The 113474-nt window shown below is 60.0% G+C and carries 116 protein-coding genes (1 of these 116 running past the window's edge); 91 read left to right on the top strand and 25 right to left on the bottom strand.

Translation table 11 applies throughout. The features are described from left to right. Positions 1-18: 18 nt before the first annotated feature. Together AF70_RS23790 and AF70_RS23785 are read left to right on the top strand one after the other, a co-directional pair. Positions 19-1827, top strand: coding sequence for a FimV/HubP family polar landmark protein (locus AF70_RS23790; RefSeq protein WP_028939961.1), 1809 nt, complete (start codon positions 19-21; stop codon positions 1825-1827). Positions 1828-1894: 67 nt separating this feature from the next. Next, positions 1895-2182, top strand: coding sequence for a SelT/SelW/SelH family protein (locus AF70_RS23785; RefSeq protein WP_007895010.1), 288 nt, complete (start codon positions 1895-1897; stop codon positions 2180-2182). On the opposite strand, the gene AF70_RS23780 is transcribed toward AF70_RS23785, so the two are convergent. Both AF70_RS23780 and AF70_RS23775 read right to left on the bottom strand, forming a co-directional pair. Then, positions 2176-3069: a DMT family transporter gene (locus AF70_RS23780; RefSeq protein ID WP_019579525.1), complete on the bottom strand. Its 894-nt coding sequence runs from the start codon at positions 3067-3069 to the stop codon at positions 2176-2178. The genes AF70_RS23785 and AF70_RS23780 overlap by 7 nt on opposite strands. 121 nt (positions 3070-3190) lie before the next feature. Further along, entirely contained in the window at positions 3191-3949 is a 759-nt protein-coding gene (locus AF70_RS23775) for an AraC family transcriptional regulator (RefSeq protein WP_028939962.1), read from the bottom strand. Positions 3950-4098: 149 nt separating this feature from the next. Between AF70_RS23775 and AF70_RS23770 the strand changes: the two genes are divergently transcribed. Continuing rightward, a complete protein-coding gene (locus AF70_RS23770) occupies positions 4099-4914 on the top strand; it encodes a UDP-2,3-diacylglucosamine diphosphatase (RefSeq protein WP_019579527.1) in 816 nt (271 codons plus the stop codon). Between the two features lie 146 nt (positions 4915-5060). On the opposite strand, the gene AF70_RS23765 is transcribed toward AF70_RS23770, so the two are convergent. Next, positions 5061-5651 carry an HD domain-containing protein gene (locus AF70_RS23765; protein ID WP_028939963.1) on the bottom strand — a complete coding sequence of 197 codons (591 nt, stop codon included), beginning with the start codon at positions 5649-5651 and terminating at the stop codon, positions 5061-5063. Positions 5652-5752: 101 nt separating this feature from the next. Beyond that, positions 5753-6064 carry an Mpo1-like protein gene (locus AF70_RS23760; protein WP_019579529.1) on the bottom strand — a complete coding sequence of 104 codons (312 nt, stop codon included), beginning with the start codon at positions 6062-6064 and terminating at the stop codon, positions 5753-5755. 158 nt (positions 6065-6222) lie between these two features. On the opposite strand from AF70_RS23760, the gene AF70_RS23755 reads away from it, so the two are divergent. Continuing rightward, a complete protein-coding gene (locus AF70_RS23755) occupies positions 6223-7284 on the top strand; it encodes an AraC family transcriptional regulator (RefSeq protein WP_204125149.1) in 1062 nt (353 codons plus the stop codon). On the opposite strand, the gene AF70_RS23750 is transcribed toward AF70_RS23755, so the two are convergent. Beyond that, positions 7241-8695 carry a TrkH family potassium uptake protein gene (locus tag AF70_RS23750; protein ID WP_018929928.1) on the bottom strand — a complete coding sequence of 485 codons (1455 nt, stop codon included), beginning with the start codon at positions 8693-8695 and terminating at the stop codon, positions 7241-7243. The genes AF70_RS23755 and AF70_RS23750 overlap by 44 nt on opposite strands. A gap of 122 nt (positions 8696-8817) precedes the next feature. On the opposite strand from AF70_RS23750, the gene AF70_RS23745 reads away from it, so the two are divergent. Beyond that, the gene (locus AF70_RS23745) at positions 8818-9384 is read left to right on the top strand and encodes an NAD(P)H nitroreductase (protein WP_019579531.1); all 567 of its coding nucleotides are present in this window, start codon (positions 8818-8820) and stop codon (positions 9382-9384) included. Positions 9385-9466: 82 nt separating this feature from the next. Here AF70_RS23745 and AF70_RS23740 read toward each other — a convergent pair whose 3' ends face one another. The 6 genes from AF70_RS23740 to AF70_RS23715 all read right to left on the bottom strand — a co-directional run bounded on the left by AF70_RS23740 (position 9467) and on the right by AF70_RS23715 (position 13768). Continuing rightward, the gene (locus tag AF70_RS23740) at positions 9467-10807 is read right to left on the bottom strand and encodes a cell wall metabolism sensor histidine kinase WalK (RefSeq protein WP_028939965.1); all 1341 of its coding nucleotides are present in this window, start codon (positions 10805-10807) and stop codon (positions 9467-9469) included. Positions 10808-10874: 67 nt separating this feature from the next. Continuing rightward, complete coding sequence (locus tag AF70_RS23735) at positions 10875-11324, bottom strand: LTXXQ domain-containing protein (RefSeq protein ID WP_019579533.1); 450 nt, start codon at positions 11322-11324, stop codon at positions 10875-10877. A 340-nt stretch (positions 11325-11664) separates the two neighbouring features. Continuing rightward, entirely contained in the window at positions 11665-12342 is a 678-nt protein-coding gene (locus tag AF70_RS23730; protein WP_018929932.1) for a response regulator transcription factor, read from the bottom strand. 7 nt (positions 12343-12349) lie between these two features. After that, entirely contained in the window at positions 12350-12760 is a 411-nt protein-coding gene (locus AF70_RS23725) for a hypothetical protein (protein WP_028939966.1), read from the bottom strand. Positions 12761-12870: 110 nt separating this feature from the next. Continuing rightward, positions 12871-13170, bottom strand: coding sequence for a YciI family protein (locus AF70_RS23720; protein WP_019579534.1), 300 nt, complete (start codon positions 13168-13170; stop codon positions 12871-12873). A gap of 1 nt (position 13171) precedes the next feature. After that, positions 13172-13768 (bottom strand): septation protein A, encoded by a 597-nt coding sequence (locus AF70_RS23715; protein ID WP_007938527.1) that lies wholly within the window; start codon positions 13766-13768, stop codon positions 13172-13174. Between the two features lie 87 nt (positions 13769-13855). Between AF70_RS23715 and AF70_RS23710 the strand changes: the two genes are divergently transcribed. The 5 genes from AF70_RS23710 to rluB all read left to right on the top strand — a co-directional run bounded on the left by AF70_RS23710 (position 13856) and on the right by rluB (position 18644). Beyond that, positions 13856-14719 (top strand): PHP domain-containing protein, encoded by an 864-nt coding sequence (locus AF70_RS23710; RefSeq protein WP_018929935.1) that lies wholly within the window; start codon positions 13856-13858, stop codon positions 14717-14719. A 13-nt stretch (positions 14720-14732) separates the two neighbouring features. Then, positions 14733-15362 carry an L-threonylcarbamoyladenylate synthase gene (locus AF70_RS23705; RefSeq protein WP_032831044.1) on the top strand — a complete coding sequence of 210 codons (630 nt, stop codon included), beginning with the start codon at positions 14733-14735 and terminating at the stop codon, positions 15360-15362. A gap of 66 nt (positions 15363-15428) precedes the next feature. Continuing rightward, complete coding sequence (locus AF70_RS23700) at positions 15429-16187, top strand: ScpA family protein (protein ID WP_253548957.1); 759 nt, start codon at positions 15429-15431, stop codon at positions 16185-16187. Between the two features lie 11 nt (positions 16188-16198). Then, positions 16199-17185 (top strand): SMC-Scp complex subunit ScpB, encoded by a 987-nt coding sequence (scpB, locus tag AF70_RS23695; protein WP_028939967.1) that lies wholly within the window; start codon positions 16199-16201, stop codon positions 17183-17185. Positions 17186-17378: 193 nt separating this feature from the next. Beyond that, positions 17379-18644, top strand: coding sequence for a 23S rRNA pseudouridine(2605) synthase RluB (gene rluB / locus AF70_RS23690; protein ID WP_018929938.1), 1266 nt, complete (start codon positions 17379-17381; stop codon positions 18642-18644). A gap of 167 nt (positions 18645-18811) precedes the next feature. On the opposite strand, the gene AF70_RS23685 is transcribed toward rluB, so the two are convergent. Together AF70_RS23685 and AF70_RS23680 are read right to left on the bottom strand one after the other, a co-directional pair. Further along, complete coding sequence (locus AF70_RS23685) at positions 18812-19777, bottom strand: hypothetical protein (RefSeq protein WP_028939968.1); 966 nt, start codon at positions 19775-19777, stop codon at positions 18812-18814. Between the two features lie 67 nt (positions 19778-19844). Then, positions 19845-19982, bottom strand: a complete 138-nt coding sequence (locus AF70_RS23680) for a hypothetical protein (protein ID WP_007938535.1) — start codon at positions 19980-19982, stop codon at positions 19845-19847. A 932-nt stretch (positions 19983-20914) separates the two neighbouring features. Here AF70_RS23680 and AF70_RS23675 point away from each other — a divergent pair. Together AF70_RS23675 and arfB are read left to right on the top strand one after the other, a co-directional pair. After that, positions 20915-22336: an amino acid permease gene (locus tag AF70_RS23675; RefSeq protein WP_028939969.1), complete on the top strand. Its 1422-nt coding sequence runs from the start codon at positions 20915-20917 to the stop codon at positions 22334-22336. Between the two features lie 207 nt (positions 22337-22543). Further along, on the top strand, positions 22544-22957 hold the full coding sequence (arfB, locus tag AF70_RS23670) for an alternative ribosome rescue aminoacyl-tRNA hydrolase ArfB (RefSeq protein ID WP_007938537.1): 414 nt from the start codon (positions 22544-22546) through the stop codon (positions 22955-22957). Here the strand turns inward: arfB and AF70_RS23665 are convergent. The 6 genes from AF70_RS23665 to phhA form a co-directional block, all read right to left on the bottom strand. Further along, complete coding sequence (locus AF70_RS23665) at positions 22954-24153, bottom strand: MFS transporter (protein WP_028939970.1); 1200 nt, start codon at positions 24151-24153, stop codon at positions 22954-22956. The genes arfB and AF70_RS23665 overlap by 4 nt on opposite strands. Before the next feature lie 104 nt (positions 24154-24257). After that, positions 24258-24440, bottom strand: a complete 183-nt coding sequence (locus AF70_RS23660) for a hypothetical protein (RefSeq protein ID WP_028939971.1) — start codon at positions 24438-24440, stop codon at positions 24258-24260. Between the two features lie 75 nt (positions 24441-24515). Then, complete coding sequence (locus AF70_RS29910) at positions 24516-24647, bottom strand: hypothetical protein (RefSeq protein ID WP_007938543.1); 132 nt, start codon at positions 24645-24647, stop codon at positions 24516-24518. A gap of 315 nt (positions 24648-24962) precedes the next feature. Then, entirely contained in the window at positions 24963-26156 is a 1194-nt protein-coding gene (locus AF70_RS23655) for an amino acid aminotransferase (RefSeq protein ID WP_019579541.1), read from the bottom strand. Further along, positions 26156-26512, bottom strand: a complete 357-nt coding sequence (locus tag AF70_RS23650) for a 4a-hydroxytetrahydrobiopterin dehydratase (RefSeq protein WP_018929944.1) — start codon at positions 26510-26512, stop codon at positions 26156-26158. Before AF70_RS23650 ends, AF70_RS23655 begins: the two co-directional genes overlap by 1 nt. 104 nt (positions 26513-26616) lie before the next feature. Continuing rightward, positions 26617-27402, bottom strand: a complete 786-nt coding sequence (gene phhA / locus AF70_RS23645; RefSeq protein WP_018929945.1) for a phenylalanine 4-monooxygenase — start codon at positions 27400-27402, stop codon at positions 26617-26619. 281 nt (positions 27403-27683) lie between these two features. Between phhA and AF70_RS23640 the strand changes: the two genes are divergently transcribed. The 51 genes from AF70_RS23640 (at position 27684) to flhB (ending at position 83222) form a co-directional block, all read left to right on the top strand. Next, positions 27684-29246: a sigma-54-dependent phenylalanine hydroxylase transcriptional regulator PhhR gene (locus tag AF70_RS23640; protein WP_019579542.1), complete on the top strand. Its 1563-nt coding sequence runs from the start codon at positions 27684-27686 to the stop codon at positions 29244-29246. 350 nt (positions 29247-29596) lie between these two features. Beyond that, positions 29597-30337, top strand: coding sequence for a flagellar basal body rod protein FlgF (locus AF70_RS23635; RefSeq protein WP_019579543.1), 741 nt, complete (start codon positions 29597-29599; stop codon positions 30335-30337). 45 nt (positions 30338-30382) lie between these two features. Next, positions 30383-31168 carry a flagellar basal-body rod protein FlgG gene (flgG, locus tag AF70_RS23630; RefSeq protein ID WP_018929947.1) on the top strand — a complete coding sequence of 262 codons (786 nt, stop codon included), beginning with the start codon at positions 30383-30385 and terminating at the stop codon, positions 31166-31168. A 52-nt stretch (positions 31169-31220) separates the two neighbouring features. Next, positions 31221-31916 (top strand): flagellar basal body L-ring protein FlgH, encoded by a 696-nt coding sequence (gene flgH, locus AF70_RS23625; protein WP_019579544.1) that lies wholly within the window; start codon positions 31221-31223, stop codon positions 31914-31916. 27 nt (positions 31917-31943) lie between these two features. After that, on the top strand, positions 31944-33032 hold the full coding sequence (locus AF70_RS23620; protein ID WP_032831038.1) for a flagellar basal body P-ring protein FlgI: 1089 nt from the start codon (positions 31944-31946) through the stop codon (positions 33030-33032). Positions 33033-33043: 11 nt separating this feature from the next. After that, positions 33044-34342 (top strand): flagellar assembly peptidoglycan hydrolase FlgJ, encoded by a 1299-nt coding sequence (flgJ, locus tag AF70_RS23615; RefSeq protein ID WP_019579546.1) that lies wholly within the window; start codon positions 33044-33046, stop codon positions 34340-34342. A 23-nt stretch (positions 34343-34365) separates the two neighbouring features. Next, a complete protein-coding gene (flgK, locus tag AF70_RS23610) occupies positions 34366-36426 on the top strand; it encodes a flagellar hook-associated protein FlgK (protein ID WP_028939973.1) in 2061 nt (686 codons plus the stop codon). 13 nt (positions 36427-36439) lie between these two features. Continuing rightward, positions 36440-38005, top strand: a complete 1566-nt coding sequence (locus tag AF70_RS23605; protein WP_028939974.1) for a flagellar hook-associated protein 3 — start codon at positions 36440-36442, stop codon at positions 38003-38005. A 95-nt stretch (positions 38006-38100) separates the two neighbouring features. Continuing rightward, positions 38101-41673 (top strand): glycosyltransferase, encoded by a 3573-nt coding sequence (locus AF70_RS23600; RefSeq protein WP_028939975.1) that lies wholly within the window; start codon positions 38101-38103, stop codon positions 41671-41673. Positions 41674-41934: 261 nt separating this feature from the next. After that, positions 41935-42708, top strand: coding sequence for a glucose-1-phosphate cytidylyltransferase (gene rfbF, locus AF70_RS23595; RefSeq protein ID WP_019579550.1), 774 nt, complete (start codon positions 41935-41937; stop codon positions 42706-42708). Continuing rightward, positions 42690-43772: a CDP-glucose 4,6-dehydratase gene (gene rfbG, locus AF70_RS23590; protein ID WP_026331724.1), complete on the top strand. Its 1083-nt coding sequence runs from the start codon at positions 42690-42692 to the stop codon at positions 43770-43772. The genes rfbF and rfbG overlap by 19 nt, the downstream gene beginning before the upstream one ends. Beyond that, positions 43769-44329, top strand: a complete 561-nt coding sequence (locus tag AF70_RS23585) for a dTDP-4-dehydrorhamnose 3,5-epimerase family protein (protein ID WP_019579552.1) — start codon at positions 43769-43771, stop codon at positions 44327-44329. The genes rfbG and AF70_RS23585 overlap by 4 nt, the downstream gene beginning before the upstream one ends. After that, positions 44326-45552 carry a class I SAM-dependent methyltransferase gene (locus tag AF70_RS23580; protein ID WP_028939976.1) on the top strand — a complete coding sequence of 409 codons (1227 nt, stop codon included), beginning with the start codon at positions 44326-44328 and terminating at the stop codon, positions 45550-45552. The genes AF70_RS23585 and AF70_RS23580 overlap by 4 nt, the downstream gene beginning before the upstream one ends. Further along, positions 45549-46406 carry an NAD(P)-dependent oxidoreductase gene (locus tag AF70_RS23575; RefSeq protein ID WP_028939977.1) on the top strand — a complete coding sequence of 286 codons (858 nt, stop codon included), beginning with the start codon at positions 45549-45551 and terminating at the stop codon, positions 46404-46406. The genes AF70_RS23580 and AF70_RS23575 overlap by 4 nt, the downstream gene beginning before the upstream one ends. Next, positions 46396-47466 (top strand): class I SAM-dependent methyltransferase, encoded by a 1071-nt coding sequence (locus AF70_RS23570; RefSeq protein WP_028939978.1) that lies wholly within the window; start codon positions 46396-46398, stop codon positions 47464-47466. The genes AF70_RS23575 and AF70_RS23570 overlap by 11 nt, the downstream gene beginning before the upstream one ends. Positions 47467-47482: 16 nt before the next feature. After that, the gene (locus AF70_RS23565; protein ID WP_028939979.1) at positions 47483-48220 is read left to right on the top strand and encodes a cephalosporin hydroxylase family protein; all 738 of its coding nucleotides are present in this window, start codon (positions 47483-47485) and stop codon (positions 48218-48220) included. Between the two features lie 55 nt (positions 48221-48275). After that, positions 48276-51209, top strand: coding sequence for a TIGR00180 family glycosyltransferase (locus AF70_RS23560; protein ID WP_028939980.1), 2934 nt, complete (start codon positions 48276-48278; stop codon positions 51207-51209). Between the two features lie 30 nt (positions 51210-51239). After that, positions 51240-52241, top strand: coding sequence for a UDP-N-acetylglucosamine 4,6-dehydratase (inverting) (gene pseB, locus AF70_RS23555; RefSeq protein ID WP_019579558.1), 1002 nt, complete (start codon positions 51240-51242; stop codon positions 52239-52241). After that, on the top strand, positions 52238-53401 hold the full coding sequence (gene pseC, locus AF70_RS23550) for a UDP-4-amino-4,6-dideoxy-N-acetyl-beta-L-altrosamine transaminase (protein WP_028939981.1): 1164 nt from the start codon (positions 52238-52240) through the stop codon (positions 53399-53401). Before pseB ends, pseC begins: the two co-directional genes overlap by 4 nt. 6 nt (positions 53402-53407) lie before the next feature. Then, positions 53408-54103 carry a pseudaminic acid cytidylyltransferase gene (pseF, locus tag AF70_RS23545; RefSeq protein WP_028939982.1) on the top strand — a complete coding sequence of 232 codons (696 nt, stop codon included), beginning with the start codon at positions 53408-53410 and terminating at the stop codon, positions 54101-54103. Then, entirely contained in the window at positions 54100-55602 is a 1503-nt protein-coding gene (gene pseG, locus AF70_RS23540; protein ID WP_028939983.1) for a UDP-2,4-diacetamido-2,4,6-trideoxy-beta-L-altropyranose hydrolase, read from the top strand. The genes pseF and pseG overlap by 4 nt, the downstream gene beginning before the upstream one ends. After that, on the top strand, positions 55599-56651 hold the full coding sequence (gene pseI, locus AF70_RS23535) for a pseudaminic acid synthase (RefSeq protein WP_028939984.1): 1053 nt from the start codon (positions 55599-55601) through the stop codon (positions 56649-56651). Before pseG ends, pseI begins: the two co-directional genes overlap by 4 nt. A 229-nt stretch (positions 56652-56880) precedes the next feature. Further along, on the top strand, positions 56881-57807 hold the full coding sequence (locus tag AF70_RS23530) for a ketoacyl-ACP synthase III (protein WP_019648094.1): 927 nt from the start codon (positions 56881-56883) through the stop codon (positions 57805-57807). Between the two features lie 83 nt (positions 57808-57890). After that, positions 57891-59183 (top strand): motility associated factor glycosyltransferase family protein, encoded by a 1293-nt coding sequence (locus tag AF70_RS23525; protein WP_028939985.1) that lies wholly within the window; start codon positions 57891-57893, stop codon positions 59181-59183. Then, complete coding sequence (locus AF70_RS23520; protein WP_028939986.1) at positions 59180-59449, top strand: hypothetical protein; 270 nt, start codon at positions 59180-59182, stop codon at positions 59447-59449. The genes AF70_RS23525 and AF70_RS23520 overlap by 4 nt, the downstream gene beginning before the upstream one ends. A 253-nt stretch (positions 59450-59702) precedes the next feature. Continuing rightward, positions 59703-60554: a flagellin domain-containing protein gene (locus AF70_RS23515; RefSeq protein WP_028939987.1), complete on the top strand. Its 852-nt coding sequence runs from the start codon at positions 59703-59705 to the stop codon at positions 60552-60554. A 72-nt stretch (positions 60555-60626) separates the two neighbouring features. Further along, on the top strand, positions 60627-60992 hold the full coding sequence (locus AF70_RS23510; RefSeq protein ID WP_028939988.1) for a flagellar protein FlaG: 366 nt from the start codon (positions 60627-60629) through the stop codon (positions 60990-60992). Between the two features lie 82 nt (positions 60993-61074). Continuing rightward, positions 61075-62505, top strand: coding sequence for a flagellar filament capping protein FliD (gene fliD / locus AF70_RS23505; RefSeq protein WP_028939989.1), 1431 nt, complete (start codon positions 61075-61077; stop codon positions 62503-62505). Between the two features lie 126 nt (positions 62506-62631). Then, positions 62632-63027, top strand: a complete 396-nt coding sequence (fliS, locus tag AF70_RS23500; RefSeq protein ID WP_028939990.1) for a flagellar export chaperone FliS — start codon at positions 62632-62634, stop codon at positions 63025-63027. A 10-nt stretch (positions 63028-63037) separates the two neighbouring features. Continuing rightward, entirely contained in the window at positions 63038-63334 is a 297-nt protein-coding gene (locus AF70_RS23495) for a hypothetical protein (RefSeq protein WP_019579570.1), read from the top strand. A gap of 172 nt (positions 63335-63506) precedes the next feature. Continuing rightward, entirely contained in the window at positions 63507-64982 is a 1476-nt protein-coding gene (locus AF70_RS23490) for a sigma-54 dependent transcriptional regulator (protein ID WP_007938611.1), read from the top strand. A gap of 127 nt (positions 64983-65109) precedes the next feature. Then, a complete protein-coding gene (locus AF70_RS23485) occupies positions 65110-66315 on the top strand; it encodes a PAS domain-containing sensor histidine kinase (protein WP_169342499.1) in 1206 nt (401 codons plus the stop codon). A gap of 5 nt (positions 66316-66320) precedes the next feature. After that, on the top strand, positions 66321-67706 hold the full coding sequence (locus AF70_RS23480) for a sigma-54 dependent transcriptional regulator (protein WP_019579572.1): 1386 nt from the start codon (positions 66321-66323) through the stop codon (positions 67704-67706). A 128-nt stretch (positions 67707-67834) separates the two neighbouring features. Continuing rightward, on the top strand, positions 67835-68164 hold the full coding sequence (fliE, locus tag AF70_RS23475) for a flagellar hook-basal body complex protein FliE (protein ID WP_018925042.1): 330 nt from the start codon (positions 67835-67837) through the stop codon (positions 68162-68164). A gap of 15 nt (positions 68165-68179) precedes the next feature. After that, the gene (gene fliF, locus AF70_RS23470) at positions 68180-69967 is read left to right on the top strand and encodes a flagellar basal-body MS-ring/collar protein FliF (protein ID WP_018925043.1); all 1788 of its coding nucleotides are present in this window, start codon (positions 68180-68182) and stop codon (positions 69965-69967) included. Further along, a complete protein-coding gene (gene fliG / locus AF70_RS23465; protein WP_003184041.1) occupies positions 69960-70979 on the top strand; it encodes a flagellar motor switch protein FliG in 1020 nt (339 codons plus the stop codon). Before fliF ends, fliG begins: the two co-directional genes overlap by 8 nt. Before the next feature lie 7 nt (positions 70980-70986). Continuing rightward, complete coding sequence (gene fliH / locus AF70_RS23460) at positions 70987-71796, top strand: flagellar assembly protein FliH (protein ID WP_028939992.1); 810 nt, start codon at positions 70987-70989, stop codon at positions 71794-71796. Continuing rightward, positions 71786-73144 (top strand): flagellar protein export ATPase FliI, encoded by a 1359-nt coding sequence (gene fliI, locus AF70_RS23455; protein WP_019579574.1) that lies wholly within the window; start codon positions 71786-71788, stop codon positions 73142-73144. Before fliH ends, fliI begins: the two co-directional genes overlap by 11 nt. Before the next feature lie 6 nt (positions 73145-73150). Continuing rightward, the gene (fliJ, locus tag AF70_RS23450) at positions 73151-73600 is read left to right on the top strand and encodes a flagellar export protein FliJ (RefSeq protein ID WP_018925046.1); all 450 of its coding nucleotides are present in this window, start codon (positions 73151-73153) and stop codon (positions 73598-73600) included. Positions 73601-73718: 118 nt separating this feature from the next. After that, on the top strand, positions 73719-74024 hold the full coding sequence (locus tag AF70_RS23445) for an STAS domain-containing protein (protein WP_019579575.1): 306 nt from the start codon (positions 73719-73721) through the stop codon (positions 74022-74024). Between the two features lie 5 nt (positions 74025-74029). After that, on the top strand, positions 74030-75733 hold the full coding sequence (locus AF70_RS23440; protein ID WP_019579576.1) for a fused response regulator/phosphatase: 1704 nt from the start codon (positions 74030-74032) through the stop codon (positions 75731-75733). 32 nt (positions 75734-75765) lie between these two features. After that, the gene (locus AF70_RS23435) at positions 75766-76113 is read left to right on the top strand and encodes an Hpt domain-containing protein (protein WP_019579577.1); all 348 of its coding nucleotides are present in this window, start codon (positions 75766-75768) and stop codon (positions 76111-76113) included. Positions 76114-76251: 138 nt separating this feature from the next. Continuing rightward, positions 76252-77619, top strand: a complete 1368-nt coding sequence (locus AF70_RS23430) for a flagellar hook-length control protein FliK (protein WP_028939993.1) — start codon at positions 76252-76254, stop codon at positions 77617-77619. Between the two features lie 220 nt (positions 77620-77839). Further along, positions 77840-78340 (top strand): flagellar basal body-associated protein FliL, encoded by a 501-nt coding sequence (gene fliL, locus AF70_RS23425; protein ID WP_019579579.1) that lies wholly within the window; start codon positions 77840-77842, stop codon positions 78338-78340. A gap of 9 nt (positions 78341-78349) precedes the next feature. Next, entirely contained in the window at positions 78350-79318 is a 969-nt protein-coding gene (gene fliM, locus AF70_RS23420; protein ID WP_007938639.1) for a flagellar motor switch protein FliM, read from the top strand. A gap of 57 nt (positions 79319-79375) precedes the next feature. Further along, entirely contained in the window at positions 79376-79834 is a 459-nt protein-coding gene (gene fliN, locus AF70_RS23415; RefSeq protein WP_019579580.1) for a flagellar motor switch protein FliN, read from the top strand. Further along, the gene (fliO, locus tag AF70_RS23410) at positions 79835-80269 is read left to right on the top strand and encodes a flagellar biosynthetic protein FliO (RefSeq protein ID WP_028939994.1); all 435 of its coding nucleotides are present in this window, start codon (positions 79835-79837) and stop codon (positions 80267-80269) included. It begins immediately after the preceding gene. Continuing rightward, complete coding sequence (gene fliP / locus AF70_RS23405) at positions 80269-81027, top strand: flagellar type III secretion system pore protein FliP (protein WP_007938646.1); 759 nt, start codon at positions 80269-80271, stop codon at positions 81025-81027. Before fliO ends, fliP begins: the two co-directional genes overlap by 1 nt. Continuing rightward, positions 81024-81293: a flagellar biosynthesis protein FliQ gene (fliQ, locus tag AF70_RS23400; protein ID WP_007938648.1), complete on the top strand. Its 270-nt coding sequence runs from the start codon at positions 81024-81026 to the stop codon at positions 81291-81293. The genes fliP and fliQ overlap by 4 nt, the downstream gene beginning before the upstream one ends. A 3-nt stretch (positions 81294-81296) precedes the next feature. Further along, positions 81297-82079, top strand: coding sequence for a flagellar biosynthetic protein FliR (gene fliR / locus AF70_RS23395; protein WP_019579582.1), 783 nt, complete (start codon positions 81297-81299; stop codon positions 82077-82079). A 3-nt stretch (positions 82080-82082) separates the two neighbouring features. Next, on the top strand, positions 82083-83222 hold the full coding sequence (gene flhB / locus AF70_RS23390) for a flagellar biosynthesis protein FlhB (protein WP_019579583.1): 1140 nt from the start codon (positions 82083-82085) through the stop codon (positions 83220-83222). Positions 83223-83269: 47 nt separating this feature from the next. On the opposite strand, the gene AF70_RS23385 is transcribed toward flhB, so the two are convergent. Next, a complete protein-coding gene (locus tag AF70_RS23385; protein WP_019579584.1) occupies positions 83270-83419 on the bottom strand; it encodes a hypothetical protein in 150 nt (49 codons plus the stop codon). Positions 83420-83791: 372 nt separating this feature from the next. Here AF70_RS23385 and flhA point away from each other — a divergent pair, with 372 nt between their 5' ends. The 14 genes from flhA to AF70_RS23315 all read left to right on the top strand — a co-directional run bounded on the left by flhA (position 83792) and on the right by AF70_RS23315 (position 98119). Beyond that, a complete protein-coding gene (gene flhA, locus AF70_RS23380; RefSeq protein ID WP_007938653.1) occupies positions 83792-85921 on the top strand; it encodes a flagellar biosynthesis protein FlhA in 2130 nt (709 codons plus the stop codon). 11 nt (positions 85922-85932) lie between these two features. After that, entirely contained in the window at positions 85933-87258 is a 1326-nt protein-coding gene (gene flhF, locus AF70_RS23375; RefSeq protein WP_028939995.1) for a flagellar biosynthesis protein FlhF, read from the top strand. Positions 87259-87374: 116 nt separating this feature from the next. After that, positions 87375-88205 carry a flagellar synthesis regulator FleN gene (gene fleN, locus AF70_RS23370; protein ID WP_003222917.1) on the top strand — a complete coding sequence of 277 codons (831 nt, stop codon included), beginning with the start codon at positions 87375-87377 and terminating at the stop codon, positions 88203-88205. After that, entirely contained in the window at positions 88202-88942 is a 741-nt protein-coding gene (gene fliA, locus AF70_RS23365) for an RNA polymerase sigma factor FliA (protein ID WP_007894214.1), read from the top strand. Before fleN ends, fliA begins: the two co-directional genes overlap by 4 nt. A gap of 167 nt (positions 88943-89109) precedes the next feature. Next, positions 89110-89481 (top strand): chemotaxis response regulator CheY, encoded by a 372-nt coding sequence (locus tag AF70_RS23360; protein ID WP_003183998.1) that lies wholly within the window; start codon positions 89110-89112, stop codon positions 89479-89481. A gap of 21 nt (positions 89482-89502) precedes the next feature. Continuing rightward, positions 89503-90291 (top strand): protein phosphatase CheZ, encoded by a 789-nt coding sequence (locus AF70_RS23355; protein WP_028939996.1) that lies wholly within the window; start codon positions 89503-89505, stop codon positions 90289-90291. 37 nt (positions 90292-90328) lie between these two features. After that, the gene (locus AF70_RS23350; RefSeq protein ID WP_028939997.1) at positions 90329-92602 is read left to right on the top strand and encodes a chemotaxis protein CheA; all 2274 of its coding nucleotides are present in this window, start codon (positions 90329-90331) and stop codon (positions 92600-92602) included. A 49-nt stretch (positions 92603-92651) separates the two neighbouring features. Further along, positions 92652-93788: a chemotaxis response regulator protein-glutamate methylesterase gene (locus tag AF70_RS23345; RefSeq protein ID WP_028939998.1), complete on the top strand. Its 1137-nt coding sequence runs from the start codon at positions 92652-92654 to the stop codon at positions 93786-93788. Next, complete coding sequence (locus tag AF70_RS23340; RefSeq protein WP_007938659.1) at positions 93788-94528, top strand: flagellar motor protein; 741 nt, start codon at positions 93788-93790, stop codon at positions 94526-94528. The genes AF70_RS23345 and AF70_RS23340 overlap by 1 nt, the downstream gene beginning before the upstream one ends. Before the next feature lie 15 nt (positions 94529-94543). Continuing rightward, positions 94544-95437, top strand: a complete 894-nt coding sequence (motD, locus tag AF70_RS23335) for a flagellar motor protein MotD (RefSeq protein ID WP_007938660.1) — start codon at positions 94544-94546, stop codon at positions 95435-95437. A gap of 43 nt (positions 95438-95480) precedes the next feature. Further along, positions 95481-96269, top strand: a complete 789-nt coding sequence (locus AF70_RS23330; protein ID WP_028939999.1) for a ParA family protein — start codon at positions 95481-95483, stop codon at positions 96267-96269. A 30-nt stretch (positions 96270-96299) separates the two neighbouring features. After that, complete coding sequence (locus tag AF70_RS23325; protein WP_028940000.1) at positions 96300-97166, top strand: CheW domain-containing protein; 867 nt, start codon at positions 96300-96302, stop codon at positions 97164-97166. Between the two features lie 74 nt (positions 97167-97240). Continuing rightward, positions 97241-97726, top strand: a complete 486-nt coding sequence (locus tag AF70_RS23320; protein ID WP_007938663.1) for a chemotaxis protein CheW — start codon at positions 97241-97243, stop codon at positions 97724-97726. After that, positions 97727-98119: a DUF2802 domain-containing protein gene (locus AF70_RS23315; RefSeq protein WP_019579590.1), complete on the top strand. Its 393-nt coding sequence runs from the start codon at positions 97727-97729 to the stop codon at positions 98117-98119. A 117-nt stretch (positions 98120-98236) separates the two neighbouring features. Here the strand turns inward: AF70_RS23315 and AF70_RS23310 are convergent, their stop codons facing one another. Together AF70_RS23310 and AF70_RS23305 are read right to left on the bottom strand one after the other, a co-directional pair. Then, positions 98237-98566 carry an EscU/YscU/HrcU family type III secretion system export apparatus switch protein gene (locus AF70_RS23310; RefSeq protein WP_018925069.1) on the bottom strand — a complete coding sequence of 110 codons (330 nt, stop codon included), beginning with the start codon at positions 98564-98566 and terminating at the stop codon, positions 98237-98239. Next, on the bottom strand, positions 98563-100137 hold the full coding sequence (locus AF70_RS23305; RefSeq protein WP_028940001.1) for a flagellar hook-length control protein FliK: 1575 nt from the start codon (positions 100135-100137) through the stop codon (positions 98563-98565). The genes AF70_RS23310 and AF70_RS23305 overlap by 4 nt, the downstream gene beginning before the upstream one ends. Positions 100138-100334: 197 nt before the next feature. Here AF70_RS23305 and ccmA point away from each other — a divergent pair, with 197 nt between their 5' ends. The 12 genes from ccmA to AF70_RS23245 all read left to right on the top strand — a co-directional run bounded on the left by ccmA (position 100335) and on the right by AF70_RS23245 (position 108691). Next, positions 100335-100970 (top strand): cytochrome c biogenesis heme-transporting ATPase CcmA, encoded by a 636-nt coding sequence (gene ccmA, locus AF70_RS23300; protein WP_028940002.1) that lies wholly within the window; start codon positions 100335-100337, stop codon positions 100968-100970. Beyond that, entirely contained in the window at positions 100967-101635 is a 669-nt protein-coding gene (gene ccmB / locus AF70_RS23295; protein ID WP_007939195.1) for a heme exporter protein CcmB, read from the top strand. The genes ccmA and ccmB overlap by 4 nt, the downstream gene beginning before the upstream one ends. 80 nt (positions 101636-101715) lie before the next feature. Next, on the top strand, positions 101716-102471 hold the full coding sequence (locus AF70_RS23290) for a heme ABC transporter permease (protein WP_028940003.1): 756 nt from the start codon (positions 101716-101718) through the stop codon (positions 102469-102471). Then, a complete protein-coding gene (ccmD, locus tag AF70_RS23285; RefSeq protein ID WP_007939192.1) occupies positions 102468-102644 on the top strand; it encodes a heme exporter protein CcmD in 177 nt (58 codons plus the stop codon). Before AF70_RS23290 ends, ccmD begins: the two co-directional genes overlap by 4 nt. Continuing rightward, on the top strand, positions 102641-103096 hold the full coding sequence (gene ccmE / locus AF70_RS23280; RefSeq protein WP_008026817.1) for a cytochrome c maturation protein CcmE: 456 nt from the start codon (positions 102641-102643) through the stop codon (positions 103094-103096). Before ccmD ends, ccmE begins: the two co-directional genes overlap by 4 nt. A gap of 3 nt (positions 103097-103099) precedes the next feature. Beyond that, a complete protein-coding gene (locus AF70_RS23275) occupies positions 103100-105103 on the top strand; it encodes a heme lyase CcmF/NrfE family subunit (protein WP_019579592.1) in 2004 nt (667 codons plus the stop codon). Beyond that, positions 105100-105636: a DsbE family thiol:disulfide interchange protein gene (locus AF70_RS23270; RefSeq protein ID WP_018925073.1), complete on the top strand. Its 537-nt coding sequence runs from the start codon at positions 105100-105102 to the stop codon at positions 105634-105636. Before AF70_RS23275 ends, AF70_RS23270 begins: the two co-directional genes overlap by 4 nt. Next, on the top strand, positions 105633-106106 hold the full coding sequence (locus tag AF70_RS23265) for a cytochrome c-type biogenesis protein (RefSeq protein ID WP_018925074.1): 474 nt from the start codon (positions 105633-105635) through the stop codon (positions 106104-106106). Before AF70_RS23270 ends, AF70_RS23265 begins: the two co-directional genes overlap by 4 nt. Beyond that, positions 106099-107307, top strand: a complete 1209-nt coding sequence (gene ccmI / locus AF70_RS23260) for a c-type cytochrome biogenesis protein CcmI (RefSeq protein ID WP_028940004.1) — start codon at positions 106099-106101, stop codon at positions 107305-107307. The genes AF70_RS23265 and ccmI overlap by 8 nt, the downstream gene beginning before the upstream one ends. A gap of 14 nt (positions 107308-107321) precedes the next feature. Continuing rightward, positions 107322-107720, top strand: coding sequence for a hypothetical protein (locus AF70_RS23255; protein ID WP_019579595.1), 399 nt, complete (start codon positions 107322-107324; stop codon positions 107718-107720). Between the two features lie 354 nt (positions 107721-108074). Further along, positions 108075-108287: a type II toxin-antitoxin system HicA family toxin gene (locus tag AF70_RS23250; protein ID WP_019579596.1), complete on the top strand. Its 213-nt coding sequence runs from the start codon at positions 108075-108077 to the stop codon at positions 108285-108287. Next, a complete protein-coding gene (locus AF70_RS23245) occupies positions 108287-108691 on the top strand; it encodes a type II toxin-antitoxin system HicB family antitoxin (protein ID WP_008014960.1) in 405 nt (134 codons plus the stop codon). Before AF70_RS23250 ends, AF70_RS23245 begins: the two co-directional genes overlap by 1 nt. 60 nt (positions 108692-108751) lie before the next feature. On the opposite strand, the gene AF70_RS23240 is transcribed toward AF70_RS23245, so the two are convergent. Beyond that, positions 108752-109957 (bottom strand): MFS transporter, encoded by a 1206-nt coding sequence (locus AF70_RS23240; protein WP_028940005.1) that lies wholly within the window; start codon positions 109955-109957, stop codon positions 108752-108754. A gap of 235 nt (positions 109958-110192) precedes the next feature. Here AF70_RS23240 and AF70_RS23235 point away from each other — a divergent pair, with 235 nt between their 5' ends. Next, positions 110193-110825, top strand: coding sequence for a hypothetical protein (locus AF70_RS23235; RefSeq protein WP_019579598.1), 633 nt, complete (start codon positions 110193-110195; stop codon positions 110823-110825). Between the two features lie 57 nt (positions 110826-110882). Here AF70_RS23235 and AF70_RS23230 read toward each other — a convergent pair whose 3' ends face one another. Continuing rightward, on the bottom strand, positions 110883-111881 hold the full coding sequence (locus tag AF70_RS23230) for a sulfate ABC transporter substrate-binding protein (RefSeq protein WP_019579599.1): 999 nt from the start codon (positions 111879-111881) through the stop codon (positions 110883-110885). Positions 111882-111987: 106 nt separating this feature from the next. Then, positions 111988-112812, bottom strand: coding sequence for an ion transporter (locus tag AF70_RS23225; protein WP_019579600.1), 825 nt, complete (start codon positions 112810-112812; stop codon positions 111988-111990). A 217-nt stretch (positions 112813-113029) separates the two neighbouring features. Between AF70_RS23225 and AF70_RS23220 the strand changes: the two genes are divergently transcribed. Continuing rightward, positions 113030-113474: the beginning of an autotransporter outer membrane beta-barrel domain-containing protein gene (locus AF70_RS23220; protein WP_028940006.1), read on the top strand. Its footprint extends 2129 nt past the window's final position; 445 of the gene's 2574 nt are visible here — the first part of the coding sequence; the start codon lies at positions 113030-113032; its stop codon lies off the right edge, out of view.

The raw sequence follows: 113474 nt of genomic DNA, 5'->3' as shown, positions 1-113474 counted from the left end.
GTTATCTAAGGGATGCTCATGCTCGAGAGTTGGCACGTTGTATTGCGGTGTTGCACCCGGCTGCTGCTGGTCGGTAGTGCCGTCACTTACTCGGCATTGGCCCCTGCGCTAGGCTTGGGTGAGATCACCCAGCATTCGGCGTTGAATCAGCCATTCAGCGCCGATATCGCCCTGCTGGACGTTGGGGGGCTGGAGGAGGGCGAGCTGTCGGTCAGCCTGGCGACGGCGGAAGAATTCAGCCGCGCCGGTGTCGAGCGGGTGTTCTTCCTCAATAACCTGAAGTTCACGCCGATCCTGCGGGGCAACCGCAACCTGATCCGGGTGACGTCCAGTAAACCGGTCAAGGAACCCTTTCTGAATTTTCTGGTGCAGCTCAATCAGCCCAACGGGCGTTTGCTGCGCGAGTACACCGTGCTGATCGATCCGCCGGGTTCACCTGGGATCGTTCCCGTCAACGACGACCCCGCGCCGAGCCCTCAGGATTCCGCGTTCCCGTCTGTTGAACCGGCTGTTGCACCGCCACCTGCGGTGAATAGTAATAGTTCGGCACCCAAGCCTGATGTCGATAAATCAGCCGCCACGCCGGCGAGTGATCCTGTTGCCGAACAACTGGCCACTAGCGTGCTGCAAAACCAGCAGTTGCAAAAGACCATCGATGAACTCAATGCGAAGCTGCAGGCGCAGGACGAGCAGATCTCTGTTCAGAAAAAACAGGTGACTGAGCTGCAAACCCAACTGACGGAAGTCAAACAGGCGTCGGCGGCGCCTGCCGCACCCGAGGTGCCGGCGCCGGTTCCGGTGGTTGTCGAGACGTCCGAAGCATCCCATTGGCCGCTGATCATCGGGTTGCTGTCGTTGGTGGCCCTGGTGTCGCTCGCAGTGTTCATTCGCCGTCAACGACAGCAGGTTCAGGCCTTGCCCGAGCCGCTACCCGTGCAGCCGTCACGTCATGAATCGGTGCTCAACCGCACAGCAGATCCGGCCAAGTCAGCCACCCAGGCGCAACCGCTAGGTGGCTCGTCTGATGAGACTGCCGCAGGCGACGTGCTGGAGGGGGTTAGTATCTACCTCGCCTATGGCCGTTTGTCCGAGGCAGCCGGATTGTTGCGAGAGGCGTTGGTCAAGGAGCCCCAACGCATCGACCTGGCCGTGCAGCTGCTGGAGGTTCTTGGTAAGCAGGGTGACGTGCAAGCGTATGACGCGCAGGAAAGTAGCCTGCGTGACGCCGGGTTTGACACACAGCAACTTCAGGACATCCGCAACCGCCATCCGAAACTGATCGATGCCGTGCCGGTGGCCACCGCGGTGGCAGTGGCTCCGTCCACGCCTGCAATTCCAGTGGCACCGAGCGATGAGTTCCAGTTGAACCTCGACGACCTGTCGATGGATGCGAACTGGGACCTGATCAGCCCCTTCGACAACTCTCCGCCCAGTGCCAAACCGTCGAATGAGTCATCACCGGCAGACGAGCCGGGGTTCACTTCGAATCTGCATGTGTTGCCCGATGTCTTCGAAATACCCGACGAGCCGACGCTGGATGAGCCCGAGCTTGAATGGGTCGCCGAACCTGACTCGCAATCTCTGGACGAGACCTTTCTCAACGAATTCAGCGATCCCGGCCAATCGCTGGAGCTTGAACCGCTGACTGCTGAATTGATCGATCTTGAACCGGCCGAGCCGAGCAGCGCGGGCAAACTCGAACAGGCCCAGACCTGCATCGACGACGGTGATCTGGACAGCGCCATCGAGCTGCTCAACGAGTTGCTCAAGGAAGGCGACGAACCGCTGAAGGAGACAGCCCGAACGCTGTTGGCGGGTATTCGCTGAAGATCAAAAGGTCGCAGCCTTTGCGGTTATTATGGCGGCTCCCTCAGGCAGAGGAGTTTTGCCAATCATGACCGCACGTAAACCGGAAATCGTCATCACCTACTGCACGCAATGCCAATGGCTGTTGCGCGCCGCCTGGCTGGCCCAGGAACTGCTCAGCACCTTCGGCGACGACCTGGGCAAAGTATCCCTGGTGCCCGGCACTGGTGGGGTATTCCACATTTTCTGCGACGATGTGCAGCTCTGGGAACGCAAGGCCGACGGCGGTTTCCCCGAGGCCAAGGTGCTTAAGCAGCGGGTCCGCGATCAGATCGATCCGGACCGCGACCTGGGCCACAACGACCGCACTCAGTGAGACGGCGCTTGCGCGGCAACGGTCTTGTGGCTTGAACCGCCGGACAACCGGCTGGAGACCACGATGGCCACGATGATCAACGCGCCGCCGATCAGCATGCGTAGCGTCGGGTTTTCATCGAACAACAGCCAAGCCATGGTGATGCCATAAACTGGCTCCATTGCGAACACCACTGACGCGGTCCGGGCCTTGATCACCGCCAGGCTGGCGACGAACAGACTGTGAGCGACACCGGTGCAGAACACCCCGAGCAGGCCAATCCACAGCCAGTCGATGGCGCGTACCTCGCTCAACTGCGGCATCGCCACCGGCAGCAGGCAGATCGCAACCACTACGTTCTGACACAGCGCCGCCTGCACCGGCGGGATTCGCCCGGAGCTGGCGCGGTTGGTCAGGGACAGCAGGGAGAACAGCAAGCCGGAGGCCACTGCCCACAACAGGCCGGTGGTGGCGCCGCTGGCCAGATCGAAGTCCGGTGTGACCAGTACCAAACCGATGCTGACCAGTACCACCAGCAGAATTTCATTGGCGCGGATGCGCTCGCGGAAAATCAGCCCTTCGAGGATCACGGTAAACGCCGGGAAACTGGCAAAGCCCAGGGTCGCGATCGCCACCCCGGCCACCTTCACCGCAATGAAGAAACTCACCCAGTGCCCGGTCAGCAGCAAGCCGCTGAGCAACAGGCGGCGCCAGTCCACGGCGTCGAGTGTCTGCCAACGGGTATTACTGGCGAACCGGGCGAAAAACGCCAGGGCGAGGACGGCAAACGCGGCACGACCGAACACGATGATCGCCGGCGAGGCGGCGGCGAGTTTGCCGAACACGCCGGTCAGGCCGAACATCAGTGCACCGATATGCAGAGCGCCAAGGGCGGTACGGGGAGTCATTGCAGTCCTTGAGTAACGTATCGAATCTGGCCGACGACACCGTCGACCTGTGTAGGAGCAGCCTTCGGCAACTCCTACACAATGAACGATGTGCTTGCGGGTGTCTGTCGCCAGACTCGCGTCATTTGTCGCCAGCCTCGCGGCGCAATTTACCGGGTGAGGCGCCGAACTCACGCAGCACTGCTGCGGCGAATGCGCTCTGGGAGCTGTAGCCGACCCGACACGCGATCTCGCCAATGGGCAGCGCCGAATCGCGCAACAAGCGCACGGCGATGTGCAGCCGGCGACTGCGGATGTAGTCCATCGGCGTTTGCCCGCATTCCGCCACGAACCGCGCATGCAAGCGAGCGCTGGACAGGCCGGCGATGCGCGCCAGGTCGGCGACTTGCAGTGGATAGGCCGCGTATTGATCGATGTGAGCGTTGAGCGCCGCATACGGTAGACGCCGACCGCCGACCGTGTCGGGTTTGGCGTTGTTGAGGCTGGCCAGCAGCAACACCGCGCCTTGCTGGGCGATCAGCGGATCGCTGATCGGGCTGCCCGCCAGCCAGCTCACCAATTGGCTTTGCCCGGCGTCCAGCGACAGGCGCCCGGCATTGTCGAGCAAGCGACGGCTGGCCTCGGTGTGGTCCCCCATTGACTGAGACACCCACTGATCGCTCGGCACATCCAGCACCAGGCAACGACTGCCATGGGCGCTGTCGCAGGCATGATGCGCCCCGGACGGCACCACCACGAAACTCTGCTGAACCACCTGACTGCCAAGCCCCTCGACCTCGAAATCCAGTGCGCCCGACAGCCCGAATACCAGTTGCGCGTGGTCGTGGCTGTGGACGATCAGGTCGTGGGTGTATTGGCGCAGGGTGAGGATCGGTCTCATCGCAGGTCTCGTGGCGATATTGATGAGTGAAGCCGCCAGTCTACACCGGGGGCTTGCTTTCGCGTGATGTCACAGGACTGACTTGCGATTGTCATGGGCAATTAACCCGACCGGCGCAAGCTTGCCAAAACTTGTCCAGAGGGTTGCCCATGACCAGCGCCGAGCTCGCCAAACCCAGCCGTAAGCAACGTGTGCGGACCTTATGGATTTCCGACGTGCATTTGGGCACACGGGACTGCCAGGCTGAACACCTGTCGCAGTTTCTCAAGGGCTACCATGCCGACAGGATTTACCTGGTCGGTGACATCATCGACGGCTGGAAGCTGCGTAGCGGCATGTATTGGCCCCAGGCGCACACCAACGTGATTCGTCGCCTGTTGACCATGAGCAAGCGCGGCACAGAAGTGATCTACGTCACCGGCAACCATGACGAATTCCTGCGCCGTTATTCGAAACTGATGCTGGGCAATATCCAGCTGGTGGACGAAGCCGTGCACGTGACCGCCGATGGTCGTCATTTGCTGGTGATTCACGGCGATCAGTTCGATGTGATTACTCGCTACCACCGCTGGCTGGCTTTCCTCGGCGACTCGGCCTATGAATTTACCCTGACCCTCAACCGTTGGCTCAACCATTGGCGGGCCCGTTATGGCTACGGCTATTGGTCGTTGTCGGCGTACCTCAAGCACAAGGTCAAGACCGCCGTCAGTTTCATCAGCGATTTTGAGGAAGCCATTGCCCACGAATGCGTCAAACGCGAGTTGCATGGCGTGGTGTGCGGACATATCCACCATGCCGAAATTCGCAAGGTTGGCGAGGTGGACTACCTCAATTGCGGGGATTGGGTGGAGTCGTGCACGGCGCTGATCGAGCATTGGGACGGCTCGATCGAGTTGTACCGGTTGGCCGATGCCCAAGCGCGGGAGGCGGAGTTGAAGGCAATTAAAATCGCAGAACCAGCTTAAACCGGAGGTTTAGCCTTTGTGGTGAGGGGGCTTGCCCCCGTTCGGCTGCGCAGCAGTCGTAAAACCTACACACACGATCTAGGGATAATGGTTTTGGGGCCGCTTCGCGACCCAACGGGGGCAAGCCCCCTCGCCACAGTGTGGGGTCAGGCCGGCGCTTGTTCTTCCATCGCCGCCTTGTAGATCGAATGCTTCGGCTGCGTAAACAACCGCTCCATCATCGGTTCGAAAAAGCTCAGCGGCAGCGTGTCGTATGCCGGGTCAAACGCCGCCGCGTCGTACCGGGCGCAAAATTCGATGGTCGCCTGATACTGCGGATGAACGCTGAATTGCTCGCGCAAATGCCGGTCCATGCCCAGGTGATGGAAGAAGTAATAGCCCTGGAAAATCCCGTGTTTCTCCACCATCCACAGGTTCTCGGCACTGACGAACGGCTTGAGGATCGCCGCGGCGATGTCCGGGTGGTTGTAGGACCCCAGTGTGTCGCCGATGTCATGGAGCAAAGCGCAGACCACGTACTCTTCGTCGCGGCCATCGCGCCAGGCGCGGCTGGCGGTTTGCAGCGAGTGGGTCAGGCGATCCACCGGGAATCCGCCGAAATCACCTTCCAGTAACTTCAAATGCGCCACGATCCTTGTAGGCAATTGCCGGGCATAGGCGCTGAAGTCTGTGGCGATGATCGCCCAGTCTTCCTGCGTGCCGTCCTGCATGTGGGTAAAACGGGCGCGGGCATTCATCGGCTATCCTCTTGTTCTTATCGAAAGGGATGTTTGGAGTGTAGGGCTTGGATCCAGAGCGCTGCACTGGCTGCACAGGACGCTTTTGTGGCCAAAGGAGCCTAGAACGGCACACGACCTACAATCATGTCGCGGTACATGACGAAATCGCCGAGCAGGCTGTAAAAAGGATGCTGAAAGGTTGCAGGACGATTCTTCTCGAAGAAGAAATGCCCGACCCAGGCGAAGCTGTAACCGGCCAGCGGCAGGGCCAGCAACAGCCACCACGCGCCTTTGGCGATGGTCAGCGCCAGAATGACAATAACCAGCGTGGTGCCGACAAAGTGCAGTCGTCGGCAAGTGCTATTGCGGTGTTCGCTGAGGTAATACGGGTAAAACGCAGCGAAGCTGTTGAAACGTTTGATGTTTTCCACGACTGCGATCTCTGTGGTGTGTGTGCAGGCAACAAGTTGCGCTGCGGGTAGCCTATTTAAGTCTAGAGTGATCATAGGCATCAGCCAGTGACAATAGGCGCCACTTTAGTATCCTTGGGCATTGGGTCGTGGCATGCGGCCATCACGTAGTAAACGCCATGAGCGAACGAACGACTTCTGCAAGCTGGGCGATGGGGATTGTCAAAGCACTGGAAATGGACGGCCTGGATTGCCGGGTTTTGTTCAAGCAGCTAGGGCTCGACTATGCGGCACTGGATGATCCGGATGCGCGCTTCCCGCAAGATTCCATGACGCGGCTCTGGCAGCGCGCGGTCGAGTTGTCCGGCAACCCGGCGATCGGCCTGAACATGGGCAAGGTGGTGCGACCGGCGTCCCTGCACGTTGCCGGTTATGCCTTGATGTCCAGTCGAACCCTGGCCGAAGGCTTTCAACGTCTGGTGCGTTATCAGCGAATCATTGCCGAAAGTGCCGACCTGAGTTTACGTGTGCTGGATGAGGGGTATGCGCTGATCCTGACGGTGCATGGCGACCACTTGCCGCCGACCCGACAAAGCGCTGAAGCATCGTTGGCCTGTGCCCTGGCGTTTTGTGGCTGGTTGACCGGGCGCATGCTGCATCCGCGCAAAGTGCTGCTGCAGGGCGATCAACCCGTCGATCTCGAACCGTATAAGCAAGCCTTCCACGCGCCGATGATGTTCAACGCGCCCTATGACGCCTTGATCTTCGAACGCGCCGACCTGGAGGCGCCGTTGCCCACCGCCAACGAGGCCATGGCGCTGCTGCACGACCGCTTTGCCGGTGAATACCTGGCGCGGTTTTCCGAGAGCCGCGTGACCCACAATGCGCGGCAGGTGTTGTGCCGCTTGCTGCCCCAGGGCGAACCCAAGCGCGATGCAGTAGCGCAGGCGCTGCACCTGTCGCAACGCACCTTGCAGCGACGCTTGCAGGAAGAGGGCACGAGTTTTCAGTCGTTGCTGGATGACACGCGGCGTGAACTGGCCGAGCAATACCTGGCGCGACCGAGCATGACGCTGCTGGAAATTGCCTACCTGCTGGGGTTTGCCGATCCGAGCAACTTCTTCCGCGCCTTCCGACGCTGGTTCGACACCACCCCCGGCGAATACCGGGCGCGGCTGACGGAAGCGCTCAAGCCGGTCAGTGACGCCAGAACGCAGGGATACACAGAACAAACACCGTGATGATCTCCAGCCGACCCAGCAGCATGCCGAACGAGAGAATCCACTTCGCGGCATCCGGCAGGCTGGCGAAGTTACCCGCCGGGCCAATGGTTTCGCCCAACCCCGGGCCGACGCCGGACACTGTGCTGGCCGCACCGGTAAGGGCGGTCATCCAATCCACGCCGAGCAGCGACAGCAGTAGAGCGATCACGCAAATGGTGATGGCGAAAAAGAACGAAAAGGTCAGGATCGAACGTACGATTTCTTCGTCGAGACGGTGGCCGTTGTACTTCTGCTTGATCACCGCGCGCGGGTGAATCAACTGGTTAAGGTTGGCCTTGAGCAGAATGTAGGCCACCTGGAAGCGGAAAATCTTGATCCCGCCAGCGGTCGAACCCGAGCAGCCGCCAACAAACCCCAGGTAAAAGAACAGCATCAGCGAGAAGTTGCCCCAGAGGCTGTAGTCCCCGAGTGCAAAACCTGTCGTCGTCACCACCGACGTGACGTTCAGCGCCACATGCCGCAAGGCATCCAGCCAGTGCAACTGGGTGGTCCACCAGTACCAGGTGCCGAGCACCAGCCAGGTCACCAACAACATGCCGAGCAAGCCTTGTACCTGTTCATCCTTGATCAGCGCCCGACGGTTACCGCGTAACGTGGCGACATACAAGGTGAACGGCAAGGCGCCGAGAATCATGATGACGATCGCGACCCAATGCACCGCAGGCTCCGGCCATTTGGCCAAAGACTGGTCGGAGGTGGAAAACCCGCCGGTGGAAATCGCTGACATCGCGTGGTTGATCGCATCAAACGGGCTCATCCCGGCCCACCAGAACGCCAGGCTGCCGAAAATGGTGATGCCGACGTAGGTCGCAACGATCAAACGCGCCACCATGTGTGAACGGGGCATGACCTTTTCGGAACGGTCTGACGACTCGGTCTGAAACAGCCGCATGCCACCGATGCGCAGCAATGGCAGAATCGCGACCGCCATGCCGATAAAGCCGATCCCGCCGATCCAGTGCAGCAAGGAGCGCCATATCAGGATGCCGGGGGACATGGTGTCCAGGCCCGTGAGCACCGTCGAGCCGGTGGCGGTGATGCCGGACATGCTTTCGAAGAATGAGTCGGTGTAGCTGATGTTCTGGGTCAGCAGGAACGGCAGGGCGGCGAAGATGCACACCACCAGCCAGCTGCTGACGGTCAGCAGGTACATGTCTCGCGGGCGCAGATGGATGTGTTCGGGGCGCCCCGGAATCACCAGGGCCAGGCCGGCGACAAAGGTAATCATGCTGGCCCAGAGGAACGACGGCAGGTCGCTGGTGCGCTCGAAGATCACCAGGGTAGCCATGGGCACGGCCATGGAAATGGCCAGCGTGATCAGGAAGATGCCGATGATGAAACCAATGATCCGTAAGGTCGGCAACGCCATGAAGTCCGCTCGGGCTGAAGTAGGGAAGGGCGCCATTCTACCTGCGGGGCAGGGCATGTAAACCGACAGCCCTGTGGCAGATGCAGCTAGAATAGCCAGACATTTTTTCCAGGAGGTGGCCGATGCAGGCTCTCGACGCTTTGCTCAACCGTGTTTCCGTTCCACGACTGCTTGATCCGGCGCCCACTGCCGAGCAACGCGAAGTGCTGTTTGCCGCCGCGATGCGCGCGCCAGACCACGGCCACTTGCAGCCTTGGCGCTTCCTGACAGTCGAAGGCGCGGCGCGCGAGCAAATGGGCGAGTTGCTGGCCGAAGCGGCGAAGCTGCAAGACAGCGAGGTGTCAGAAGCCGCGCTGGACAAGGCCCGTAACGGCCCGCTGCGTGCACCGCTGGTGGTTGTGGTGATTGCGCGTTTGCAGGATCACGTCAAATACCCGAAATCCGAACAATTGTTGGCGGCAGGCTGCGCGGCTCACGGGATTTTGCTGGCCGCTTACGCGCAAGGCATTGGCGCCGTATGGCGCACTGGTGAGCTGGCCTATTCGCCGCATGTAGCCAAGGGGTTGGGTTTGGCCGAAGGGGAAGAGGTGATTGCGTTCCTTTATCTCGGTACGCCGCAGAAAGAACCGCGTGTGGCGGAGAAGGTTGATCTGGCCGAGTTTGTCAGCGCCTGGCCCGGTAAGGCCTGAATATCAAAAGATCGCAGCTTCGTTGCACTTGTAGGAGCTGTCGAGTGAAACGAGGCTGCGATCTTTTTGCATCACCCCCGATTTACGGCTGCACCACCGCCCCCGGCACCAACGGCAATTCCAGACTGGCAATAAACCCACCCTCAGGATGATTGGCCAGCACCAGACTGCCGCCATGCCGTTCCGCCGCACGACGTGCGATGGCCAGCCCCAAGCCATGCCCGGCCGTTGTCTGCCCCGGTGCCCGATAGAACGGTTCACCCAGCTGATTCAAATGTTCGGCCTCTACGCCAGGGCCGTGATCGCGCACGCTGACCACAATCCTGTCGCCCTGACGCGACGCCTGCATTTCGATCGGTTGCCCGACCGGGTTAAAGCGCTGGGCATTGCGCAGCAGGTTGTCCACGGCGCGCTCGATCATGGTCGGCCAGCCTCTGAGGTTCAGTTGAGGCTCGGCCTCAAGGCGCACGTTCTGCTCCGGCGAACTTAGCTGAGCATCCTTTTGCAGGGTATTGAGCAGTGCATTGAGATCCACTTCTTCGGCACTGGCGTTGTCGGCATCGACCCGCGCCAACACCAGGATTTCGCTGATCAGTGCTTCCAGTCGATCACATTCACGGGTCAGGCGCGGCCAGAGCTTTTCCCGCTCCTGGGGATTGGCCCGCTCGGCCAGTGCAAGCGCAATGCGCAGTCGGGCCAAGGGCGAACGCAACTCGTGGGACACATCACGCAGCAATTGCCGCTGACTGCCGATCAGGCTTTGCAGGCGCGCGCCCATGCGATTGAAGTCGTTGGCCAGCACACCGAATTCATCGCGGCGGTTAGCCAGTTGCGCCAGGCTGTTTTGCTGATACGTCGTCTGCCCCAACTCATGCACTGCGCCACGTAAACGGCTCAGCGGTCGGGTGATGGAGAAGGTCACCAGCAGGCTGAACAGGGTCAGTACCACCAGGGCGATACCCAGCGCGCTCAACGGCCAGAGCAGGCTTTCACGGTGCCAGGCGTCCAGTTCCGGGTGGGGAATGCGATAGATCAGCAGGTAGGTGTCGCCCGTCTTGGTGCTGGTGTATTCATCGGTCAGGCGTCGCCACGGCAGGCGCCGATCATCGTTTTGCTGCCGTGCTTCGAAGGCGGCTGCACGCCGAGGGAAGGTGCCGCGTACCACCGGGTCTCCTGCCTCGTTGAGCACCTGAACGTCGATGTGATATTGGCGCTTGCGCTGCTCCAGGATGTCCTGGGCGGCTTCTTCGCCCTGGCTTTCGTAAGTTTGCGTCCACTGTTCGGCCAGGGTATTGAGGCCCGGGTGGCGACTGAGAATCCACGCGTCCTGGTTGAGCATGTGTCCCAGCAAAATGGAAAGCCCTGCAACCAGAGCGATGGCCAGCCAGAAGCTGGCCAGGATACGCCAGAACAATGAGCGCACAGAAAATCCTCGAACAAAGAAAGCCCAACGGCGATTAACCGTTGGGCTGGATCGTGAACCTAGAACATTATTGCGCTTTTTGCGCTTGCTGCGCTTTCCAGGCCTTGAACTCGGCCCATTCGGCGCGACGCTCAGCTTGTTTCTTCTGGATCTCGTCGAATTGCTTCTGTTGATCCGGTTTCAGCAGGGCGCGAACGTCGGCTTCGGCTTTCTTGTGCTTGGCCTCCATCTCGTCTTTCAGGGCTTTCTGGTCGGCTGGCGAGAGTTTTTCCAGGTATTTGTCGACCAGTTGCTGACGCTCGTGCATCTGCTCGCCCATGATTTTGCGGATCTGCTCGCGCTGTTCGCGGCTCAGGTCCAGTTGGCTGTAAGGGCCTTTACCGTGCATGCCGTGCATCTGACCGCCGTGGCGTGAGCCGTCCATGTGATCACCCATCGGGCCTGTGCCTTCAGGCATGGCCATGGCAACGGTCGGCAGGGCGGCAGCAAACATCAGAGCGATAAGAGTCTTGCGCATGGTGTATCTCCTTGTCTCGTTCCCGGTACGTTCCGGATGTGTGCAGATTACGCAGATCAAGGTCAACGGCGGTCAGCGGAGCGTAAAGCTTGGGTAAAGACGGTTTTCTGTCTTCCTGACAATTCCGACACTTCGCCGATTTCTGTCAGATGAAATCTGGCCTTCGTAGCAGCTGTCGAGCCCCAGCGAGGCTGCGTTCGACTGCGCAGCAGTCGTAAAACCTGTTTGCACGTTCTTCCAGATACACCGCGTCAGGCGGATCACGACTGCTTCGCAGCCGAACGCAGCCTCGCTGGGGCTCGACAGCTGCTACAAGAGTCGAACGCAGACCCGATGGGTGTCAGAGGCTGTAGTAGTAACCGCGGCTGCGCAGGGCCACGATGCGTGGGCGGCCGTCGGGGTGTGGGCCGATTTTTTTGCGCAGGTTGCTGACGTGCATGTCCAGGCTGCGGTCGTACAGGGTCAGTTTGCGACCGAGGGCGATTTGCGCCAGTTCCTGTTTATCCAGCGGTTCGCCGGGCTGCTTGAGCAGGGCTTCGAGCAGTCGGCTTTCGGAAACGGTGAGGGTGAATTCCTGTTCATCGATGCTGACCACCCCGCGCACCGGGCTGAAGCACAGGTCGCCCAGCTCGAGCTGGCTGGAGACCGCCGTCGGATGACTGCGGCGCAACACCGCGCGCAGGCGGGCGGTCAGTTCCCGTGGGTCGCAGGGCTTGGCCAGGTAATCGTCGGCGCCCAGTTCCAGGCCGAGGATGCGGTCCAGCGGCTCGCCACGGGCCGACAGCATCAGCACCGGCAAATCCGGATGGTCGCTGCGCAGTTGCTTGAGCAGTTCCAGGCCGCTGCCGTCCGGCAGCATCACGTCCAGCACCACGGCCGCTGGAGACGTTTCGGCCAACGCGCGACGGGCGCTCTGGCCATCGTGGCAGGCGCGAACCTGAAAGCCTTCCTGGTTCAGCCAACTGCTCAGGAGCTCACACAGCTCCTGGTCATCATCAATTAGTAACAGCTCGCTCATGACTCACTCAATTTAGCCATTGCCTACGTTTTCTGGTGGCACCACTGGCGAAGATACCGCAGAGCAGGGCCAATAGCGCTACTGCCGCCCCAATGACGAACCACTGCTGCTGATCGGTCAGCAGGCGCGGTAGTGGGCTGGCCAGGGCTTCCTTGAGTTGCAGCTTCAGGCGCTGATTCTCCTGGCGCAACCGGCTCAGCTGGGCGCTTTCGCGTTCACCATCGGTGGTTTGCAATTGTTTGCTCAGTGTTTCTCGTTGCTGCTCGCTTTCTTTCAAGCGCTGCTGCAACTCGGTGATCTGGCTACCGGCGCTCAAGGACAGCGGCGTCGAATTACCGCCATTGGCGCTTTCTTCAGCATGGGCGGGCGCCATGATCGACAACGTCACCAACATCAGACACAACGGACCTTTGCGCATCGCAACTCCTGATTCCAATACGAGTATTGGGCAGGTTGTCGGCCGGTAAACGAGAATAATGAGCGATTGAACGTGCGATGAATCGATGAGACTCACCGCACGCGAGAACTTTACGGCAGGACTTGCTTGAACGGCTTGACCAGAACATTGGCGTAGACGCCTGCGGCAACGTACGGATCGGCGTCGGCCCAGGCCTTGGCGGCGCTCAGGGACTCGAATTCGGCGACGATCAGGCTGCCAGTAAAACCGGCTGCGCCCGGATCATTGCTGTCGACCGCCGGGTGTGGACCGGCCAATACGATACGGCCTTCGCCCTTGAGCACTTGCAGACGCTCAAGGTGCGCAGGCCGTGCGGCCAGTCGGGCTTCCAGGGAGTTGGCGACGTCTGTGGCAATGATTGCGTAAAGCATGTCAGTCCTCGGTTTTTGGCGTTGTGGTGTCGGCGTCGTGCAGGTGGCGGGACAGGTAGATGCCCTGGCCGACCAGGAACAGCAAAGTCATGCCCAGGCTGCCGAAGACCTTGAAGTCTACCCAGTAGCTCTGGAAGGTGAACGCGACGAACAGGTTGGCGGCACCGCAAAACAGGAAAAAACCGATCCAGGCGATGTTCAGACGGGTCCAGACCGGCTCCGGCAGAGTCAGCGCGTGGCCCATGATGCGTTTGATCAGCAGTTGGTCACCGACGAAATGGCTGCCGATGAACGCGAGGGCGAACAGCCAGTTGACCACCGGGGCTTTCCATTTCAGGAAGGTTTCGCTGTGGAACGCCAGGGTCAGGCTGCCGAAGACCAGGCAGGCAATGAGGGTCAGCCACTGGCTCTTCTCCAGCTTGCGCTGCTTGATGTACAGCGTGCCGTAGACCACCAGGGAGCTGATGATCAGCATCGCGGTGGCGCTGTAAATACCACCGACAGACAGTTGATGACCGCCAATGTCGACGACCCGCGGGTCGATTTTGAAGACGATGAAAAACAGCAGAAGCGGGATGAAGTCGATGAATTGTTTCACAGTGGCAGCCAGAAGCAGGATGTGGCGGCATAATAACAAACATATTGACGCGCGATAGCGTCAGCTGATTTGAGGTTACATAGTCCTGTGAATGTTGATTTGCACTGCCATAGCACGGCCTCCGATGGCGCCCTGGCGCCTGCGGCACTGGTTGCGCGTGCGTTCGAGAAAGGCGTGCGAGTCCTGGCCTTGACTGATCACGACACCCTTGAAGGCCTCGACGAGGCCCGTAGCGCCGCGACGGCGCTGGGGATGCAACTGGTCAACGGCGTCGAATTGTCCTGCACCTGGGGCGGGGCGACCATTCATGTGCTGGGCTACGGTTTCGACGTCAATGCCGCGCCATTGGTCGAGGCCATCGCCAAATTGCACGATGGCCGCTGGCTACGGTCCGAAGAAATAAGCCGCAAGTTGGCGTTAAAAGGTATGCCGGGGGCGCTTGACGGCGCCCGCGCCATTCAGCAGGAACTGGGCGACAGCGGCAACGCGCCGGCCCGTCCGCACTTCGCCGACTGGATGGTGCGCGAAGGTTTCGTCAAGGATCGCGCCGAAGCGTTCCGCAAATGGCTGGGCGCCGGCAAGCTGGGAGACGTCAAGCTGCACTGGCCGACCCTCGAAGACACCGTCGAGACCCTGCGCGCCGCGGGTGCCTGGGTTAGCCTGGCGCACCCTTGGCACTACGATTTCACTCGTAGCAAGCGTCGCCGCCTGATTTCTGACTATATTCAAGCCGGGGGCCACGCGATTGAAGTGGTCAATGGCCATCAGCCCGCCGAGCAAGTGGGCAGCCTGGCGATTCTTGCCCGTGAGTTTGGTCTGCTGGTCAGCGCCGGCAGTGATTTTCATGGCCCTGGAGGCTGGTCCGAGATCGGTGAATACCGCCCGCTCCCGGAGGATCTGCCACCACTGTGGTGTCGATTCAAACATGACCCAATTATTGCCGCCGTCTGAACAGGTAGAGAATGTGAGTCAATTTTTCCAGATTCATCCGGAAAACCCGCAAGCGCGCCTGATCAAACAGGCTGTCGAGATCATCCGCAACGGCGGGGTGGTGATTTATCCCACAGACTCTTCCTACGCCATTGGTTGCCAGATCGGTGACAAGACCGCCGTGGAGCGTGTGCGTCGGTTGCGTCAGCTGGATGAGAAGCACAACTTCGCGCTGATCTGCAGCGACCTGTCGCAGCTGGGGCTGTTCGCCAAGATCGACACCGGTACTTTCCGTCTGCTCAAGGCCCACTTGCCGGGGCCTTACACCTTCATCCTCAACGCCACCCGCGAAGTTCCGCGGCTGTTGCTGCACCCGAAAAAACGCACCATCGGCCTGCGCGTGCCGAGCCACCCGATTGCGTTGGCGCTGCTGGAAGAACTCGGCGAACCGCTGATGAGCGTGACCCTGATCATGCCCGGCGACACCGACCCGCTGACCGATCCCTACGAAATGCGCCAGTTGCTGGAGCATCAGGTGGACCTGATCATCGACGGCGGTTTCGGCGGAATCAAGGCGTCCACCGTGATCAGCCTCGCCGACGGCGAGCCGGAAGTCATCCGTGTCGGTTGCGGCGACCCTACGCCATTCATGGCCGAGGCGTAGATGTCTGCAGTAGAACCAGAACCCGTCGACAGCCAGGCCGGCGCCCAGCAAGAACTGCCCTTCGCCATGGTCTATGGCCAGGCGGTCATGGAAATGCCGCTGGACCTGTATATCCCGCCGGATGCGCTCGAAGTCTTTCTGGAAGCCTTCGAAGGCCCGCTCGACCTGCTCCTGTACCTGATCCGCAAACAGAACATCAACATCCTCGACATCCCGGTGGCGGAAATCACCCGCCAGTACATGGGCTATGTCGAGTTGATGCAGTCGGTGCGCCTGGAACTGGCCGCCGAGTACCTGGTGATGGCCGCGATGCTCGCCGAGATCAAGTCGCGGATGTTGCTGCCGCGGGCCGAAACCATTGAAGACGAGGAAGACGACCCTCGCGCCGAACTGATCCGCCGCTTGCAGGAATACGAACGCTTCAAGGCCGCCGCCGAAGGCATCGATGGGCTGAGCCGCGTCGGCCGCGATGTCGTGGTGCCCAAGCTCGACGCGCCGGAAGCCCGGGCGCGCAAGCTGCTGCCGGACGTGAGCCTGGAAGAGTTGCTGATGTCCATGGCCGAGGTCTTGCGCCGGGGCGACATGTTCGAAAGCCACCAGGTCAGCCGCGAGGCACTGTCCACCCGCGAACGCATGAGTGATGTACTGGAGCGGCTCAAGGGCGGCGGTTTCGTGCCCTTTGTCGAGCTGTTCACCGCTGAAGAAGGGCGCTTGGGGGTGGTGGTGACCTTTATGGCGATCCTCGAACTGGTCAAGGAATCCTTGGTCGAGCTGGTGCAGAATGAGCCGTTCGCGGCGATACATGTGCGAGCCCGAGCCGAATAACGAGTTGAATCATGAACCTGACTGAACCCCGCGAGCTGGCGCCACTGCTTGAAGCCTTTCTGTTGGCCTCGGGAAAACCGCAATCGCTTGAGCGCCTGTTCGAACTCTTCGAAGAAGGCGAGCGGCCTGAACCAGCGGTTTTCAAGAAAGCGCTGACGATTTTGGGCAAATCCTGCGACGGCCGAGCCTTTGAACTGAAGGAAGTCGCCTCCGGGTATCGCCTGCAGATCCGCGAAAAGTTCGCGCCGTGGGTCGGGCGCCTGTGGGAAGAACGGCCACAGCGTTACTCGCGCGCCATGCTCGAAACCATGGCCCTGATTGCCTATCGCCAACCGATCACCCGGGGCGAGATCGAAGACGTGCGCGGCGTGGCAGTCAACAGCCACATCGTCAAAACCCTGCTGGAGCGTGAGTGGATCCGCATCGTCGGTTACCGCGACGTGCCCGGCAAACCGGCGATGTTTGCCACCACCAAAGCGTTTCTCGATCACTTCAACCTGAAGAACCTCGACGACCTGCCGCCGCTGGCGGAGCTGCGCGAGCTGGAGCCCGAACCGATGCTCGAGTTCGACGACGCACCGGTGCCGGCCGGGTTGCAAGAATTGGCGGATGCCAGCGCCGAGCCGGAAGAGCCCAAGGAAGAAACCAGCTTCCACACGCTGTTGCTGGAACTGGACACCATGGAGGAGGGGCTCAAGACCGATTTCGACGATTTGTTGCGCGATGGCGAGTTGACCGAGACTGAAGAGGTATCGGAGCAGCCGGAGCCGGAAGTCGAGGTAGAGCTTCAGGTTGAGGCGTCAGTTGCTGACGAAGAAGAGCAGGAACCAGAGCCTGAGGATGACATTCTTGGCGTTGCCGAGGCTCGCGAGAAACTGCTGGCCGCGGTTGCCGCGCTTGAACAACCCAAGCCCGAACCTGAACTCAGCGATGAAGAAGCCGAAGCCCGGGCCCTGGCCGAAGCGATCGAGGCCGAACGCCGCCAGTTCGAGGATTGAAGTCCGCCAAAAGATCGCAGCCACCGCCGGCCGGCGGAAAAACCAATAACCGACGGTCGATCAGCTAGTCTCTGATGCGCGAACGCTTCCATGAGCGTATGATTCGCGACCCTTTGACGATCCCTTCGTCAAACGACCAGATTTCACATCTTCAGGCCAAGGCCTGAACTTGATCACACCGGGAGGTGCCCAGATGAGTATCAACGACCAGAAAGACGACCAGGAAATCGGCCCAGCAGGCGAAAAACTGCAGAAAGTCCTCGCCCGTATCGGCGTCGGCTCGCGCCGTGACGTAGAAGCCTGGATCAGCCATGGCCGCATCAAGGTCAATGGCAAAGACGCCACTCTTGGCCTGCGCGTCGACCTGCATGACGCCATCACCATCGATGGCAAGGTGATCAAGCGCGAAGAAGCTGCCGAGTCGGTACGCCGCGTGATCATGTACAACAAACCCGACGGTGAAATCTGCACCCGTGACGACCCGGAAGGCCGTCCGACCGTGTTCGACAAGATGCCGCGTCCGAAAGAAGGTCGCTGGATCAACATCGGTCGCCTGGACATCAACACCACAGGTCTGCTGATGTTCACCACCGACGGTGAGCTGGCCAACCGCCTGATGCACCCGTCCTACGAAATGGACCGTGAATACGCGGTCCGTGTACGTGGTGAAGTCGACGACGAGATGATCGAGCGTCTGAAGGCAGGCGTGGTGCTCGAAGACGGCCCGGCCAAATTCACCGACATCAAGCAGGCACCAGGTGGCGAAGGTTTCAACCACTGGTACCACTGCGTGGTGATGGAAGGTCGTAACCGCGAAGTTCGTCGTCTGTGGGAATCCCAGGGCCTGGTGGTCAGCCGTCTGAAGCGCGTACGTTTCGGTCCGGTGTTCCTCAACTCCGACTTGCCGATGGGTCGCTGGCGCGAAATGAGCCAGCAGGAAGTCGACATTCTGAGTGCTGAAGTCGGCCTGACGCCGGTGGCGATGCCGCAAATGAACGCCAAGAGCAAAGACAAGCTCGAGCGTATGCAGCGCAAATCGTCCCGCCCGGTGGGCAAGACCGAACGCGTACGGACCTTGCGTCCAGCCGCTGGCGCTCCAGCTGCCGGCCCGCGTCCATCTCGCGAGCCGCAGATCGAAGGCGAGCGCCCGGCCCGCAAGCCAGCGCCACGCCAGGACGGCGAGCGCGGTCCACGCACGCCACGTCCGGCCAACGGTCGTACTGAGCGCGGCGAAGGCCGTGGCGCTCCGTCCGGTGGTCGTAGCGATCGCGGTGCGCCTGCCGGCCGTGGTACGCCGGTGGCAGACCGCCCGGCCGACACCAAGCGCCCGGCCAAGCCGGCGCCGAAGAAACGCCCAGGCATCGTGCTGGTCGACAAGGACGCACCATCGGGCAAGCGCCGCGGCGCACCCGCCGGTTCGGGCCAGCGTCCGGGCTTCGGTCGTCGCAAGCCTGAGTAATCGGTAAGCGCAGCATAAAAAACGCCATCCCTCGGGATGGCGTTTTTTTGTGTCTGGCAGAACCGGTTTTCAGTATGCAGGTGGCGTTGTGGCGAGGGAGCTTGCTCCCGCTGGGGCGCGAAGCGGCCGGCGGGAGCAAGCTCCCTCGCCACAGGGGCCGGTGTTGTTCAGAAGACAAACCGCCCATCAAACACCGGCTCATCATCCAGCGCCAACACGCCGCCAGAGAAGATCAGGTCCAGATGATGGCTGCCCTTGGCACCTCCGCCCAACCCCAAGTGCAAACCGCAATGGCGCTCTTCGAAACCGGCATTGCGCGCATACAACTCTTTCACGCCTTCGTTGGTACCGATCCCCAACTCCTCGATGCGTCGATTGGACGGATTGGCGTCCAGGTATTTGTTGAAGTCATGTTCCAGTCCCGGCACATCGGTGGCGATTTTGCTGATGGTCGAGTTCTCGATCCACAACTCCAGCGGTGACGCGAGTACGCCGTACTTGCGGGCAAACGGAATCGTGCTGAGGAACGTCCCCATGAACTTGACCCGGCCATTAATCGCCTCGCTATGGGTGGCAATCTCGCCGGGCGCCAGATCGAAGTTGCCGACACCATTGATGTCGGTCCACTTCTTGATACTGCTCAACGGTGTTTCGAACCACGAGCCATGATCATCTTTGAAACTTAAAGTGGTGGCCTGGGACATGCGCTGGATCAAGTGACTGTTCAGCCCGGCAATCCGCTGCGGGGTGACACTGAACGTGTCGTAGAAGTAATCGCCGTAATCCTTGAACAGCAGCGACTTCTTCCAGTTTTCCGCCATCACGCCTTGCAGCGCGCGAACAAAGTCCGGGCCGTCGGGACGCGGGTTGGGCAGGGTAGAAGAGTCGTAGAAGAAAATGTACAGATCGCTGTCGGCAATCGCCTGGGCCAGCAATTCGGTGGGTTCGAGGTCCAGACGCACTGCGCTGAAGCTGAACCTTGGGCTGTTGCCGGCCTGTTCGGCGATGGCGCCGGTCAGTACCTCGTAATCAGCGGTATGGCCGAGCAAGACCTTCGCCGGGTTGATGCCGGCAACGGCTGGGTGATGTTCGAGGTAGTAAAGGAAATGCGAGATGGCACGCTGCTTATCCATGGAGTCCTCCCTGACAAACCTGGTAAGTGGCGGGCACGACCGGCCGGATCATGCCCGCCGGGATGTCTTACAGAGGCCACATCGCCGTGCCGAACGGAACAACCGCGTCGGCTTGCATCATTTCAACGGCGGCTTCATGGGTCGGTGCTTCAAACCAATCGTCCAGTTGCAGTTCAGTATCCAAGTCTTTGTCCAGTGCTTGCATGGTGAATCTCCTGAATGACTTTTTCGGTAAGAACAGCGGCGCGTTTTTCATTCATTGAAGAGCGCGTCAACTTGCCGGTCGATGCGGCTCGGCAAGTCGTTGAAAACCTAGTTCACAGGTTTTTGAATTGCAAAAAAATAATTAAACAATTTTCATTTGAACTAATTATTCCATTTTTCAAAAAGTAAATTTCCTAATAAAAAACAGAAAACTAAGTCGGAAAACTCCTTAGGAAGCTTCCTATCGTCAATTTACAGTCGACGGCTCTCTGGATCTGATTTGGAAAGCATGCGTTACGCGCTGTAAATAAATCCTTACGAAAAGCGCGCTCAAACCCCATGGAATGCCGCTGTGGAAAGGGCTGTAAGGAAAACCTGCCGTCCGCCGCCGCGATGGTGCTGTTCAAGGGCTCTGGCGCGCTTGTCTCGGCCTCGATTGAAAGGTGAGATGCGCCCCATGCCTGTCGTGCAGGTGCATAACAAGAAGGAGGCGCAATGAACGCCGTGACTCATCTTCATCTCTCTCCGTGGGGCGATTTTTCCGCTGCCCCCGTCGAAGACCTGCAAAGGTCTGACTCAATTTTTGCAGCCGCCCGAGACCTTCGAGGCGGACACAGGCAATCCCGGCAACCGACGCGCTGATCCAGCGGTGTCTGGCAGCAGGGGGTTACAGGTGTACAATGCGCCGCGTTTTAACTGTGACCCTCTGCGCAACAGCGCAAACCTCAAGGCTATCCGCCTTGTTCACTCCGCCGCGTCACGAGCGTGTCGGGTTCGATTTCGTCACAGATAAAAACAAACAGGTGACGCATGACTGTCGTAAAAACGCTGAACTCCTGGTGCCTGCGCTGGGGTTTGATCGGCGCTGCTTGAAATCGCAACCGAGCAGCTACGTCTACTGAACATCATCAAACCTTGCGTGAGACCCTTTTCATGAGTGGACAAAACTCGCATTCAGGCGAGCTTAAACGCGGCCTGAAAAATCGCCATATTCAACTGATCGCCCTCGGTGGCGCGATCGGTACCGGGCTGTTCCTCGGCTCGGCCGGCGTGCTCAAATCCGCCGGCCCGTCGATGATTCTCGGCTACGCCATTTGCGGCTTCATCGCCTTCATGATCATGCGCCAACTGGGCGAAATGATCGTCGAAGAGCCGGTGGCCGGTTCCTTCAGCCACTTCGCGCACAAATACTGGGGCGGTTTTGCCGGTTTCCTGTCGGGCTGGAACTGCTGGATTCTGTACATCCTGGTGGGCATGTCGGAGCTGACCGCGGTCGGCAAATACATCCACTACTGGGCGCCGGATATCCCGACCTGGGTTTCCGCCGCCGCGTTCTTCGTGCTGATCAATGCGATCAACCTGGCCAACGTCAAAGTCTTCGGTGAGGCCGAGTTCTGGTTCGCGATCATCAAGGTCGTGGCGATCGTTGGCATGATTGCCCTGGGCAGCTATCTGCTGGTCAGCGGCCACGGCGGCCCGCAAGCCTCGGTAACCAACCTGTGGTCCCACGGCGGTTTCTTCCCGAACGGTGTCAGCGGTCTGGTGATGGCCATGGCGATCATCATGTTTTCCTTCGGTGGCCTGGAAATGCTCGGTTTCACCGCCGCTGAAGCCGACAAACCGAAAACCGTGATCCCGAAAGCCATCAACCAGGTGATCTACCGGATCCTGATTTTCTACATCGGTGCGCTGGTGGTCCTGTTGTCGCTGACCCCTTGGGACAGCCTGCTGACGACGCTGAATGCGTCTGGCGATGCCTATAGCGGCAGCCCGTTCGTGCAGGTGTTCTCGATGCTCGGCAGCAACACCGCCGCGCACATCCTCAACTTCGTGGTCCTGACCGCGGCGCTGTCGGTGTACAACAGCGGTACTTACTGCAACAGCCGCATGCTGCTGGGCATGGCCGAGCAGGGCGATGCGCCGAAAGCCTTGTCGAAGATCGACAAGCGTGGCGTGCCGGTACGTTCGATCCTGGCGTCGGCCGCTGTGACATTGATCGCGGTATTGCTGAACTACCTGATCCCGCAAAACGCGCTGGAACTGTTGATGTCGCTGGTGGTTGCGACCCTGGTGATCAACTGGGCGATGATCAGCTTCTCGCACTTCAAGTTCCGCCAGCACATGAACAAGACCCGGCAGACGCCGCTGTTCAAGGCCCTGTGGTACCCGTACGGCAACTACATCTGCCTGGCGTTCGTGGTGTTCATCCTCGGCGTGATGCTGCTGATCCCGGGCATCCAGGTCTCGGTGTATGCGATTCCGGTGTGGGTCGCGTTCATGTGGATCTGCTACGGCATCAAGAACAAGCGCAGTGCGCAGCAGGCGTTGCAGGTTGCGGGTTCCGCTGCCAAGTAAGTGCAAAACGCAGAAACAACAAACCCGGCCATGTGCCGGGTTTTTTGTGGGCGATAAAAAACTTTGAATTTGCATGAAACCTGTAGAAGCGAGGCTTGCCCGCGAAGAGGACGCCACGGTTTATCAGGCAAACCGCGTTATCGTTCTTCGCGGGCAAGCCTCGCTCCTACAAGGTATTCTGGCGGTCCTGATATCGGACTTTTTTCCATGCTGGTGATTTCCAACAACGTGCATCTGCCGGATGCCGAGATCGAGTTGACGGCCATTCGCGCCCAGGGCGCCGGTGGGCAGAACGTCAACAAGGTCTCCAGTGCGGTGCACCTGCGCTTCGACATTCCGGCCTCGTCCCTGCCCGAGTTTTACAAGGAACGGCTGCTGGCGTTGCGCGACAGTCGCATCACCAGCGAAGGGGTGTTGATCATCAAGGCCCAGCAATACCGCACGCAGGAGCAGAACCGCGCCGATGCGCTGGAGCGTCTGACCGAGTTGATCCTCAGCGCTACCAAAGTGGAAAAGAAACGCCGTCCGACCAAGCCGACTCTGGGCTCGAAAAAGCGTCGGCTCGAATCCAAGACCAAGCGCGGCAGCATCAAGGCCGGGCGGGGCAAGGTGGATTTTTAGTGGGCCTCACGCTCTTCCCGATACTTGGGTGCCTGCCGGTACAAGTAAACGCTCAACATCAATCCGCTCAAAGCGGCGAGGGCGGCGAACAGGAAGATCGAGGCAAACCCGAATCCTGCAGCAATCGCACCCGCCAGCGGTCCGGTAATCCCCAGTGACAAATCGATAAACAGCGAATAGGCCCCAACTGCTGCGCCACGGCTGGAGGCCGGCACCAGGTTGACCGCTTCCACGCCCAGGGCCGGGAACACCAGCGAAAAACCGAAACCGCTCAGCGCTGCACCGGCCAGTGCCCAATGGGCATCCGGCGCCAGCCACAGCAGCAACAGCCCGAGGGTTTCCACCGAGAGGCAGGCAATCGCCACGCGAAAGCCGCCGAGGCGGTTGATCAGGTTGCCGAACAGCAACCGTGCGCCAATGAAACTGGCGCCGAACAAACTCAGGGACAGCACCGCGTTGGACCAATGCTGAGTGGCGTAATACAGGGTGATGAAGGTCGCGATGGTGCCAAAACCGATGGAGCCCAGTGCCAGGCCGCAGCCATGTGGAAACACCCGTCCCAGTACATGCATGAACGGCAAACGTTCACCGGCGACAATCGGCGCCGCGGTTTTCGGCCAGGCCAGCGCCACGCCCAACACGGCCAGCAGCACGATGCTCACGCCCATGCTCCACAAACCCAATTGACTCACCAGCAGCACCCCCAGTGGTGCGCCGACCGCCAACGCGCCGTAACTGGCGATGCCGTTCCAGGAGATGACCTTGGCGGTGTTCGCCGCGCCGACCCGGCCGATGCCCCAGCCGATCGACCCGGAGCCGACCAGGCTTTCCGCGCTGCCGAGTATCAGGCGGCCAATCAACAGGCTGATCAAACTCAGTATCGGCAGGCTTTGCGTCCAGGCCGAAATCAGCATGAACACACCGCTCAAACCACAGCCAGCGAGGCCATACATCACCGCCAGTTTGCTGCCCTTGTTATCGATGATGCGCCCGGCGTAAGGGCGGCTGAGGAGGGTGGCCAGGTATTGCACACTGATCACCAGCCCGGCGATCACCGCGCCGAAGCCGAGGTCGCTGTGGACGTAGCCCGGCAATACGGCCAGGGGAATACCGATATTGAGGTAACCGATGAAAGTGAACAGGACGATGGAAACGACTTGCAGCGTGACCGCCAGGGGGCGCTGGGTTTCAGACATGGTTAAAAGGTCCACGGGGCAGCAGGATAGATAGGCTGCTTATGATAGCGGCGTGGACGGTCGCAGGGCGTGAAAAAGTAAAACTAATTGCCGAACGGGATGAATCAGGATTTTGCGGGGGCGACCAGTTGCGTCGTGACCAGGGCGGCCAGGACATTTTCTTCGCTGCCGAAGCGGGCCAGCAGGGCGGCTTGTTTCTCGGGGGAAAGGCGATTCCAGATCTCGATCATCTTCTCGGCGGTGCCGATCAGGACGCTGGCCTGGGCTTCAGTGAAATCATCGCTCATGGTGCGGGCTCGCGGTTCAGGCAGTGTGGAAAGCGCATGTTAGCGCTTTCCACACGGTCTGGCATTGCAGGTGTATCAGTCTTCTCTGTCGGCCTGGCGGCGTTCAGGTGCTTCTTTCGGCTCGGGCTGTTGGGCACCGGCTTGTTGCGTGGTTGTCTGCTCAGTTTCGTGCAGGCTTGGGAAGGGGAGATTAGGGATCTCGTGCATGTTTCGCGCTCCTCGCTAAGTCTGTTGATAGATCTGGTAGATCCGCGCTTTTAAAAAAGCCTGGGCAGGATACAGCAGGAAAAATGACAAATAGACTTTATATCCAATTGTTACGACGGATGGGATTGTCTAGACAGGTCAGCAGGAGGTGAAGACCCACTGTGGCGAGGGAGCTTGCTCCCGCTGGGTCGCTGAGCGGCCCCAATGCAGGCAATGGGTTCTTTGCGTTAGAACTCGGTTGCAGTTTTTTGCGACCGCTACGCGCTCTAGCGGGAGCAAGCTCCCTCGCCACAGGGAGCTCGCCATTGCATCGGGTTACTTGCAGACGTCAGCGATGGCCTCGGCCAGCAGGTCCAGGCGTGTCGCATCGATCCCCGCCACGTTCGCCCGGCCCGAGCTGACCATGTACACACTGTGATGTTCGCGCAGTTGCTTGACCTGCTCCGGCGACAAACCGGTGTAGGAAAACATCCCGCGTTGCACACCAATGTGCGCAAACCGCTCGCGCAAGCCGTGGGGTTCGAGCGCTTCGACCAGACCGTTGCGCAGCTGGGCGATGCGCAAACGCATGGCTTCCACTTCGTCGGCCCAGCGGCTTTTCAGCTCTGGATCGCCAAGGATGGTCGCGACTACGGCGGCGCCGTGATCCGGCGGTGTCGACCACAGGTTGCGGGCGATGTTGGCCAGTTGGCTGCGGATGTCCACCAGCTTGTCGGCGGTTTGCGCGCAGACAATCAGCGCACCGGTGCGGTCGCGGTACAGGCCGAAGTTCTTCGAGCAGGAACTGGTGATCAACACTTCCGGCAACTCGGCGGCGAACAGCCGGGTCGACCAGGCATCGTGCTCCAGGCCATCGCCGAAGCCCTGATAGGCGAAGTCGATCAGCGGCAGCAAGTCGCGACTGCGCACCACGTCCAGCACCCGGCGCCAATCGTCATGGGACAGGTCGAAACCGGTCGGGTTGTGGCAGCAGGCGTGCAGCAGCACCACATCGCCCTTCGGTGCTTGATTGAGCACTTCGAGCATCGCTTCGACATCGAGACGGTTATCGCTGCCCACGTACGGGTAGTGACTGACCTTGACCCCGGCCGTCGCAAAAATCGTTTCGTGGATCGGCCAGGTCGGGCTGCTCAGCCACACGCCACGGCCCGGCAGGCACTGGGCGATGAAGTCGGCGCTCAAGCGCAGCGCACCGGTGCCGCCCGGCGTTTGCGTGGCGCCGGCCCGTTGCTCGGCGATCAGCGCCGAATCAGCACCCAGCACAAGCTCGTTGATGACTTTGCCGAACGCTGCATCGCCGTGGCCGCCGATGTAAGTCTTGGTGGCCTGGCGATCCACCAGGCGCTGCTCGGCAAGCTTCACCGCTTCCAGGATTGGTGTCAGGCCCTGGGCATCTTTGTAGACACCCACGCCAAGGTCGAACTTGCGCGGGTTAGGGTCCTGCGCATAGGCCTCCATCAGGCCGAGAATCGGGTCGCCGGGTACTCGGCCGATGGCGTCGAAATGCATTATTTGCGGCCCTCGGCGTCTTTGGCCACTTCGTCAGTGCGCGCGGCCATGATGAAGTCGTTGCGGTGCAGGCCCTTGATGGAGTGGCTCCACCAGGTCACGGTGACTTTGCCCCACTCGGTCAGCAGGCCCGGGTGGTGACCTTCGGCCTCGGAGATTTCGCCAACGGCGTTGGTGAACGCCAGCGCGTGCTTGAAGTTCTTGAACAGGAAAACTTTTTCCAACTGCATCACACCGTCGCGCACTTCGATGTTCCAGTCAGGGATCTGCTTGATCAGAATCGGCAGTTCTTCGTCGCTGACCTGAGGGGCATCGGCGCGGCAGGCTTCGCAATGGGCTTGGTTCAATGTGGACATGATGGATTCCTGAAATCGAATTATTGGAAATCGGCCGTCAGTACCGCCACGCTAAACCAAAGCGTCGGATCCTGACAGGCTCACTTGATTCTAAAAGCTGCGGATCAAGCAGCTTTGGGCGGAAATTTCGGTGCGTGCAACCCAAGCTGCATGCCTTGTTTGACCATGCCCATGATGTCTTCGTGGGCCAGATCGAACAGGCGCTTGAGGTTCGGCAGGACAAAGTACAGCGGCTGCAGAATGTCGATGCGGTACGGCGTACGCATGCATTCCAGTGGGTCGAAGGCCTGATGCTCAGGTGCGTCCGACAGGGCGTAAACAGTTTCTTTCGGCGAGGACAGAATGCCGCCGCCATAGATGCGCAGGCCTTGCGGTGTGTCGACCAGGCCGAACTCAATGGTCATCCAGTACAGACGCGCCAGGTACACGCGCTCTTCCTTGGAAGCCTGTAGGCCGAGTTTGCCGTAGGTGTGGGTGAATTCGGCGAACCAGGGGTTGGTCAGCAACGGGCAGTGGCCGAAGATCTCGTGGAAAATGTCCGGCTCTTGCAGGTAATCCAGCTCTTCGCGGGTACGAATAAAGGTCGCCACCGGAAACTGCTTGTTCGCCAGCAATTCGAAAAAGGTCTGGAAGGGAATCAGCGCGGGCACCCGGGCAACTTGCCAGCCGGTGGTTTCACCGAGGACTTTGTTGATTTCACCGAGTTGCGGAATGCGGTCGTGGGGCAGACCGAGTTTTTCAATACCGTCCAGGTATTCCTGGCATGCACGACCCTCGACCACTTTCAGTTGGCGAGTGATCAGCGTATTCCACACCGCGTGTTCTTCAGCGGGGTAGTCGATAAAACCTTGCGCATCGGGCTCGCGAGCCACGTATTGCGTCTGCTTCATACTGCTCTCCTGCTAGGGGATACGTTCTTGTTTTATGTCCTGCTCTGGAATTAGAGATACGCCAAGGTGTGCGACTTTGCAGCAGGTGATCCGCGCGCCATGTAGGAAAAATCCATGCTTTTCGTAAAGTATTCGTTACGGTTTTGCTGCTGTGGCGTAAGTATTGATATTTCCGTGTTTGAAATGGATCACGGGTGTCACATAATCTTGACGACTAACTTGGCGTTCGCGCAGAAATTTCCTTGCGTCGGGCCTCGATCACCCCTGTTACGGGCCTTTATATGCGTATCAAAGTTCACTGCCAGAACCGCATCGGTATCCTGCGCGACATTCTCAACCTGTTGGTCGAGTACGGGATCAACGTCGCTCGTGGCGAGGTGGGTGGTGAGCATGGCAATGCGATCTATCTGCACTGTCCGAACCTGATCAACATTCAGTTCCAGGCGTTGCGGCCCAAGTTCGAGGCGATTGGCGGGGTGTTCGGCGTCAAGCGTGTAGGGCTGATGCCCAGCGAGCGTCGGCACATGGAGCTTAATGCCTTGCTCGGTGCCCTGGAGTTTCCGGTGCTGTCGATCGACATGGGCGGCTCCATCGTCGCGGCCAACCGTGCGGCGGCGCAGTTGCTCGGGGTGCGGGTAGATGAGGTGCCGGGGATTCCGTTGTCGCGGTATGCCGAAGACTTCGACTTGCCGGAACTGGTGCGCGCCAACAAGTCGCGGATCAACGGCTTGCGGGTGAAGGTCAAGGGTGACGTGTTTCTCGCCGACATCGCGCCGCTGCAATCGGAGCATGACGAAAGCGAGGCCATGGCCGGTGCGGTGTTGACGCTGCACCGGGCGGACCGGGTGGGCGAGCGCATCTATAACGTGCGCAAACAGGAGTTGCGCGGCTTCGACAGCATTTTCCAAAGTTCGAAAGTGATGGCGGCGGTGGTTCGCGAAGCGCGGCGCATGGCACCACTGGATGCGCCGCTATTGATCGAAGGCGAAACCGGCACCGGCAAAGAGTTGTTGGCGCGGGCTTGTCACCTGGCGAGCCCGCGTGGGCAATCACCGCTGATGGCGCTCAACTGCGCCGGCCTGCCTGAGTCCATGGCCGAGACTGAATTGTTCGGCTACGGCCCCGGCGCCTTCGAAGGGGCGCGGGCCGAAGGCAAGCTCGGGCTCCTGGAGCTGACGGCGGGCGGTACGTTGTTTCTCGATGGCGTCGGCGAAATGAGCCCGCGCTTGCAGGTGAAATTGCTGCGCTTTCTGCAGGACGGTTGCTTCCGTCGTGTTGGCAGCGATGAAGAGGTCTATCTGGATGTGCGGGTGATCTGCGCGACTCAGGTGGACTTGTCCGAGCTGTGTGCTCGCGGTGAGTTTCGCCAGGACTTGTACCACCGCTTGAACGTGCTCTCGCTGCACATCCCGCCGCTGCGCGAATGCCTCGATGGACTGGCGCCGCTGGTGGAACACTTCCTCGATCAGGCCAGTCGACAGATCGGTTGCCCACTGCCGAAACTGGCGCCGGCGGCGATGGAACGGCTCAGTCACTATCACTGGCCGGGTAACGTGCGGCAGTTGGAGAACGTGCTGTTTCAGGCGGTTTCCCTGTGCGAGGGCGGCACCGTCAAAGCCGAGCACATTCGTCTGCCGGACTACGGCGTGCGTCAGCCGCTTGGCGATTTCTCCCTCGAGGGCGGGCTGGACGAGATTGTCGGGCGCTTCGAGAAAGCGGTGCTGGAGCGCTTGTATTCCGAGTATCCGAGCAGTCGGCAACTGGGCAAGCGACTGGGGGTTTCCCATACCACCATTGCCAATAAGTTACGCGAGTATGAGGTGGGCAAAGAGCCGGGTGTTTAAACCTGTGGCGAGGGGGCTTGCCCCCGTTGGGTTGCGAAGCGGCCCCAAATGCAGCAACCGTATAGTGTCAGGTAAAACGCGTCGGATGATTTTGCGGCCGCTTCGCAACCGAACGGGGGCAAGCCCCCTCGCCACAGAGTTCTGTGTTGACTGCAAAGGTCGATGCTTGCCGTAAGCGGCATGACACCGCCGGTTTTTCGTCTTCGATTCATTCCCCCATTCCTCTCTAAACCCCTCAAGTCCTTTGTTTGCCGGGCCCGGCGCCGCCAGAAAAAAGTTGGTCTGCAAATTGCTTATGGCTCAGCAGTACAGCGGTGGGCGGCAAACGTCCGGCATGCAGAGGAAAGAGTGTGGACAAGTACCTTTATGTGGCAATGACCGGCGCCAGCCAGAATGCACTGGCGCAGAAGGCTCATGCCAACAACCTGGCGAACATCTCTACCAATGGTTTTCAGAAGGACCTGGAGCAGGCCCGTTCGATGCCGGTGTTTGGTGACAGCTTTCCGGCGCGTGCGTTTGCCATGAGCGAACGTCCGGCTACCGACTTCTCCCCGGGCGCCCTGGTGCAAACCGGTCGCGACCTCGATGTCGCGGTGCAAGGCAACGGCTGGATCGCCGTGCAAAACCCCGATGGCGGTGAAAGCTACGTGCGCACCGGTAGCCTGAACGTTGACGCGCTGGGCGTACTGCGCGCCGGCAACGGCATGCCGGTGATGGGCAATGGCGGGCCGATTGCCGTGCCGCCCGAGCAGCAGATCGAAGTTGGCGAAGACGGCACCGTCAGCATCCGTGCGATGGGTGAAGGCCCGCGGGTGATGGCCGAAGTCGACCGCATCAAACTGGTCAACCCGGACTTCAAGAACATGACCAAAGGCCTGGACGGTTCGATCCACACCAAGGACGGCAAGCCGGCGCAAGCCGATGCCGGCGTCAAACTGGTGTCTGGGTTTCTCGAGTCGAGCAACGTCAATGCCGTGGAAGAAATGACTTCGGTACTGGCGCTGGCCAAGCAGTTCGAGCTGCACATCAAGATGATGAACACCGCCAAAGACGATGACCAGGCCATGGCTCGGGTCTTGCAGATCAGCTAATTATCAGAACGTCGCGCCGTAAAACAGGCGCACGAGGAGAAACGAATGCTTCCGGCTCTATGGGTTGCCAAAACAGGTCTGTCCGCCCAGGACACCAACCTCACCACCATTTCCAACAACCTGGCGAACGTATCGACCACGGGTTTCAAACGTGACCGCGCCGAGTTCCAGGACTTGCTGTATCAGATCAAACGCCAGCCAGGCGCCCAGTCGACCCAGGACAGCGAACTTCCGTCGGGTCTGCAAGTGGGTACCGGTGTGCGCATCGTCGGCACCCAGAAAAACTTCACCGCCGGCAGCCTGCAAACCACCGAGCAGCCATTGGACATGGCCATCGACGGTCGCGGTTTCTTCCAGATCCTGCAGCCCGATGGCACCACGTCCTACACCCGTGACGGTACCTTCCACCTGGATTCCAACGGCCAGATCGTCAACGCCAGCGGCTTTGCCCTGGAGCCGGCCATTGTCATTCCGAACAACGCCCAGACGTTCACCGTTGGTCGTGACGGCACCGTGTCCATCACCGTTGCCGGCAACCCCGCCTCCCAGGTGATCGGCAACCTGCAAACCGCCGACTTCATCAACCCGGCCGGCCTGCAAGCGGTGGGTAACAACCTGTTCCTGGAAACCGCTGCCAGTGGCGCGCCGCAAGTCGGCACCCCGGGCCTGGCCGGTTTTGGCACCACGCTGCAGAACACTCTGGAAACGTCCAACGTCAGCACCGTTGAAGAGATGGTCAACATGATCACCACTCAGCGCGCCTACGAGATGAACTCCAAAGTGATCTCCACCGCCGACCAGATGCTCTCGTTCGTAACGCAGAATCTGTAATCAAGTCTATGAGGCGGCCATGAGGTCGCCTGCAACACCGTGAGGTAGGGTCATGAATCGCTTCGTATCTGTTCTGGCACTGAGTGGGGTCGCCGCGCTGGCGGGGTGCGTCGGTCCGACGCCAAAGCCCAATGACCCTTACTACGCCCCGGTGTTGCCGCGCACGCCGCTGCCGGCTGCCGCCAATAACGGCTCGATCTACCAGGCCGGTTTCGAACAGAACCTGTACAGCGACCGCAAGGCGTTCCGGGTCGGTGACATCATCACCATCACCCTGAACGAGCGCACCCAGGCGAGCAAGAACGCCAACTCGCAGATGGACAAGAACAGCGACAACAAGATCGGCCTGACCTCGCTGTTCGGCTCCAGCCTGACCACCAATAATCCGGTCGGTGGCAACGACCTGAGTCTGAACGCCGGCTATAGCGCCGACCGCTCAACGAAGGGCGATAGCAAGTCCGGTCAGAGCAACAGCCTGACCGGCTCGATCACTGTGACCGTTGCCGACGTGTTGCCCAACGGCATCATCGCTGTACGCGGCGAGAAGTGGCTGACTCTCAACACCGGTGACGAATTGGTACGGATTGCCGGCCTCGTTCGTGCCGATGACATCGCCACCGATAACACCGTGTCGTCGACCCGCGTCGCCGATGCACGCATCACCTATTCGGGCACCGGTGCGTTTGCCGATGCGAGTCAGCCAGGCTGGTTCGACCGTTTCTTCCTCAGCCCGCTGTTCCCTTTCTAGGTGGCTACGTTGAATCTGAAAAGCCTTATGGTGGGCGTCCTGTTGCTGACGGCGGCCTTCGATGCTCAAGCCGAACGGTTGAAGGACATCGCCAGTATTTCCGGTGTGCGTTCCAACCAATTGATCGGCTATGGCCTGGTGGTCGGGCTTAACGGCACCGGTGACCAGACGACCCAGACCCCGTTCACCCTGCAGACCTTCAACAACATGCTCTCGCAGTTCGGCATCAAGGTGCCGCCAGGTTCCGGCAACGTGCAATTGAAGAACGTCGCGGCCGTGTCGATCAGTGCCGATTTGCCAGCGTTCGCCAAGCCGGGTCAGCAGATAGATATCACCGTAGCGTCCATCGGTAACTCCAAGAGCCTGCGCGGCGGCACCTTGCTGTTGACGCCGCTCAAAGGTATCGATGGCAACGTCTACGCCGTCGCTCAGGGCAATCTGGTGGTCGGTGGTTTCGATGCCGAAGGTCGTGACGGTTCGAAGATCACCGTCAACGTTCCGTCGGCCGGTCGCATCCCCGGCGGTGCGTCGGTCGAGCGTGCCGTACCGAGCGGCTTCAATCAGGGCAACAGCCTGACCCTGAACCTCAACCGTTCGGACTTCACCACGGCCAAGCGCATCGTCGACAAGATCAACGACATGCTTGGCCCTGGCGTCGCTCAGGCCATCGATGGCGGCTCGATCCGCGTGACTGCGCCACTCGATCCGAGCCAGCGGGTCGACTATTTGTCGATCCTCGAAAACCTCGAAGTCGATCCGGGTCAGGCGGTGGCGAAAGTCATCATCAACTCGCGCACCGGTACCATCGTGATTGGCCAGAACGTCAAGGTTTCCCCGGCTGCCGTGACCCACGGCAGCCTGACCGTGACCATCACCGAAGACCCGATCGTCAGCCAGCCTGGCCCTCTGTCCAACGGGCAGACGGCGGTCGTGCCGCGTTCGCGGGTCAACGCTCAGCAAGAAGCCAAGCCGATGTTCAAGTTCGGCCCGGGCACCACCCTCGACGAGATCGTTCGTGCGGTGAACCAGGTCGGCGCAGCGCCGGGTGACTTGATGGCGATCCTTGAAGCGCTGAAACAGGCCGGCGCGTTGCAAGCCGACCTGATCGTGATCTGAGGACGGCGATCATGGATATGCGCAAAAGCGGTCTGGTCAGCAGCAGCGATTCGGGTTCTTACTCGGACCTGAATCGTTTGAACCAGCTCAAGGTCGGCGACAAGAACAGCGATGCGAACATGCGCAAAGTGGCGCAGGAATTCGAGTCGCTGTTCCTCGGTGAAATGCTCAAGTCCATGCGCTCGGCCACCGAAGCGCTGGGCCAGGATAATCCGCTCAACACGCCGGCAGCCAAGCAATACCAGGAAATGTACGACCAGCAGTTGGCCGTTTCCCTGTCCCGCGAAGGTGGCGGTATTGGTCTGGCTGACGTGCTGATGCGCCAGATGTCGAAGAACAAACCGTTGGCGCCGGGTGAGGCTGCTGCAGCGTCTGCCGCCAAGCAAGCCGCCGCGAAGGCCGCCGTGGAAACACCGATTGCCGCCGGTACGGTTGCCACCAATGGGCCGCTGTCGCGCCTCAACGGCGAGCGCCCGTTGTGGGCTTCACGCGCGGTGAGGACGCCGGCAGGTGCGGGCGAGGGCGCACACCGCAACGACATGGCGCTGATCAATCAGCGGCGTCTGGCGCTGCCGCCGAAACTGGCCGACCGTTTGCTCGCCGGGTTGGTGCCATCGGCATCGACCACGGCGACAACCGCCACCGCAACGCAGAACAAAATCCAGGTGCCGCCGAGCACCGCGACCGGTTCCGGCCCGTTGTACAACGGCGATTGGCTGGCTTCGCAAACGGATACGACCTCCAGCGGGCGCCTGCAGATTTATGGTCGTGCCATGGCTCAAATCCCCCTGGCGCCAGCGAAGAAAGCCTTCAGTTCCGCCGACGAATTCGTCAACACCATGCTGCCAATGGCCAAAGAAGCCGCCGACCGTATCGGTGTCGATCCGCGTTACCTGGTGGCTCAGGCCGCCCTGGAAACCGGTTGGGGCAAATCGGTCATGCGCGCCCAGGATGGCAGCAGTAGCCACAACCTGTTCGGGATCAAGGCCAGTGGTAACTGGAAGGGCGATTCGGCGCGGGCGATCACCAGCGAATTCAGAAATGGCCAGATGGTCAAGGAGACGGCCGAGTTCCGTTCCTACGCTTCTTACAAGGACAGTTTCCATGACCTTGTGACCCTGCTGCAAAGCAACAATCGCTATCAAGATGTGCTGAAGTCGGCCGATAACCCAGAACAGTTTGTACGCGAGTTGCAAAAAGCCGGGTATGCAACCGACCCGGATTACGCGAGCAAGATTTCGCAGATAGCCAAGCAGATGACGAGTTACCAAAACTACGCTGCGGCGGGCGCTTCCACTACGCCTTTATAGGCACAAGGCATAAGGTTTGAATCATGAGTTTGCTCAACATCGGGATGTCGGGTTTATCCGCAGGCCAAAGCGCGTTGATGGTGACCGGTAATAACATTGCCAACGCCGACACCGCAGGCTACTCGCGTCAGCAAACCGTGCAGGGCAGCAAGGCCTCGAATCAGTTCGGCAATGTCTACATCGGCACGGGTACGACCCTGGCCGATGTGCGTCGGGTGTACAACAGCTACCTCGATGCGCAACTGCAAACCACCACCTCGCTCAACAGCGACTCGGCTGCCTATGCCGGACAGATCAGCCCGCTCGATAAGTTGCTGTCGGACAGCGGCACCGGCCTCAACGGCGCCCTGACCAAGTTCTTCGCCTCGGTACAGAACGTCAACGCGAAACCTGGTGACGATGCTTCCCGCCAACTGCTGCTCAGCGACGCGCAAGCCCTGAGTAACCGTTTCAACTCGATCTCCAGCCAGTTGACCGCGCAGAACGCGGACATCAACGGCAACCTGGCGGACATGGCCGATCAGGTCAACAAACTGGCGGCCACCGTGGCCCAGTTGAACCAGAAGATCTCCGAAGTTTCCAACGCCGGCGGCCAGCCCAACGACTTGCTCGACGCGCGCAACGAGACCGTGCGCCAGTTGTCCACCTTCACCGGTGCGCAAGTGATCGAGCGTGACGGTAACCTCGACATTTACCTGGGCAGCGGTCAGCCGCTGGTCATGGGCAGCACTGCCAGCAAGCTGGAAGTGGTGCCGAGTAAAGACGATCCGTCGCGTTCGGCCATTCAGCTCAATCGAGGTTCGAGCACCATCGATATCACCTCGGTGATGACCGGTGGCGAGATGGGCGGCTTGCTGCGTTATCGCAGCACCGTGCTGGACCCGGCCATGAATGAACTGGGGCGTGTGGCGCTGGTCGTTGCCGATCAGATGAACACCGTCCAGGCCCAGGGCATCGACAAGAACGGTGACTTCGGCTCGAACCTGTTCAATAGCATCAACACCGCAGCGCAAATGGCTCAGCGCAGCGTTGCCACGGTCGGCAACAGCGCCGGCTCAGGCAACTTCGATGTGAGCATCGAGGACAGCGGCAAGCTGACCATCAACGATTACAAGGTCACCTTCACCAGCGCCACCAACTACACCGTGCAGCGTCTGCCTGAAGGCACCGCCATGGGCGCGTTCAGCACGCTGACCACGCCACCGCCGGTGATCGATGGTTTCTCCATGACACTTTCCGGTGGCACAGCAGCCGCCGGCGACACGTTCAAGATCACCCCGACCCGCAACGCGGCGACCAACATCAAGACCGAGATGACCGACTCCAAACGTCTGGCCATCGCGGCACCGTTGGGCGCGGCCATTGCAGCGGGCGGCAGCGGCACACTGACGATTCCGGCCAGCGGTCAACCGACCCTGACCACCAAGTTCGATATCTACGACACGGCGACCACCACCACAATCCAGAACGGCCTGAAGACTTCGACGCCGGTCAAGATCGTGTTCGGTGCGGCCGGTGGTACGACTCAGACTTACCAAATGCTCGATGCCCAAGGCAACGCGCTCAGCAGCGGCACCATCGTGCCGGGCCAGAACAATACGCTGAGCCTGACCATTCCGCTGGTCGACGGCACCGGTGCCGCGATCAATGATCCGGGACCGCCCATCGTGCAGCGCACTGTGTCGTTTGACATGACCGTGGCCGGTTCGCCAGGTAACGGCACCGCGATCAACGTATCGCTCAGCCAGCCGGGCACGCTGGACAACCGCAACGGCACCGTACTGGCCGGCTTGCAGACCAAGCAGACCGTGGATACCGGTTCCGCCAGCAAAGGCATTTCCCTGACTGACGCCTACGGCAAACTGGTCGAAGGCGTCGGCGCCAAGGCCGCGCAAGGCAAGCTCGACAGTGCCGCGACCACCGCCATCCTGGCCAATGCCAAGGGTGCTCGTGATTCGCTGTCGGGCGTCGACCTCGATGAGGAAACCGGCAATCTGGTCAAGTATCAGCAGTACTACACCGCCTCTTCGCAGATCATCAAGGCTGCGCAGGAAATCTTCAGCACACTGATCAACAGTCTTTAAGGAGTCGTAGCCCATGCGCATTTCTACCGCCCAGTTTTACGAGTCCTCTGCTGCCAACTATCAGAAGAACTTTTCCAACGTGGTCAAGAGCAGCGAAGAGGCCAGCAGCCTGGTTCGTGTGAATACCGCAGCGGACGATCCGGTCGGCGCTTCGCGTCTGCTGCAATTGGGTCAGCAGGCTTCGATGCTCGATCAGTACGAGGCTAACGCCACGACCATCAAGGGGACCCTGGGCACCACCGAAGCGGTGATGAGCAGCATTGGCAACGTATTGCAGCGCGCCAGGGAACTGGCGGTGGGTGCCGGTAACGCCGGTTACACCGACGCCGACCGCCAGGCCAACGCATCGGAGTTGGGGCAGATCGAAGAGCAGCTGCTGAGCCTGATGAACAGCAAGGACGAGAATGGCAAATACATCTTCGCCGGCTCCAAGGGCGACACTGTGCCGTTCACCCGCAACAACGATGGCACCTACAGCTACAACGGTGACCAGGTGACGCTTGACCTGGCAATCGGCGACACCATGTCGATGGCCACCAACAGCACCGGTTGGGACGTATTCCAGCAGGCGATCAACACCAGTCGCAGCGAGGTCACCCAGACTGCGCCGGTCGTGGATGACGGCCGTGTGACCCTGTCCAACGGCCAGGTGTCGTCGAACGTCACCTACAACGCCAAGTTCCGCAGTGGTGAGCCATACACCGTGGACTTCGTCAGCGGCACACAGCTGAAAATCACTGACTCGCTCGGCAACGACGTAACCGCCGAAGCCAGCCAGGGCGGCGCATTCGATCCTGCCAGCAAGGCGGGCCAGGCCGTCTCTTTCCGTGGCGTCGAGCTGACCCTGAACATCAACCTGAGCGCTGGTGATACGGCGGCGACTGTGCTGCCTGGCCACACTTTCACCCTGGCGGCCAAGCCGGATACCTTCAGCGCAACCGGCAGCCCTGGCAACCCTTCGACAGCGCAGATTACCGCCAGCAATATCACCAACCCAGTGAATTACCACGCCAGTTTTCCTAGCGGCTCAGCGGTCCTGAAGTTCACCAGTGCCACCGCCTTCGAACTGTACGCAGCGCCATTGACGGCAAGCAGCAAGCCGGTATCGACCGGGACTATGGCCGGTAGCGTCGCCACCGCCTCGGGTGTGAGCTTCACTGTCAGCGGTACTCCGGCTGCGAACGATCAGTTCAGCATTGCGGTCAACACCCACGAAACCCAGAACATTCTGGACACCGTGAACCAGTTGAAAACCGCACTGAATACACCCACCAACGGTAACCCGATCGCCATACAGAAACTGCAAGCGTCACTGGCTTCTGGTGTTGCCAACCTGGCCAGCGGTACGGATCAGCTGTCCAGCGCCTTGAGCTCTGTCGGTGGGCGCGGTGCTGCCCTGGACACCCAGAGCGATACCAACCAGAGCCTGAAACTGGCCAATGCCCAGACCCAGTCGTCGATCCGCGATTCCGATCCGGCTGAAGTGATGACCCGTCTGACCTTGCAGCAGACCATGTTGCAGGCCTCGCAACTGGCCTTCAGCAAAATTGCTCAGTTGGGCCTGTTCAACAAGGTCTGAGCCGGCGTCTGCCGAGCTGCCAACCGTCTTTTTCCAAGCGGTTACGGGGTCTCTGCCTGAAAGGGTAGAGGCCCGCCGCTCGAGAGTTTCCCGCCGTGAATCAACGCCCCCTCGTCAGCATTGTCATCCCTGCCTTTAACCCGCGCTTCTTCAGTCAGGCATTGGAAAGTGCGCTCGCCCAGACCTATGAGCACGTCGAGATCGTCATCTGTGACGATTCACCCGATGATGAAATTCGCGGCATTGTCGATGCTTTCGTCGAACCGGTTCACCCGATTCGCTACCTGCGTAATCCGCAACGTCTGGGGTTGCAGAAAAATGTGCTGCGCTGCGTGGAAGAAGCCCGTGGCGAATTGATCAAAGTGCTGTGCGATGACGACCGTCTGTTCTCACCGAGCGTTGCACTGCAGGCGCAGGTACTGATTGACCACGCGGACGTGAACGTGGTGTTTGCCCTGCGAATGCTCAGCGATGCCGGCAATTTCATCCTGCCGCCACGGGTCGACAACTGCCGGTTTTCGCCGAACGACGCCTTGCTCAAGGGCGATGACATGTTGGCGATCTTTGAAGGCACGCCGAAAAATTTTCTCGGCAACTTCAGTTCGACCCTGATGCGTCGCGCCGATGTACTGGAGCTGTTGCCGGCTCTGATTCAGGAAGGCGCCGGTTTCGTTGCGATGCTCGATTTCGCCTTGTTCGTATGTCTGATGCGTCGCGGTAACCTGGTGTCCCTGAGCACGGTGCTGAGTGCCGAACGCCTGTACCCGGAACGTTTGAGCAAAACCCCGGAAATGATCAAGGCCGCGGCGATGGAGTGGAGCTGGCTTTCGCAGATGCTCGCGGCGCGCAGCGGTGAGTCGGCTCCGGCGTCGGGTTGGGTGCGCTATATCGAGCTGAACAAAATCACTGAGCAGCCCCACGCCTGGGAAGAGTTGTGTGTGGTGCGTGTCCTGGGCAACCGCAACACGGTGGTGAATGGCCGGGTGGGCGGGGAGAGCGAAAGCTACGCCGATTTTTATCGTGAATGGCTGGCGATCCGCAGGTTGTCCGATGTCGAGCAGCGGCTCTTGCCACAACGCATCGATAGCTGGACGTTCCGTCCGCAGATCGTGCCGATCGTGATCGACAGCGGCGTCGATAGCGCTGCGCTGAACACTACATTGCAAAGCATCAGTGGTCAGCTTTACACGCCGCAAGCGGTATTGGTGCTCTCCGATGCATCCATTGTCGTCGACGATCGCGTGGTGCAGTTGCCATTCCAGGCCGATTGGGCGCGACAGCTCAACGCCGTGGTGCCGCAGCTGGAAGGTGCTCACTGGTTCTGCCTGCTGCGGGCCGGCGACACCTTGCGCGAGTCTGCTCTGTTGATTTTGGCAGAACGCATTGCGGGGTCACCGGGCATTCTTTGTGCCTACAGTGACGAGGGCGCGTTGGTCGATGGCGAGTCGACCGACCCGGTGTTCAAACCCGATTTCAACCTCGACCTGATGCGTGCTTATCCCTACGTCGGCCGAACCCTGGCCTTCGAGCGTCAACGCTTCATGGCGCTGGGCGGTTTCGATCCGGCTCACGGTGAGCTGGCGCCGCACGATCTGTTGTGGCGTTTGGTGGAAGAGGCCGGGCCGCAGACCATCGAACACATTGCCGAGATTCAGGTGGAGTCGAGCCAGACCTTCGCCGACTGGTTGTCGTTGCCCGAAGTGATCGAGAGCAACGCCGGTATGGTCAGCGCACACCTGGATCGTATTGGTGTGGCGCACGCGATCCGGCAGGAAGCATTGCCGTTGATCAACCGCATCGACTATCTCCATGCAGCGCGTCCGCTGGTGTCGATCATCATCCAGACCGGCGATTCGTTATACGCGTTGCAGCGTTGCATTGAAGGCTTGATCGAGCGCACGGCTTACACCCAATACGAAATTCTGATTGTCGACAGCGGCACTGATGACCCGGCGATGCTCGATTGGCTGGCCGCCATGGCACAACTGGGCGCGGCGATGCTGCGGGTGCTGCGTTACGCCGGTGACGCCAACGACGCGGCGATCCGCAACTTCGCTGCGAGCCTGGCCCATGGTGAGTACTTGTTGCTCCTCAGTGCGCAGACCGTGATCTGCGACAGTGACTGGCTGGATGAATTGCTCAATCACGCCCAGCGTCCCGAAGTGGGTGTGGTCGGTGCCCGCATTCTCAGCCCCGAGGGTTCGATCGTCAGCGCCGGGTTGATTCTTGGGCTGGCGGGGCCGGTCGGTTCACCATTTTATGGTGAGGCAGCCGGTTCTCGCGGTTACATGCAGCGTTTGCACGTGACCCAGAACTGGAGCGCGGTGAGCAGTCACTGCCTGATGGTGCGCAAGCAAGTGTTCGATGACCTCGAGCAGTTCGATGAGGTGACCTATTCCCAAGGCCTTAGCGATGTCGACTTGTGTTTGCGGGCGAACAAGGACGGCTACCTGGTCGTCTGGACGCCTTACGCCAGTGTGGTGTGGATGCCGCAAGAAGTATCATCGGCACAGCCTTCGACGCTGGCGCTGTGCGAGCTTGAGCAGGAAGCCTTCTATCGCAAATGGTTGCCGAAGATCGCCAAGGATCCGGCCTACAGCCCGGCGCTGAGTCTTGGGATTTCCAGCTTCAGCCTGGAGCCGTCGCTGCGCAATAACTGGAACCCGTTCTGCACTCGCGCTTTGCCGTTGATACTCGGTCTGCCGGTCAACAGCACTGCCGTTGGCCACTATCGAGTGACAGCACCACTGGCCGAGCTCGAAGCGGCCGGGCGCGTGATTGCGCGGGTGGCCTACGAGTCGCCGTCGACCGTGGAAATCGAGCGCCTGTCGCCGGACACGATCATCTTGCAAGGGCGTTACAGCGAAGGCGCTGCCGGCGACATTCTGCGGATGAAAAAGTATTCCAGTGCGCTACGGATTTTCGAACTCGACGACTACATCATCAGTGCGCCGAAGAAAAACACCCACGCCCGCAACAAACCGGTCAACACCGAGCAGATGCTGCGTGAAGGCATTGGCCTGTGCGACCGGGTGGTGGTCACCACTCAACCGCTGGCCGATGCCTTGTCGAGCATGCACAGCGAAATCCGCGTGGTGCCGAACATGCTGTCGCCGGACCCATGGGCGACGCTGACCAGCCGCCGTCGCACCTCCAGCAAGCCGCGCGTTGGCTGGGGTGGCGGCACCAGCCACACGGGTGACCTGGAGATTATTGCCGATGTGGTGCGCGAACTGGCGGGCGAAGTCGAGTGGGTGTTCTTCGGTATGTGCCCCGACGCCTTGCGCCCGTATGTTCACGAGTTTCACTCCGCCATCGGCTTGCAGAGCTACCCGTTCAAACTGGCGAGCCTGAACCTCGACCTGGCGCTGGCACCACTGGAGTTCCATATCTTCAACGACTGCAAAAGCAACCTGCGCTTGCTGGAATACGGTGCCTGCGGATACCCAGTGATCTGCACCGACACCGAGGCCTATCGCGGGCACTTGCCGTGCACCAAGGTCTATAGCAACAGCACCGACGAATGGTTGCAGGCGATCCGCATGCACCTGGCCGATCCGGATGCCAGTTACCGCATGGGTGATGAACTGCGTGAGGCGGTGCATCGGGATTTCATGTTGCGTGGTGACAATCTTAATCACTGGTTGTGGGGCTGGTTGCCGGACTGATTCCGTTCTTGCGTTCCAAGCATCAAAAGATCGCGGCCTCGGCGGCTCAGGGATGTATTCACACCTTGGGGACCGCCGGAGGCCGCGATTTTTTTTGTCCTGGGCAATTGGCTCACTTCCTGCAAGTACCTCGTATATCGCCATAAATCCTTCACCCAATCAGGCGTGAACGGCCCAGTGGCTGCGGGTAAATGATGTGCGTCTGACGGTTCGCCGACCCTGAGGGGGCTGCCGCGCCGTGCGAAGAGCAAGAGGACAGCGATGAAGGCAGTAATTCTGGCAGGTGGTCTCGGTACGCGCATCAGCGAAGAGTCGCACCTAAAGCCCAAGCCAATGATCGAGATCGGTGGCAAGCCAATTCTTTGGCACATCATGAAGCAGTACTCCGCCCACGGGATTCATGACTTCGTGATCTGCCTTGGTTACAAGGGCTATGCGATCAAGGACTTCTTCGCCAACTACTTCCTGCACACCTCCGATGTCACCTTCGACATGCGCAACAACCGCATGGACGTGCACCAGAACTACAGCGAACCGTGGAGCGTCACCCTCATCGACACCGGCGAGGAAACCATGACCGGTGGCCGCTTGCTGCGCGCCGGCCGTTACCTCAAGGATGAAGAGGCGTTCTGCTTCACCTATGGCGACGGCGTCTCCGATATCAATATCCGTCAACTGGTGGACTACCACAGCGCCCACGGTCGTCTGGCGACCGTCACCGCCGTACAACCGCCAGGCCGTTACGGCGCCCTGGAACGTCACGGCGATCAGGTGCTCGGTTTCACCGAGAAGCCCCGTGGCGACGGCGGCTGGATCAATGGCGGCTTCTTCGTGCTGTCGCCGAAAGTGCTGTCGTACATCGGCGGTGACGAGACCACCTGGGAAGCCGAGCCGTTGACCCGGCTGGCCCAGGACGAACAGTTGAAGGCTTTCGAACACGAAGGCTTCTGGCACCCGATGGACACCCTGCGCGACAAGAACCACCTCGAAGCGCTGTGGCAGAGCGGGGAGGCCCCATGGAAGCAATGGGCCTGAGTCCGGAGTTCTGGCGTGGCAAGCGTGTCCTGCTGACCGGCCACACCGGTTTCAAGGGCAGCTGGTTGACGTTGTGGCTGCAAAGCCTCGGGGCCGAGGTCAGCGGGTTTTCGCTCGATCCGTCCACCGAACCGAGCCTGTTCGAACTGGCGCGGGTGCACGAAGGCATCAATGATCAGCGCGGCGACCTGCGTGACCTCGGCGCCTTGCTGGAACTGATCGCCGAAACCCAGCCGGAAATCGTCCTGCACCTGGCGGCCCAACCGCTGGTACGCGAAGGCTATCGCGATCCGCTCGGAACCTATTCCAGCAACGTCATGGGCACGCTCAATCTGCTTGAAGCGATCCGCCAGGTCGGCGGCGTGCGTGCCTGTGTTTTGGTGACGACCGACAAGGTCTACGCCAACCAGGAATGGCTGTGGCCGTACCGCGAGGACGAAGCCCTGGGTGGTCACGATCCTTACAGCAGCAGCAAGGCTTGCTGCGAATTGTTGGCGCAGTCTTACGCCGCATCGTTTTTCCCGGCTGACAAGTACGCCGAGCATGGCTTGGCGTTGGCCACCGCCCGTGCTGGCAATGTGCTGGGCGGCGGTGACTTTGCGCCGGAACGCCTGATTCCCGATGTGCTCAAGGCCTGGTCGGCCGACCAGCCAGTGACCCTGCGCTACCCGCAGGCCGTGCGCCCCTGGCAGCACGCTCTTGAGCCTTTGGCAGGTTACCTGCAATTGGCTGCTGGTCTCTACGAACAAGGCCCGGCGTTTGCCGGCGCGTGGAACTTTGGCCCGAGCGAAGCGGACATGTGCAGCGTCGGCGAAGTGGTCGAGTTGCTTGCCAGCCGCTGGCCGCAAGCACGCGGATTGCGCATCGAGCCGAGTGATTTGCACGAAGCCGGCCTGTTGCGCCTGGACAGCAGTCGCGCCCGTCAACGGTTGGCCTGGCAACCGCGTTGGTCGTTGCAGCAGTGCCTGACCCAGACCCTCGATTGGCACCTGGCGTGGCAGAACGGTGATGACATGCGTGAAGTCACCCTGAACCAGTTGAACCTGTACCGAGGCGCGTTGTGAGCGAGTTTCTGTTGAAAGCCTTGCCGCTGGCCGGTCTGTTCAGCGTGCAGCACAAACGCTTCGAAGATGATCGCGGGCATTTCGCCCGGTTGTTTTGCGAAGGCAGCCTGAGCGCTTTCGGTCAGCCGTTTCATATCCGCCAGATCAACCACTCCTGCACCCGTGAGCGGGGCAGTGTGCGCGGTCTGCATTATCAAAACGCCGATGCGCCGGAAGCCAAGTTGATTACCTGCCTGCGCGGCGAGGTCTGGGATGTGGCGGTGGACTTGCGCCCCGATTCCGAAACCTTTCTGCACTGGCACGCCGAGCACCTGAAGGCCGGTGACGGTCGCAGCCTGCTGATCCCGGCCGGGTTCGCCCATGGCTTCCAGACCCTGACCGATGACGCCGAATTGCTCTACCTGCACAGCGCCGATTACGCGCCTGCGCACGAGGGCGGGTTGTCGGTGAACGATCCACGGCTGGCGATTGCCTGGCCGTTGCCTGTCAATAATCTGTCGGTCAGGGATTCCAGCCATCCCTTGATCGATGAACACTTCGCTGGAGTGTGTCTATGAACTGCCGTGGTTGCGGTACTCCTCTGGCCTTGCCGCTGATCGATCTCGGTACCTCGCCGCCATCCAACGCCTATGTGCACGCCGATCGCCTGGAACAAACCGAGCAATGGGTGCCTTTGAAGGTCGCGGTGTGTCAGCAGTGCTGGCTGGTGCAGACCGAGGATTACACCAGCGCCGACAGTCTGTTCGACGCCGAGTATGCGTATTTCAGTTCGTTCTCCAGTACCTGGCTGGCCCATGCCGAGCGCTATGTCGCCGAGATGGTCGAACGCTTCGGCCTGACTGCCGATAGTCGTGTGGTGGAAATCGCCGCCAACGACGGTTACCTGTTGCAGTACGTCGCCGGGCGCGGCATCCCTTGCCTGGGTGTTGAGCCAACCCGCAGCACCGCGCAAGCGGCGCGGGAAAAAGGCCTGGAGATTCGCGAACTGTTCTTCGGTCGCGACACCGCCGCGCAGCTGAAAAACGAAGGCTGGGCCGCCGACCTGATGGCCGCCAATAACGTGCTGGCCCACGTCCCGGACATCAATGATTTTCTCGGTGGTTTTGCCACCTTGCTCAAGCCGACCGGTGTGGCGACGTTCGAGTTTCCGCAATTGCTGACGCTGATGGCCGGACAGCAGTTCGACACGCTGTATCACGAGCACTATTCCTACCTGTCCCTGACCGCCGTGCAGACCTTGTGCGAGCGCAATGGTCTGGAAGTGTTCGACGTCAGCCAGTTGTCGACCCATGGCGGTTCGTTGCGGGTGTTCGTCCAGCGGGCCGACGGTGTTCGCCGCGAGGTGCAGCCAGCCGTTCAGCAGCAGTTGCACGCCGAACTGGCAGCGGGAGTGAAAACCCCCGAGTACTACGCGACCCTGGCGCCAGCGGCCGAGGGCATCAAGCACCAATTGTTGCGTTTCCTGTTGCAGGCCAAGGCTGACGGCAAACGCGTGGTCGGTTATGGCGCGGCGGCCAAGGGCAACACCTTGCTCAACTACGCCGGGGTCAAACCGGACCTGCTGGCCTGGGTCGCCGATGCCAATCCGCACAAACAGGGCAAGTACCTGCCGGGCAGTCGCATTCCAATCGTCTCACCGGCACAGATCGACCTCGAGAAACCCGATTACATCCTGGTCCTGCCGTGGAATCTGTTGCGCGAAGTCAGTCAGCAACTGGCACAAGTACGTCAGTGGGACGGCCGTTTCGTGATCGCCGTGCCTGAGTTGACCGTACTGTGAAGGTGCTGGTGACCGGTGCCACCGGGTTTGTTGGTCGACATCTGGTCGCGGCTTTGCTCGCCCGTGGCTGCGAGGTGCGGGCGGTGGCGCGTAACGCCGAGACCGCCGCGCAATTGCCATGGATCAACGCCGTGGAATTCGTGGCAGCGGATATTCATGCCGCCGACCTGGACTTCGCCGCGCTGACCGATGGCGTCGATGCCTTGGCGCATCTCGCCTGGCCAGGGTTGCCGAATTATCAGGCGCTGTTTCACTTCGAGCATAACCTGATGGCCGATTACCGGTTCATCAAAGGCGCGGTCGAGGCGGGCGTGTCGCAGGTGTTGGTCACCGGCACCTGTTTCGAATATGGCCTGCAGAGCGGGCCGCTCAGCGAGCAGACCGAGGCGCGGCCGAGTAACCCTTACGGGTTGGCCAAGAACACCTTGCGTCTGTTCCTCGAAAACCTGCAGCGCCAACAACCCTTCACCCTGCAATGGGCGCGGCTGTTTTACCTGCACGGTGCCGGGCAAAATCCCAACAGTTTACTGGCGGCACTGGACCGGGCCATCGAGGCCGGGGATGACAGCTTCAACATGTCGGCCGGCGAGCAGTTGCGCGATTACCTGGCGATCGACACGGCCGCCCATTACCTCGCTGCGATCCTGCAACAGCGTGAGTTCGATGGCGTGATCAATTGCTCCAGCGGCCAGCCGGTATCGGTCAGGGCGCTGGTCGAGCAGCGGTTGTGTGAGCGTGGCGCGTCGATCCGTTTGAACCTGGGCCATTACCCATACCCGACCCATGAACCGATGGCGTTCTGGGGCGTGGCGGACCGTTTGCAACAGCTACTGGGAGCAGAGCATGAGGCATGAGTTGTATCGGGTCGCCGACCTGCCGGTGTTGCAGAACCGTACCTTTGCCGACCCGGAGTCGGCCAGGGCTTCGGCCAGTGCCGACATGCTGTTGGTGCAGGACGAGGCGAGCGGGCTGATCTTCAATCAGGCCTTCGACGCCGACAAGCTCAGCTACGACGCCGACTATCAGAACGAGCAGGCGCATTCCGGCCAGTTCCAGAAGCACCTGAGCGATGTCGAAGGGATCATTGCCCGCCACTTCAAGGGTCAGGAGCTGATCGAAGTCGGCTGCGGCAAAGGCTACTTTCTTGAGCTGCTCAAAAGCCTGGGCTACGCCATCACCGGCATCGACCCGGCCTACGAAGGCGACAACGCCGACGTGATCAAGGCGCCGTTCACTCGCGGCCTGGGGTTGTCGGCGGACGCTATCGTGTTGCGGCATGTGCTGGAGCATATCCAGGACCCGGTGAGTTTTCTTGCCGAGATGGCCGAGGCCAATCAGGGCGGGCAAATCTACATCGAAGTGCCGTGCTTTGACTGGATTCTCGAGCACCGCGCCTGGTTCGACCTGTTCTACGAACATGTCAATTATTTCCGCCTCGATGACCTGCGCCGGATGTTCGGCACCGTACACGAGGCCGGTCACCTGTTCGGTGGCCAATACCTGTACATCGTCGCCGACCTGGCCACGCTGCGCCTGACGCCGGAACAACCGGTGCCGCGCCTGGCATTGCCGGACGGTTTCACCAGCAGCCTTGAGCGCGCGGTGCAGATTATTCAAGCGGCGCCCGAGCAAGGTTCGGCGATCTGGGGCGCTTCGTCCAAAGGCGTGATTTATTCGCTGTTCCTGCAACGTGCGGGTGTGGCGGTGGATCGCGTGGTGGATATCAACCCGGCCAAACAGGGACGTTATCTGCCCCTGAGTGGCGTGCGGGTGTCCTCGCCGCAAGAGGCCATGGATGCCTTGCCCGAAGGCGCCAACCTGTTTGTGATGAACTCCAACTACCTCGAAGAAATCAAGCGGATGACTGGTGGACGCTACGTCTATCACGCCGTCGACAGCGCTTCGTTCCAGTGACTATTGAGATTCTAAAATGACCGACAACACCATCAATAAAGCTTTCGAAGCCGAATGCCGGGAACAGATCGCCCAGCAGGGTGACGACCAGAAACTCACCGGCCTGGCCCGGGATTTCTTCAACGAATCGGCCAAACACAAGTACAGCTACCACTTCTCGTGGATGGGTCGTCCGATCATCCAGCTGCCGCAAGACATGATGGCGATGCAGGAAATCATCTGGCAGGTCAAACCGGACCTGGTCATCGAATGCGGTATCGCCCACGGCGGTTCGATCATCTACTACGCCTCTTTGCTGGAGCTGCAAGGCCATGGTGAAGTGCTGGGCATCGACCTCGACATTCGCCCGCACAACCGCGAAGCCATCGAGAGTCACCCGATGAGCAAGCGCATCTCGATGATCGAAGGTTCGAGCATTGACCCGGCCATCGCCGCCCAAGTGCGCGCTGCTGCCGAAGGCAAGAAAGTCATTCTGGTGCTCGATTCCAACCACACCCACGATCACGTGCTGGAGGAACTGCGCCTGTACGCACCACTGGTGTCGGTGGACAGCTACTGCGTGGTCATGGACACCGTGGTCGAAGACATGCCAGCCGATTTCTTCCCGGATCGTCCATGGGGCCCGGGCGATAACCCGAAAACTGCGGTGTGGAAGTATCTGGAAGAAAACAAGGACTTCGAGATCGACCAGCAGATGCAAAACAAACTGCTGATCACCGTGGCGCCGGATGGTTATCTGCGTCGCGTTCGTTAATCAATCCAAAGTAGTTTCAGGTTCTTGGCGATTGGCCGGTTGTGGGGATAGAAAGATGCAGGTTCAAAACAGTGCTCAAAACAACGTTGCGCCGCTGAGCGAGCGGTTCACGGTGGTGGTGATTTCCCACAACCGGAACGCGTTTCTGCGGCGTACCTTGCAGTACTATAAAAACTATCCCTGCACGGTTCTGGTTCTGGACTCGTCCGCTGAGGGCGACGAGAACATGGCCCGGGATTTCCCGTCGGTCGACTATCGCCACTTGCCGCAATACACCTACAAGGGGCTGCAGGACAAACTCACCTATGGCGTCAATCAGGTCACCACGCCGTACATGGTGTTCGCTGCCGATGACGACTTCCTGCTGCACCGCGCACTGACCGAGTCGGTGGAATTTCTCGAAGCCAACCCCGACTACGGCCTGTGCCATGGCTACGGGATCATGTACCTGACCCGTGCCACCGAAGTGAACTACTTCCGTCGCGACCGCAAGGTGCATGAGGACTACAACTCAGAGCTGGCCGAAGACCGTGTCGTGCGGTTCATGGACAATTTCCTGCCGCCGTTCTATGCCGTTACCCGTACCGATCTGCTGCAACAGTGGTACAGCCTGCTGCCCGCGGGCACCGGTTTCGAATGGCAGGAAATCGGTCACACCTTCTATTTGCTGGCCTGCGCGAAGGCGCGGATCCTGCCGATTCCGTTCGCCGTGCGGGAAATGAATTATGGCGCCTCGGACCACAACACCAACGTATTGACGGTGCTGACCTTCAAGGACGCCAAAAGTGTTGCCGAGCGCGAGCAGTTTGCCGAGTTCCTGGCCTCGATTCCGACGCCACTCAGCGACAAGGGACCAACCCAGGCCAAGCAGATCGCGCTGGACAGCTTTGCTGCCATGGCCGATTGCCTGATCGAAGGTCGCTCACTCAAAGGCACCATGATTATTCGCTCGGCCTGGCGCGAGGCGGGGGAGGAGCCGATTCGTAGTTTTGGCCCCGAACAATTCGTCGAAATACCGTTCTACAACAAACCGGTGTTCGACCTGCTGACCGAGTTCGAATTCCTGCTTCACGCGATGCCCGCCGGTCGTGTGCAACTCCAGGAACTGGAAGGCATCCTGCTCAAGCAGCATGAGCTGATGCGCATTCACCCCAATGACACTGACCGCACCGTACGTAGCCGGTTGTGGGAGGCCCTGAGCCTGAACGTGTTCAACCGGGCCGTGGTCAAGCGCCTGGCAGAGTCGTTGAAGGACAGCGAAGAGCCGGAAGAAGGCCTCAAGCTGCAAGCCTGGGTCGAGCGCCTGGACGCTATGCCGGGGCAGCAAGACCGCCGGCTGTTCGAGAACATGCCGTCCGGGCGGTTGCTGAGCTGGCTCGATGTGCGCAATCCGGATGCCGCGCAACTCAAATCGATTACCGCGCATTTGGCCAAACACAGCGGTGGCCCGCAGTTCGGTATTCTTCTGCTGGATCTGGACGCCGACATGGTCAAGTTGCAGGCGACGTTCGACAGTCTGGTCGGTGGCCACTGCAAGGCGTTCAATGTGGTGGTGTTTACCACCGGTGATTTACCGGCGACCACCACCGTGCGTGACACGGTGCACTTCGTCAAAGTCACCACGACCAATTACGTCGAGCGCATCAACCAGATCGTCGCTCAGTCCACCGCCGACTGGCTGCTGCTGGCCGAGGCCGGTGACCAGTTCACCGCCAGCGGGTTGCTGCGCGCCAGCCTTGAGCTGACCGGCGCCGAGGGGGTGCGTGCGGTGGCGATGGACGAAATTCAGCGTCAGGCCAACGGCGCCCTGGCGGATGTGTTCCGCCCCGGGGTCAACCTCGACCTGCTGCAATCCGTACCGTCGCTGATGGCGCGGCACTGGTTGATTCAGCGTGATGTGTTGGTTCAGGCCAAAGGTTTCTCGAGCGAGTACCCCAAGGCTCTGGAGTTCGATCTGTTGCTGCGCCTGATCGAGGACGGTGGCCTGGCAGGGCTGGCGCATCTGGCCGAACCTTTGCTGATCTGCAACGCGCCGGCCTCTGAGGAAAATGCTCAGGAACGTCAGGTGTTGACCCGCTCTCTGGCGGCGCGTGGCTATCGTGCTCAGGTCAGTTCGGCACTGCCGCTGACGTACCAGATCGACTATCAACACGCCGGGCGACCGCTGGTGTCGATCATTCTCCAGAGCCAAGACAACCTTGAGTCTCTGCAACGAGCCTTGGTCAGCGTACTGCAACGCACCCGCTATCAGCGCCACGAAGTGCTGATCGCCGACAACCACAGCCAGTCCGAAGAATTGGCAACCTGGTTGAGCAGCCTTGAAGGTAAGGGCGATCGTATCCGTGTCCTGCGCAGTGGTCAGCGCTTGACGACATCAGCACTGAACAACTTCGCGTGCGCCGAAGCCAAGGGTGATTACCTGGTGCTGTTGTCGGCCGACGCCGAAGTGGTCAATGCCAACTGGCTCGAGAGTCTGGTCAACCAGGCTCAGCGTCCGGAAGTCGGTATCGTTGGAGCCAAACTGATGGACATGCGTGGTGTCACCACCCAGGCCGGGTTGGTCCTGGGTTTGAATGGCGATATCGGCTCGGTGTTTATCGGCGAGCGTAAAGACGCCAAGGGCTACCTGAATGGCCATCAAGTGGAGCAGAACTATTCGGCGGTGGCCGGTGCGTGCCTGATGATTCGCAAGGATCTGTATGAGGCGATCGGTGGGCTGGACGAAGAGCATTTCGACGAAGCCTTCGCTGATATCGACCTGTGCCTGAAAGTCGCCGATGCCGGATACCTGACTGTCTGGACGCCACAAGCGCAGCTGCTGCACCCGGGCGTATTGCCTGATGCACCACAGGCCCGTGCGGCCCTGCGTGACAAGTGGCCCGCCCGCTTCGAACAGGACCCAGCCTACAACCAGAACCTGGCCTTGACCGGCAAGGGCTTTTCTCTCAGCGAACCGACCAGCGTGAACTGGGCGCAGTTGCTCGCATAAGCCTGGCTGACAGGTAAAAGGACTCAAGGCATGTTCAACGGTAAATCGATTTTCATCTCTGGCGGCACCGGTTCGTTCGGGCGCAATTTCATCCGCCGCTTGCTGGAGCAATACCAGCCCAAGCGTGTGGTGGTGTTTTCCCGCGATGAGCTCAAACAGTACGAGATGCAGCAGACGTTCAATGCACCGTGCATGCGTTACTTCATCGGTGATGTGCGTGACGCCGACCGTTTGCGTCAGGCCATGCGCGGTATCGATTACGTGGTGCACGCCGCGGCGCTGAAGCAAGTGCCGGCGGCGGAATACAACCCCACCGAATGCATCCGCACCAACGTCAACGGCGCGGAAAACATCATCGCCGCGGCCATCGACAACGGTGTGAAAAAAGTTGTCGCGCTGTCCACCGACAAAGCTGCCAGCCCGATCAATTTGTACGGCGCGACCAAGTTGCTGTCGGACAAATTGTTCGTGGCTGCCAACAACATTGCCGGCGAGCAACAAACCCGGTTTGCCGTGGTGCGCTATGGCAACGTCGCCGGCTCGCGGGGGTCGGTGGTGCCGTTCTTCAGCAAACTGATTGCCGAGGGCGCCAAAGAGCTGCCGATCACCGATGAGCGCATGACGCGGTTCTGGATCACCCTCGATCACGGCGTGAAGTTTGTGCTCGACAGCTTCGCCCGCATGCACGGCGGTGAAGTGTTTGTGCCGAAGATCCCGTCGATTCGCATCGTCGATCTGGCGCAGGGCATGGCTGAACATCTGCCGCATAAACACGTCGGCATTCGTCCGGGGGAAAAACTCCATGAGCTGATGGTGCCGCTGGACGACGCGCGCATGACCCTGGAGTTCGATGATCACTACACTATTCAGCCGTCGATCCGTTTCACCAGCGTCGACGTGGATTTTGCCGTGGACAAACTGGGCGAGCAGGGGCGGCCGGTGGGCGAAGACTTCGAGTACCGCTCCGACACCAACCCGCATTTCTTGTCGGTCGGCCAGATCGCCGACCTGCACGCGGAGTTGTCGGCATGATTCCCTACGGTCGGCAAAGCCTCGATCAGGCGGACATCGATGCGGTGGTCGCCGTGTTGCAGTCCGACTGGCTGACCCAAGGGCCGACCATCGAGCGTTTCGAACAAGCCATGGCCGAGCGTTGCCAGGCCGATTTCGCGGTGGCGGTGTGCAATGCCACTGCGGCGTTGCACATTGCCTGCCTCGCGGCGGGCCTGGGGCCGGGCGATCGGTTGTGGACCACGCCGAACACTTTTCTGGCCTCGGCCAACTGCGGCCGCTACTGCGGCGCCGACGTCGATTTCGTCGACATTGACCCGCTGACCTGGAACCTCGACGCCTACACCTTGGCGTCGAAGCTTGAAATCGCCGAGCGCGACGGCAAGCTGCCGAAAGTGTTGGTGGCGGTGGCGTTCTCCGGGCAGAGCTGCGATATGCGCATGATCGCCGAACTGGCCGAGCGTTACGGTTTCACGGTGATCGAGGATGCTTCCCACGCGGTCGGCGCGTCCTATGCCGGGCGCCCGGTGGGATGCGGCGAATTCGCGGCAATGACCGTGTTCAGTTTCCACCCGGTGAAGATCATTACCAGCGCCGAAGGCGGCATGGTGCTGACCAATCGCCCGGAACTGGCCGAGCGCTTGCAGCGTCTGCGCAGTCACGGCATGACCCGTGACCCCGGGCAGATGACCGAACCCAGCCACGGCCCGTGGTACTACCAGCAAGTGGAACTGGGCTTCAATTACCGGATCACCGACCTGCAAGCGGCCCTCGGTCTCTCACAGCTGAACAAGCTCGATGGCTTTATCGAGCGCCGCCGTGAACTGGCGGCGCGTTACGACCGGTTGCTGGCGTACTTGCCGCTGACCTTGCCCAGCACGCAGCCTGAAGCCGAATCGGCGTGGCATCTGTACGTGGTGCGCTTGCAGACGGAGCGGATCAGCCTCAGTCATCGACAGGTGTTCGAAGGCTTGCGAGCAGCCGGTGTCGGGGTGAATCTGCACTATATTCCGCTGCACTTGCAGCCGTACTATCGCGACCTGGGTTTTGCCGAGGGTGATTTCCCCCAGGCTGAACGTTATTACGCCGAGGCCATCAGCCTGCCGCTGTTTCCTCTGCTGAGCGATGAACAACAGGACTATGTGGTCGAGCAATTACGACGGCTGATCCTTGAGGAGTAGTGACTCTTGAGCTGTGTTGCGATCATTCCGGCCCGTGGTGGCAGCAAGCGAATCCCGCGCAAGAACCTCAAGCCGTTCGACGGCGTGCCGATGATCGTCCGTTCAATTCGCACGGCGCTGGAGTCGCGCCTGTTCGACCAGGTGATCGTCAGTACCGACGATGAGGAAATCGCCGAAGTCGCACGAGCCAATGGCGCTCAGGTGCCGTTCATGCGGCCTGCGGCACTGGCTGACGATTTCACCGGGACTGCGGCGGTGATCGTGCATGCCCTGAATCAATTGCCGCCGTTCGACTATGCCTGCTGCGTCTACGCAACGGCGCCTTTGTTGCAAGCGCGCTATCTGCGTCAGGGGCATGAATTGCTGGTGCAGCACCCGGACAAATCTTTTGCGTTTTCAGTCGCCGGTTTTGGTTTTCCGGTGCAGCGTGCCTTGACCCTCGACGAGCAGGGCGCCTTGATCTCGCTTTACCCGGAATTTCGTGACACCCGCTCCCAGGACTTGCCCGAAGCCTTTCAAGACGCCGGCCAGTTCTACTGGGGGCGTAGCGAGGCCTGGTTGCGTGGTGATGCACTGTTCTCGCCAGCGAGCCTGCCGGTGATTCTGCCGCGCTACCTGGTACAGGACATCGACACCCTTGAAGACTGGAAACGCGCCGAATACCTTTACGCCGCATTGAAAGCCGGTGGTGAGTTGCAATGAGGATACTGATCCGCGCTGACGCGTCGCCAACCATTGGCAGCGGCCATATCGCCCGTTGTCTGACCCTGGCCAGGGTGTTGCGCAAGCAGGGCACGCACGTTGCCTTCGCCTGTCGTCTGCTGCCGGGACATCGACTGGACAGTCTGGCCAGCGAGGGCTTCGAGACCTTCGCGCTGTCGGCGCGCTACCCCGATGAAGATCCTCAGCAGGCCATCGAGTCGATGCTGCCGTGGCAGGCGGACATCGCCGCGCTGGCGCAAGCCTTGGAAAGTCATCCGGTGTTCGACTGGATCATCGTCGACCACTATGGCCTCGATCATCTCTGGCAGACTGCGGCCCGTCGCTGGGCACCACGGATCGCCGCGGTGGATGACCTGGCCACTCGGCAGTACCGCGTCGATCTGCTGCTCAATCAAAATCTGTCGGGCACTCCAGAGGCGTATGCCTCGCTGCTGACACCCGATTGCCAGACCTTGCTCGGCCCACGTTTTGCGATGCTGCGCGATGAGTTCTGCTGTCCGGCGATCGAGATCAAGCCTCGGGCCAGGCGAGTGCTGGTGAACTTCGGCGGCTTCGACGCGGCCATGCAGACCCACCACGCGATGTTGGCGCTGGCGGACCTCCATGAGCTGGAAGTCGATTTCGTGGCGGGTGCCGATAACCCGGCCTGGGAGCAGATGCAGGCGCTGGCGGCCTATCGTCCGAACTGGCGCCTGCACAGTTTTGTCAGCGACTTCTATCGGCTGATGACCGAGGCCGACCTGTTTATCGGTGCCGGTGGCGGCACCAGTTGGGAGCGGGCGGCCATGGGGCTGCCGACGATTTGCATTGCGGTCTCGAATAATCAGCAGGCCAACGGTGAGGTGATGGCGACTTCGGGGGCTCATGTGTTCCTGGGCAACCGCGAGCATGTCAGCGTCGAGCAATTGCGCCAAGCCATTGGTTTTGTCGTAGGCAATCAAGGTTTTCGTCAAAGTATGGCCGACCGCTCACGGCAGTTGGTCGATGGCCGTGGCGCGCAACGGGTGGCGGCAGCGCTGGCGGGAGCGGTACTGCAGGTGCGTCGGGCCACTGCGGACGATGCGCAATTGTTGTTCGAGGGACGTAATGCCGAGGCGGTTCGGCGCTGGTCGCTGGATACCCATGCCATCGATTGGCAACGGCATCAAGTCTGGCTGGCTGCGAGCCTGAACAACCCTCAGCGACTGCTGTTGATTGCCGAGGCGGATGACGGCCCGGTCGGTATGCTGCGCTATGACCTTGACGGTACTCGGGCCGAAGTCTCGATCTATTTGTTCGAAGGCCGATTCGGCCTGGGCTGGGGCAGGGCGCTGCTGGCGCGGGGCGAAGTGTTCGTCACGGCTCATTGGCCACAACTTGAGGCCATCACCGCTCAGGTGCTGCCGGCCAATCAGCCATCGCTGAAGGTTTTCCGCGAGGGTGGTTTTACTCAGAGTGCTTGCGCGTTCACGCGCGTGTTGAAGGATCCAGAACAATGACCAGTTTCAAGATCGGTAATCGCTCGATCGGTGTCGATGCGCCACCGTTCATCATTGCCGAGATGAGCGGCAACCATAACCAGTCGCTGGAGATGGCGATAAAAATCGTCGAAGCCGCGGCCAAGGCCGGCGCCCATGCCTTGAAGCTGCAAACCTACACCGCCGAGACCATGACCCTGGACTTGTCCGAAGGCGAGTTCTTCATCAAGGACCCCAACAGCTTGTGGGCCGGTTCTTCGCTGTATGCGCTGTACGAAAAGGCCCACACGCCGTGGGAATGGCACGCGCCGATTTTCGCCCGGGCCAAAGAGCTGGGCATGCTGGCGTTTTCCACACCGTTCGATGACACCGCGGTGGACTTCCTCGAAAGCCTCGATGTGCCGGCCTACAAGATCGCCAGCTTCGAGAACACTGATCTGCCGTTGATTCGTCGGGTTGCGGCCACCGGCAAGCCGCTGATCATTTCCACCGGCATGGCCAGCATCGCCGAGCTCGATGAAACCGTGCGTGCCGCCCGGGAGGCCGGTTGCAAGGACCTGGTGTTGCTCAAGTGCACCAGCACTTACCCGGCGACGCCTGCCAACAGCAACGTGCGCACGATTCCTCATCTGCGTGAGTTGTTTGGCTGTGAAGTCGGTTTGTCCGACCATTCGATGGGCGTCGGGGTGTCTGTCGCCGCCGTAGCGCTGGGGGCGACGGTGGTGGAAAAACACTTCACCCTCGACCGTGCCGCCGGAGGCGTGGACGCCAGTTTCTCCCTGGAACCGGCCGAACTCGCCAGCCTGGTGGTCGAAACCGAGCGCGCCTGGCAGGCCATGGGCCAGGTGCATTACGGCGTGACTGACGCCGAACGCAAGTCCCTGGTGTACCGCCGGTCGCTGTATGTCACCCAGGACATGACCGCCGGTGAGCCTTTCACCGCCGCTAATCTGCGGGCCATCCGTCCAGGCCTGGGGCTGGCCCCGAAACACGCTGAAACCCTTCTGGGCCGCCGTGCCCGCCAGGCCATCAAGCGCGGAACGCCGCTGGACTGGTCGTTGGTCGAATAACCGCTTGTGGGGCTGATTCGGCAAAATAGCGTGACCTGCGAGTCATTACGCGCATCTTCACTGTATTGTATAAATAGGGAAGAGGGCGCCTGGCCTGCTTTTGGCTCAGTGATGGCCTTTTACTCTTCCCGCTGTCACCTCCTTGAGGGCGACGTTATTCGTTGTTTGTCGGCGCCCCTCGATTCCTTGCGAGCGGTGGTATTGGGCTGTTTATTATTGGGAAGCCGTAATGATTGGCATAAAGAGCATTGCGAGCTACGTTCCTGTAGCCGGCGTGGACAATTACGCACAAGGTGCAAAATTCGAGAAGGATGAAGAGTTCATCCTGGGCAAGATCGGTTCGGCCTTCCTGCCGCGCAAAGACGCCGGGCAAGAAACCTCGGACCTGTGTGTCGAAGCAGTCAACGCACTGTTCGCCAACAACCCTGAATTGAAGCGTGAAGCGATCGACGTGCTGATCGTCGTGACCCAGAACGGCGATGAAGAAGGTCTGCCGCATACCGCCGCCATCGTTCAGGATAAATTGGGCCTGCCGACCACCGTGGCGGCGTTCGATATTTCCCTGGGCTGCTCCGGTTACGTCTACGGCATCTACGCCATCAAGGGCTTTATGGAAGCCGCAGGCCTGAAGAATGGCTTGCTGGTGACCGCCGATCCGTATTCGAAGATCGTCGACCCGGAAGACCGCAACACCACCATGCTGTTCGGCGATGCCGCCACCGCCACCTGGATGGGCGAAGACGCTCCATGGCAGTTGGGCAAAGCCAAGTTCGGCACCGACGGTTCCGGCGCGCCGCACCTGAAGGTCACCGATGGCGTGTTCTTCATGAATGGCCGTCAGGTCTTCAACTTCGCGCTGCTCAAAGTCCCTGCGCATTTGCATGAACTGCTCGCTGACTCGGGCCTGACGGCCGACGATATCGATGCTTTCTGTATTCACCAGGGCAGCGCGGCGATTGTCGATGCCGTGGCGCGACGCTTCGAGGGCGAGCCCGAGAAGTTCCTCAAGGACATGGTCGAGACCGGGAACACCGTGTCGTCGAGCATTCCATTGCTGCTGGAAAAGCACGTGCTCGATTCCAAGTGGAAGCGTGTGGCACTCAGCGGTTTTGGTGTTGGTTTGTCTTGGGGTTCGGCGATCATCTATCGCCCTTGATCTTCTAAAAGCCGGACACAAAAAAAGCGCTCAAGGTGTAACCTTGAGCGCTATTTTTTTGCCCGAATGAAAAGCGAGGCTCCATGAGCGAGTTCTTTGAGCGCAACGTCGAGGTCATACAGCGCCGTTGGCCATCGCTGTCTGAGCGTTTGCTGGTTGAAGACGCAAGCCTGTTGCAGGCCGATCTGGTCGAGGGCCTGGGTTCGACGTTGAGCATCAATGGCATTCAGCTGACCAGTCGCCACGACCGTACCCGCGAGGCCAGGCTTCAGGCCGACAGCCTGCCCGTCGACAGCCCGGTGCTGCATGTCTACGGCACCGGTCTTGGCGATCTGCAGATGGAGTTGTTGCAGAGAGCCGGGCTTGGGCGCTTGTATGTGCATATCCTCAACGGCGCAGTGTTTGCACTGGTGCTGCAACTGCTTGATCAGCAACAGTGGCTCAGCGATCCGCGAGTCGAGCTGTTGTATGCCGGAGATTTAGCGGAAATCCAGCTGCCGTTCTTTGCCTTGCCAGCTGAGCTGGTACTGGCCGATGACTTCAATGCGAAGATCCGTGATCGTTTGATCAGTGAAACCCACCTGACTTTCAATAACCGTGAATTCGACCCTCAGGCGCCGGACATCGTCGAGCGTTTGCAGGCAAGTCTGGGGCTGGTGCAGGCCGATCACGATGTGGCCGAGTTATTCGGTTTGTGCAAGGGACAGGAGATATTCGTCATTGCCACGGGCCCAAGCCTTGAACAGCATTTCGAAACCTTGCGCACAATTCTCGGTCAGGCCGAGCGACCGTTGTTTGTCTGTGTCGATACGGCCTATCGGCCGTTGCTCAATCACGGAATCCACCCTGATGTGGTGGTCAGTATCGATCAACGCATCTCGGCCCGGCATCTACCGCCCGAAGATACGGTCGACATTACTCTGGTGTATATGCCCATGGTCGACCCTCAGGTTCTGGCTGCCTGGCAAGGGCCACGATACGCCGGTTATTCCGCTAGCCCGATCTACCAGCAACTGCGTCGACAAGTCCCCAAGGGCGAACTGTATGTCGGCGGCAGCGTGATTCATCCGGCGGTGGACCTGGCGGTGAAGATGGGTGCGGCGCAGGTCACCCTGTTCGGGGCCGACTTTGCCTTCCCCAACGACAAGACACACGCGGGCTGGAGCGATGGCGACCTGGGGCCGCAACTGAAAGCGGCCAAGCACTGGGTGCTCGATGGTCATGGTCAACGCATCAAGACCCAGCTCAATTTCCGTAGCTATCTGTGTGAATTGGAGCGATTTATCGCCGGGCATCCTCAGGTCCGCTTCTATAACAGCAGTCGGGCAGGGGCAAAGATTGCCGGAACGGCTTTTCATCCGGAGTTGGCGTCATGAGCAGGGTTGAATCCTTTGTCGTCGACTCCCAGCAATGTGCGGCCTTGTTCCGTCTGGGGCGTGATGTAGAGGCAGGGCTGGTAATGATCGAATTGATCGCAGCGATGCAAGCGTCCTTCGATCCAATGCCGCAGGTTACTCAGCAGCAGTGGGTGTTGTTGCTCGGTCAGATGTTCGAGTGCCAGGAGGCGCAGAACTGGCTGGCACTGGCGGACTACCTGGAATATGAACTGGTCCGGTTGCTGCGCGACAGTCTGTCCATTTAAACAATTTCTCTTCTGCCGGTGCAGGCGAGTTCTCGCCGGTCCGTCACCGGCATTTCCCTGACGTCATTTTTTCGCTGCCTGAATACTGCCAGCCCCTTGATTTACGAGGGGTGGCAACGTGATGGCAAATTTTTTTCAAAATCCCCTAAAGCAAGTTGCAATCTCGACGATAACTATTACGAAGGTTCTCTAGGCCATACCCGGCGGTTGCCAGGGCCGGAAGCCGCAGTACCCAACCAACGAGGAATTCGTCATGGCTTTAACAGTAAACACTAACGTTACATCGTTGAACGTTCAGAAAAACCTGAACCGCGCTTCCGACTCTCTGTCGACTTCGATGACTCGCCTGTCTTCCGGCCTGAAAATCAACAGCGCTAAAGACGACGCCGCCGGCCTGCAAATCGCTACCCGTATGACTTCGCAGATCCGTGGTCAGACCATGGCTATCAAAAACGCCAACGACGGTATCTCGATCGCTCAGACCGCTGAAGGCGCGATGCAAGAATCGACCAACATTCTGCAGCGTATGCGTGAACTGGCTGTTCAATCGCGAAACGACTCGAACGGCACTGCTGACCGTACTGCTCTGAACAAAGAATTCGCTTCGATGTCGGACGAACTGACTCGTATCGCCAAGTCGACCAACCTGAACGGTAAGAACCTGATCGACGGCACCGCTGGCACCATGACCTTCCAGGTTGGTTCCAATACTGGCGCTACCAACCAGATCACCCTGACCCTGGCCAGCGGTTTCGACGCCGTAACCCTGAGCGTTGACTCCGCTACCGTTCAGATCACTGGTAACAGCTCGGCTACCGCTGAAGCTTCGATGAACAACGCGCTGACCAAAATCGACGCCGCTCTGGCCACGATCAACTCCAGCCGTGCTGACCTCGGTGCTGCACAAAACCGTCTGACCAGCACCATCTCCAACCTGCAGAACATCAACGAAAACGCCAGTGCTGCACTGGGTCGCGTACAAGATACCGACTTCGCTGCCGAAACTGCTCAGCTGACCAAGCAACAAACTCTGCAACAAGCTTCCACCGCAATTCTGGCCCAGGCCAACCAACTGCCATCCGCTGTACTGAAACTGCTTCAGTAATCGCTGATGAGTTTTGGCGGGGGAGTGCGCTTGTCGCGCTCTCTCGCTTTTTTACTTTAAGAGGTGATGGACATGGATATGAGCGTCAAGCTGAACTTGTCTTATCCTGCGGCCCAGCAGGCGACGACTGTTGCCGATAAGCCTGCGGAAAAGCCTCGAGCGGAAACTGCGCCAGTGGTTGCCGTCAAGGAAGAAGGTAAAAGCGGGCAGACCGAGCAGGAAAAACTGAAGATGGCTGTTCAGGAAATCGAAAAGTTCGTTCAGTCGGTCAAGCGTAACCTGGAGTTCTCGATTGATGAGCCTTCAGGCAAAGTTGTGGTCAAAGTGATTGCCAGTGACTCCGGTGAGGTGATTCGTCAAATCCCCAACGAAGAAGTCCTTAAGCTGGCGAACAGTTTGAATGATGCAAGCAGCCTGTTGTTCAGCGCTAAAGTCTGACAACTGGCACGAATTTTGTTGCTATGTTCTTTTGGGCGTTGTAGTGGTCAAAAGGCCGGCGACACACTGAAGGGAGTTTCACATGGCAAGTCCAATTCTACCGGGCACGGGTTTAGGCTCCGGCCTTGATACCGGTGCTATCGTCAAGGCCTTGGTGAACGCCGACAAAGCGGCCAAGCAAGGTCAGATCGACCGTGGGACCACCACCAATACGGCGAGTATCTCCGGGATTGGTACCTTGAAGTCGCTGCTGGCGACGTTCCAGAAGACCCTCTCAGACCTGGGCAGCACTACAAGTCCTCAGTTCACCGGTTTCGCGGCAACGTCCTCCGATATCAAAGTACTGACCGCCACGTCCAGCAACGCGGCTGTTTCAGGAAGTTATGTCGTGGAGGTCACCAAGCTTGCGACCTCGTCGAAAGTTGCCAGTGCGGCGTTTGCCGGTGGCACAAGCAGTGCGATCCCGTCGGGTACGCTGACCATCACTCAAAATGGCAAAAGCTACCCGGTCACCGTGGGGGCAGGTGCGACCCTGCAATCGGTGCGTGACTCGATCAACACCCAATATCAGTCCAGTGGCTTGAGCGCCAACATCGTGACCGACAGCTTCGGCTCGCGACTGGTGCTGGGTTCCACGACCACGGGTGCGGGTTCCGACATTTCGGCCAGCGGCATCGCCGGTCTGGAAATCGATGGAACGACCCTGATGGCCGCCACGCCGACTGCCACTTCTTCGGGTGCTATCGGCAGTCTGGCGCAGGATGCGGCATTCACTGTCGACGGGCTGTCGCTGACCAGTTCGTCCAATACGGTCGACAAGTCGATTTCGGGGTTGACGCTGAACCTGCTGACGGTCGGCAAATCGACGGTCAACGTCGCGTCCAACAACGACGGTCTGAAAGCTTCGATCCAGAAGTTCGTCGACGCGTACAACGCCGTCGCCAACGCTGTGACCTCTTTGACCAAACCGTCCCTGGATGACGATGGCAAGCTGACCGTTCCCGCGGCACTGACCGGTGACCCGCTGCCACGTTCGATTCTCGATGCATTGCGCGGGCCGCTGTCCCAGACCGGTGCCGGGGATAAGCTGACTGTGCTGTCGCAGTTGGGGATTACCACCAACCAGAAGACAGGTGCGCTGGATTTCGACTCTACGAAATTCACTGCGGCCATGAATGACAAGAAGCTGGGTGGTGAGGTTCAGACGCTATTTACCGGAACCAACGGTCTGATTGAGCGCATGAATAATGTGATCAAGCCATTCACTGAGTCGAAACTGGTCAATGGTAAAAGCGTCGACTCGATTCTGGATGCACGCTCCAAGGCACTTGATGTGACCAAGAAGCGTCTGAGCAATGATCAGGCAGCCCTGGATCGTCGAATCGAAACCCTGACCGCGGTACTGACTAAAAAGTACAACGACATGGATACTCTGGTCGGCAAGTTGAAGGCCACCGCCAGCAATATCACGTCGATGTTCGAAGCCATAACCGCGCAACAGAAGAACTCGTAACACTTAAAGTGCCAAAAGCCCGGCAGCGTTTTCACGCTCCGGGCTTTTTGCTTTTGAATCTAAAGTTTTTTGACGCGTCGTCGATACACTGGTTATACGAACCACAGATTTCTGATGAGGTACAACATGAATCCAATGTTAGCCCTTCGCCAATACCAGAAGATTGGCGCTCAAGCGCAAACTTCCGAAGCCAGCCCACATCGTCTGGTGCAGATGCTGATGGAAGGCGGTCTGGATCGTATCGCCCAGGCCAAAGGGGCGATGGAGCGTAAGGACGTTCCGAACAAAGGTGTTCTAATCGGCAAGGCCATCGGCATCATCGGTGGTCTGCGTGAGGGTCTGGACCTGGAAAACCAGGCTGAGTCGGTGGCTGAGCTGGATAACCTCTACACCTACATGATGAAGCGTCTGGCTGAAGCCAATATCAAGACCGATCCAAAAATCCTCGACGAAGTCGCCGATTTGCTTCGCACGGTGAAAGACGGTTGGGATGCTATCGCCGCACCTGCTCCCCAGTTTTAAGGAGATCACCATGAGTCTTGTATTGCAGCGAATCGAACAAACCCGGGACGCCCTGGTTGAGGCATTGGCCGAGCGTAACTGGGAAGCCATCGGTGAATTGGACCTGGCTTGCCGTTCCTGCATGGAAGACGTCTTGAGTGAAGCTTCGGTGGACGAGACCGCGTTGCGCGAAAACCTGGAGGAGTTGCTGGGGGTGTATAAACAGCTCCTGGATGCGGCGACGGGGGAGCGTCAAGCGATAGTCGACGAGATGTCGCAGATCCACCAAGCACAGAACGCGGCAAAGGTTTACCATCTGTTTGGTTAATTAACCCTCAGTTAATCCAAACATAGTGCGCCATAAATTTGACTGTGCACGGTTTTTTGACTTAACTAGTGGCTGGTTCCAGATTTCAGGCGTCTACAGGCACAACGTGTCTGCAAGCGTCTAGCTTGCCCCTCATTTTGGGCATTGAGTTGACTAGGGAAGTTGCTATTGCATGTGGCGTGAAACCAAAATTCTGCTGATTGATGACGATAGCGTCCGTCGCCGCGATTTGGCGGTGATTTTAAATTTTCTCGGCGAAGAAAATTTACCCTGTGGCAGCCATGACTGGCAGCAGGCGGTCGGCTCTCTGTCATCAAGTCGTGAAGTAATCTGTGTCCTCATCGGGACGGTAAATGCTCCTGGTGCACTTTTGGGCCTGTTAAAGACACTCTCAACCTGGGATGAGTTCCTTCCAGTTTTGTTAATGGGCGATAATTCTTCCATTGACTTGCCGGAAGACCAGCGTCGCCGAGTGCTTTCGACGCTCGAAATGCCACCCAGCTACAGCAAGCTGCTCGATTCGCTGCACCGTGCCCAGGTCTATCGCGAGATGTATGACCAGGCCCGTGAGCGCGGTCGTCACCGTGAACCGAATCTTTTCCGCAGCCTTGTCGGCACCAGCCGGGCGATTCAACACGTCCGTCAGATGATGCAGCAAGTTGCCGACACCGACGCCAGCGTGCTGATCCTCGGTGAGTCCGGCACTGGCAAGGAAGTGGTCGCGCGCAATCTGCACTACCACTCCAAGCGTCGTGAAGCGCCGTTCGTTCCGGTCAACTGCGGGGCGATTCCGGCCGAGTTGCTGGAAAGCGAATTGTTCGGTCACGAGAAGGGTGCCTTCACCGGGGCGATCACCAGTCGTGCCGGGCGTTTCGAGCTGGCCAACGGCGGTACGCTGTTCCTCGACGAAATCGGCGACATGCCGTTGCCGATGCAGGTCAAGCTGTTGCGCGTCTTGCAGGAGCGCACGTTCGAGCGCGTGGGCAGCAACAAGACCCAAAGCGTCGATGTGCGGATCATCGCGGCAACCCACAAGAATCTCGAAAGCATGATCGAGATCGGCACGTTCCGCGAAGACCTCTACTATCGCCTGAACGTGTTCCCGATCGAGATGGCGCCACTGCGCGAGCGCGTCGAAGACATTCCGTTGCTGATGAACGAGTTGATCTCGCGCATGGAGCACGAGAAGCGCGGCTCGATCCGGTTCAACTCGGCGGCGATCATGTCGCTGTGCCGTCACGGCTGGCCGGGCAACGTTCGCGAGCTGGCCAACCTGGTGGAGCGCATGGCGATCATGCACCCGTACGGGGTGATCGGCGTGGTCGAGTTGCCGAAGAAATTCCGCTACGTCGATGACGAAGACGAGCAGATGGTCGACAGCCTGCGCAGTGATCTCGAAGAGCGGGTGGCCATTAACGGTCATACCCCGGACTTCACCGCCAATGCGCTGCTGCCGCCGGAAGGCCTGGACCTGAAAGACTACCTCGGCGGTCTGGAGCAAGGGTTGATTCAGCAGGCGCTGGATGACGCCAACGGCATTGTGGCGCGGGCGGCCGAACGGCTGCGTATTCGTCGCACGACCCTGGTGGAGAAGATGCGCAAGTACGGCATGAGCCGTCGTGATGGTGATGAACAGGCGGATGATTGACGCCTGTTTTTCAACCCCTTCATTTATAGGCAGTTTTTTTTAGGCACGGGTATTGCTACGTCCCTCGCAACGTTCCGTTTAACTGACGGTCACCACGCGAGAGAGCACAATGCCCCAAGCCGCCCAGATGTCTCCTGTCCCTGATGTTTCGGGGCAACCGTCGTCCGTAGAGCAGGCAAGCCGGCTTGGCCTTGAGCAGGCGTTTGCGCTGTTCAACCAGATGTCGAGCCAATTGACCGATTCCTACAGCATGCTCGAAGCCCGGGTCACCGAGCTCAAGGGTGAGTTGGCGGTGGTCAGCGCCCAGCGCATGCAGGAGCTGGCGGAAAAAGAGCGTCTGGCCAACCGGCTGCAAAACCTCCTCGATCTATTGCCTGGCGGCGTCATCGTCATCGACGCCCAAGGCATCGTGCGTGAAGCCAATCCCGCCGCGTGTGAGTTGCTCGGCTTGCCCCTCGAAGGCGAGCTGTGGCGCCACGTCATTGCGCGATGCTTTGCGCCGCGCGAAGACGATGGTCACGAAATCTCCCTCAAGGACGGTCGGCGCCTGTCGATCGCTACCCGCTCGCTGGATGCCGAACCCGGTCAGTTGGTATTGCTCAACGACCTGACTGAAACCCGTCATCTGCAAGATCAACTCGCCCGCCATGAGCGCTTGTCGTCGCTCGGTCGCATGGTCGCCTCGTTGGCCCATCAGATTCGTACGCCGTTGTCCGCCGCGTTGCTCTATGCCAGTCATTTGACTGAGCAGGAACTGCCGGTCGCCACGCAGCAGCGTTTTGCCGGCCGCCTGAAAGAGCGACTGCATGAGCTGGAACATCAGGTGCGCGACATGCTGGTGTTCGCTCGCGGTGAGCTGCCGTTGACCGATCGCGTCACCCCAAAAATGCTGATGCAATCGCTGCAAGCGGCCGCGCTGACTCATGTTCAGGATCTGCCGGTGCGCTGGCAATGCGACAGTCATGCCGGTGAGTTGCTGTGCAATCGCGACACGCTGGTCGGGGCAATCCTCAATCTGATCGAAAACGCCATTCAGGCCAGCGCCGGCGACGTCCGTTTGAAGGTTCACCTGTATACCCGCGACAACAACCTGCGCGTATCGGTCAGCGACAGCGGCAGTGGTATCGACACGAAGGTGTTGGCACGTTTGGGCGAGCCGTTTTTCACCACCAAAACCACCGGTACCGGTCTGGGCCTGACCGTGGTCAAGGCAGTGGCCCGTGCTCATCAGGGAGAATTGCAGTTGCGTTCGCGGCCGGGTCGCGGCACTTGCGCGCAGGTGATCCTGCCGCTTTTTGCGGGTGAGCAGCCCAGCGCTCAGGGAGTGAAGTGAAGGATATGACCATCAAGGTTTTACTGGTCGAGGACGATCGCGCGCTACGGGAAGCACTGGCCGATACGCTGTTGCTTGCCGGGCATGATTACAAGGCGGTCGGTTCGGCGGAAGAGGCGCTGGCTGCAGTTGGCGCCGAGGCATTTGGCCTGGTGGTCAGTGACGTCAACATGCCGGGCATGGACGGTCATCAGCTGCTTGGATTGCTGCGGGCTCGTCAGCCGCAACTGCCGGTGTTGTTGATGACCGCTCACGGTGCGGTCGAGCGTGCGGTCGACGCCATGCGTCAGGGCGCGGCGGATTACCTGGTCAAGCCGTTCGAGCCCAAAGCCTTGCTTGATCTGGTTGCGCGTCACGCCTTGGGCAATCTCGGCGCGACCGAGAGCGAGGGGCCTGTAGCGTTCGAGCCGGCCAGTGCGCAATTGCTGGAATTGGCCGCGCGGGTGGCGCGCAGTGATTCCACGGTGTTGATCTCTGGTGAGTCCGGGACCGGCAAGGAAGTGCTGGCGCGCTACATCCATCAGCACTCCCATCGCGCCAGTCAGCCGTTCATTGCGATCAACTGCGCAGCGATCCCGGACAACATGCTTGAAGCCACTTTGTTCGGTCACGAGAAGGGTTCGTTCACCGGCGCCATCGCGGCGCAGGCCGGCAAGTTCGAGCAGGCTGATGGCGGGACGATCCTGCTCGATGAAATTTCTGAAATGCCCCTCGGCCTGCAGGCCAAGTTACTGCGCGTATTGCAGGAGCGCGAAGTCGAGCGAGTCGGCGCACGCAAGCCGATCACGCTGGATATTCGAGTGGTCGCTACCACTAACCGTGACCTGGCCGGTGAAGTGGCGGCGGGGCGTTTCCGCGAAGATCTTTACTATCGCCTGTCGGTGTTCCCGTTGGCCTGGCGTCCGCTGCGCGAGCGCACCGCCGACATCCTGCCGCTGGCCGAGCGCCTGCTGGCCAAACACGTCAATAAAATGAAGCATGCCGCGGCAAAGCTTTCGCCTGAGGCGCAGGCCTGCCTGATCGGCTATCCGTGGCCGGGCAATGTGCGTGAGCTGGATAACGCAATCCAGCGTGCGTTGATCCTGCAACAGGGCGGTTTGATCCAGCCGCAGGATTTCTGCCTGGCTGGGCCTGTGGCGTGTGCGCCATTACCAGCATTGGCGCCGGCGCCTGCACGAGCAGTGGAAGTCGAAGCCGAATCGGCGGGCGCCCTCGGCGATGACCTGCGGCGCCGTGAGTTCCAGATGATCATCGACACCTTGCGCTCCGAGCGCGGTCGTCGCAAGGAAGCCGCCGAGCGACTGGGCATCAGCCCGCGCACCTTGCGCTACAAACTGGCACAGATGCGCGACGCCGGAATGGACGTGGAAGCGTATTTGTTCGCCACGTAAAGGTCGGCAAAAAAAGCATAGGAGAGCTTTTGTTTAGAGCGGCCACGGAGCTGGCACCCTTGTTGCTAACACCTCACTACTCGCCGAGTGAGTGTCAAAAAATTGCGAGTAGCCAAAGAGAGCAGACCATGAGCCAAGGTATTGAATTCAACCGGTTGATGCTGGATATGCGCGCCATGCAAATGGATGCCATGTCTGCGCCGAAATCGACTGCCGCAGTCCCTGAAGTGGGTGGCAGCAGCTTTGCCGACATGCTCGGTCAGGCCGTCAATAAAGTGAACGACACCCAGCAGGCGTCCAATCAGTTGGCCAGTGCCTTCGAGATCGGTAAAAGCGGCGTCGACCTGACGGACGTGATGATTTCCTCACAGAAGGCCAGTGTGTCTTTTCAGGCACTGACCCAAGTGCGTAACAAGCTGGTTCAGGCTTACCAAGACATCATGCAGATGCCGGTTTAAGGACGAGATTGAGTCATGGCAGAAGCAATCGCCGATAATGTTCCGGCCAAGGCCACTCCAATAGACGGCAAACCGCCGCTGTTCGGGTTGTCTTTCCTGGAAAACCTCTCCGAGATGACCATGTTGCGTCAGGTGGGCCTGTTGGTCGGCCTGGCTGCGAGCGTGGCGATTGGTTTTGCCGTGGTGTTGTGGTCCCAGCAGCCGGACTACCGGCCTCTATACGGCAGCCTTGCCGGCATGGACGCCAAACAGGTCATGGAAACCCTGGCCGCCGCCGACATTCCCTATACCGTCGAACCGAATTCCGGTGCCTTGCTGGTCAAGGCCGATGACCTGTCCCGTGCGCGGCTCAAGCTCGCGGCCGCTGGTGTCACTCCCAGCGACGGCAACATCGGTTTCGAGATCCTCGACAAGGAACAGGGGCTGGGTACCAGTCAGTTCATGGAGGCGACCCGTTATCGTCGCGGCCTCGAAGGCGAACTGGCGCGGACCATTTCCAGCCTGAACAACGTCAAGGGTGCCCGCGTGCACCTGGCGATTCCGAAGAGTTCGGTGTTCGTGCGTGACGAGCGCAAGCCCAGCGCTTCTGTTCTGGTTGAACTGTATTCCGGTCGCTCGCTGGAGCCAGGCCAGGTCGTCGCCATCATCAATCTGGTGGCAACCAGCGTTCCTGAACTGAGCAAATCGCAGATCACCGTCGTCGACCAGAAGGGCAACCTGCTGTCGGATCAGGCGGAAAACTCCGAGCTGACCATGGCCGGCAAGCAGTTTGATTACAGCCGTCGCATGGAAAGCATGCTGACTCAGCGCGTGCACAACATTCTGCAACCGGTGCTGGGCAACGACCGCTATAAAGCCGAAGTCTCGGCCGATGTGGATTTCAGCGCCGTCGAATCGACTTCCGAGCAGTTCAACCCGGATCAACCGGCGTTGCGCAGCGAGCAGTCGGTCAACGAACAACGTACCGCCAGCAATGGCCCGCAAGGTGTGCCGGGTGCCTTGAGCAACCAGCCGCCGTCGCCTGCCTCGGCGCCGCAAACTACTGGTGGCGCCACCGCGTCGGCCGGGATGGTGCAGCCAGGCCAGCCACTGCTCGATGCCAACGGTCAGCAAATCATGGACCCGGCCACCGGCCAGCCAATGCTGGCGCCGTACCCGGCGGACAAGCGTCAACAATCCACCAAGAACTTCGAACTCGACCGTTCCATCAGCCACACCAAGCAACAGCAGGGTCGTTTGAATCGCCTGTCGGTGTCGGTGGTGGTGGACGATCAGGTCAAGGTCAACGCGGCCAATGGCGAAACCACCCGTGCGCCGTGGAGCGCCGATGAATTGGCGCGCTTCACTCGCCTGGTGCAGGACGCGGTCGGTTTCGACGCCAGCCGTGGCGACAGCGTCAGCGTGATCAACATGCCGTTCTCCGCCGAGCGCGGTGAAGTGATCGCCGATATTCCGTTCTATTCCCAGCCGTGGTTCTGGGACATCGTCAAGCAAGTGCTGGGTGTGTTGTTCATCCTGGTGTTGGTGTTCGGTGTGCTGCGTCCGGTGCTCAACAACATCACCGGTGGCGGCAAAGGCAAGCAACTCGCGGCCTTTGGCAGCGACGTGGAACTCGGCGGCATGGGCGGCCTGGACGGCGAACTGGCCAACGACCGTGTCAGCCTCGGTGGCCCGACCAGCATCCTGCTGCCGAGTCCGAGCGAAGGCTATGACGCACAGTTGAACGCAATCAAGAGTCTGGTGGCAGAAGATCCGGGTCGCGTGGCCCAGGTCGTGAAAGAGTGGATTAACGCAGATGAGTGATAACCGAGCCGCTGTCGCCAAACTGTCCCGGGTTGATAAAGCCGCGATCCTGCTGCTGTCCCTGGGTTCTACCGATGCCGCGCAAGTGCTGCGCCACATGGGGCCCAAAGAGGTTCAGCGTGTGGGCGTGGCCATGGCCCAGATGGGTAACGTGCACCGCGAGCAGGTCGAACAGGTCATGAGCGAGTTCGTCGACATCGTCGGCGACCAGACCAGCCTGGGCGTCGGCTCCGACGACTACGTGCGCAAAATGCTCACCCAGGCCCTGGGCGAAGACAAGGCCAACGGCCTGATCGACCGGATCCTGCTGGGCGGCAACACCAGTGGCCTCGACAGCCTGAAGTGGATGGAACCGCGCGCCGTCGCCGACGTGATCCGTTACGAGCACCCGCAGATCCAGGCGATCGTGGTGGCGTACCTCGATCCGGACCAGGCCGGTGAAGTGCTGGGCAACTTCGACCATAAGGTGCGGCTGGACATCATCTTGCGGGTGTCTTCGCTGAACACCGTGCAGCCGGCGGCCCTGAAAGAGCTCAACCAGATTCTCGAGAAGCAGTTCTCCGGCAACTCGAATGCCTCGCGTACCACCCTGGGTGGCATCAAGCGCGCGGCAGACATCATGAACTTCCTCGACAGCTCGATCGAAGGTCAGCTGATGGACTCGATCCGCGAAGTCGACGAAGACCTGTCCGGTCAGATCGAAGACCTCATGTTCGTGTTCAACAACCTGTCCGATGTCGACGACCGCGGTATTCAGGCGCTGTTGCGCGAGGTGTCCTCGGACGTTCTGGTGCTGGCCCTCAAGGGCTCGGACGAAGGCGTCAAGGAAAAGATCTTCAAGAACATGTCCAAACGAGCGGCCGAACTGTTGCGCGACGACCTCGAGGCCAAAGGCCCGGTGCGTGTCAGCGACGTGGAAACGGCGCAGAAAGAAATCCTCACCATTGCCCGCCGTATGGCCGAAGCCGGAGAAATCGTTCTCGGCGGGAAGGGCGGCGAAGAGATGATCTAAGGTCACTATGTCGTCCAAACATGATGAGTCCCAGACCGACCTGATCCGTGGCAAGGACGTCGCAGGTTTCGACGTCTGGGCGCTGCCCAGCTTCGACCCGTTTGTGCCGGAACCCGAGCCGGAACCGGAACCCGAACCGCCGGAAATGGAAGAAGTGCCGCTGGAAGAAGTCCAGCCACTGACCCTCGAAGAGCTCGAAAGCATTCGCCAGGAGGCCTACAACGAAGGCTTCGCGGTTGGCGAGAAAGAAGGTTTCCATAGCACCACGCTCAAGGTCCGTCAGGAAGCCGAAGTGGCCCTGACGGCCAAGATCGCTGGTCTGGAACAGTTGATGGCCAACCTGTTCGAGCCCATTGCCGAGCAGGACACCCAGATCGAAAAATCGCTGGTAGACCTTGTGCAGCACATCACCAAACAGGTGATTCAGCGCGAACTGGCCATCGACTCGACGCAGATCGAACACGTCATGCGTGAAGCGCTCAAGCTCTTGCCACTGGGTGTGGGCAATGTGCGGTTGTACGTCAACCCGCAGGATTTCGAACAGGTCAAAGCCCTGCGCGAGCGCCATGAAGAAACCTGGCGCATCGTCGAGGACGAATCCTTGTTGCCAGGCGGCTGCCGGGTCGAGACCGAACACAGTCGTATCGATGCGACCATCGAAACCCGTGTAACCCAGGTCATGGCCAAGCTGTTTGACCAACTTCACGATCAGGCGCTGCACCCGGCTGCGCCGGACCTGAGCCTGGAATTGCCGATCGACGAAAAGCCTGCGGTCGCCCCGGTCGAGCCAGAACTGGAAGAACCCGATGCGCCTTGAACGCACCAGCTTCGCCAAGCGCCTCGGCAGCTACGCCGAGGCCACGGAGCTGGCTGGCGCGCCGATCCTTGAAGGTCGATTGCTGCGTATGGTCGGCCTGACCCTCGAAGCCGAAGGCTTGCGCGCCGCCATGGGCAGCCGCTGCATGGTCATCAACGATGACAGCTATCACCCGGTGCAAGTCGAAGCCGAGGTCATGGGCTTCTCTGGCAGCAAAGTTTTTCTGATGCCGGTGGGCAGTGTCGCGGGCATCGCCCCAGGCGCGCGCGTGGTTCCTTTGGCTGACGCCGGTCGTTTGCCGATGGGCATGAGCATGCTCGGGCGGGTGCTTGATGGCGCCGGTCGTGCGCTGGATGGCAAGGGCGGGATGAAGGCTGAAGACTGGGTGCCGATGGACGGTCCGACCATCAACCCGCTCAAGCGTGACCCGATCAGCCAACCGCTGGACGTGGGCATTCGCTGCATCAACGGTTTGTTGACGGTCGGTCGCGGTCAGCGCCTCGGGCTGTTCGCCGGTACCGGCGTCGGCAAGAGTGTGCTGTTGGGCATGATGACCCGTTTCACCGAGGCCGACATTATCGTGGTCGGGCTGATCGGTGAGCGGGGTCGCGAAGTTAAAGAGTTCATCGAGCACATCCTCGGTGAAGAAGGGCTCAAGCGTTCGGTCGTGGTGGCGTCGCCGGCGGACGATGCGCCGCTGATGCGTTTGCGTGCGGCCATGTACTGCACGCGGATCGCCGAGTATTTTCGCGACAAGGGCAAGAACGTCCTGTTACTGATGGATTCCCTGACCCGTTTCGCCCAGGCCCAGCGGGAAATCGCCCTGGCCATCGGCGAACCGCCGGCGACCAAGGGCTATCCGCCGTCGGTGTTTGCCAAGTTGCCGAAACTGGTGGAGCGGGCCGGTAACGCCGAAAAGGGCGGCGGTTCGATCACTGCGTTCTACACGGTATTGTCTGAAGGCGATGACCAGCAGGACCCGATCGCCGACTCGGCGCGGGGCGTGCTTGACGGGCACATCGTGCTGTCCCGGCGTCTGGCCGAGGAAGGGCATTACCCGGCCATCGACATTGAAGCGTCCATCAGTCGGGTCATGCCGTCGGTGGTCGGTATCAAACACCTGAACCACGCGCAGATGTTCAAGCAATACTGGTCGCGCTATCAGCAGAGCCGCGACCTGATCAGTGTCGGCGCCTACGTGCCCGGCGGTGACCGGGAAACCGACACCGCGATCAATCTGCAACCGGCCATGTCCCTGTACCTGCGCCAGGGCTTGAACGACAACATCAGCATGGGCGCCAGCGAAAACCATCTTGCTTCGGTCTTCGCGCCAGCGCCAGGCGGTTAACCGGTCATGGCCTCGAGTCGCGCGGCACGCCTGGCGCCTGTGGTGGACATGGCTGAAAAGGCCGAGAAAACCGCCGTCCAGCGCCTGGGGCACTTCCAGGGCCAGGTTCGTTTGGCGGAAAGCAAACTCGCCGACCTCGAAGCCTTCCGTCTCGACTACCAGGAGCAATGGATCGTGCGCGGCAGCGGCGGCGTTTCGGGCCAGTGGTTGCTGGGCTATCAGGGTTTTCTCGCGCAATTGGGCACGGCCATCGATCAGCAGCGCCAGAGCTTGAACTGGCATCAAAACAACCTGAACAAGGCCCGAGAAGCCTGGCAACAGGCATTTGCTCGGGTCGAAGGCTTGCGCAAACTGGTTCAGCGCTACATGGATGAAGCACGGCAACTGGAAGACAAGCGCGAGCAGAAGCTGCTGGATGAGTTGTCCCAGCGGTTGCCGCGTCAGGATTCGTATTGAATCAAGTAGGCCGCGAAGGCGATTTCACAAACCGTACAGTTTTTTCAGCCTTGCTCCAGCCCCCATCAGGTGCTAAACCTTCTACACGTACGTTCGCCAATGACAAGGAAGCCGTGAAATGTCAGTCGTTACAGAAGTATCCCCGGATGGGCAAAAGTTGACGATTTCGGTTAAGGGGCGATTCGATTTCGGTCGGCATCAGGAGTTTCGCGAGTCCTACGAGCGACTCAACAAGAAACCCGAGTCCATTGTCGTAGATCTGAAGGAAGCCACGTATCTCGACAGTTCGGCGCTTGGCATGTTGCTTTTGCTGCGCGATCACGCCGGTGGCGACAACTCCGATATTCGTGTCGTCAACAGCAGTAGCGATGTGAAGAAAATCCTCGCCATCTCCAACTTCGACAAGTTGTTCGACATCAGTTGACTGTCATGCAGCCGCTCGAGCCGCTGACGATTCTGATCGCCGAAGACAGTGCGGCCGATCGTATGCTGCTGTCGACTATTGTCCGTCGTCAGGGGCATGAAGTACTGACCGCCAGTAATGGCGCCGAGGCGGTCGAGGCGTTTCGCTCGCAGCGGCCGCACCTGGTGCTGATGGATGCCATGATGCCGGTGATGGATGGCTTCGAGGCCGCGCAGCAGATCAAGGCGCTGGCCGGCGAAACCCTGGTGCCAATCATATTTCTGACGTCGCTGACCGAAAGCGAAGCCTTGGCTCGTTGTCTGGAGGCCGGGGGCGACGACTTTCTGGCGAAGCCTTACAACCAGGTGATCCTCGCGGCCAAGATCAAGGCAATGGACCGCTTGCGGCGTTTGCAGGCCACGGTGCTGGAACAGCGCGATCTGATCGCCAGGCACCATGATTACCTGCTCAACGAACAGCGCGTGGCCAAAGCCGTGTTCGACAAGGTGGCCCACTCCGGTTGCCTGAATGCGCCGAACATCCGTTATCTGCAATCGCCCTATGCGCTGTTCAATGGTGATCTGTTGCTGGCCGCGTTTACCCCGGCCGGCGACATGCATGTGTTGCTCGGTGATTTTACCGGCCATGGTTTGCCGGCCGCTGTCGGTGCCATGCCGTTGGCCGAAGTTTTCTATGGCATGACCGCCAAGGGTTATGGTTTGTCCGAAACCCTGCGCGAGATGAACGCCAAGCTCAAACGTATTCTGCCGGTCGACATGTTCTGCTGCGCGACCCTGCTGCGCCTGAGCTTTCAGCGAGGGTCGGTGGAGGTCTGGAACGGCGGGATGCCGGACGGCTATTTGCACAACGCCACCAGTGGCGAGCGTACAGCGCTCACGGCACGGCACTTGCCGTTGGGTGTGCTGAGCCCGCAAACCTTCGATGACCGCACCGAGGTGTTCCCGATGGCCGTCGGGGATCGGGTGTTCCTGTTGTCTGACGGAGTGATTGATACCTGCGATGCCAATGAGCAGTTATTTGGCGTAGAGCGATTGGAGCAGGTGTTTGCAGCCAATCGCCAGCCCGATGCGCTGTTCGAAGAAATCGAGCAGGCCCTGCGGGACTTTCGCGGCGAGGCTCGCGATGACGTGAGCATGGTTGAGGTCAGCCTGTTGGATGCGGCGCAACTGAGCCCGCCAGCACCGGTATATTCCGACAGCGGTCAGTCCTGCCCGCTGGACTGGTCGGTGAGTTTCGAATTTCGCGCCGCCACCCTCAAACGCTTCAACCCGCTGCCGTATCTGTTGCAATTGCTGTTTGAGGTGCATGGTCTGCGCGCTCAGAGTGGTGCGCTCTACAGCGTGCTGGCAGAGCTTTACTCCAATGCCCTGGAGCATGGCGTGCTAGGTCTGGATTCGAGTCTCAAACGCGATGCTTCGGGTTTTGCGCGTTATTATCAGCAGCGCAGTGCGCGCCTGGACGAATTGCAGGACGGCTATGTGCGGGTACATTTGCAGGTGACGCCAAAAGGCGAAGGTGGTTGCCTGACTGTTCGAGTCGAAGACAGTGGCAAGGGCTTCGATGTGGTACGGGTGATGGAGCGTCCCGTCGACGATATCCGTTTGTCGGGACGTGGCGTCAGTTTGATCCGACAGTTGAGTCATCATGCGAGCTGGTCCGATAATGGGCGCAGTGCTCGCGTGGAGTTTTTCTGGGAAGCTCAGGCATGATCCCAGGCATTCTTGATCAAAGGAGTGAACAAGTGGACGACACACATCTGGATCGCGACGTGCTGAGCGCGTTGCAAGAAGTTATGGAGGACGGGTATCCAGAATTGCTCGATACCTTTCTCAGTGATTCCGAAGAGCGATTGAGCTTGCTGCGCAAGGCTGACGATGCCGATCGGTTAGGCGCCACGGCGCACAGTTTCAAGGGCAGCAGCAGCAACATGGGCGCGACTCGGCTGGCTGAGCTGTGCCATGAACTGGAGCAGCGAGCCAAAGAGAAAAAACTCGAAGGCATTGAAGCGCTGGTTGGAGAAATCGACGGCGAATTCGCGATTGTTCGACCGCTTTTTGAGGCAGAGCGCCAACGTTCCCTGGCTGAATAAGACAACCACCAGCCGCTACGGATCGCATTACAGTTTAACCATCCGGCGCTTTTGGCGGCCAGCGAACAAAGCTGGCTCGACCCTTGCAGTCAACTTACTCAACTGTACCTACGATCCCAGTGCAGCGGAGACCGTTCCATGCCCGTTACCCCAAATATTCTTCTTCAGGCCGCGGCTGCGGCCAAGACTCAAGCCGCGTCCGCCAATACCCCGGCGTCGATGGCTGAGCCCGGTGACAAGGCGTCCAGCTTCGCTCAGGTCTACGCCAATCAAGCCCAGAACAAGCCTTCGGCTACGGCGGACGGATCGGCTAAACCCGTACGTGACAAAGCCTCGGACAACACTGGCAAAAAGGACGTGGGCAACGACTCGTCTGCCGCCCAGGAACCGACGGTTGCCGATAGCGGCAAATCCTTGCCCGCCGATAAACCGGCGCAGAGCGATGACAAGACGGCCAGCGATGACGCGCCCGATAACGCCGAGTCGACGACGCCGGTAGTCGATACAGCGCCTGTCGATCCAGCCCTCGATCCGGCGTTGATGCAAGTGGTGCAGCCGGTGCTGCCAGCCCCTGTGTCGGAAACCCCACCGGTTGTCGCCGCTGTGCAGTCAACCGTTCAAACACCCGTCGCGGCCGCCGTTACCACGGCAGCGACGCAGGCCGTAGCGACCACCGATCCTGATTTCGATCCCGAAGCCGATCCTCTCGATGCGCTGCCGGCCGTGCGCATGGCCATGGAGCAGAGCGGGCACGTTTCGGCCGCCAGCCAAGCTCAGCCAAAAGCGGCGCCGACCCAGGCTCACGTCGACGGCGAGCTGACCTCGGCACAGACTTTTGCCGCGGGCATGGCAAGCATGCTCGATGTGCAGGCCGATCAGGACAGCACCAGCCAGGGTGGCGAGAAGGCTTTCAGTGGCCTGATCGATGACGGCCTCAAGGATCTCAAGTCCGCCAGCAGCGACACCCGTGTCGATGACTTCGCCAATCGTCTGGCGGCTCTGACCCAGGCGGCAACACCCAAGACTGCCAATGCATTGCCGGTGAACCAACCGATCGCCATGCATCAGAGCGGTTGGACTGAAGAGGTGGTCAACCGGGTCATGTACCTGTCTAGCGCCAATCTCAAGGCGGCGGATATCCAGTTGCAACCGGCCGAACTGGGACGCCTCGATATTCGGGTGAACATGGTTCCGGATCAGCAGACCCAAGTGACCTTCATGAGCGCTCACCCAAGCGTTCGCGAAGCGCTCGACGGGCAAATGCATCGCCTGCGGGACATGTTCGCGCAGCAGGGCATGGGCCAGGTCGACGTCAACGTTTCCGATCAGTCCCGTGGCTGGCAGGGCCAGGGGCAGGAACAGGCTCAACAGGGGCAGGGCGGGCGCACCAATGCCAGTGGCGGCCGCCTCGATTCGATGGATGAAGAGCTTCCTGCGACGGTTGCTGAAGTAGCCGCCAATACCACCAGCGTGATCGGCACCAGCGCCGTCGATTATTACGCCTGATCAAACGCAAAACCCAGTAGGAGCGAGGCTTGCCCGCGAAGAACGATAACCCGGTTTATCAGTTAAACCGCATTATCGTTCTTCGCGGGCAAGCCTCGCTCCTACCTTTCTTGTGATCTCTTTAAGTCTGCGCCTCAAATCCCCCAGACACTTCTGGCATAACACTTGCTCTTGCCTTGCCGTGCGACTGTGAAAACCCGATTAGTGACGGATTATTGGCATGGCGAAGAGCGAAGCAGTAGTAAAAGACCCCGCAACCAAAGGCAAAATCAAGCTGATCATTGTGATCGTCGTGGCCCTGCTACTGGCGATCGGCTTGTCCGTGGGAGCGACCTGGTTCTTCATGCACAGCGCCCAGAGCAAGCCTGCCGCCGCGGCTGAAACCGCTGTGGTCGGCAAGCAGCCGGCGATCTTCGAGCCAATGGCTCCAGCCTTCGTGGCCAACTACACCCAGAACGGCCGTCAGCGCTACATGCAGGTGAGCATCACCATGCTGGGGCGTAATCAGGCTGATCTGGAGGCGCTCAAAGTCCACATGCCGGTGATCCGCAATAACCTGGTCATGCTGTTTTCCGGTCAGGATTTCGCCACGCTGGCGACCCCGGTCGGCCAGGAGATGTTGCGTCAGAAAGCCACGGCCAGCGTCCAGGAAGTGGCGCAGAAAGAGCTGGGCAAAGTGGTGATCGAACAGTTGCTTTTCACTAATTTCGTACTGCAGTAGGAACACGACATGGCCGTGCAGGACCTGCTGTCCCAGGATGAGATCGATGCGCTGTTGCATGGCGTCGACGATGGTCTGGTACAGACCGATAACGCTGCCGAACCCGGCAGTGTCAAAAGCTACGACCTGACCAGCCAGGATCGCATCGTCCGTGGACGCATGCCGACGCTGGAAATGATCAACGAGCGTTTCGCCCGCTACACCCGCATCAGCATGTTCAACATGCTGCGCCGCTCGGCGGACGTTGCCGTCGGTGGTGTGCAGGTGATGAAGTTCGGCGAATACGTGCACTCGCTGTACGTGCCGACCAGCCTCAACCTGGTCAAGATCAAACCGCTGCGCGGCACCGCACTGTTCATCCTCGACGCCAAACTGGTGTTCAAGCTGGTGGACAACTTCTTCGGCGGCGACGGCCGTCACGCGAAGATCGAAGGGCGTGAATTCACCCCCACCGAACTGCGTGTGGTGCGCATGGTGCTGGAGCAGGCTTTCGTCGATTTGAAGGAAGCCTGGCAGGCGATCATGGAAGTGAACTTCGAGTACATCAACTCGGAAGTGAACCCGGCCATGGCCAACATCGTCGGCCCGAGCGAAGCCATTGTGGTGTCGACGTTCCACATCGAACTCGATGGCGGTGGCGGCGACCTGCACGTGACCATGCCGTACTCGATGATCGAGCCGGTGCGCGAGATGCTCGATGCCGGCTTCCAGTCGGACCTCGACGATCAGGACGAACGCTGGATCAACGCCTTGCGCCAGGACGTGCTGGACGTCGACGTACCGATCGGTGCCACCGTTGCCCGCCGCCAGCTGCGCCTTCGCGACATCCTGCACATGCAGCCCGGCGACGTGATCCCGGTCGAGATGCCGGAAGAAATGATCATGCGCGCCAACGGCGTGCCGGCCTTCAAGGTCAAGATGGGCTCGCACAAGGGCAACCTCGCGTTGCAAGTGATCGAGCCGATCGAGCGCCGCTGACCGGCGCTCGTACCTCCCTACGCATTTAACTGAATTGTTGCCCGCCGAGGACAAATGATGAACGACGATATGAACGCCCAGGACGACCAGGCACTGGCCGACGAATGGGCTGCGGCCCTGGAAGAAACCGGTGACGCCGGGCAGGCCGACATTGATGCGCTGCTGGCGGCCGATGCCGGTACGTCGGGCTCCAACCGTCTGCCGATGGAAGAGTTCGGCAGCGTGCCGAAGAACCACGATCCAGTGACGCTGGATGGTCCGAACCTGGATGTGATCCTCGATATCCCGGTGTCGATTTCCATGGAAGTCGGCAGCACCGACATCAACATCCGCAACCTGCTGCAACTCAACCAGGGTTCGGTGATCGAGCTCGATCGCCTGGCCGGCGAGCCGCTGGACGTGCTGGTCAACGGCACGCTCATCGCCCACGGCGAAGTGGTCGTGGTCAACGAAAAGTTCGGCATCCGCCTGACCGACGTGATCAGCCCAAGCGAACGCATCAAGAAGCTGCGCTGAGTGAACAAGGTTCTTGCGGTTCTATTGGCCTTGCCATCCAGCGTGCTGGCGGCCGAGCCAGTGACGACAGCTGCGACAGCGGTCAGCAGTGGTGTGGCCGGGCAATTGACGCAGTTGGTGTTCGGTTTGTTGCTGGTGCTGGGGTTGATCTTCCTCCTCGCCTGGCTGCTGCGCCGGGTCCAGCAGGCCGGGCCGGCCGGCAAGGGGCAAGTGATCGAGTTGATCGGTTCCCGAGCCCTCGGCCCCCGTGACCGTTTGATGCTGGTACAGGTCGGCAACGAACAGATTCTGCTGGGCCTGAGCCCCGGCACCATCACCGCGTTGCATGTGCTCAAGGAGCCGGTACAAGTGCCGAGCGCAACCGAGAAAGCGACTCCGGAGTTTGCCCAGCGTCTGTTGGAGATGCTTGGCAAGGATCAGAAGGATAAGAAGTAATGGGTGCGTTACGCATCGTCTTGACGCTGGCCCTGATGCTGGCTGCGCCACTGGCGTTCGCCGCCGATCCGTTGTCGATCCCGGCGATCACCCTGGGCACCAATGCCAATGGCGCTCAGGAATACTCGGTCAGCCTGCAAATCCTGCTGATCATGACGGCGCTGAGTTTCATCCCGGCGTTCGTCATGCTGATGACCAGTTTCACCCGGATCATCATCGTTTTCTCGATCCTGCGTCAGGCCCTGGGGTTGCAGCAGACACCGTCGAACCAGATCCTTACCGGCATGGCGCTGTTCCTCACCATGTTTATCATGGCGCCGGTGTTCGATCGGGTGAATCAGGATGCCTTGCAGCCGTATCTGGCGGAGAAACTCACCGCTCAGGATGCAGTCGCCAAGGCTCAGGTGCCGATCAAGGACTTCATGCTGGCCCAGACTCGCAGCAGCGATCTGGAGCTGTTCATGCGCCTGTCCAAGCGCACTGATATTGCTACGCCGGATCAGGCGCCGCTGACGATTCTGGTGCCGGCGTTCGTGACCTCGGAACTGAAAACCGCGTTCCAGATTGGCTTCATGATCTTCATTCCGTTCCTGATCATCGATCTGGTGGTGGCCAGTGTGCTGATGGCGATGGGTATGATGATGCTCTCGCCACTAATCATTTCCCTGCCGTTCAAAATCATGCTGTTCGTGCTGGTGGATGGCTGGGCGTTGATCATCGGCACGTTGGCCAGCAGCTTCGGCGGTGTTTCACCATGACGCCCGAAGTTGCCGTAGACATCTTTCGCGAAGCGCTGTGGCTGACCACCATGATGGTCGCTGTGCTGGTGATCCCGAGCTTGTTGGTGGGGCTGTTGGTGGCGATGTTCCAGGCGGCCACCCAGATCAACGAACAGACCTTGAGCTTCCTGCCGCGTCTGTTGGTGATGCTGGTGACGCTGATCGTTGCCGGCCCGTGGCTGGTGCAGACTTTCATGGAATACATCCTGCAGCTGTACCACAGCATTCCTCAGGTCATCGGTTAAGCCATGTCGCTGCTGCAACTGACCGATACCCAGATCAGCACCTGGGTGGCGACGTTCATGTTGCCGCTGTTTCGCATCGGCTCGTTGCTGATGGTCATGCCGATTTTCGGCACGACGCTGGTGCCCAAGCGTGTGCGTTTGTACTTCGCGCTGGCGATCACTGTGGTTATCGCGCCGGGTCTGCCGCCCATGCCCGCGGTCAACGCGCTGGACCTGAGCGCGCTGCTGCTGATCGCCGAGCAAATCATCATCGGCGCGGTGTTGGGTTTTTCCTTGCAACTGTTCTTCCAGGCGTTCGTGGTGGCGGGGCAAATTGTCGCGATCCAGATGGGCATGGGCTTCGCTTCGATGGTCGACCCTACGAACGGCGTGTCGGTGGCGGTGATCGGACAGTTTTTCACCATGCTGGTGACGCTGTTGTTCCTGTCGATGAATGGCCATCTGGTGGTGTTCGAAGTCCTCACCGAAAGCTTCACCACGCTGCCAGTCGGTGGCGGGTTGATGGTCAGTCATTTCTGGGAGCTGGCCGGCAAGCTCGGCTGGGTGCTTGGTGCGGCGCTGTTGCTGGTGTTGCCGGCGATCACCGCGCTGCTGGTGGTCAACATCGCGTTTGGTGTGATGACCCGGGCGGCGCCGCAGTTGAACATCTTCTCGATTGGCTTCCCGCTGACTCTGGTGCTCGGCTTGTTTATCGTTTGGGTCGGCCTGGCGGACATCCTCAATCAGTATCAACCACTGGCCGCCGAAGCCTTGCAGTTGTTACGCGAACTGGCACAGGCGCGCTGAGTCATGGCTGAGAGCGAAAGCGGTCAGGACAAAACAGAAGACCCCACGGAGAAACGCAAAAAGGACTCCCGTGAGAAGGGCGAGATTGCGCGTTCCAAGGAGCTTAACACCCTGGCGGTGATGCTGGCCGGCGCCGGCGCCTTGCTGATTTTTGGTGGCGCATTGGCCCAGGATTTAATGGAGTTGATGCGGATGAACTTCACGCTGTCGCGGGAAGTGATTCTGGACCAGCGCTCCATGGGCACTTTTTTGCTGCATTCGGGAAAAATCGCCTTGATCGCGATTCAGCCGGTGATGATCACATTGCTGCTGGCCGCGCTGATTGGTCCGATTTCCCTGGGGGGTTGGCTGTTCGCAGCCGGCTCCATGGCGCCCAAGTTCAGTCGCATGAACCCCGGCGCAGGCCTGAAACGAATGTTCTCGGCCAAGGCGCTGGTGGAGTTGCTTAAGGCCTTGGCGAAGTTCTTCATCGTGTTGTTCGTGGCGCTGGCGGTGTTGTCGTCAGACATCGACGATCTGCTGCGCATCGCCCATGAACCCTTGGACATGGCGATCATCCACAGTCTGCAAGTGGTGGGCTGGAGCACGTTGTGGATGGCGTGCGGGCTGATCATCATCGCGTTGGTCGACGTGCCGGTGCAGCTCTGGGAAAGCCACAAAAAGCTGTTGATGACCAAGCAGGAAATCCGTGACGAACACAAGGATCAGGAAGGGCGACCGGAGGTCAAGCAACGCATTCGTCAGTTGCAGCGCGAGATGTCGCAGCGGCGAATGATGGCCGCGATCCCCAACGCCGACGTGGTCATCACCAACCCGACCCACTACGCCGTAGCGCTCAAGTACGATCCGGAGAAGGGTGGGGCGCCGATGCTGATCGCCAAGGGTAGCGACTTCCTGGCCTTGAAAATCCGTGAAATTGCCGTGGCCAACCAAGTGCAGTTACTCGAATCGCCCGCGCTGGCGCGTTCGATCTATTACTCAACGGAACTGGATCAGGAGATTCCTGGCGGGCTGTATCTGGCAGTGGCTCAGGTATTGGCTTATGTCTATCAGATTCGCCAATACCGCGCCGGCAAGGGCAAACGGCCGGATCCGCTGAAGGACGATTTGCCGATTCCGCCGGATCTGCGTCGCGATTCCTGATCGGGTCTACGGTTCTGAAATCAAAGGGTAGCAGCCTTCGGCAGCGGCTACGGGCGCTGATGCCGCTTATTGGCTTTTTCATTGCCGGGCTCTTTCGCGATACTGTTCTCCTGTTTCTTCCTGTCGTCCTGTTGCTTGGGCGCAACCAGATCGAAGCCTTTGGCATCGTTGAATGACTTGACCGCTTTCTTGGGCATGATCGCTGCTCCGGCGCTTGGTATTACCAACGCTGATGACCACCATCCAATACCCATAAAGCCGTTTTGGCTACTATCAAAACTTACGGTTATGCAGATATCTGGACGAATGGCATGGCAGTGAACTTGAGCGATGTCATGCCCCGCCTCTGATCCACCCTGTTCGTAGCAGCTGCCGAGCTGCGCGAGGCTGCGTTCGAGGACGCAGTCCTCGCAAAGGTTTACGACTGCTACGCAGCCTCGGCAGCTGCTACCCGGCTCAACAAATCTATCTATTTCCCTCCTTGGCAAAAGTTGGAAGGCTTCTTGCAATAGCCGCCCTGCGCCTGCTTCAGGCGTCAAAAGTTTGCTTTAAAGGAACGGGGAAAACCGGTGGATCGCTCTCAGTTAATCAACAGTGCTCGCACAAACGTTGCCGATTTAAGTCGGGGCAATCTGGGCGTGCCGCTGTTGCTGCTGGTCATGCTGGCCATGATGATGTTGCCGGTGCCGCCGTTCCTGCTGGACGTGTTTTTCACCTTCAACATTGCCCTGTCCATCGTCGTGTTGCTGGTCTGTGTGTACGCCTTGCGACCACTGGATTTTGCGGTGTTCCCGACCATTCTGCTGGTGGCGACGTTGTTGCGACTGGCGCTGAACGTGGCCTCCACGCGGGTGGTGATGCTCCACGGTCAGGACGGCCATGCTGCCGCCGGTAAGGTGATTCAGGCCTTCGGTGAGGTGGTGATCGGCGGTAACTACGTGGTCGGTATCGTGGTCTTCGCGATTTTGATGATCATCAACTTCGTCGTGGTAACCAAGGGCGCCGGGCGTATTTCCGAGGTGAGCGCGCGATTCACCCTTGACGCCATGCCCGGTAAACAGATGGCGATCGACGCCGACTTGAACGCTGGCCTGATCGATCAAAACCAGGCGAAACTGCGCCGGATGGAAGTCGCCCAGGAGGCCGAGTTCTACGGTTCCATGGACGGTGCCAGCAAATTCGTGCGCGGTGACGCCATCGCCGGCCTGCTGATCCTGTTCATCAACCTGATCGGCGGCATGGCGGTGGGTATTTTCCAGCACGGCATGAGCTTTGGTGATGCCGGCAAGGTTTATGCGCTGTTGACCATCGGTGACGGTTTGGTGGCGCAATTGCCATCACTGCTGCTGTCGACCGCCGCCGCGATCATGGTGACCCGTGCTTCCGGCTCGGAGGACATGGGCAAGCAAATCAATCGTCAGATGTTCGCCTCGCCGAAAGCCTTGGCGGTGGCCGCAGGCTTGATGGCGGTGATGGGCCTGGTGCCCGGCATGCCGCACGTCTCCTTTCTGTCCATGGCAGCCCTGGCGGCTGGTGGCGCTTACCTGTTCTGGAAGAAGCAGAACGCGGTCAAGGTTCAGGCCCTGCAAGAGGTCAAGCGTCAGCAGGAGTTGCTGCCGTCGCCGGCCCGGGCTCAGGAAACCAAGGAACTTGGCTGGGATGACGTGACGCCGATCGACATGATTGGCCTGGAAGTGGGCTACCGCCTGATTCCGCTGGTGGATCGCAACCAGGGTGGGCAGTTGCTGGCGCGGATCAAGGGGGTGCGTAAAAAACTCTCCCAGGACCTGGGCTTCCTGATGCCGACTGTGCATATCCGTGACAACCTCGACCTGGCGCCTAGCGCCTATCGCCTGACCCTGATGGGCGTGATCCTGGCTGAAGCGGAGATTTACCCGGAGCGCGAACTGGCGATCAACCCGGGTCAGGTCTACGGCACGCTCAATGGCATCACCGCCAAAGATCCGGCTTTTGGCCTGGAAGCGGTGTGGATCGAAATCAGCCAGCGTGCCCAGGCGCAATCCCTCGGTTACACCGTGGTCGATGCCAGTACGGTGGTGGCGACCCACTTGAACCAGATTCTGTACAAGCACTCCAGCGAGCTGATCGGCCACGAAGAAGTCCAGCAACTCATGCAATTGCTGGCCAAAAGCTCACCGAAGCTGGCCGAAGAGCTGGTGCCGGGGGTGGTTTCGCTGTCGCAACTGCTCAAAGTCTTGCAGGCGTTGCTGGCCGAACAGGTGCCGGTGCGGGACATCCGCAGCATCGCCGAAGCTATCGCGAACAACGCCGCCAAGAGTCAAGATACCGCCGCTTTGGTGGCCGCGGTGCGCGTCGGCGTATCCCGTGCAATCGTGCAAAGCATTGTAGGCACTGAGTCGGAGCTGCCTGTGATCACCTTGGAACCAAGGTTGGAACAAATATTGCTCAATAGTCTTCAGAAGGCAGGACAAGGCTCGGAAGAGGGCGTTCTGCTGGAGCCAAGCATGGCGGAAAAACTGCAACGTTCGTTGATCGATGCGGCGCAGCGTCAGGAAATGCAAGGTCAGCCGGTGATTCTGCTGGTGGCCGGTCCGGTTCGCGCGATGCTCTCGCGATTCGGTCGGCTGGCAGTGCCGGGTTTGCACGTGTTGGCTTACCAGGAAATTCCTGACAACAAGCAAGTGACCATCGTTGCGACAGTAGGGCCCAACGGCTGAGGTAGTGGTTTATGCAAGTTAAGCGTTTTTTCGCCGCCGATATGCGTCAGGCCATGAAACTGGTTCGTGATGAGCTGGGCGCTGATGCCGCCATCATTGGCAATCGCCGGATCGCCGGCGGTGTCGAGCTGACGGCTGCCCTGGATTACAAATTGTCGGCGCTGGCCCCGCGTGTTCCGAACATGGAACTCGAGGATGAGCTGCGCAAGACCCAGTCGCGGATCGTCACCGCCCAGGCCGAACTGAGCCTGCGCGGCGATGGCGAGAGCGACAAGACCACCAATCGCCAATTGTTCGCCGGCCTGCCGTTGACCGCCGCCGAACCGCTGATCGAACCGACGCTGGCCGAGCCTCGGCGCCCGGCTCCCGCGCCTGCAGCGGCGACCGGTGTCGATCCGCGCGCATTCGATTCGATGCGTTTCGAACTCAACAGCCTGCGTGAACTGATGGAAGTGCAGCTGGGTTCTTTAGCCTGGAATCAGCTGCAAGGCAGCCGTCCGGCCCAGGCCAACCTCTGGCGTCGTCTGCAGCGTATCGGCTTGTCCGGCCCGTTGTCGCGCGATCTGCTGGCACTGATTACCGACATTGAAGAGCCTCGTCAGGCCTGGCGCATGTTGCTCGCGCACCTGGCGCGGATGATCGCCACCCCGGAAGTCGAGCCGCTGGAAGAGGGCGGGGTGATTGCCATGGTCGGCCCCGCCGGCATGGGCAAGACCACCACACTGGCCAAGCTCGCGGCCCGTTACGTGCTCAAGTACGGCGCGCAGAACATCGCGCTGGTCAGCATGGACAGCTATCGCATCGGTGCCCAGGAACAGCTCAAGACACTGGGCCGGATCCTCAATGTGTCGGTGACCCACGTCGATCCGGGCCAGTCCCTGGTGCAGGCGCTGGAGCCCTTGCTGCGCAAACGCGTGGTGCTGATCGATACCGCCGGCCTTCAGGCCAGCGACCCGGCACTGCGGATGCAGCTCGAAAGCCTGGCCGGGCGCGGCATCAAATCAAAAAATTATCTGGTCTTGGCAACCACCAGCCAGAAACAGGTTCTAACCGCCGCTTATCACAGTTACAAACGCTGCGGCCTCGCCGGCTGCATCCTGACTAAACTGGATGAAACGGCAAGTCTGGGCGAGGTGTTGAGCCTGGCGATCAGTCATGAGTTGCCGGTGGCTTACCTGACCGATGGTCCGCGGATTCCGGATGATTTGCATCTGCCACGTCGTCATCAGTTGGTCAGCCGCGCCGTTAGCGTACAAATGCAGGAAGAACCCAGCGAAGAAGCCATGGCTGACATGTTCGCTGATATTTACCACAGCCCGACCAAGCAGGTTGGCTGAGGTGTTAATGAACATTTTTTGTACCTACATCGATGGTCTGCCATGCATTGTTCCGATGGTGAACGCGCAGCCAGTAATGTGGCCTCCGTCTAAGTAAGACAAGGTAAAGAAATAACATGGGCAGCATGCATCCCGTACAGGTGATCGCGGTGACCGGCGGCAAAGGTGGCGTCGGGAAGACTAACGTGTCAGTGAACTTGTCCCTGGCTCTAGCTGAGCTCGGCCGGCGCGTCATGCTGCTGGATGCCGATCTGGGGCTGGCGAACGTCGACGTTCTGTTGGGACTGACACCCAAACGCACGCTGGCCGACGTGATCGAAGGCCGCTGTGAGCTGCGCGACGTGCTGTTGCAAGGGCCTGGCGGTATCCGCATCGTCCCGGCCGCCTCCGGCACCCAGAGCATGGTTCATCTGAGCCCGGCCCAGCATGCCGGCCTGATCCAGGCATTCAGCGATATCGGCGACAACCTCGACGTATTGGTGATCGACACCGCTGCGGGCATTGGTGACTCGGTAGTCAGCTTCGTGCGTGCCGCGCAGGAAGTCTTGCTGGTGGTGTGCGACGAGCCGACCTCGATCACTGACGCTTACGCGCTGATCAAACTGCTGAACCGCGACTATGGCATGAACCGCTTCCGCGTCCTGGCCAACATGGCGCAGAGCCCGCAGGAAGGTCGCAACCTGTTCGCCAAGTTGACCAAGGTCACGGATCGCTTCCTCGACGTCGCCTTACAATACGTCGGCGCGGTGCCTTACGACGAAAGCGTGCGCAAGGCCGTGCAGAAGCAACGCGCGGTGTATGAAGCCTTTCCGCGTTCCAAGTGCGCCCTGGCGTTCAAGGCCATCGCGCAGAAAGTCGATACCTGGCCACTGCCGGCCAACCCGCGTGGGCACCTGGAATTTTTCGTCGAGCGCCTCGTGCAACAAACGGCAGGACCCGTGCTATGACAGCCAGCGGTTACAACCTCTACAAGAAATCGGCACGTGACGCGCAGTACGAGCTGATCGAGCGTTACGCGCCACTGGTCAAACGCATTGCCTACCACTTGCTGGCGCGTCTGCCGGCCAGTGTCCAGGTCGAAGACCTGATCCAGGCCGGGATGATCGGCCTGCTTGAAGTATCAACCAAATACGACGCCAGCAAAGGCGCGAGTTTCGAGACGTACGCGGGTATTCGAATCCGCGGCGCGATGCTCGATGAAGTGCGCAAGGGGGACTGGGCGCCACGTTCGGTCCACCGCAATACCCGCATGGTCAGCGACGCGATTCGCTCGATTGAAGCTAAAACCGGCCGTGACGCTAAAGATCACGAAGTTGCGGCCGAACTCCAATTGAGTCTCGACGATTATTACGGGATTTTGAACGACACCCTGGGCAGCCGGTTATTCAGTTTCGACGATCTGTTGCAGGACGGCGAACACGAAGGGCTGCATGAGGATGGCGCGAGTGCTCATCTCGAGCCGTCACGCGATCTGGAAGATGAACGCTTCCAGGCGGCGCTGGCGGACGCGATTGCCAATTTGCCGGAGCGTGAGCGACTGGTGTTGGCGCTGTACTACGACGAAGAGTTGAATCTCAAGGAAATCGGTGAGGTCCTGGGGGTCAGTGAATCTCGGGTCAGCCAGTTACACAGCCAGTGCGCGGCCCGTTTGCGGGGGCGTTTGGGGGAGTGGCGAGCGCGCTGAAGGCAGTGTGGGGACACTGCGAATGGAGCTGGTGTGGTGTTGAACCGTACCGGTCTCGATCTGTTGTGCTCCAGACAGTCATTGAGTGCTTTGCCGGATTGATTGAAATGGCGCGTCCAGGTGCTGGGCGCGTTTAAGACTGCTTGGAGGTCGAATTGGACAAGAACATGAAAATCCTCATCGTTGATGACTTCTCAACGATGCGGCGGATCATAAAAAACCTGTTGCGTGACCTTGGGTTCACCAACACGGTCGAGGCTGACGATGGCACCACTGCCATTCCGGTTCTCAACAGCGGAAGCATCGACTTTCTGGTAACGGACTGGAACATGCCTGGCATGACCGGTATCGATCTGCTGCGTCACGTGCGCGCCGATGAAAAGCTCAAGCATCTGCCAGTGCTGATGGTGACTGCCGAAGCCAAGCGCGAGCAAATCATCGAAGCGGCCCAGGCCGGTGTTAACGGCTATGTGGTCAAACCCTTCACAGCCCAGGCGTTGAAAGAAAAAATCGAGAAGATTTTCGAACGCATCGGCTGATGTACTGCGCACGGGGGAGCTATGGAGCATAACGAATCTTCACAGGGCGATTTCGAGTCGACCCTGAAAAAACACGCGGTCGAACTGGTCGAAAGCCTTGAAAAAGGCAGGTTCGGCGACGCTGTGCAACTGATCCATGAGCTCAACCAGACCCGTGACCGCGGCCTGTATCAGGAAGTGGGCAAGCTCACCCGCGAGCTGCATAGCGCGATCGTCAATTTCCAGATTGACCCGCACATGCCGCAAGCCGAGGAAGTGTCTCAGATCACGGATGCCACTGAGCGCCTGTCCTATGTGGTCAAGCTGACCGAGGCCGCGGCCAACCGCACCATGGACCTGGTGGAAAACGCCACGCCGCTGATCAACAGCCTGAGCGATGAAGCCCAGGCGCTGAGCACGGATTGGGGACGGTTCATGCGTCGCGAAGTCGGGGCTGAAGAGTTCCGCGAGCTGGCCCGGCGGGTCGACGGTTTCCTGACACGCAGCAGTGAGGACAACCGCACGGTGTCGAGCAACCTGAACGACATTCTGCTGGCCCAGGATTACCAGGACCTCACCGGTCAGGTGATCAAGCGTGTGACCCAATTGGTCACCGAAGTTGAAAGCAACCTGCTCAAGCTCGTACTCATGGCCAGTCAGGTAGACCGCTTTGCGGGTATCGAACATGACCGTGAAGCGATGCTGGCTGAAAAAGATCCACAAAAACATCTCTCTCAGGGTGAAGGTCCGCAGATTCATGCCGATAAAAGAGAAGACGTTGTGTCCGGTCAGGACGATGTGGACGATTTGCTATCCAGTCTTGGATTTTAGTTTTTTGGGTTTTTAGACCTGTAGGAGCACCCCCTTAATGAGCTTCGGCGCCGATGAAGAGATCCTTCAGGATTTCCTGGTTGAGGCCGGCGAGATTCTAGAGCAACTGTCCGAGCAGCTGGTCGAGCTGGAAAGCCGACCTGATGATGCGGACTTGCTCAATGCAATTTTTCGCGGTTTTCACACTGTAAAAGGGGGCGCCGGCTTCCTCCAGCTCAACGAGCTGGTGGAGTGCTGTCACATCGCCGAGAACGTGTTCGACATCCTGCGCAAGGGTGAGCGTCGCGTTGACTCGGAACTGATGGACGTGGTTCTCGAAGCGCTGGACGCGGTGAACAGCATGTTCAGCGAAGTCCGCGAACGCAGCCCGATCACGGCTGCCACGCCTGAATTACTCGCGGCGCTGGCCCGCCTGGCCGAGCCGCAAACGGCTGATGAAGCCACACCGGCGCCCGTCGCTGAAGTGGTTGAAGCACCGGTCGCTGAAAGCGAATCGGGCGACATTACCGATAACGAATTCGAACAACTGCTGGACTCGCTGAACGCCGTCAAGGCCCAGGCCGAGGCGCCCGTAGCGGCTGCGCAGCCTGCTTCGCAGCCTGCCGCCGATGCAGCCGCCAGTGACGAAATCACCGATGCCGAGTTCGAGTCGTTGCTCGATCAACTGCACGGCAAAGGCCAGTTCGCCGCCGATGCAGTGGCCGCAGCGCCTGCTGCACCGGCTGCTCCGAAAGCCGCCGGCGACAGCTCCGACATCACCGACGACGAGTTCGAAGCACTGCTCGACCAGTTGCATGGCAAAGGCAACTTTGCGGTCGATGCGCTGGAATCGGCAATCGCTTCGGCGCCAGCCCCGGCTGCGCCAACCGCCGCTGCGGCCGGTAGCGATCTGATCTCCGATCATGAATTCGAATCGCTGCTCGACGAATTGCATGGCAAGGGCAAGTTCACTGAAGTGGGCACTGCTTCTGCTGTTGCTTCGGTAGCGACTCCGGTTGCCAAGGCGCCAGCACCTGTGGCCAAAGCACCCGAGCCAAAAGCCCCCGAGCCCAAAGCAGAAGCACCGAAGCCTGCTGCCGCCGCAGCGCCGGCTCCTGCTCGTGCCCCGGCCGCGCCGCCCGCGGAAAAGCCAACCAGCGAAGCCGAGACCACCGTGCGGGTCGACACCGCGCGTCTCGACGAAATCATGAACATGGTCGGCGAGCTGGTACTGGTGCGTAACCGCTTGGTCCGTCTGGGCCTCAACAGCGGCGACGAAGCCATGTCCAAGGCCGTGTCGAACCTCGACGTGGTCACGGCCGACCTGCAAACCGCGGTCATGAAGACCCGGATGCAACCGATCAAGAAAGTCTTCGGGCGCTTCCCGCGTCTGGTTCGCGACCTGGCTCGCCAGCTCAAGAAAGAGATCAACCTGGAACTGGTCGGCGAAGAAACCGACCTCGACAAGAACCTCGTCGAGGCCCTGGCCGACCCGTTGGTCCACTTGGTGCGCAACTCGGTCGACCACGGTATCGAAGAGCCGGCTGATCGCGAAGCGATGGGCAAGCCTCGCAGCGGCAAAGTGATCCTGTCCGCAGAACAGGAAGGCGACCACATCCTGCTGTCCATCTCCGATGACGGCAAGGGCATGGACGCTGACGTTTTGCGCGGCATCGCCGTGAAAAAAGGGTTGATGGACAAGGATGCGGCGGACCGTCTCAGCGAGTCCGATTGCTTCAACCTGATCTTCGCGCCGGGCTTCTCGACCAAGACCGAGATCTCCGACGTGTCCGGTCGTGGCGTGGGCATGGACGTGGTGAAAACCAAGATCGCCCAGCTCAACGGCACCATCAATATCTACTCGACCAAGGGCAAAGGCTCGAAGATCGTCATCAAGGTCCCGTTGACCCTGGCGATCATGCCGACGCTGATGGTCATGCTCGGCAACCAGGCGTTCGCGTTCCCGCTGGTGAACGTCAACGAGATCTTCCACCTCGACCTGTCGCGCACCAACGTGGTGGACGGCCAGGAAGTGGTGATCGTGCGGGACAAGGCGCTGCCCTTGTTCTACCTCAAGCGCTGGCTGGTCAGCTCCGCCGCTCACGAAGAGCAGCGCGAGGGCCATGTGGTGATCCTTTCGGTGGGCACTCAACGGATCGGCTTCGTCGTCGATCAGTTGGTGGGCCAGGAAGAAGTGGTCATCAAGCCATTGGGCAAAATGCTCCAGGGAACCCCGGGCATGTCCGGTGCCACCATCACCGGTGACGGCCGCATTGCTCTGATTCTCGATGTTCCGAGCATGCTCAAGCGTTACGCCGCACGGCGTATTTGATTCTGGGGGAGCGGGGCGCCAGAGCCTCGCCCCGTCTAACGGAGTGTTTATGGCAGTCAAAGTCCTGGTGGTGGACGATTCGGGGTTTTTCCGCCGCCGCGTCTCGGAAATTCTTGCAGCGGATTCAAACATCCAGGTCGTCGGTACGGCGACCAACGGAAAAGAGGCGATCGATCAGGCCCTGGCCCTCAAGCCAGACGTGATCACCATGGACTACGAGATGCCGATGATGGATGGCATCACGGCGGTGCGGCACATCATGCAGCGCTGCCCGACCCCGGTGTTGATGTTCTCCTCGCTGACCCACGAAGGCGCCCGGGTCACCCTCGATGCGCTGGATGCCGGCGCAGTGGACTTCCTGCCGAAGAATTTCGAAGACATCTCCCGCAACCCGGAGAAGGTCAAGCAACTGCTGTGCGAGAAGATTCTCAGCATCTCGCGCAGTAACCGTCGTGTCAGTGCCTACACTCCGCCGGCGCCGGTCGCCGCGCCGGCCCCGACGCCTGCTCCTGCGCCTTCGAGCGTCGGCAGCTACGGCAGCAGCGCGCCTGCGCGTCCGGCACCGGCACCGATTGCGGCGCGCCCCCATGCAGCGACTCCGTCATCGCCTGCGCCGAAACGCAAAGCCTACAAATTGGTCGCCATCGGTACCTCCACCGGCGGCCCGGTTGCGCTGCAACGGGTTCTGACACAGTTGCCGGCCAACTTCCCGGCACCCATCGTGTTGATCCAGCACATGCCGGCCGCCTTCACCAAGGCCTTCGCCGAGCGCCTGGACAAGCTGTGCCGCATCAGTGTCAAGGAAGCCGAGGATGGCGACATCCTGCGTCCGGGCCTGGCGCTGCTCGCACCGGGTGGCAAGCAGATGATGATCGACGGCCGTGGCGCGGTGAAAATCCTGCCGGGCGACGAACGCCTGAACTACAAGCCGTGCGTGGACATTACCTTCGGTTCCGCGGCCAAGTCCTACGGCGACAAAGTTCTGGCGGTGGTACTGACCGGCATGGGCGCCGACGGTCGCGAAGGCGCGCGTCTGCTCAAGCTGGGCGGCAGTGCGATCTGGGCCCAGGATGAAGCCAGTTGTGTGATCTACGGCATGCCGATGGCCATCGTCAAAGCCGAACTCGCGGATGCGGTGTACAGCCTCGACGACATCGGTCGGCACCTGGTTGAGGCTTGCATCTGATGGATGTGCTCAGCCTTATCGGGATCATCATGGCGTTCGTCGCCATCATCGGCGGCAACTACCTTGAAGGCGGTCACCTTGGCGCGCTGGCCAACGGCCCGGCAGCGTTGATCGTCCTCGGTGGCACCATCGGTGCCGCGCTGCTGCAATCGCCGATGAGTGCCTTCAAGCGTGCCATGCAGATTCTTGCCTGGATTCTGTTTCCCCCTCGCGTGGACCTGGCCGGCGGCATTGATCGCGTGGTGAACTGGAGCCTGACCGCTCGCAAGGAAGGTTTGCTCGGGCTGGAAGGGGTAGCCGACGCTGAACCCGACAGCTACTCGCGCAAAGGCCTGCAACTGCTGGTTGATGGTGCCGAGCCGGAAGCGATTCGCAGCATTCTGGAAGTGGATTTCTACACCCAGGAAAGCCGCGACATCGAAGCCGCCAAAGTCTTTGAAAGCATGGGCGGCTACGCGCCGACCATCGGTATCATCGGTGCGGTGATGGGTCTGATCCACGTCATGGGCAACCTGGCCGATCCATCGCAACTGGGTAGCGGCATCGCCGTCGCCTTCGTCGCCACCATCTACGGCGTGGCCAGTGCCAACCTGGTGCTGCTGCCGATTGCCGCCAAGCTCAAGTCCATCGCGTTGCGGCAGTCGCGTTATCGCGAAATGTTGCTGGAAGGGATCCTGTCGATCGCCGAAGGTGAAAACCCTCGCTCTATTGAGTTGAAGCTTCAGGGCTTCATGGATTGATGGGAGACATGGACCATGGCACGTCGTCGGCAACCTGAAGAACACGTCAATCACGAACGCTGGCTCGTTTCCTACGCCGACTTCATCACCTTGCTGTTCGCGTTTTTCGTGGTGATGTACTCGATCTCGTCGATCAACGAAGGCAAGTACAAGATCATTTCCGAGGCGTTGATCGGGGTGTTTACCGACTCTGACCGTGCCCTCAAGCCGATTCCCATCGGCGAAGAGCGACCGAAGACCGTGACCCCGGCCAAGCCATTGGTCAAGGACAGCGAGCAGATCGACGCCGGCATCGCCCAGGCCGCCAACGATCCACTCAAAAGCATCGCCGATGACATCAGCGCGGCGTTCGGTGACTTGATCAGTTCCAACCAGATGACCGTACGCGGCAACGAGTTGTGGGTTGAGATCGAACTCAACTCCAGCCTGTTGTTCGGCAGCGGCGACGCCATGCCCAGCGACATTGCGTTCAACATTATCGACAAGGTCGCCGCGATCCTCCGGCCGTTTGACAACCCGATCCACGTCGAAGGCTTCACCGACGATCAGCCGATCCGCACCGCGCAATACCCGACCAACTGGGAACTGTCCTCGGCCCGTTCGGCGAGCATCGTGCGGATGCTGGCGATGCAGGGCGTGAACCCTGGTCGTCTGGCGTCGGTGGGTTATGGCGAATTCCAGCCAGTGGCCAACAACGCCACCGCTGAAGGCCGCGCGCGCAACCGTCGGGTGGTGCTGGTGGTGTCACGCAATCTTGATGTACGCCGTAGCCTCACCGGTACCGGAACGGCTCATGCACAACCGGATGCCGCATTGAAGCGGGCTGGCACACAAACTGCACCGACCCCGGTCAAGTCGCCGGGACGCGAGAGTGCCGTCAATTCTCCGTCACCCGCATTAATACGTTGAGCTATTTCTCGGTTGGCCTTTTCGACCGGGAGGAACAATCCGAATGAGAGTCTGGGCAGTTGCCAATCAAAAGGGTGGTGTCGGTAAAACCACTTCCTCCATTGCTTTAGCCGGTTTACTGGCGGAGGCGGGCAAGCGCGTGGTTGTGGTCGATCTCGACCCCCACGGCTCCATGACCAGCTACTTCGGTTACGACCCCGACAGCCTGGAGCACAGCAGCTACGACCTGTTTCTGCACAAGGGCAACGTGCCGCAAGGCTTGCCCGGTCAGCTGTTGATGCCCACCAGTGACGACCGCATTTCCCTGTTGCCGTCGAGCACCGCGCTGGCCACCCTTGAGCGCCAGTCGCCGGGCCAGAGCGGTTTGGGCCTGGTGATCGCCAAGAGTCTGGCGCAGTTGTGGCAAGACTTCGATTACGCCGTGATCGACAGCCCGCCGTTGCTCGGCGTGCTGATGGTCAATGCCTTGGCGGCCAGCCAGCAGTTGGTGATTCCGGTGCAGACCGAGCACTTGGCGGTCAAAGGCCTGGAACGCATGGTCAACACGCTGGCGATGATCAACCGCTCGCGCAAACTGGCGTTGCCGTTCAACATCGTGCCGACCCTGTTCGACCGCCGTACCCAGGCTTCGCTTGGCACTCTGCGCGTGTTGCGCGACAAGTACCCGGAAGAAATCTGGCAAGGCTACATCCCGATCGACACCCGCTTGCGTGACGCGAGCCGGGCAGGGCTGACGCCTTCGCAATTCGATGGCAAGAGTCGCGGCGTTCTCGCCTACCGCGCACTGCTCAAGCATCTGCTCGCCCAGCAACTTGTTCCGCAGGTGGCTTGAGATGAGCCTGATTCCTACGATGGTATTCGCATGACCCGGCCGGTGAAGATCACCTCGCGCCCGCAATTGGCCCTTCAGTCTTATCTGGATGGCTTGCTGCAGGACGCGACCGAAGAGTTGCTGCCAGAAGTCGAGGTGCTGCCCGAGGTTGTCGAGGCTGAAGCTGCCCTGGACGAGTTCCAGGCGGCGGTGCTCGAAGAACAGGCCCGGGATGCGCAGGCACCCGCAGTGGCCGCAGCTCCTGTCGTCGCGCCAGTGGTGAAAACGCCGGTAGCTGTGATCGACGCACCGGCACCGATTCTGGCACCTGTCTCGACCATTGCACCGCTACTGCAAGCGTTGGTGCCGCCGGTGGTGGAAGTTCATCTGCCGCCGAGCAACACGCCGCCTCCGGTGGAAAACGACGATCGTCCGGCCTGGGCGGCCGAGCCGTTCGAATGCCTGTTGTTCGATGTCGCCGGGTTGACCCTGGCGGTGCCGCTGGTGTGCCTGGGCTCGATTTATTCCCTGGCCGGCCACGAGCTGACGCCGTTGTTCGGTCAGCCGGAATGGTTCCTCGGGATCCTGCCAAGCCAGGCCGGCAACCTGAAAGTGCTGGATACCGCACGCTGGGTCATGCCGGACCGCTACCGCGATGATTTCCGCCAGGGCCTGCAATACGTTATTTCGGTCCAGGGCTATGAGTGGGGGCTGGCGGTGCATCAGGTCAGCCGCTCGTTGCGCCTGGACCCGAATGAAATCAAATGGAGAAGTCACCGGGGGCAGCGGCCATGGCTCGCCGGCACGGTGATTGAACACATGTGCGCCTTGCTCGATGTCGCCGCACTGGCCGAATTGATCGCCAGCGGCGGGGCGAAGCACATGGGCGGCAGTAAGCCGAACCACAAACCGACATAAAAAACACGCATCGGCATTCAAGTGCCGGTGCACTGAATACACACCGCTAGGGCGGTTTTTCGAGGGGTCAGGGTATGAATGACAAGGCGACGGCGGCAAAAGGTTCCGAAGATCCGATCCTGCAATGGGTCACCTTCAAGCTGGACAATGAAACCTACGGCATCAACGTGATGCGCGTTCAGGAAGTCCTGCGCTACACCGAAATCGCTCCGGTACCGGGTGCCCCGAGCTACGTGCTGGGTATCATCAACCTGCGCGGCAACGTGGTCACCGTGATCGACACCCGCCAGCGTTTCGGCCTGGGTACGGTCGACGTCAGCGACAACACCCGCATCGTCATCATCGAAGCCGACAAGCAAGTGGTCGGGATCATGGTCGATAGCGTGGCTGAAGTGGTTTATCTGCGTCAGTCGGAAATCGAGACCGCACCGAACGTCGGTAACGAGGAGTCCGCCAAGTTCATTCAAGGCGTGTGCAACAAGAACAATGAACTGCTGATCCTGGTCGAGCTGGACAAGATGATGAGCGAAGAAGAATGGTCGGAACTGGAGAGTATCTGATTGATTCTTGAGGTGGCTGTGATTGTCCTGTTCCTTTTGTGGGCAGGCACGCTGGCGATGTTTCTGGCGTACATCCGCGCTCAAAGGCAGATCGCCGCACAACAGGCCCAGGGCGATGCGCTGCGCGATCAGCGCATCAAGGATCTGGCCAAACGCGTCGAAGACTACCAAAGCGGCAACGTGCGCATGGGTGAAGACCTGCACGAACTGCGCGCGGTGGTCGGACCGTTGCCGGACAAACTGGCGCAGTTGGAGCAGCGTGATCCATCGAGCCTTTCATTCGCCCAGGCCGCGCGTCTGGTGGGGATGGGGGCCAGCGTCGATGAGCTGACTCAGTCTTGCGGGTTGACCCAGGCTGAGGCGGAGTTGATGAGCAAGTTGCACAGAAACTGAAAAGGGCAAAAGATCGCAGCCTCGTTTCACTCGACAGCTCCTACATTGGGATGGTGTACGCCCTGTAGGAGCTGTCGAGTGAAACGAGGCTGCGATCTTCTTACATTCAACAAAGATTCAATAATCATCCCCGCGCTCGGTGACATCCTTCTCCACCGTCACCGCATGCGGATCATGCCCCGCCGGAAACTTGCCTTTCAGATTCCAGGCAAACGCAATGATCTCGGCAATCGTGCGGTACAACTCCTCGGGAATACTCTCGCCCAATTCCATCCGCGCCAGCAGTTTTACCAACTCGGCGTTCTCGTAAATCGGCACTTCGTAGTCACGGGCAATCCGCAGAATTTCTTCAGCCAGTTCTTCGTCACCTTTGGCCGTAAGGGTAGGGGCGTGGCTGCCGTCGTACTTGAGGGCGATGGCCTGGCGCGGTGCGGTGGATTCGTTCATGCGGTTTCGTCGACCCAGCGTTGTTCGAGACGGGTTTGAGGGCCTTGTGGCGGTGTGCCGAGGTGGCAATCCAGATCGCCGACGTTCAGGCCTGACGCCAGCAAGCGTTCGCGCAGCGCGGCCAGATTGCTTTCGATCAGGCTCGCGGTGTAAGGCCGTTCGGCCCACAGCTGACTGGAGAGGCTGCCTTTGATCAGTTGGGCCTGAATCTGCAACGGCCCTAACGGCTCCATGTCGAACGCCAGATCGACTCGCCACAATTGTTGTTTTGGTTCGCGTTCGTCGCGACGTTCGCGCGGTTGTTCTTTTTCGGGGGCTTCTTCGCGCTGGAATTTGACCTGCAACGGCACGATGTCCTGCAGATTGCGCATGGGGATTTCCAGTTGCCAGGTGCTCATCAACCGCCCGTCACTGGTGACGCCAGTCTGCTCAAGGCTCGACAGCTGATGACTTTGTAAACGTGAAACCGCCGCAGCCGCCAGGCGCAGCAGGTGCTCGAGATCATCTTCGCCTTCCGCGCTTTGCAGCAGGCGCTCGGGCAGTGGGAAGCTGGTCGGCGACGGTTTGGCACTGACTTGCCCGAGCATGCCCAGGGCATTGCGCACGAAACTCGGCATGGCCTGGGCCAGGGTGTTGGCGGCGATGATTGCGTTGAGATTGGTGTTGGCCGGCAGGCCCGGCGTCAGTTGGGCGATCAGCTTGAACAGGTCGCCTTTCATGTCTGGCACCAGCGTCGGGTTTTGTCCGGTCAGCAATTTGGCTTCGAGGAACAGGCCACTGTTGGCCAGCGCCTGGGCCAGGCCTTTGGGCGTACTCAATTGTTGGACGTCCGGCAGGCCGGCGAGCAATTTGTCCACGGCAGCGCGCAGGTCGCTGGAGGTTTGATCCGACGGCGGCAGGTTTTGCAGGACCTTGATCAAGCCATCCAGAGAACCCTGGCGACTTTGCTGGCTGACCAATTGTTGCGTCACCGCCAACTGTTCCTGACGGCTGCTCAGCGGCACGAATTTGAGTGTCTGGGTGTCCTGCACCAAGGCACTCAGCAAGGTGCCGATGCGCAGCGGTGTCGGGCTGTCGATGCTCAGCGTGCTGCCGCTCAGCGCGGTGTTGAGCAGGCTCACCATCGAGCGAAACACCGTCGGCTGGCCCGGCACCTGCGGCATCACCTGAGAGGTCAATACTTTACCTTGCAGCAGGGTGCCGACCGGCAGTTGCGCGGTGTCGATACGGGTGAGGGTGGCGACACTGGAGGCGATGGCCTGTTGCACCGTGACCGCCAGATTGCCCGCCGACGGCTGGGTGATCGACAGGCTGGTGCCTTGGGGCAACGGCTGAGTGCTGGTGGCCTGGACCGTGGTCTGGCGGCCGCTGTCGAGGGTGACCTTGAGCAACAGTTGAAAGGTCTGATCCGCCTGCTTGAGCGACAGCACTTCAGCCTTGGCGGTCTGACCGGCCGTGATCAGGCCCTCCATCGGCGTCAGCAGCTTGAGCAGCTCGCCGCTGATCACCAATGGACGCGAAGTCGCCGGGGTGGTTGGCGGGAGCGGAAGGATGTTCATTTCGCCTGTCATACGCGGACACAACCTGAGGAAATTGCACTCTTGAGAGTAGGGAACGCCATGTATAATGCCGCCCGTCTTTCGCTGAGTGGCGAAAACATTGCAATTGATTGACGCAGCTCTCTAGAACAAGCCGTCATAGCATCTATGCTGCATCTCTTTAACGGCCGCGCCAGAGCCGACTTGAACCGCATAAGGCCCGTGAACCCTTGACCAGTCCTGTCCTGCAAACCGTAGCCCTTGCCTGTGAGCGAGACCTTCGGCTGCTTTTCGAAAATCTCGAATTGCGACTGGCCAGTGGCGAAATGTTACAGATCAGCGGCCCCAACGGCAGTGGCAAGACCAGCCTGTTACGTCTGCTTTGCGGCTTGATGCACCCGACCGCCGGTCAAGTGTTGCTCAACGGCCAGCCACTGAGCGAACAACGCAGCGAACTGGCGCGCAACCTGCTGTGGATCGGCCATGCCGCTGGCATCAAGGACCTGCTGACCCCCGAGGAAAACCTCAGCTGGCTCTGCGCCTTGCATCAACCGGCCTCCCATGAGGCGATCTGGCAAGCGCTGGCGGCGGTGGGGCTGCGCGGTTTCGAGGATGTTCCCTGTCACACCCTGTCTGCCGGCCAGCAACGTCGTGTGGCGTTGGCGCGGTTGTACCTGGACAGCCCGCCGCTGTGGATCCTCGACGAGCCGTTCACCGCGCTCGATAAACAAGGCGTGGCGCAACTTGAAGAACACCTGGCCGCGCACTGCGAGCGCGGCGGCATGGTGGTGCTGACCACTCACCACACGCTGAGCCGGATGCCGGCCGGTTATCGCGATATTGATTTGGGGAATTGGGCCGTATGAGTGTTTTCGGCCTGTTGGTCGCCCGTGAGGCCCGTTTGCTGTTCCGCCGTCCTGCCGAATTGGCGAACCCGTTGGTATTTTTCGCCATCGTCGTCTCCTTGTTCCCGCTGGCGGTCGGCCCCGAGACTCAATTGTTGCAAACCTTGTCTCCGGGACTGGTCTGGGTGGCGGCGCTTTTATCGGTTTTACTCTCGCTGGACGGGCTCTTCCGCAGTGATTTCGAAGACGGATCCCTTGAACAGTGGGTCCTTTCGTCGCACCCCCTGCCTCTTCTGGTGCTGGCCAAGGTGCTGGCACACTGGGCCTTTTCCGGCCTGGCACTGGTTTTGCTCGCGCCATTGCTGGCGCTGATGCTCGGTTTGCCTGCCGCTTGTCTGCCGGTGTTGCTGCTTTCTTTATTGCTCGGTACACCGGTGTTGAGCCTGCTCGGTGCGGTGGGCGCGGCGCTGACGGTAGGATTGAAGCGTGGTGGCCTGTTGCTGGCGCTGCTGATTCTGCCGCTGTATATCCCGGTGTTGATTCTCGGCAGTGGCGCCTTGCAGGCGGCATTGCAGGGCATGCCGGCGACCGGTTATCTCTTGTGGCTTGGTAGCCTGACCGCCCTGGCGATAACCCTGGCACCTTTTGCAATAGCTGCTGGCCTGAAGATCAGTGTCGGCGAATAATGAGGTCTGGTTAAAATTTAACCAGTAAAGACCCTTTGGCTGTTTCGTGATAACGAACAGCAACCGTGATGGAAACAGCAATGAACTGGACCTGGTTTCATAAGCTCGGCTCGCCCAAATGGTTTTACGGCATCAGCGGCAAAATGCTGCCCTGGCTGAGCGTCGCGGCGTTGCTGCTGATTAGCGTCGGCGTGGTCTGGGGCCTGGCCTTCGCGCCACCGGACTACCAGCAAGGCAATAGCTTTCGAATTATCTATATCCATGTTCCCGCCGCCATGCTGGCGCAGTCGATCTACGTGATGCTGGCTGTGTGCGGCGTTGTCGGGCTGGTGTGGAAAATGAAACTGGCCGATGTCGCCCTGCAATGCGCGGCCCCGATCGGTGCCTGGATGACCGCCGTAGCGCTGGTCACCGGGGCGATCTGGGGCAAACCGACCTGGGGTTCGTGGTGGGTCTGGGATGCGCGACTTACGTCCATGTTGATTCTGCTGTTTCTGTACTTCGGTCTTATTGCGCTGGGCAACGCCATCAGCAATCGTGACAGCGCGGCCAAGGCCTGCGCGGTGCTGGCGATTGTCGGTGTGATCAACATCCCGATCATCAAATACTCGGTGGAGTGGTGGAACACCCTGCACCAGGGCGCGACGTTCACCCTCACCGAAAAACCGGCGATGCCCGCCGAGATGTGGCTGCCACTGCTGCTGACGGTGTTGGGTTTCTACTGTTTCTTCGGCGCGGTGCTGTTGCTGCGCATGCGCCTTGAAGTGCTCAAGCGCGAAGCCCGGGCGAGCTGGGTGAAATCCGAAGTGCAGAACAGTCTGGAGGCCGCTCGATGAGTTTCGCTTCATTCGGCGACTTTCTCGCCATGGGCCATCACGGCTTGTATGTCTGGTCAGCCTATGGCATTTGCCTGGCGGTGCTGGCCCTCAACGTGGCGGCGCCGATCCTGGCCCGCAAGCGGTATCTGCAACAAGAGGCGCGTCGTTTGCGCCGGGAGAACGGCCAGTGAATCCGCTGCGTAAAAAGCGTCTTATCATCATTCTCGCGATCCTGGTCGGTGTCGGCGCTGCCGTCGGCCTGGCCCTGAGCGCCCTGCAGCAGAACATCAATCTGTTTTACACCCCGACCCAGATCGCCAATGGCGAAGCGCCGCAAGACACGCGCATCCGTGCGGGCGGAATGGTCGAAAAAGGCTCGCTGCAACGTTCCGGCGATTCCCTGGACGTGAAATTCATCGTCACCGACTTCAACAAATCCGTGACCATCAGCTATCGCGGCATCCTCCCGGACCTGTTCCGCGAAGGGCAGGGCATCGTTGCCCTCGGCAAGCTCAACGCTGATGGCGTGGTGGTGGCCGACGAAGTGCTGGCCAAGCACGACGAGAAGTACATGCCGCCGGAAGTGACCAAGGCGTTGAAAGACAGTGGTCAATCGGCACCTACGCCAGCCAAGGAGGGCTAACGGATGACTTCCGCACTTTACAGCTCGGGGCTATTCATCCCCGAACTCGGCCATCTGGCCATGATCCTGGCGTTGTGTTTTGCGTTGGTGCAGGCCGTGGTGCCGTTGCTCGGTGCCTGGCGCGGCGACCGTTTGTGGATGAGCCTGGCCCAGCCGGCCGCGTGGGGGCAGTTCGCGTTTTTGCTGTTCGCCTTCGGTTGCCTGACCTATGCGTTCATGGCGGACGACTTCTCCGTCGCCTACGTGGCCAGCAACTCCAACAGCGCGCTGCCGTGGTACTACAAGTTCAGCGCCGTGTGGGGCGCTCACGAAGGTTCGTTGCTGCTGTGGGCGTTGATTCTCGGCGGCTGGACCTTCGCGGTGTCGGTGTTCTCCCGACAGTTGCCGCAAGTGATGCTGGCCCGGGTGCTGGCGGTGATGGGCATGATCAGCACGGGTTTCCTGCTGTTCCTGATCCTGACGTCTAACCCTTTCGCCCGGATCTTGCCGCAGATGCCGGCGGACGGGCGCGATCTTAATCCTCTGCTGCAAGACATCGGCCTGATTGTTCATCCGCCGATGCTGTACATGGGGTATGTCGGTTTCTCCGTGGCCTTCGCCTTCGCCATCGCCGCGCTGTTGGGCGGTCGTCTCGATGCGGCGTGGGCGCGCTGGTCCCGTCCGTGGACCATCGTCGCCTGGGCCTTCCTTGGCATCGGTATCACGTTGGGTTCCTGGTGGGCCTACTACGAACTCGGCTGGGGCGGCTGGTGGTTCTGGGACCCGGTGGAAAACGCGTCCTTCATGCCTTGGCTGGTGGGCACGGCGCTGATTCACTCGTTGGCGGTCACGGAAAAACGTGGCGTGTTCAAGAGCTGGACCGTGCTGTTGGCCATCGCCGCATTCTCGTTGAGCCTGCTCGGGACCTTCCTGGTGCGTTCCGGCGTGCTGACCTCGGTTCACGCCTTTGCCTCCGACCCTGAGCGTGGTGTGTTCATTCTGGTCTTCCTGCTGTTTGTGGTCGGCGGTTCGTTGACGCTGTTCGCCCTGCGCGCGCCGGTGGTCAAGAGCCATGTCGGCTTCAACCTCTGGTCCCGGGAAACCCTGCTGCTGGGCAACAACCTGGTGCTGGTGGTGGCTGCTTCGATGATTCTGCTGGGCACCCTGTATCCGCTGATCCTTGACGCGATGACCGGTGCCAAGCTGTCGGTCGGCCCGCCGTACTTCAACGCGCTGTTCATTCCGTTGATGGCGATCCTGATGATAGTGATGGCGGTCGGCGTGGTGGTGCGCTGGAAAGACACCCCGGTCAAATGGCTGGTGAGCATGCTGACCCCGGTATTACTCGGCAGCACCGCGCTGGCCGTCGTGGCGGGCGTTGCTTACGGCGATTTCAACTGGGCGGTGCTGGCAACTTTCATGTTGGCTGCCTGGGTGTTGCTGGCCGGGGTGCGGGACATTTTCGACAAGACTCGCCACAAAGGCCTGATCAAAGGACTGCCGACCCTGACCCGCAGTTATTGGGGCATGCAACTCGCGCATTTGGGCATTGCCGTGTGCGCGCTGGGTGTCGTGTTGTCGAGCCAGAACAGCGCCGAGCGTGATCTGCGCCTGGCACCGGGTGAGTCCATGAGCCTGGCCGGTTACCAGTTTGTGTTCGAAGGCGCCAAGCACTTCGAAGGCCCGAATTTCACCTCCGACAAGGGCACCGTACGGGTGATCCGCGACGGTAAGGAAGTCAGCGTGCTGCACCCGGAAAAACGCCTGTACACGGTGCAGAACTCGATGATGACCGAGGCCGGGATCGACGCCGGTTTCACCCGTGACCTGTACGTCGCACTGGGCGAGCCGTTGGGCGAGGGCGCCTGGGCGGTTCGCGTGCACGTCAAACCGTTCGTGCGCTGGATCTGGTTCGGTGGGCTTCTCACCGGTTTGGGTGGGTTGTTGGCGGCGCTGGATCGCCGTTATCGAGTCAAGGTAAAAAGCCGCGTGCGTGAAGCGCTCGGCATGACGGGAGCCACCGCATGAGACGTTGGTTGATGCTGTTGCCGCTGGCGATTTTTCTGGTGGTTGCTGTTTTTCTGTATCGGGGGCTGTACCTGAACCCGGCCGAGTTGCCCTCGGCGATGATCGGCAAGCCGTTCCCGGAGTTTTCCCTGCTCTCGGTGCAGGGCGACAAAACCCTGACCAAAGCGGACATTCTGGGTAAACCGGCGCTGGTCAACGTCTGGGGCACCTGGTGCATTTCCTGCCGGGTCGAGCACCCGGTGTTGAACAAACTGGCCGAGAAGGGCGTGGTGATCTACGGCATCAACTACAAGGACACCAATGCAGACGCCTTGAAGTGGCTGGCCGAGTTCCACAACCCGTATCAACTGGACGTCCGTGACGATGAAGGCACCCTGGGCCTGAACCTCGGCGTGTATGGCGCGCCGGAAACCTTCTTCATCGACGCCAAGGGCATCATCCGCGACAAGTTCGTCGGGGTGATCGACGAGCAGGTCTGGCGCGAAAAACTGGCGGCCAAGTATCAGGCGCTGGTCGACGAGGCCAAGCCATGAAGCGCTGGATTGCCGCCGCCGTTCTGGGGTTGAGCATGGCTGGCGTGGCCCACGCCGCCATCGATACCTATGAGTTCGCCAAAGAGGGCGATCGCGAGCGTTTTCGCGAGCTGACCAAAGAGCTGCGTTGCCCCAAGTGCCAGAATCAGGACATTGCCGATTCCAACGCACCGATCGCCGCCGACCTGCGTAAAGAGATTTTCCGCATGCTCGGCGAGGGCAAGGACAATCAGCAGATCATCGACTTCATGGTCGACCGCTACGGTGATTTCGTCCGCTATAAACCTGCTCTGAATGCCAAGACCGCATTGCTCTGGTTCGGCCCGGCTGGCCTGCTGCTGGGCGGTTTTGTGATCATCGCCGTGATCGTCCGCCGTCGTCGCGTGCAACGCGCTGACAGCCCGGACACGCTTTCTTTTGATGAGCGCGAGCGCCTCGACCACCTGTTGGATAAAACCAAGCATGATTGATTTCTGGCTCGCTGCAGGCCTGCTGCTTCTGGTAGCCCTGAGTTTTTTGCTGATCCCCGTTCTGCGCGGTCGTCGCGCCCAGCTTGAAGAGGATCGTACGGCGCTTAACGTCGCGCTGTATCAGGAGCGCGTGGCTGAGTTGCAGACTCAGCAAGAAGAAGGCGTACTCAACGCCGAACAAATGAATGCCGGCCGCGCCGAAGCCGCCCGTGAACTGCTTGCCGACACTGAAGGCGTCGAGGCACCGCGAGTGTCGCGCCTGGGCAAGCCATTGCCATTGCTGGCGGCAATTCTGGTGCCCGTGCTGGGCCTTGGGCTGTACCTGCATTTCGGTGCCAGCGACAAAGTCGAGCTGACCCGCGAGTTCGCCCAGGCGCCGCAGTCGATGGAAGACATGACCCGTCGCCTGGAGCGTGCGGTTGCGGCCCAACCGGATTCGGCCGAAGGCCTGTACTTCCTCGGCCGCACTTACATGGCTCAGGACCGCCCTGGCGATGCGGCGAAGATCTTCGAACGCACCGTGAACCTGGCCGGTCGCCAGCCGGAACTGCTCGGGCAGTGGGCTCAGGCCCAATACTTCGCCGATGGCAAGAAGTGGTCGGACAAGGTCCAGGCCCTGACTGACGAAGCACTGAAAGCCGATCCGAAGGAGGTCACCAGCCTCGGTCTGCTGGGCATCGCGGCCTTCGAAGGCGAGCGTTACCAGGAAGCCATCGACTACTGGAATCGCCTGTTGGTGCAACTGCCGCCGGATGACCAGTCCCGTGTCGCGCTGCAAGGCGGCATCGCCAAGGCCGCCGAGAAGCTTGAAGCCAGCGGTGGCAAGGTGGCTCAGGTTCAGGCTCCGGCAGTGAAGGTTGCAGCACTGCTCAAGGTGCATGTCGATCTTGCACCGGAATTGAAAGCCAAGGTCCAGCCCGGCGACAGCGTGTTCATCTTCGCCCGCGCCACCGCAGGCCCGCCCGCACCATTGGCGGCCAAGCGTCTTACCGTTGCCGATCTGCCAGCGACCGTCGAGCTGGGCGATGCCGATGCAATGATGCCCCAGTTGAAACTGTCGAACTTCCCCGAAGTCCAACTGGTTGCGCGCATCTCCCGCGCCGGCCAACCGACTGCCGGCGAATGGATCGGTCGTAGCCAACCTTTGGCCACCAGCACCACCGCGCCACAAAAACTGACCATCGACAGCCCGGATAAATAACAGGAAACGCCGCCATGACCGCCTTCGCTCGTATCACTCTCCTCAGCATGATGGTTTTGGGGCTAAGCGCGTGTGCGGTCCAGGAGTACGAACCCGAACGGCTGCCGCCAATCCCGCCCTCGCAGCCGAGCACCAAACCGACCACGCCGAGCAAACCGGTCACGCCGAGCAAACCATCGAAGCCGGTGCAACGCACCTCCGCCAGCTTCGCCCCGCCACCGGGGGGTAATAGCCATTGGGATGCGAAACTCGGCGTTTACGTCCTCGACAACCAGACCAACACCTTCTACCGCCAGCGCACCTACTACCGCTGGGACAACGGCTGGAGCCGCTCGATCAGCCCTAACGGGCCGTGGGAAGAGACGGATATCCACGGTGTACCGGGTGGGCTGGGCAGACAATTCGGGCAGTGAATGGAAACGGCGATCTGAGGATCGCCGTTTTGCTTTTTGGCATTTGAAAAGATCGCAGGCTTCGCCAGCTCCTACAGAATCGCGTACGACGATGATCGCGCGTGTACGCGGTTAATGTAGGAGCTGGCGAAGCCTGCGATCTTTTGATTCTGGTTGAGCGATTCAACTGCAGTGCCAGGAACTTGAAAGTGTTCTGAGAGCGAGCCACATCAGAAAATCTCTCAAGGGAGTGGGGGTACAACCCGATCAAATCAACACCCTGTAAAACAACCGAGCGTCGTGATTCGGATTTTTGTGCTTGAGTAAAAATAACCCTAGGGTTATTTTTGTTGGGCCGGCGCAAGGAGGCTGGTGGTGCAGAGCAGGTTATTGATCAAGGAACTGATGGAGGCGGGCTGGACACTGGACCGGGTCACCGGCAGTCATCACATCTTCACTCACCGTTACAACCCTTACACGATACCCGTCCCTCATCCGAAGAAGGATTTACCGATCGGGACGGTCAAAAGCATCAGGAGGCGAGCCGGGCTTTATTGCCCGGGAGCCAGTTTGGCAGGAGATCCATAATGCAATACCCAATCTGTATCGAGTGGGGCGACGAGAACACCGCCATCGGTATTCAGATCCCCGATATTCCTGGTGCCGTAACGGCCGGGGATACGTTTGAAGATGCTTACAACGCGGCAGTCGAGATTGCCCACATCATGCTGCAGGAGATCATGGCGGACGGGGAGTCAATTCCGATGCCGACCTCTGCGGCCGCGCATCGCGAGAATCCGGAATTTGCCGACATGGGTTGGGGGATGCTGGAGCTGGACATCTCGCCGTATCTGGGCAAGACCGAGAAGGTCAACGTAACGCTGCCTGGCTACGTGATTCAGCGCATTGATCGTTATGTGCGAGAGCACAACGTCAAAAGTCGCTCCTCCTTTCTTGCGGATGCGGCGATGGAGAAGCTGGTTCGGCATTGAGGGGGGGCAGTTACATCACCTTCGCGGGCAAGTCGGATCGCCCGCGAAGCTTTTAGGTTTTTAAGCCGCTACCAGTGCCGGCTTCTCTGAAGCGCTCAAAAAACGCAACAACGCCAGCAACGGAAACACGCTGCCGACAATCACGATCCACAACCAGCCACCGTGTTCGTATACCGCACTGGCCACCGATGAGCCGAACGCGCCGCCGATGAAGATGCTGGTCATGTACAGCGCATTCAGACGGCCGCGGCTCTTGGCGTCGAGGGTGTAGACCGCGCGCTGGCCGAGGACCATGTTCATCTGCACACAGAAATCCAGCACTACGCCGGTCACGGCCAGGCCGATGACGCTGTAGGCCGGATGGATGAAGGCCGGCAGGAAGCTCAGGCTGGCGAACAGCATCGCCAGCAGCGAGGCGAGGCGGGTGTGGCCGGCATCGGCCAGTCGACCGGCGATGGGCGCGGCAATCGCGCCGATGGCTCCGACCAGGGCGAAGATCGCGATCTGGGTTTGCGACAAGCCATGATTGCGCGTCAGTTCCAGCGGCACGGCAGTCCAGAACAGGCTGAACGTGGCGAACATGCAGGCTTGGTAAAAGGCCCGTTGACGCAACACCGGTTGCTGGCGCAGCAGCGTCCAGAGCGAGCCCAGTAACTGGCCATAAGAGGCACTGTGATCAGGCTGACGCTTGGGCACCGTCAGGGCCAGGACGATGCTGATCGCTGCCATCAACACCGCAGCGATGACGAACATCGCACGCCATCCGAAGTGGTCGGCCACTACGCTGGACACTGGCCGGGCCAGCAGAATCCCCAACAGCAGACCGCCCATGATCCCGCCAACCACGCGGCCGCGCGACGCTTCCGGCGTCAGGTGGGCGGCCAGCGGAATCAGGATCTGTACCGACACCGAGCTGAAACCCACCAGCAACGAAATCAACAGGAAAACGTTCGGTTGATCGGTGAACGCCGCGCCCAGCAAACTGGCAATCGCCACCACGGTGGTGATGATCATCAAGCGACGGTTCTCCAGCAGATCACCCAGCGGTACCAGGAAGAACAGACCCAGCGCGTAACCAATCTGCGTCAGCGAAACGATCAGGCTGGCCATGGTGTCGGTCAGGCCGATGTCCGGCGCGATCAGGCCGATGATCGGCTGGGCGTAGTAGATGTTGGCAACGATCGCGCCGCAGCAGAAGGCGAAAAGCAGCACCATGCCCCGGGTCATTGTCGCGGCACCGTGGGGCGCCTGAGTCGCTGGATTCATAACGTGGCTCGCTGAACAAGAAAGAATGCGCGGAGGCTAATCGGCTGGCTAGAGCGGCGGAAGAGGGTTTGGATTGATAGTAATCATTCCTTTGCGGAATGAGTGACGCCGGTATGCGCTGTCTGCCGATGAACCATGCATCCGAATAGTGGGATCCGATGATACATTCACTTACATCCTCTTCGATAGCGTGCTTATGTTCTCCTGCGCTCCATAAACCGGAAGGTACTTCGATATGAATGCGATGTTCCGTCACCTGATTCGCGGCGCTTGCGTTGTTACCTTGATCAGCTTGTTCACGGCAGGTTTCGCTCAGGCTGCCGATGTGCCGCCGGGAATGCGCATTGGCGTGCGCGGCGAGATCACCGGCATCAGCGCCGACGTCATGAAGGTCCATGCCAACAGCGGCGAAAACGTGCTGATCAACCTGACCAAGGACACCAAAATCCGCGCCGTCACCCTGGCCAATATCGAAGACATCAAGCCCGGCAGCTACATCGGCTCGGCTGCCGTGCCGCAGGAGGATGGCACGCTCAAGGCGCTGGAAGTCCACGTCTTCCCGCCGGAACTGGCCGGCAGCGGCGACGGTCATCGGCCTTTTGATCTGGTCAAGGGCAGCAGCATGACCAATGGCAGCGTAGGCGATCTGGTGGTCAGCAACGGCCGGGTTTTGACAGTCAATTACAAGGGCGGCCAACAGACGATTCTGGTGCCGGAGGATGTGCCAATCGTCAATCTGGTGCCGGGGGATCGCCGCTTGCTGAAGGTGGGCGTGAAGATCGTGACGTTTGTGACCCAGAGTGCCGACGGGACACTGACCGCTCAATCCATTTCGGCCGGCAAGGACGGTGTGACACCGCCGATGTAACGGTATCCCACAAAAAAGGCGACCTTCACAGGTCGCCTCTTTCATTGAACTCAGTGATTACTGACCGTTGTAAATCTGGTCGAAAACCCCACCATCATTGAAGTGAGTCTTCTGCACGGTGCGCCAGTCACCAAAGGTCTTCTCCACCGACAGGAAATCCACTTTCGGGAAGCGATCGGTGTATTTCGCCAACACCGCCGGGTCACGCGGACGCAGGTAGTTGGCAGCCGCAATTTCCTGACCTTCCGGCGACCACAGGTATTTCAGATACTCCTCGGCAACCGCGCGAGTGCCTTTCTTGTCGACGGTTTTGTCGACCACCGACACCGGCGGCTCGGCTTCGGCGGAAACACTTGGGTAAATCACTTCGAACTGATCACGACCAAACTCGCGAGCAATCATTTCCGCTTCGTTTTCGAAGGTCACCAGCACGTCGCCGATCTGGTTGGTCATGAAAGTAGTCGTGGCGGCGCGGCCACCGGTATCCAGCACCGGCGCTTGTTTGAACAGTTTGCCGACGAAGGCTTTTGCCTTGTTTTCGTCACCGCCGTTTTTCAGCACATAGCCCCAGGCCGAGAGGTAGGTGTAGCGGCCGTTGCCCGAGGTTTTCGGGTTGGGGACGATTACCTGCACACCGTCCTTGAGCAGATCCGGCCAGTCTTTCAGGGCTTTCGGGTTGCCTTTGCGCACGATGAACACGGTGGCCGAGGTGAATGGCGCGCTGTTGTTCGGCAGGCGCGTGACCCAGTTGTCCGGGACCAGTTTGCCGTTGTCCGCCAGGGCGTTGATGTCGGTGGCCATGTTCATGGTGATGACGTCAGCCGGCAGGCCATCGATCACCGAGCGCGCCTGTTTGCTGGAGCCGCCGAAGGACATCTGCAGCGTGATGTTTTCGTTGTGCTCGGCTTGCCAGTGTTTCTGGAAGGCAGCGTTGTAGTCCTTGTAGAAATCTCGCATCACGTCGTAGGAAACGTTAAGCAGGGTCGGTGCGGCCTGAGCCATGCTGCTCAAGGCCAGGCCAGCGGCCAGAAGTGAGGCGCCAAAGAGTTTTTTCACTGCGCATTCCTTATTTTATCAAACGTGTTCGATGGAGATTATTGGCAATTTGCCAGCGACTATAGCCGGACTCGCATAGTCGCTTAAAGATTAAAAAACACTTTGCTTATTCCATTTTCTTGAACAACGCATTGCCACAACGAGAGCAGAACGCCGCGCTGTGCTCGTGGCTGTTTTTCTTGCAGATCGGGCAATCGTGTTGCAGTTGTTCACCACGCATGGCGTTGGCCAGTTCCGCGGTGAAGATCCCCGTCGGCACGGCGATGATCGAATAACCGGTGATCATAACCAGGGATGAAATCACCTGGCCCAGCGGCGTCTTGGGCACGATGTCGCCAAAACCCACGGTGGTCAGCGTCACGATAGCCCAATAGATCCCTTTGGGAATGCTGGTGAAGCCGTGCTCCGGGCCTTCGATCACGTACATCAAGGTGCCGAATACCGTCACCAGTGTGCTGACGCTGAGCAGAAACACCACGATCTTCTGCTTGCTGCCGCGCAACGCCGACATCAAATAGTTGGCTTGTTTCAGATACGGGCTGAGCTTGAGCACGCGGAAAATCCGCAGCATTCGTATGATCCGGATGATCAGCAGGTACTGCGCATCGCTGTAATACAGCGCGAGAATACCCGGCACGATCGCCAGCAAATCCACCAACCCATAGAAGCTGAACGCGTAGCGCAGCGGCTTGGGTGAGCAATACAGGCGCAGGCCGTATTCGATGATGAAAATGACGGTGAAGCCCCACTCGATGTACGCCAGCACGTCGGCGTAGTTCTGGTGAACGCTGTCGATACTGTCCAGAACCACGATCACCAGGCTGGCGAGGATGATCAGCAACAGCGTGCTGTCGAAGCGCCGTCCGGCCACTGTGTCGCTCTGGAAAATCATGACGTAGAGGCGATGGCGCCAGTCGTTGTTGTTTTCCATAAGGTCGTGCCCAAGCCGAAAATGAGAGAAGCCTGGGTGATTGGCGAGGATTGCGCAAGCTGGACGCTGGGTACGCCATGTTCAGCCGGTTTTGCTCGTTCATGGCTTAAGAAATTGACTATCTCGTCGATATATCGACTTCCCACAGAACAAGAACCTTTGTCTTGATGTGCGGCCCGGATTCAGGCGATTGGTCTCAGAACCTCACGGAAGCGATATGGATAGCAAATATTTCAAGAAAAGCGTGTTGGCAATGGTTGTCAGCGCTTCGACCGTTCAGGCGTTTGCCAGCGAGTACGATCTGAGCCAGGGTTTCAAGGACTGGACGGGGCAAACCCTTAATGAAACGCTGACTCTCACCGGGCAACGGACCCGCCAGAGCAATACGGACAACAAAGGTGTCACGTTCTTCCAGAACACTGTCGCGGGCTCACTCATTAACCGGGGCGACTTCACTTTCGACGCTCAAGGCGCGACGGTGACCGGGATCGGACTGGATGTCAGTTTCCTCAACACCAGCGGCAGCAACATTCAGGGTGACTTCATCAATGCCGGCAAGCTTTCTCTTTCCAACGTGAATAGCGCTGAGGGAATCGAGATCGCTAATACCACTATCACCGGCAATGTCATCAACGCCGGGACTGTCTCCATAACCCAGTCAT

Source organism: Pseudomonas sp. KD5 (assembly GCF_012932895.1).
Taxonomy (GTDB): Bacteria; Pseudomonadota; Gammaproteobacteria; order Pseudomonadales; family Pseudomonadaceae; genus Aquipseudomonas.
Note: the sequence above shows the minus strand (reverse complement) of the source record. Positions and strands in the feature narration are given on the sequence as shown.

Excerpts from the sequence above, each read along its gene's own strand:
- AF70_RS23790 (WP_028939961.1), top strand. The coding sequence starts at position 19 with ATGCTCGAGAGTTGGCACGTTGTATTGCGGTGTTGCACCCGGCTGCTG.
- AF70_RS23785 (WP_007895010.1), top strand. The coding sequence starts at position 1,895 with ATGACCGCACGTAAACCGGAAATCGTCATCACCTACTGCACGCAATGC.
- AF70_RS23780 (WP_019579525.1), bottom strand. The coding sequence starts at position 3,069 with ATGACTCCCCGTACCGCCCTTGGCGCTCTGCATATCGGTGCACTGATG.
- AF70_RS23775 (WP_028939962.1), bottom strand. The coding sequence starts at position 3,949 with ATGAGACCGATCCTCACCCTGCGCCAATACACCCACGACCTGATCGTC.
- AF70_RS23770 (WP_019579527.1), top strand. The coding sequence starts at position 4,099 with ATGACCAGCGCCGAGCTCGCCAAACCCAGCCGTAAGCAACGTGTGCGG.
- AF70_RS23765 (WP_028939963.1), bottom strand. The coding sequence starts at position 5,651 with ATGAATGCCCGCGCCCGTTTTACCCACATGCAGGACGGCACGCAGGAA.
- AF70_RS23755 (WP_204125149.1), top strand. The coding sequence starts at position 6,223 with ATGAGCGAACGAACGACTTCTGCAAGCTGGGCGATGGGGATTGTCAAA.
- AF70_RS23750 (WP_018929928.1), bottom strand. The coding sequence starts at position 8,695 with ATGGCGTTGCCGACCTTACGGATCATTGGTTTCATCATCGGCATCTTC.
- AF70_RS23745 (WP_019579531.1), top strand. The coding sequence starts at position 8,818 with ATGCAGGCTCTCGACGCTTTGCTCAACCGTGTTTCCGTTCCACGACTG.
- AF70_RS23735 (WP_019579533.1), bottom strand. The coding sequence starts at position 11,324 with ATGCGCAAGACTCTTATCGCTCTGATGTTTGCTGCCGCCCTGCCGACC.
- AF70_RS23730 (WP_018929932.1), bottom strand. The coding sequence starts at position 12,342 with ATGAGCGAGCTGTTACTAATTGATGATGACCAGGAGCTGTGTGAGCTC.
- AF70_RS23725 (WP_028939966.1), bottom strand. The coding sequence starts at position 12,760 with ATGCGCAAAGGTCCGTTGTGTCTGATGTTGGTGACGTTGTCGATCATG.
- AF70_RS23720 (WP_019579534.1), bottom strand. The coding sequence starts at position 13,170 with ATGCTTTACGCAATCATTGCCACAGACGTCGCCAACTCCCTGGAAGCC.
- AF70_RS23700 (WP_253548957.1), top strand. The coding sequence starts at position 15,429 with ATGGTCTATGGCCAGGCGGTCATGGAAATGCCGCTGGACCTGTATATC.
- scpB (WP_028939967.1), top strand. The coding sequence starts at position 16,199 with ATGAACCTGACTGAACCCCGCGAGCTGGCGCCACTGCTTGAAGCCTTT.
- rluB (WP_018929938.1), top strand. The coding sequence starts at position 17,379 with ATGAGTATCAACGACCAGAAAGACGACCAGGAAATCGGCCCAGCAGGC.
- AF70_RS23685 (WP_028939968.1), bottom strand. The coding sequence starts at position 19,777 with ATGGATAAGCAGCGTGCCATCTCGCATTTCCTTTACTACCTCGAACAT.
- AF70_RS23680 (WP_007938535.1), bottom strand. The coding sequence starts at position 19,982 with ATGCAAGCACTGGACAAAGACTTGGATACTGAACTGCAACTGGACGAT.
- AF70_RS23675 (WP_028939969.1), top strand. The coding sequence starts at position 20,915 with ATGAGTGGACAAAACTCGCATTCAGGCGAGCTTAAACGCGGCCTGAAA.
- arfB (WP_007938537.1), top strand. The coding sequence starts at position 22,544 with ATGCTGGTGATTTCCAACAACGTGCATCTGCCGGATGCCGAGATCGAG.
- AF70_RS23665 (WP_028939970.1), bottom strand. The coding sequence starts at position 24,153 with ATGTCTGAAACCCAGCGCCCCCTGGCGGTCACGCTGCAAGTCGTTTCC.
- AF70_RS23660 (WP_028939971.1), bottom strand. The coding sequence starts at position 24,440 with ATGAGCGATGATTTCACTGAAGCCCAGGCCAGCGTCCTGATCGGCACC.
- AF70_RS29910 (WP_007938543.1), bottom strand. The coding sequence starts at position 24,647 with ATGCACGAGATCCCTAATCTCCCCTTCCCAAGCCTGCACGAAACTGAG.
- AF70_RS23655 (WP_019579541.1), bottom strand. The coding sequence starts at position 26,156 with ATGCATTTCGACGCCATCGGCCGAGTACCCGGCGACCCGATTCTCGGC.
- AF70_RS23650 (WP_018929944.1), bottom strand. The coding sequence starts at position 26,512 with ATGTCCACATTGAACCAAGCCCATTGCGAAGCCTGCCGCGCCGATGCC.
- phhA (WP_018929945.1), bottom strand. The coding sequence starts at position 27,402 with ATGAAGCAGACGCAATACGTGGCTCGCGAGCCCGATGCGCAAGGTTTT.
- AF70_RS23640 (WP_019579542.1), top strand. The coding sequence starts at position 27,684 with ATGCGTATCAAAGTTCACTGCCAGAACCGCATCGGTATCCTGCGCGAC.
- flgG (WP_018929947.1), top strand. The coding sequence starts at position 30,383 with ATGCTTCCGGCTCTATGGGTTGCCAAAACAGGTCTGTCCGCCCAGGAC.
- flgH (WP_019579544.1), top strand. The coding sequence starts at position 31,221 with ATGAATCGCTTCGTATCTGTTCTGGCACTGAGTGGGGTCGCCGCGCTG.
- AF70_RS23620 (WP_032831038.1), top strand. The coding sequence starts at position 31,944 with ATGGTGGGCGTCCTGTTGCTGACGGCGGCCTTCGATGCTCAAGCCGAA.
- flgJ (WP_019579546.1), top strand. The coding sequence starts at position 33,044 with ATGGATATGCGCAAAAGCGGTCTGGTCAGCAGCAGCGATTCGGGTTCT.
- flgK (WP_028939973.1), top strand. The coding sequence starts at position 34,366 with ATGAGTTTGCTCAACATCGGGATGTCGGGTTTATCCGCAGGCCAAAGC.
- AF70_RS23605 (WP_028939974.1), top strand. The coding sequence starts at position 36,440 with ATGCGCATTTCTACCGCCCAGTTTTACGAGTCCTCTGCTGCCAACTAT.
- rfbF (WP_019579550.1), top strand. The coding sequence starts at position 41,935 with ATGAAGGCAGTAATTCTGGCAGGTGGTCTCGGTACGCGCATCAGCGAA.
- rfbG (WP_026331724.1), top strand. The coding sequence starts at position 42,690 with ATGGAAGCAATGGGCCTGAGTCCGGAGTTCTGGCGTGGCAAGCGTGTC.
- AF70_RS23580 (WP_028939976.1), top strand. The coding sequence starts at position 44,326 with ATGAACTGCCGTGGTTGCGGTACTCCTCTGGCCTTGCCGCTGATCGAT.
- AF70_RS23570 (WP_028939978.1), top strand. The coding sequence starts at position 46,396 with ATGAGGCATGAGTTGTATCGGGTCGCCGACCTGCCGGTGTTGCAGAAC.
- AF70_RS23565 (WP_028939979.1), top strand. The coding sequence starts at position 47,483 with ATGACCGACAACACCATCAATAAAGCTTTCGAAGCCGAATGCCGGGAA.
- AF70_RS23560 (WP_028939980.1), top strand. The coding sequence starts at position 48,276 with ATGCAGGTTCAAAACAGTGCTCAAAACAACGTTGCGCCGCTGAGCGAG.
- pseB (WP_019579558.1), top strand. The coding sequence starts at position 51,240 with ATGTTCAACGGTAAATCGATTTTCATCTCTGGCGGCACCGGTTCGTTC.
- pseC (WP_028939981.1), top strand. The coding sequence starts at position 52,238 with ATGATTCCCTACGGTCGGCAAAGCCTCGATCAGGCGGACATCGATGCG.
- pseG (WP_028939983.1), top strand. The coding sequence starts at position 54,100 with ATGAGGATACTGATCCGCGCTGACGCGTCGCCAACCATTGGCAGCGGC.
- pseI (WP_028939984.1), top strand. The coding sequence starts at position 55,599 with ATGACCAGTTTCAAGATCGGTAATCGCTCGATCGGTGTCGATGCGCCA.
- AF70_RS23530 (WP_019648094.1), top strand. The coding sequence starts at position 56,881 with ATGATTGGCATAAAGAGCATTGCGAGCTACGTTCCTGTAGCCGGCGTG.
- AF70_RS23525 (WP_028939985.1), top strand. The coding sequence starts at position 57,891 with ATGAGCGAGTTCTTTGAGCGCAACGTCGAGGTCATACAGCGCCGTTGG.
- AF70_RS23520 (WP_028939986.1), top strand. The coding sequence starts at position 59,180 with ATGAGCAGGGTTGAATCCTTTGTCGTCGACTCCCAGCAATGTGCGGCC.
- AF70_RS23515 (WP_028939987.1), top strand. The coding sequence starts at position 59,703 with ATGGCTTTAACAGTAAACACTAACGTTACATCGTTGAACGTTCAGAAA.
- AF70_RS23510 (WP_028939988.1), top strand. The coding sequence starts at position 60,627 with ATGGATATGAGCGTCAAGCTGAACTTGTCTTATCCTGCGGCCCAGCAG.
- fliD (WP_028939989.1), top strand. The coding sequence starts at position 61,075 with ATGGCAAGTCCAATTCTACCGGGCACGGGTTTAGGCTCCGGCCTTGAT.
- fliS (WP_028939990.1), top strand. The coding sequence starts at position 62,632 with ATGAATCCAATGTTAGCCCTTCGCCAATACCAGAAGATTGGCGCTCAA.
- AF70_RS23495 (WP_019579570.1), top strand. The coding sequence starts at position 63,038 with ATGAGTCTTGTATTGCAGCGAATCGAACAAACCCGGGACGCCCTGGTT.
- AF70_RS23490 (WP_007938611.1), top strand. The coding sequence starts at position 63,507 with ATGTGGCGTGAAACCAAAATTCTGCTGATTGATGACGATAGCGTCCGT.
- AF70_RS23485 (WP_169342499.1), top strand. The coding sequence starts at position 65,110 with ATGTCTCCTGTCCCTGATGTTTCGGGGCAACCGTCGTCCGTAGAGCAG.
- AF70_RS23480 (WP_019579572.1), top strand. The coding sequence starts at position 66,321 with ATGACCATCAAGGTTTTACTGGTCGAGGACGATCGCGCGCTACGGGAA.
- fliE (WP_018925042.1), top strand. The coding sequence starts at position 67,835 with ATGAGCCAAGGTATTGAATTCAACCGGTTGATGCTGGATATGCGCGCC.
- fliF (WP_018925043.1), top strand. The coding sequence starts at position 68,180 with ATGGCAGAAGCAATCGCCGATAATGTTCCGGCCAAGGCCACTCCAATA.
- fliG (WP_003184041.1), top strand. The coding sequence starts at position 69,960 with ATGAGTGATAACCGAGCCGCTGTCGCCAAACTGTCCCGGGTTGATAAA.
- fliH (WP_028939992.1), top strand. The coding sequence starts at position 70,987 with ATGTCGTCCAAACATGATGAGTCCCAGACCGACCTGATCCGTGGCAAG.
- fliI (WP_019579574.1), top strand. The coding sequence starts at position 71,786 with ATGCGCCTTGAACGCACCAGCTTCGCCAAGCGCCTCGGCAGCTACGCC.
- fliJ (WP_018925046.1), top strand. The coding sequence starts at position 73,151 with ATGGCCTCGAGTCGCGCGGCACGCCTGGCGCCTGTGGTGGACATGGCT.
- AF70_RS23445 (WP_019579575.1), top strand. The coding sequence starts at position 73,719 with ATGTCAGTCGTTACAGAAGTATCCCCGGATGGGCAAAAGTTGACGATT.
- AF70_RS23440 (WP_019579576.1), top strand. The coding sequence starts at position 74,030 with ATGCAGCCGCTCGAGCCGCTGACGATTCTGATCGCCGAAGACAGTGCG.
- AF70_RS23430 (WP_028939993.1), top strand. The coding sequence starts at position 76,252 with ATGCCCGTTACCCCAAATATTCTTCTTCAGGCCGCGGCTGCGGCCAAG.
- fliL (WP_019579579.1), top strand. The coding sequence starts at position 77,840 with ATGGCGAAGAGCGAAGCAGTAGTAAAAGACCCCGCAACCAAAGGCAAA.
- fliM (WP_007938639.1), top strand. The coding sequence starts at position 78,350 with ATGGCCGTGCAGGACCTGCTGTCCCAGGATGAGATCGATGCGCTGTTG.
- fliN (WP_019579580.1), top strand. The coding sequence starts at position 79,376 with ATGAACGACGATATGAACGCCCAGGACGACCAGGCACTGGCCGACGAA.
- fliP (WP_007938646.1), top strand. The coding sequence starts at position 80,269 with ATGGGTGCGTTACGCATCGTCTTGACGCTGGCCCTGATGCTGGCTGCG.
- fliQ (WP_007938648.1), top strand. The coding sequence starts at position 81,024 with ATGACGCCCGAAGTTGCCGTAGACATCTTTCGCGAAGCGCTGTGGCTG.
- fliR (WP_019579582.1), top strand. The coding sequence starts at position 81,297 with ATGTCGCTGCTGCAACTGACCGATACCCAGATCAGCACCTGGGTGGCG.
- flhB (WP_019579583.1), top strand. The coding sequence starts at position 82,083 with ATGGCTGAGAGCGAAAGCGGTCAGGACAAAACAGAAGACCCCACGGAG.
- AF70_RS23385 (WP_019579584.1), bottom strand. The coding sequence starts at position 83,419 with ATGCCCAAGAAAGCGGTCAAGTCATTCAACGATGCCAAAGGCTTCGAT.
- flhF (WP_028939995.1), top strand. The coding sequence starts at position 85,933 with ATGCAAGTTAAGCGTTTTTTCGCCGCCGATATGCGTCAGGCCATGAAA.
- fleN (WP_003222917.1), top strand. The coding sequence starts at position 87,375 with ATGGGCAGCATGCATCCCGTACAGGTGATCGCGGTGACCGGCGGCAAA.
- fliA (WP_007894214.1), top strand. The coding sequence starts at position 88,202 with ATGACAGCCAGCGGTTACAACCTCTACAAGAAATCGGCACGTGACGCG.
- AF70_RS23360 (WP_003183998.1), top strand. The coding sequence starts at position 89,110 with ATGAAAATCCTCATCGTTGATGACTTCTCAACGATGCGGCGGATCATA.
- AF70_RS23355 (WP_028939996.1), top strand. The coding sequence starts at position 89,503 with ATGGAGCATAACGAATCTTCACAGGGCGATTTCGAGTCGACCCTGAAA.
- AF70_RS23350 (WP_028939997.1), top strand. The coding sequence starts at position 90,329 with ATGAGCTTCGGCGCCGATGAAGAGATCCTTCAGGATTTCCTGGTTGAG.
- AF70_RS23345 (WP_028939998.1), top strand. The coding sequence starts at position 92,652 with ATGGCAGTCAAAGTCCTGGTGGTGGACGATTCGGGGTTTTTCCGCCGC.
- AF70_RS23340 (WP_007938659.1), top strand. The coding sequence starts at position 93,788 with ATGGATGTGCTCAGCCTTATCGGGATCATCATGGCGTTCGTCGCCATC.
- motD (WP_007938660.1), top strand. The coding sequence starts at position 94,544 with ATGGCACGTCGTCGGCAACCTGAAGAACACGTCAATCACGAACGCTGG.
- AF70_RS23330 (WP_028939999.1), top strand. The coding sequence starts at position 95,481 with ATGAGAGTCTGGGCAGTTGCCAATCAAAAGGGTGGTGTCGGTAAAACC.
- AF70_RS23325 (WP_028940000.1), top strand. The coding sequence starts at position 96,300 with ATGACCCGGCCGGTGAAGATCACCTCGCGCCCGCAATTGGCCCTTCAG.
- AF70_RS23320 (WP_007938663.1), top strand. The coding sequence starts at position 97,241 with ATGAATGACAAGGCGACGGCGGCAAAAGGTTCCGAAGATCCGATCCTG.
- AF70_RS23310 (WP_018925069.1), bottom strand. The coding sequence starts at position 98,566 with ATGAACGAATCCACCGCACCGCGCCAGGCCATCGCCCTCAAGTACGAC.
- AF70_RS23305 (WP_028940001.1), bottom strand. The coding sequence starts at position 100,137 with ATGACAGGCGAAATGAACATCCTTCCGCTCCCGCCAACCACCCCGGCG.
- ccmB (WP_007939195.1), top strand. The coding sequence starts at position 100,967 with ATGAGTGTTTTCGGCCTGTTGGTCGCCCGTGAGGCCCGTTTGCTGTTC.
- AF70_RS23290 (WP_028940003.1), top strand. The coding sequence starts at position 101,716 with ATGAACTGGACCTGGTTTCATAAGCTCGGCTCGCCCAAATGGTTTTAC.
- ccmD (WP_007939192.1), top strand. The coding sequence starts at position 102,468 with ATGAGTTTCGCTTCATTCGGCGACTTTCTCGCCATGGGCCATCACGGC.
- AF70_RS23275 (WP_019579592.1), top strand. The coding sequence starts at position 103,100 with ATGACTTCCGCACTTTACAGCTCGGGGCTATTCATCCCCGAACTCGGC.
- AF70_RS23270 (WP_018925073.1), top strand. The coding sequence starts at position 105,100 with ATGAGACGTTGGTTGATGCTGTTGCCGCTGGCGATTTTTCTGGTGGTT.
- AF70_RS23265 (WP_018925074.1), top strand. The coding sequence starts at position 105,633 with ATGAAGCGCTGGATTGCCGCCGCCGTTCTGGGGTTGAGCATGGCTGGC.
- ccmI (WP_028940004.1), top strand. The coding sequence starts at position 106,099 with ATGATTGATTTCTGGCTCGCTGCAGGCCTGCTGCTTCTGGTAGCCCTG.
- AF70_RS23255 (WP_019579595.1), top strand. The coding sequence starts at position 107,322 with ATGACCGCCTTCGCTCGTATCACTCTCCTCAGCATGATGGTTTTGGGG.
- AF70_RS23245 (WP_008014960.1), top strand. The coding sequence starts at position 108,287 with ATGCAATACCCAATCTGTATCGAGTGGGGCGACGAGAACACCGCCATC.
- AF70_RS23240 (WP_028940005.1), bottom strand. The coding sequence starts at position 109,957 with ATGAATCCAGCGACTCAGGCGCCCCACGGTGCCGCGACAATGACCCGG.
- AF70_RS23235 (WP_019579598.1), top strand. The coding sequence starts at position 110,193 with ATGAATGCGATGTTCCGTCACCTGATTCGCGGCGCTTGCGTTGTTACC.
- AF70_RS23225 (WP_019579600.1), bottom strand. The coding sequence starts at position 112,812 with ATGGAAAACAACAACGACTGGCGCCATCGCCTCTACGTCATGATTTTC.